Raw genomic sequence first — 115,343 nt, 5'->3', positions numbered from 1 at the left:
GTCGCAGAACACACCGCTGAAGTTCTTCGTCGATGCGAAGTCCCTCGAGGTCGGCAGCGACGGCGTCGTGCGCTACGCAGTCGTCGTCACGAGCCCGGCCGGTGCGCGCAACGTGAACTACGAAGGCATCCGCTGCGACACCTACGAATGGCGCCAGTACGCCGGCCTGAACTCGGACCACAACGGCTGGGATCGCACCGTCGAGAACGACTGGCGGCGCATCGAGAACGGCGAGCTGAACGCCTACCACTCCGCGCTCTACCAGGACTACTTCTGCGCGAACAAGATGCCGCAGGGCTCGACCCGGCAGATCCTCGAAAACATCCGGTTCCACCGCACCGCGATGACGCAGTTGCGCTGACGGCACGCGATGCGGGTCGTCCGCATCGCCCTCCCGCCGGACAAAAAAGCCCGCATCGCGCGGGCTTTTTCATTTGAACGGCGGCATTTGGCCGGCGCTCACACCAGCACGAGGTTGTCGCGATGAATCAGTTCGGGCTCCAGCATGTAGCCGAGCACGGTCTCGATCTCGCCGCTCGGCTTGCGGTGAATCAGCTTCGTTTCCGCGCTGCTGTAGTTCGTGAGCCCGCGCGCCACCTCGCGCCCGTCCGGGCCGACGCACGCGATCACCTCGCCGCGCGCGAACGCGCCCTGCACGTCGATCACGCCGATCGGCAGCAGGCTCTTGCCGCCGGCCGTCAGCTTCTCGACCGCGCCCGCGTCGATCACGACATGGCCGCGCACCTGCAGATGGTCGGCCATCCATTGCTTGCGTGCCGCCATCCGCGCGGTACGGGCGATCAGTTGCGTGCCGATCGCCTCGCCGGCCGCCAGGCGCACGAGCACGTCGGACTCCCGGCCGCTCGCGATCACGGTATTCGCGCCGCTGTGGGCCGCACGCTTCGCCGCGAGGATCTTCGTCAGCATCCCGCCGCGACCGAGGCTCGAACCGGCCCCGCCCGCCATCGCCTCGAGCTCCGGCGCGCCCGCATTGGCCTCGCCGACGAGCGTCGCATTCGGGTCCTTGCGCGGATCGGCCGTGAACAGCCCCGACTGGTCGGTGAGGATGATCAGCGCATCGCCTTCGATCAGGTTCGCGACGAGCGCGCCGAGCGTGTCGTTGTCGCCGAACTTGATTTCGTCGGTCACGACCGTGTCGTTTTCGTTGATGATCGGCACGACGCCGAGCCGCAGCAGCGTGAGCAGCGTCGAGCGCGCATTCAGGTAGCGCTCGCGGTCCGCCAGATCGGCGTGCGTGAGCAGGATCTGCGCAGTGCGAATGCCGTGCTCGGTGAAGCGGCTCTCGTAGACTTGCGCGAGCCCCATCTGGCCGACCGCGGCAGCGGCCTGCAGCTCGTCGATTTCCCGCGGCCGCTTGCTCCAGCCGAGCCGCTGCATGCCTTCGGCAATCGCGCCCGAACTGACGAGCACGACTTCCTTGCCCTGCGCACGCAACGCGGCGATCTGGGCTGCCCAGCGGCCGATTGCAGCATGATCGAGCCCCTTGCCGTCGTTGGTCACGAGGCTGGAACCCACTTTCACCACCAATCGCTTCGAATCCGCGATGATCGAACGCATCCTGCACTGTCTCCTGTATCTGATGCCGGCCCGCCGGGCGCGATGGAACGCCGACGCCGGGCGGCACGCGCGGCGCGTGATCTGACCGCCTGACCGTTCAGGCGTCGTCGCCCGGGGCCGCGCCGCCCTTCGCCGGCGGCGCATCGCGGAAACGCACGTCCGCCGCGAGATCCTCCGCCTCCGCCGCGCGATGCGCGTCCGAATGTTCGGAGAGGTAGTCGTAGATCGCGTAGCACAGTGCTTCGCAGCCCTGGCCCGTCAGCGCCGAGATCTCGAACACCGGGCCGTCCCAGCCGAAACGGTCGAGGAAATCCGCGACGCGCGCCTCGCGCTCGTCTTCCGGCACCATGTCCAGCTTGTTGAGCACGAGCCAGCGCGGCTTCTCGTAGAGCGCCTCGTCATACTTGCGCAGTTCGCCGACGATCGCCGTCGCTTCCGCGACCGGATCGACGCTTTCGTCGAACGGCGCGAGATCGACCAGATGCAGCAGCACGCCGGTACGCTGCAGGTGACGCAGGAATTGATGCCCGAGGCCCGCGCCTTCGGCCGCCCCTTCGATCAGCCCCGGGATATCGGCGATCACGAAGCTCTTGCTCGGGCCGACCCGCACCACGCCGAGATTCGGCGCAAGCGTCGTGAACGGGTAGTCGGCGATCTTCGGCTTCGCATTCGACACCGACGAGATGAAGGTCGACTTCCCCGCGTTCGGCATGCCGAGCAGGCCGACGTCGGCGAGCACCTTCAGCTCGAGCTTCAGCATGCGCCGCTCGCCCGGCTTGCCGTCCGTCTTCTGGCGCGGCGCGCGGTTCGTGCTCGACTTGAAATGCAGGTTGCCGAGACCGCCGGCGCCGCCCTGCGCGAGCATCACCTGCTGGTCGTGCTCGGTCAGGTCGGCGATCAGCTCGCCCGTTTCCATGTCGCTGATGATCGTGCCGACCGGCATGCGCAGCGTGACGTCGTCGCCGCCCTTGCCGTAGCAATCCGAGCCGCGACCGTTTTCGCCGTTGCGCGCGAGGTGCTTCTTCGCGTAACGGTAGTCGATCAGCGTGTTGATGTTGCGGTCGGCGATCGCGTAAACGCTGCCGCCCCGGCCGCCGTCGCCGCCGTCCGGCCCGCCGAACGGGACGAATTTCTCGCGGCGCATCGACGCGCTGCCATCGCCTCCGTCGCCGGCGATGACTTCGATTCGTGCTTCGTCAATGAACTTCATTCGTCACTCCGCCCAGTATTTCCGCTATTGTGCCGCGCGCCGGCACGCTTGAACAATCTGCCGTTCGGCCGATCGACGCCGGTTGCGCGAGGGTCGCCGGTCCGCACTGGCGGGCGGCGACCCAATAAAAAAGGCCCCGCGAAGACTGCGGGGCCTTTCGGCTACGAAGCCCGTGGGTGCCTGACTTAGGCAGCCGCCGGGACGACGATGACCAGATGCTTCTTGTCCGCGCCCTTCGTCGCGAACTTGACGTGACCGTCGACCAGCGCGAACAGGGTGTGATCCTTGCCCATGCCGACGTTCTCGCCAGCGTGCATGCGCGTGCCGCGCTGACGCACGATGATGCCGCCAGCGTTGATTGCCTGGCCGCCGTACACTTTCACGCCGAGACGTTTCGACTCGGAGTCGCGGCCGTTCCGGGAAGAGCCGCCTGCCTTTTTGTGTGCCATCTGATTGCTCCTTTACCGAGGCGCTTACGCGTTGATCGCGTCGATGCGCAGCTCAGTGTAGTTCTGGCGGTGGCCGCCGTGCTTTTGGTAGTGCTTCCGGCGACGCATCTTGAAGATGGTGACCTTGGCATGACGACCGTGCGACACAACGGTGGCCTTGACGGAAGCCCCACTGACCAGCGGCGTACCGAACTGAATCGATTCGCCTTCGCCCACTGCGAGAACCTGGTCGAGCGTGATTTCAGCGTCAATGTCAGCCGGTATCTGTTCTACTTTGAGTTTTTCGCCAACGGCAACCTTGTACTGCTTGCCGCCGGTTTTTATGACCGCGTACATTGAGAACCTCACTCTGGATCCAATTTTTCCGCACACCACGCGCGGAAAACACGTGATTATACATGGGCTTAGCATCCAAGTCAAAGCCGATCGACGATTGCCGCGCGCGGGCTTCGGCCGGACGGCCAAAATCGCGCCGCCGGTACGTCTGACAGACCGGCATATCGCGGATTCGACTTATAATCCGCCGCATCACCCAATTCCATCATCATGTCGTCGTCCACCGCCTCCCCCACCCTCAGCGCCGCCCACCTGCTCGCCCCGATCACCAGCGACATGGAGCAGGTGAATCGCGTTATCCGGCAAAGCCTCGCGTCCGACGTGCTGCTGATCAACCAGATCGCCGAATACATCATCGGCGCGGGCGGCAAGCGGCTGCGTCCGGCGTTGCTGCTGCTCGTCGCCGGCGCGCTCGGCGAAACGTCGCACCAGCGGCACGTGCTGGCCGCCGTCGTCGAGTTCATCCACACGGCCACGCTGCTGCATGACGACGTCGTCGACGAATCCGAGCTGCGCCGCGGCCGCCAGACGGCCAATGCGCTGTTCGGCAACGCGGCGAGCGTGCTGGTAGGCGACTACCTCTACTCGCGCTCGTTCGAGATGATGGTCGGCGTCGGCAAGATGCGCGTGATGGAGATCCTGTCCGAAGCGACGACGATCATTTCGGAAGGCGAGGTGCTGCAGCTCCTCAACATGCACGACGCGGACGTCGACGAAACGCGCTACATGCAGGTGATCCGCTACAAGACGGCGAAGCTGTTCGAGGCGTCGGCGCGCCTGGGCGCGGTGCTCGCGGGCGCCGATGCGCCGACCGAGGCCGCCGCCGCCGAATACGGCCGCCGGATCGGCACCGCGTTCCAGATCATGGACGACTGGCTCGACTATGCGGGCACCGCCGAGGCAATGGGCAAGAATGCCGGCGACGACCTGCGCGAAGGCAAGCCGACGCTGCCGCTCATCTATCTGATCGAGCGCGGCACGCCCGAACAGTCGGCGCTCGCACGCGAGGCGATCGAACACGGCGGCACCGATCGCTTCGACACGATTTTCGAAGCGATCACGCGCTCGGGCGCGCTCGATCACACGCTTGAATGCGCACGCCAGGAAGCGCAGGCGGCCGCCGCGGCGATTGCCGCGTTCCCCGATTCGATCTACAAGGAAAGCCTGCTCGGGTTGTGCTCATACTCGACGTCGCGGCAATCGTAAACACGCCGCGAACGCGAAGCGATGCGTTGTCTCGAAAATTTTCTTCATCAAAGTATTCCCTTTTAGAAAAAACATCGTTATAGTTACGTTCTTGCTTGTGACGACGCAGCGATTCTTAACGAAGACGGCGAAGTCAGAAGAGCAAAAATCGGGGTGTAGCTTAGCCTGGTAGAGCGCTACGTTCGGGACGTAGAGGCCGGAGGTTCGAATCCTCTCACCCCGACCAGATTTAAAAAAACCGTGCACCGCGTGCACGGTTTTTTTTCGTCCGGCCGCCGCGGGCCCTCGTGTCGCGCGCGACACATCGCGGTCGCCGGCCTCTGCTATATTTCCCCCATCCCTGTCCTTCACTGCCCTTTCCAACGCGTGGACCAAATTCCCTTATGGGCGCAAATCGGCGCCGTCTTCCTGCTTCTTCTCTGTTCCAGCTTCTTTTCCATTTCCGAGACCGCGATGATGGCGCTCAACCGCCATCGGCTGAAGCATCTCGCCGGCCAGGGCGCACTCGGCGCGAAAACCACGCAGGGGCTTCTCACGCGCACTGACTTGCTGCTCAGCGTGATCCTGATCGGCAACAACCTGTTCAACACGATCATCCCGGTCCTCACGACGTCGCTCGCGCTCCATACGTTCGGCCGCAACAACCTCGCGCTGTCGATCGCCACCGGCGTCGTCGCGTTCCTGATCATCGTGTTCGCGGAAATCGCACCGAAGATCGTCGGCGCGACGTTCCCCGAACGCATCGCGCTGCCCGCGAGCCTCGTGATCGCCCCGCTGATGCGCGTGTTCAAGCCGGTCGTGTGGTTCGTCAACGCGCTCGCGAACGGCGTGCTGTGGGTACTGCGCATCAACACGAAGACAGGCCGCGACCAGCGGATGTCGGCCGACGAGCTGCGCGCCATCGTGCTCGAATCGAGCAGTTTCATGCCGACCAAGCACCGCAGCATCCTGCTCAACCTGTTCGACCTCGAGAACATCACGGTCGACGACGTGATGGTCCCGCGCCGCCAGATCGAGTCGCTCAACTTCTACGCGCCGCTCGACGACATCCTGCATCAGCTCGAAACCTGCTATCACAACCGGCTGGTCGTCTACGAAGGCGACATCGACAAGGTGCTCGGCGTGCTGCACGTGCGCAAGACGCTCACCGGGCTGCACAACCAGGATTTCGACCGCGAGACGCTCCGCGCGCTGCTCGCCGAACCGTACTACGTGCCGTCCGGCACGCCGGTGGTCCAGCAGCTCCAGTTCTTCCAGGAAACCCGGCAGCGCACCGCGCTCGTCGTCAACGAGTACGGCGAACTCGAAGGGCTCGTCACGCCCGAGGACATCATCGAGGAACTGATCGGCGAATTCACGACGTCGATGCCGCGCAGCGAACGCGCGGGCGGCTGGGACGAGAACGGCGAATGCATCGTGTCGGCCAGCATGCCGCTGCGCGAGCTGAACCGCTGGCTGCACCTGAAACTGCCGACCGACGGGCCGAAGACGCTGAACGGACTGGTACTCGAGATCCTCGAGGAAATTCCGGAAGACGACGTGTGCCTGAAAATCGGCGACGTGATGCTCGAGGTGATGCGCAGCGACGATCAGGCAGTACGCACCGTCAAGCTCTTCAAGCCGCGCGGCACGCGCACCGTGCGCGCCGCCTCGCGCTAGGGCCGGTTCACGCTAATAACGGGCTAGCGCTAGCCGAACGGCCGACTGCCGGCGCTGGCCGCGACGCGCGATGATCTGCGCATCACGGTCAACTGGCGGCCAGCGTGCCGGCTCACATGCACTTTCCTTCCTCCGCGGCGTCGCTACACGCGCGGTCGGCGCCCGCGCACGCCGACGCGCCGCCCGCCGACACGCCCCATGCACTCGATGCGGCCCAGCTCGACGATGCCCCCGCCGTACGGCTGCTGACGGACACGCTGCACGCGGCGCGCGTGCGCGACGCGTCGGACATCCACGTCGAGCCGTTCGAAGCCGGCTGGCGCATCCGTCTGCGCATCGACGGCGTGCTGCATGAACACGCGCGACCGCCGCTGCACCTGCGCGATGCGCTCGTCACGCGGATCAAGGTGCTCTCGCGCATGGACATCGCCGAGCGGCGGCTTCCGCAGGACGGCCGGCTGCGCATCGCGATCGACGGCGGCACGCGCGGCGACTATCGTGTCAGTTCGCTGCCCACGCTGTTCGGCGAAAAGCTCGTGCTGCGGCGGCTCGAAACGCTGCCGCCCGATCTCACGCTGGCCAACCTCGGCTTCGATGCGCGGCAGGCGGCCGCGATGGAGGCCGCGATCCGCGCGCCGCATGGCCTCGTGCTCGTCACGGGCCCGACCGGCAGCGGCAAGACGCTGTCGCTCTACTGCGCGCTGCAAATGCTCGATCGCGACGCGCACAACGTCTGCACGGTCGAGGATCCCGCCGAGATCCAGCTCGACGGAATCAATCAGGTCGGCGTCGCCGACAAGGCGGGGCTCACGTTCGCGACGGCGCTGCGCGCGCTGTTGCGACAGGACCCGGACGTCATCATGGTCGGCGAGATTCGCGATGCGGAGACGGCCGACGTCGCGATCAAGGCCGCGCAGACCGGCCATCTCGTGTTGTCGACGCTGCACACGAACGACGCGCCGGCAGCCGTCGCGCGGCTGCTCGACATCGGCGTCGCGCCGTACAACCTCGCCGCCGCGCTGCACCTCGTCACCGCGCAACGCCTCGTCCGGCGCCTGTGCGTTCACTGCCGCGCGCCTTCGGACGCATCGGCGCGCGCGCTGCGGGAATCCGGCTGCGACCCGGCGGCGCTGGCGGCCGGCTGGCGGCCGTTCGTCGCGCGCGGCTGTTCCGCCTGTCACGGGATCGGCTATCGCGGCCGCATCGGCCTGCATCAGACGATGCCGGTCTCGCCCGCGCTGGCCGAGCGCATCGTCGCGCGGGCGAGCGTCGGCGAACTCGCGCACTGCGTGGCGGCCGAGGGCGTGCGCACGCTACGCGACGCGGCATTCGCGCGCGTCATGGACGGCACGACGAGCCTCGCGGAAGCCGTCGCCGCCACCCCCGCCGCGTGAACGTGCGCACGCCGCCGCGCGAAACCCGCTTCGCATGGCGCGGCCGCCATCGCGACGGCTCTCCACGCCGCGGGATCGTCATCGCGTTCGACGCCTCGGCCGCGCGCGCCACGCTCGCGCGCGACGGCATCGCGGTACTGTCGCTCGACGTCCGCGGGCCGGCCCGTCCGCCTACGGCGGCCGCGCGCGACATCACGCGCTTCACGCGCCAGCTCGCGAGCCTGCTGCAGGCCGGCCTGCCGCTCGCGCCGTCGCTCGAGATGCTCGCGCGCACCCGCACGCGCGACGGCGTGCCGCGCATTGCCGCGGGTCTCGCCCGCGAGATCGTCGGCGGCCGGCGCTTCGCCGATGCGCTCGCACGCTATCCATCGCAATTCGGCACGCTGTATCGTCAGTTGATCGAGGTCGGCGAAGCGTCCGGTTCGCTCGGCGTCGTGCTGACACGGGTCGCGGAACACCGCGAGCGCGCCGATGCGCAATGGCGCAAGCTGCGCGCCGCACTCGCGTATCCGGCCGCCGTCATCCTGTTCGGGCTCGCGATCTCCGCTGCATTGATGATGTGGGTCGTGCCGACCTTCCGGCAGATCTTCGACGGTTTCGGGGCCGCGCTGCCCGCGCCGACCCGCGCGCTGCTCGCGCTGTCCTCCGCGCTGTCGGCGTGGGGCGGCGTACTCCTGGCCGGCGCGGCCGCCACGGGCCTTGCCGCGCGGCACGCGCTGCGGCGCTCGGCCGCGCTGCGTCACGCGCTCGCGCGGCGCCTGCTGCGCGCTCCGCTCGCAGGCAGCGCGCTCGAGCGATACGCTGCCGCACGCTGGTGCCGCTCGCTGGCGACCCTGCTCGGCGCCGGCGTGCCGCTCGCCGATGCGTTCGCCACGCTGGAGCGCACGGCCGGCCACCCGGTGTTCGCGCACGCCACCGCGCACATCGCCGCACGCGTGTTGCGCGGCGTACGTCTGGCCGATGCGATGCATTCGGCCGGCTGCTTTCCGGACGACGTCGTGCAGCCGATCGCCGTCGCCGAGGAAACCGGTGCGCTCGACACGATGCTCGCCGACATCGCCGCGCTGTGCGAACGCCAGCTGGACGCGCGCCTCGATGCGCTCGCGGCGCTCGGCGAACCGTTGATCGTGATCGTGCTGGGCGCACTCGTCGGCGGTCTCGTGATCGCGATGTATCTGCCGATCCTTCAACTCGGCAACGTGGTGTAGCATCGCAACCGATTCTGTCGCCTTTTAAGTCCGAACCTTGAGCCTCATGACGCCCGCGCCCCTGTCCGCCGTTTCCGATTCGCCCGAGAGCACGCTGCTCGCGCTGGCGATGCTGCCGCCCGCGCTGCAGTATGCGTTCGCGGTCGTCGTCGGCCTTTGCATCGGCAGCTTCCTGAACGTGGTCGTGCACCGGTTGCCCGTGATGATGCAGCGCGCATGGCAGGCCGAGATCGCCGAGGCGACGGGCACCGCGAGCGCCCCGCCCGACGACGGTTATCCGCCGCGCTACGATCTGTGGCGCCCGCGCAGTGCCTGCCCGCATTGCGGCCACGTATTGCGCGCGTGGGAAAACATCCCGCTCGTCAGCTACCTGATGCTGCGCGGGCGCTGCCGGCGCTGCGGCCATGCGATCGGCATCCGCTACGTGCTCGTCGAGATCGCGTGCGCAGGGCTCGCCGCCGGCTCGCTCGCGGCGTTCGGCCCGACCGTCGCCGCGCTTGCCGCGTTCGCGTTGTGCGCGGCGCTGCTCTCGATGAGCGCGATCGATATCCGGACCGGCTACCTGCCCGACTCGATGACGCTGCCGCTGCTGTGGGCAGGGCTCGTGCTGAACCTCGGCGGCACCTTCACGTCGCTGCGCTCGGCCGTGATCGGCGCGATGGCCGGCTACCTGTTCCTGTGGTCGATCTACTGGCTGTTCAAATGGCTGCGCGGCATCGAGGGCATCGGTTTCGGCGACCTGAAGCTGCTTGCCGCGCTCGGCGCATGGATGGGCTGGGCCGCGCTGCCGCAGGTCGTGCTGTTCGCGGCGGTGACCGGCGCGATCGTCGGGCTCGTCGCAACCTGGCGCGGCCGCATGCGCTTCGAGGAGCCGATTCCGTTCGGCCCGTTCCTCGCGGCCGGCGGCGTCGCCACGCTGTTTTTCGGCACCCCTTTCTATGCGGCGCTCGGAGGCTGACATGTTTTCCGTAGGACTCACGGGCGGCATCGGCAGCGGCAAGACGACCGTTGCCGACCTGTTCGGCGCCCGTGGCGCATCGCTCGTCGATACCGACCTGATTGCCCACCGCATCACCGCGCCGGGCGGCCTCGCGATGCCCGCGATCGAGCAGGCTTTCGGTCGCGACTTCGTGGCCGCCGACGGCTCGCTCGATCGCGCGAAGATGCGCACGCTGATCTTCAGCGACGACGCCGCGCGCCGGCGCCTCGAAGCGATCACGCATCCGCTGATCCGCGCGGAGACCGATCGCGACGCGCGCAAAGCGCGGGGCCCGTACGTAATGTTCGTCGTGCCGCTGCTCGTCGAGTCGGGCACCTGGAAGGCGCGCAGCGATCGCGTGCTCGTCGTCGACTGCCCGGTCGAAACGCAGATCGCGCGCGTGATGCGGCGCAACGGTTTCACGCGCGAACAGGTCGAAGCGATCATCGCGCGACAGGCGTCGCGCGAAGCCCGCCTCGCGGCGGCCGACGACGTGATCGTCAACGACGCGCTCACGCCCGACGCGCTCGCCGCGCAGGTCGATGCACTGCACCAACGCTATGTCGAATTCGCGGCCGCCGCGCACTGAGCATCGCGCGCAATCGTGATGGTGTACGAAATTGGCGCGTTGCTAGGGTAGAGAGGGGGCATTAGAATGTCCTTCATTGTTTCAATCCCTACCCAAGAGGCGAGCGCGCTTGATTCTTTACGAGTATCCGTTCAACGAGCGAATTCGCACGCTGTTGCGTCTCGAAGATCTGTTCGAGCGCTTCACGTTCTTTTTGGCTCAGGAGGACCCGCGTGAACACCACGTCGCGCTGACGACGCTGTTCGAAATCGCCGAGGTAACGGGCCGCGCGGACCTGAAATCGGATCTGATGAAGGAGCTCGAACGTCAACGCCAGACGCTCGCCCCCTTTCGCGGCAATCCGGGCATCGAGCAGAACGCGCTCGAGGCCGTGCTCGGCGAAATCGAGCAGACGCTCGCGAATCTCGCGCAGATGCAGGGCAAGACCGGCCAGCACCTCGTCGACAACGAGTGGCTCGCCAGCATCCGCAGCCGCGCGGTGATTCCGGGCGGTACCTGCAAGTTCGACCTGCCGTCGTACTACGCGTGGCAGCAATGGCCTGCGGAGCAGCGGCGCCAGGACATCGCGAAGTGGGTCCTGCCGATGCTGCCGTTGCGCGACGCCGCGGCGATCGTGCTGCGGCTCGCGCGCGAATCGGGTCAGGCGTCGAAGGTCATGGCGATGCAGGGCAGCTACCAGCAGATGCTGTCCGGCCGCACCTACCAGCTGATGCAGGTACGGGTGCCGCCGGAGCTGCGCGTCATTCCCGAGGCGAGCGCCAACAAATACATGCTGTGGGTGCGGTTCACCATGCAGGACGGCGATGTACGGCCGCGCGCGGTGGACATCGACGTGCCGTTCCATCTGACACTGTGTAATCTGTAACGGCCACGTGCCGGATCGATGCTTTCGTATGACTACCGTTGTGAAATGTCCTTCGTGCGGCGCCGAAGTGCGCTGGACGCCTGAAAACAAGTTCCGTCCCTTCTGTTCGGCCCGCTGCAAGCAGCTCGACCTCGGCGCATGGGCCGCGGAAAAGTATCGGATCGGCGGCGCCTCCGACGAGGGTCCGTCGTCGGAAGAAGACGGCACGGACAACCGCCGCGACAGCTGAGCGGCGCGCGACGCCGCCGTCCGCTGATATGGCCCGCGTTTCAGGCGGGCCGCCGCGGCGTCATTGCGACGCCGCTTCCTTCTCGAGCAGTTCGAGCACCGGCAGCGCCGCCGGCAACAGCGGCGCAACCTCGACCGGCAGTTGCTGCCACACGAACGCCTGCCCTTCCTTGCTGTGCGGCTCGCCCGTCCAGCCCGTCACCTTGCAGAAATAGAGCCGCACATACGCGTGCGGATAATCGTGCTCGAGCGTGTGCCAGCGGTGGCTGGCCGTGACGTCAATGCCGAGTTCCTCGTGCAGCTCGCGCGCCAGCGCGTCCTCGACGCTTTCGCCGGCCTCCAGCTTGCCGCCCGGAAACTCCCAGTAACCTTCATACGGCTTGCCCGGCAGGCGCTGCGCGAGCAGATAACGCCCGTCCGGCTGCACCATCACGCCGACCGCGACTTCGGTCACCTTGCGACCGTCCGGCGCCCGCACGGCGCCCTGTGCCTGATCCGCGCTCATGCCTGCTCCTTGCGGCCCGACCAGTCCCGCGCGAACTGCCACGCGACGCGGCCCGAACGCGAGCCGCGCTCGAGCGCCCATACGAGCGCGTCGCCGCGCGCGGTCTCGATCTCCGCATCCGGGCAGCCGAAGTGACGCAGCCAGTGCGCGACGATGTCGAGGTAGTCGTCCTGCTTGAACGGATAGAAGCTGACCCACAGGCCGAAGCGCTCCGACAGCGAGATCTTCTCCTCGACGACTTCGCCGGGATGAATCTCGCCGTCCGGCAGATGCTTGTACGACTCGTTGTCGCTCATGTACTCGGGCAGCAAATGGCGGCGGTTCGACGTCGCGTAGATCAGCACGTTGTCCGACTGCGCGGCGATCGACCCGTCCAGCGCGACCTTCAGCGCCTTGTAGCCCGATTCGCCGTCCTCGAACGACAGGTCGTCGCAAAACACGATGAACCGCTCCGGACGCTGCGAGATCAGGTCGACGATGTCGCCGAGATCGTGCAGGTCGTCCTTGTCGACTTCGATCAGGCGCAGCCCGTCGTTCGCGTACGCATTCAAGCACGCCTTGATCAGCGACGACTTGCCGGTGCCGCGCGCGCCGGTCAACAGCACGTTGTTGGCCGGCTTGCGCTGCACGAACTGCCGCGTGTTCTGGTCGATCAGCACTTTCTGGCGATCGATGTTGTGCAGGTCGCCGAGCGTGATCGACGACACGGCCGGTACCGGCTGCAAGTAGCCGCGCCCCTGGCGCTTGCGCCAGCGGAACGCGTGCGCCGCGTTCCAGTCGATGGCCGCCGGTGCGGGCGGCAGCATTCCTTCGAGACGGCCGAGCAGCGCTTCCGCGCGCGTCAGAAACTGTTCAAGCTTGTCCATGTCGTTCGAGCGCTCCCGATCAGGAGCGGTAATCCGCGTTGATGCTCACGTAATCGTGCGACAGGTCGCACGTCCAGACGGTGGCCTGCGCGTCGCCACGGCCGAGCAGCACGCGGATCGTGATCTCGCTCTGCTTCATCACGCGCTGGCCGTCCTCTTCCTGGTAGGCCGGGTTGCGGCCGCCCGCCTTCGCGACGAGCACGTCGTCCAGATAGAGGTCGATCTTGCCGACGTCGAGATCCGCGACGCCCGCATAGCCGATCGCCGCGAGAATCCGGCCCAGGTTGGGGTCGGATGCGTAGAAGGCCGTCTTCACGAGCGGCGAATGGCCGATCGCGTACGCGATCTGGCGGCATTCGGCGACGCTCTTGCCGCCTTCGACCTGCACCGTCATGAATTTCGTCGCGCCTTCGCCATCGCGCACGATCAGTTGCGACAACACCTGCGCGACTTCCGTCACCGCGTCGCGCAGCGCCGCATAGGCCGGCGAATCGGTCGACGTGATGGCCGGCAGCGAGCTCTTGCCCGACGCGATCAGGATGAACGAGTCGTTCGTCGACGTGTCGCCATCGATCGTGATGCAGTTGAACGAGCGGTCGGCGACTTCCTTCACCAGCGTGTCGAGCACCGGCTGCGCGACGTTCGCGTCGAACGCGAGGAAGCCGAGCATCGTCGCCATGTTCGGCTTGATCATGCCCGCGCCCTTGCTGATGCCCGTCAGCGTGACCGTGTGACCGTCGATCGTCACCTGGCGCGACGTCGCCTTCGGCAGCGTGTCGGTCGTCATGATCGCCTGCGCGGCGTCGAACCAGTTCGCGGCCTGGCGGTTCGCGAGCGCGGCCGGCAGGCCGGCCTTCAGGCGGTCGATCGGTAGCGGCTCGAGGATCACGCCGGTCGAGAACGGCAGCACCTGCGCCGGCGCGATGCCCGCGAGACGCGCGAGCTCCGTGCAGGTCTCGCGTGCGTTCACGAGGCCCGGCTCGCCGGTGCCCGCGTTCGCATTGCCCGTATTCACGACCAGCGCGCGGATGCCCGCGCCGCCCGCACGGACCTTCGCCAGGTGCTCGCGGCAGACGGTGACCGGCGCCGCGCAGAAACGATTTTCGGTGAACACGCCCGCGACCGTCGCGCCTTCGTCGACGGAAATGACCAGCACGTCCTTGCGATTCGGCTTGCGGATGTTCGCTTCCGCCCAGCCGAGCGTGACGCCGGCGACGGGATGCAGTTGGGCGGGATCGATCGACGGAAAATTGACAGCCATGGGGCACACCTGCCGGATGGAAAATGCCGGCATGCGCCGGCATCGATTGGAAGAACCGGCGGCCCCACGCGGGCCGCCACAACTCACATCACTGACTCGACGCTGCGAACGACGCGGCACGCGTGACGCGCGCCGCCGCCGATCATGACAGCTTCCCGTGACATTGCTTGTACTTCTTGCCGCTGCCGCACGGGCACGGGTCGTTGCGGCCGACCTTCGGCATTTCGCCGCCGGGGCCGCTGTGCGTCATCGCGCTGCCGACCATGTCGGCCGTCGCCGTGGCCGCCGTGGCCGCCGCGGCGGCCGTGACGTTCGCGACCGGCGCACCGGCGTCCGCGTAGTCGGCGTGCTGGTATTCGACGTTCTCGAGATGACCGCCGCGCTCCTCGATCTGCTCGGCCGCCTCCTCGAGCTGCTCCGGCGACTGGATCTGCACGTTCATCACGACGCGCGTGACTTCCTGCTTGATCGCGTCGAGCATCGCGGCGAACAGTTCGAACGCCTCGCGCTTGTACTCCTGCTTCGGATTCTTCTGCGCATAGCCGCGCAGATGGATGCCCTGACGCAGGTGGTCGAGCGCCGCGAGGTGCTCGCGCCACAGGCGGTCGACCGTCTGCAGCATCACCGAACGCTCGAACGCGCTGAACGATTCGCGGCCGACCAGCGCGACCTTCGCGTCGTACTGCTCGTCGGCGGCCGTCGTCACCGCGTCGAGAATCTCCTCGGCCGTGATCGACGACGACTCGTTCACCATTTCCTGGATCGCGAGGTCGAGCTGCCAGTCGTTGCGCAGCGCTTCCTCGAGCTCGGGCACGTCCCACTGCTCTTCGATGCTGCCTTCCGGCACGAACTGGCGGACGACCTCGGTGATCACGCCGTGACGCATCGCGGTGATCGTCTCGGTGATGTCGTGCGCTTCGAGCAGCTCGTTGCGCTGCTGGTAGATCACCTTGCGCTGGTCGTTCGACACGTCGTCGTATTCGAGCAGCTGCTTGCGGATGTCGAAGTTGCGCGCTTCGACCTTGCGCTGCGCCGATTCGATCGACCGCGTGACGATACCCGCCTCGATCGCCTCGCCTTCCGGCATCTTCAGGCGATCCATGATCGAGCGCACGCGGTCGCCCGCGAAGATGCGCAGCAGCGGATCGTCGAGCGACAGATAGAAGCGCGACGAGCCCGGATCGCCCTGGCGGCCCGCACGGCCGCGCAGCTGGTTGTCGATCCGGCGCGATTCGTGGCGCTCGGTACCGATGATGTGCAGGCCGCCCGCGGCCTTCACCTGCTCGTGCAGCGTTTCCCACTCGTCATGCAGCTGCTTGATGCGGCGTGCCTTTTCGTCGGCCGGGATCGCGTCGTCGGCGTCGATGAACGCGGCCTGCTTCTCGGCGTTGCCGCCGAGCACGATGTCGGTACCGCGACCGGCCATGTTGGTCGCGATCGTGATGCGCTTCGGACGGCCGGCTTCCGCGACGATCGCCGCTTCACGCTCGTGCTGCTTCGCGTTCAGCACTTCGTGCGGCAGCCCGGCCTGCTTCAGCAGGTGCGACAGCAGCTCGGAGTTCTCGATCGAGGTCGTGCCCACCAGCACCGGCTGGCCGCGCTCGTAGCAGTCGCGGATGTCGCGGATCACCGCGTCGTAGCGCTCCTTGGCCGTCTTGTAGATCTGGTCCTGCTTGTCGATCCGCTTCGGCGGGCGGTTGGTCGGGATCACGACCGTCTCGAGGCCGTAGATCTCGTTGAATTCGTACGCTTCGGTGTCCGCGGTGCCGGTCATGCCGGCCAGCTTCGCGTACATCCGGAAGTAGTTCTGGAACGTGATCGACGCGAGCGTCTGGTTCTCGCTCTGGATCTTCACGTGCTCCTTCGCCTCGACCGCCTGGTGCAGGCCGTCGGACCAGCGGCGGCCGGCCATCAGGCGGCCCGTGAATTCGTCGACGATGACCACTTCGCCGTTCTGCACGACGTAGTGCTGATCCTTGTGGAACAGCGTGTGGGCGCGCAGCGCGGCGTACACGTGGTGCATCAGCGTGATGTTCTGCGGCGCGTACAGGCTCTCGCCCTCGCCGATCAGGCCCCATTCGGCGAGCAGGCGCTCGGCCTTCTCGTGGCCCGATTCCGTCAGGAATACCTGGCGCGCCTTCTCGTCGAGCGTGTAGTCGCCCGGCTTCTCGACGCCCGTGCCGTCGGCCTTCTCTTCGCCGATCTGGCGCTCGAGCAGCGGCGGCAGTGCGTTCATCCGCACGTACAGCTCGGTGTGATCCTCGGCCTGGCCCGAAATGATCAGCGGCGTCCGCGCTTCGTCGATCAGGATCGAGTCCACTTCGTCGACGACTGCAAAATTCAGTGCCCGCTGCACGCGCGCGTCGGTCTCGTAGACCATGTTGTCGCGCAGGTAGTCGAAGCCGAATTCGTTGTTCGTGCCGTACGTGATGTCCGCCGCGTACGCCTGCTGCTTCTGGTCGTGCTCCATGCCGGACAGGTTGATGCCGACCGACAGACCGAGGAAGTTGTAGAGGCGCGCCATCCATTCGGCGTCGCGCTGCGCGAGGTAATCGTTGACGGTCACGACGTGCACGCCGCGGCCGGCCAGTGCGTTCAGGTACACGGGCAGCGTCGCGACGAGCGTCTTGCCCTCGCCGGTGCGCATTTCCGCGATCTTGCCGTAGTGGAGCACCATGCCGCCGATCATCTGCACGTCGAAGTGCCGCATCTTCAGCACGCGGCGGCTCGCCTCGCGACAGACCGCGAAGGCCTCGGGCAGCAGCTTGTCGAGCGACTCGCCGGCCGCGACCCGCTGGCGGAATTCATCCGTCTTGCCGCGCAACTGGTCGTCCGTCAGCTGCTCGATCTGCGTTTCGAGCGCATTGATCGTCGCGACGGTCTTTTGGTATTGCTTGACGAGCCGCTGGTTGCGGCTGCCAAAAATTTTCTGGAGAAAACCGGTTGTCATCGGATCGGATCCTGCGTCGCAGCACCGGCGCCCGGCGCGTGGTACGCGCCCCGGTGCCCGAGCCTCGGCGGCTTAGCGAATTAGTGGACTCAAACGACGAATTTTAGCACGCGGGGCCGCATGCGCCTGCGTTCCGGCCGGACGGCCATTGCGCGCCGGGGCCGGGTGGGCGTGGGCGAAAGCCGCCCGTGCGCGGGCCGGCGCGGGTACAATCGGCTGCAACGTCCGCGCGCGTGCGCGCTCGAAGAAAGCCTCGATGAACCGATTTTCCAAGCGTTTCGGCCCGCTCGCCGCCTATCGCCCGCAACCCGTGTCCGAAGTGCTCGGTCGTACCGACGCATTCGCGGCGCTACGCGCCGGCGTCGAGCAGATCGCGTCGCTGCAGCGCGACCTCGGCGCGTGCCTGCCCGACTATCTGGCGAATCACGTCGAACCGGGCTTCATCAAGGATGGCACCCTGACCCTCTTTGCCGCGCACAATGCGCTGGCCGCCCGGCTGCGACAAGTCGAAGTGCGACTGCTCGGCGATCTCCAGAAGCGCGGCTGGCCCGTGACGACGCTGCGCGTGCGCGTGCGGCCGAAGGACGCGCCGGAGCCGCCGCACGTGAAGCAGGCGCGGATGACGTCGACCGGCGCCGCCGCGCTGCGCGACCTCGCCGACCACCTCGAACCGTCGCCGCTGCAGGCTGCGCTCGCACGGATGGCGGCGCGGCACGGCGCGAAACCGCGCTGACTGCCCCGGCCGCCAACGGCGGCCAGCCAACAAAAAAGCGACCCGAGGGTCGCTTTTTTATCGCTTGCGGTAACGAATGCCGGTCACGCGAAGGCCGTCTGCGCGTCGAACGCGAACCCCTTCGGCGCAGCCTGCGGATCGTCGAACGTCACGATGTCGTACGCGTCTTCGTGTGCGAGCAGCTCGCGCAGCAGCGCATTGTTCAGCCCGTGGCCCGACTTGTACGCGGTGTACGATGCCAGCAGCGGATGGCCGACCACGTAGAGGTCGCCGATCGCATCGAGCATCTTGTGCTTCACGAACTCGTCGTCGTAGCGCAGCCCGTCGTTGTTCAGGATCCGGTACTCGTCGAGCACGATCGCGTTGTCCATGCTGCCGCCGCGGGCGAGACCCAGCTCGCGCATCATTTCGACTTCATGGGCAAAACCGAACGTGCGCGCGCGCGCGATCTCGCGCACGTACGACGTATTCGCGAAATCGACCTCCAATTCCTGGCCGGTCTTGTCGACGGCCGGGTGACGGAAGTCGATCGTGAACTTCAGCTTGAAGCCGAAATACGGATCGAGACGCGCGAACTTGTCGCCATCGCGGATTTCGACCGGCTTCTTCACCTGGATGAAGCGCTTCGGCGCGTTCTGCTCTTCGATGCCGGCGGATTGAATCAGGAACACGAAGGACGCGGCGCTGCCGTCCATGATCGGGATTTCCTCGGCCGTCACGTCGACATAGAGGTTGTCGATGCCGAGGCCGGCGCACGCCGACATCAGGTGCTCGACCGTCGACACGCGCGCGCCATCCTTCTGCAGCACCGACGCGAGCCGCGTGTCGCCGATCGACATCGCGGAGGCCGGGATATCGACGGGCGTGGGCAGGTCGACGCGCGTGAACACGATACCCGTGCCCGGCGCAGCCGGACGGAGCGTCAGTTCGACCTTGCGGCCCGAGTGGAGACCGATACCCACGGTCTTCACGATGGATTTGATGGTGCGCTGCTTCAACATGGTCTTCTTCGTCTTGATTGAAGATATCAATCAGGAGTTATATTCGATAGGCGAGATTATAGCGTAATTCCCAATTCAACGCTGTTTGAAACTGCGTATCAATCTGTTTCGTCTGTTTACCCGCGCCGATACGGGACGGGCCAATGCCCGGAACGGAGGCGTTTCCGGTCATCGGCCCGTGTTACAACTGCCCTGAGGCCGGTGAGCAGCGTTGCCGGAAGGCAACGGCGCACCGCACGATCAGGACGTCAACGTCGCGAGAACACTCGCCGCATCGCTCACTTCGAACTTGCCCGGCGCCTCGACGGCCAGCGTCTTGACCACACCGCCGTCAATCACCATCGCGTAGCGCAGGGAACGAATTCCCATGCCACGCGCGGACAAATCCTGCGTCAGCCCCAGCGCATGAGTGAAAGCCGCGCTGCCGTCCGCCATCATGCGCACCTTGCCCGCGGTGTGCAGATCACGTCCCCATGCGCCCATCACGAATGCGTCGTTGACGGACACGCACCAGATCTCGTCGATCCCCGCCGCGCGCAGTTGCTCGGCGTGTTCGACGTAGCCCGGCACATGCTGCGCCGAGCAGGTCGGCGTGAACGCGCCCGGCAATCCGAAGATCACCACCCGCTTTCCCACAACCTGGTCGCGCACGCTGTAGGCGTTCGGCCCCAGCGTGCACCCTTCGCGCGCATCGTCGATGAACTCGAACAATTGCGCGTCGGGCAGCGCGTCGCCCACTTGAATCATGGCTGGTCCCTCATAGCGATACGGTTTTTCAGCGTGTCGCGGACAGCACGGCCCATCCCGCTCCGCTCACGCGAAGAGGGCACGTTTCCCGGCCCGGCGTCGCATCCGACGCGGCCTGTCGTGATCCGTGGCATCCGTCACGCCGGCGTTACCGCGGCAACTTCGCCGCGGCTTCGCCTGTGTGCGTCGTCAGTCAGCCTGCTTGCGCAGGAAAGCCGGGATGTCGTACGTGTCCACCCCCTTCTCCTGCAGCGCCTGCACGTGCGATGCCGCGGTTTCGCGCGAGTTGCGCCACACCGCCGGCGTATCGAGCGCGCCGTAGTCGGCCGTGCTGACGTGTTGCGCCGGCGCATAGCCGTGCGACACCGCGCTGACCGGCTGGTTGTCCGTACCCGTGCGCAGCAGCGTCATCGGTGCCGACTGCTGCTTCTTCGCCGCACGGCCCAGCCCCGTCGCCACGACCGTCACGCGCAGTGCATCGCCCATCGCGTCGTCGTACACCGCACCGAAGATCACCGTCGCATCTTCCGCCGCGTAGCTCTTGATCGTGTTCATCACTTCGCGCGTTTCCGACAGGCGCAGCGAACGGCTCGACGTGATGTTGACCAGCACGCCGCGCGCGCCCGACAGATCGACGCCTTCGAGCAGCGGGCTCGCCACGGCCTGTTCCGCCGCGAGGCGTGCGCGATCGACGCCGGCAACCGTCGCCGTGCCCATCATCGCCTTGCCCTGCTCGCCCATCACTGTCTTCACGTCTTCGAAGTCGACGTTCACGAGGCCGTCGACGTTGATGATTTCCGCGATACCCGCCACCGCGTTGTTCAACACGTCGTCCGCGCACTGGAAGCACTTGTCCATCTCGGCGTCATCGCCCATCACGTCGAACAGCTTGTCGTTCAGGACGACGATCAGCGAGTCGACGTGATCCTCCAGTTGCTGCGAGCCTGCTTCGGCGACGCGCATGCGCTTGCCGCCCTCGAACTCGAACGGCTTGCTGACGACACCGACCGTCAGAATGCCCATCTCCTTCGCGATCTGCGCGACCACCGGTGCCGCGCCCGTGCCCGTGCCACCACCCATGCCGGCCGTGATGAACACCATGTGCGCGCCGCGCAGTGCGTCGGCGATGCGCTCGCGCGCTTCTTCCGCTGCCGCACGACCCATTTCCGGCTTCGCACCGGCGCCCAGACCCGTGTTGCCGAGCTGGATCACCGACGATGCGCGCGAACGCGACAGCGCCTGCGCGTCCGTGTTCATCACGATGAAGTCGACGCCCTGCACGCCGCGGTTGATCATGTGCTGGACGGCATTGCCGCCAGCGCCGCCAACGCCGACCACCTTGATGATGGTGCCGTTGGTCTCGGTTTCCAGCATTTCGAATTCCATTGTTGCCTCCGTCAAGAGAATGACTGCTACTCGGCCGTTATTCGGCAGGAGATCGGGCAACCCCCTGTCGCGCGCCAGCCGCCGGCACCAGCGCGAATTTCGATTCGGTATTTCAGAAGTTGCTCAGGAACCATTCCTTCATCCGCGAGAACACCTGCCCCGCGTTGCCGGACTGCACGGCGACCTTGCGGCCGCGCATGCGCTGCGCACTGCCTTCGACGAGCAGCCCCATCGCCGTCGAGTAGCGCGGATTGCGCACGACGTCGGACAGGCCGCCTGCATATTCCGGCGCACCGATGCGCACCGGCTTCAGGAAAATGTCTTCGCCGAGCTCGACCATGCCCGGCATCATCGACGCGCCGCCGGTAATGACCACGCCGGAGCTCAGGAGTTCTTCATAACCCGATTCGCGCACGACCTGCTGCACGAGCGAGAACAGTTCCTCGACGCGCGGCTCGATCACGGCCGCGAGCGCCTGGCGCGACAGCGTGCGCGGGCCGCGTTCGCCGAGGCCCGGCACTTCCACCATTTCGTCCGGATCGGCAAGCGCCTGCTTCGCGATCCCGTAGCCGACCTTGATGTCTTCCGCATCCGGCGTCGGCGTGCGCAGCGCCATCGCGATGTCGCTCGTGATCTGGTCGCCAGCGATCGGAATCACCGCCGTGTGGCGGATCGCGCCTTCGGCGAAGATCGCGATGTCGGTCGTGCCGCCGCCGATGTCGACCAGCACCACGCCGAGATCCTTCTCGTCTTCGGTCAGCACCGCCAGCGACGACGCGAGCGGCTGCAGGATCAGGTCGTTCACTTCCAGCCCGCAGCGGCGCACGCACTTGACGATGTTCTGCGCGGCGCTCACCGCGCCCGTCACGATGTGCACCTTCACTTCCAGCCGGATGCCGCTCATCCCGATCGGCTCGCGCACGTCTTCCTGGCCGTCGATGATGAATTCCTGCGTGAGGATGTGCAGCACCTGCTGGTCGGTCGGGATGTTGATCGCCTTCGCGGTCTCGATCACGCGCGCGACGTCCGTCTGCGTGACTTCCTTGTCCTTGATCGCGACCATCCCGCTCGAGTTGAAGCTGCGGATGTGACTGCCCGCGATCCCGGTGAACACGTTGGTGATCTTGCAGTCGGCCATCAGCTCGGCTTCCTCGAGCGCGCGCTGGATCGACTGCACGGTGGCCTCGATGTTGACCACCACACCTTTCTTCAGACCCTTCGACTCGCTCTGGCCGAGACCGATCACCTCGTAGTGACCCTCGCCCTTCAGCTCGGCGACGATGGCCACCACCTTCGACGTGCCGATGTCGAGGGAAACCAGCAGATCCTTGTAGTCTTTGCTCATAAAGTGCTCTTGCGTGTGATCTCTCGTTACTTCTTGCGCTTGTCGGTATCGGTCAGGAACCGCATGCCTGCCGCGCGAATCGCGAATCCGTTCGGATAGCGCAGGTCCGCGTACTCGATGTCGTTGCCCCAACGCTCCGTGACGGCCGGCCACGCGGCGACCAGACGCTGGCTCCGGTCATGCAGCGTGTCGCTGTTGCGTTCCTTGCCCAGCTCGACCTGCATGCCGTTCGACAGCTTCACCGTCCACGCGTACCGCGCCGACAGCGTCACTTCTTCCGGCGCCGCCTTCAGCGGCGCGAACCATTTCCCGAAGTCGCGATACCGCGTGACGACTTCCTTCGCACTGCCTTCCGGGCCGTCGAACGCCGGCAGTTCCTGCTCCAGCTCGCCCTGGTTCGCGGTGAACAGCTCGCCGTCGACGCTCACCAACTGATCGCTGCCCCAGGTCCCGAGCGGTTTGTACTCCTCGAGCGTGACAGCCAGCGCATTCGGCCACACCCGGCGCACGCTCGCGTGACGCACCCACGGCATCTGCTCGAACGCCGCGCGCGCCGTATCGAGATCGACCGTGAAGAAATTGCCCTTCAGCCGGCCGACCACGCCCGCGCGCACCGTGGGCGAATTGATGTGCTCGGTGTCGCCGTCGATCCGGATCTCCCGCAGCGCGAACGTCGGGCGCTGGATCAGCCAGTAGCAGCCGGCCGCCGCCAACACGAGCAGCAGCAGCGCGTACAGCGCGCTGGCGGCAAGGTTGAGTTGGCGAACGTTGTTCCACATACGTCGTTCCGTTCCTGCGTCAGTCGTTGAGCGTGAGCGACAGCACCTTCACGACCAGCTCCGAATAGCCGATGCCGACCGCGCGCGCGGCCTTCGGCGGCAGCGAGTGGTCGGTCATCCCGGGGGCCGTGTTCACTTCCAGGAAATACGCATTGCCGGCCGCGTCGACCATGAAATCCGCGCGCCCCCAGTCGGTGCAGCCAAGCACGTCGAACGCGCGGCGCGCGATGCGCTTCAGTTCCGCTTCCTGTTCCGCCGGCAGGCCGCACGGGATCAGGTACTGCGTATCGTCGGCGACGTACTTCGCGTGATAGTCGTAGAACTCGCCGGCCGGCACGATCTTGATCAGCGGCAGGTCGAGATCGCCGGCGATGCACGCGGTGTATTCGCCGCCGCCTTCGATGCTCTTCTCGACGATCACGATCTTGTCGTGCGTCGCGGCTTCCGACAGTGCGGCGGGCAACGCGTCGGCCGTCTTCACCTTCAACACCGCAACGCTCGAACCTTCGCTCGCCGGCTTCACGAACAGCGGCAGGCCGAGCTTCGCGACGATCTCCGTCGCGCGCGCCGCGTAGTCGTCACCGCGCATCACCGTCTCGAACGGCGGTGTCGGCACGCCCGTCTGCTGCCACACGAGCTTCGTGCGGAACTTGTCGAGGCCGAGCGCCGACCCGAGCACGCCGCTGCCCGTGTAGCGGATCCCGTAGAAATCGAGCGCGCCCTGGATCTGGCCGTTCTCGCCGTAGCCGCCGTGCAGCGCGTTGAACGCGCGCACGAAGCCTTCGTCCTTCAGCGCCGACAGCGGCCGCTCGGCCGGGTCGAACGGATGCGCGTCGACGCCTGCGTCGCGCAGGCCCTGCAGCACGAGGCGGCCAGAGGTGAGCGACACCTCGCGCTCGGCGGATTCGCCGCCGAACAACACCGCCACCTTGCCGAAACGTTTCGGATCGATCCCGCTCATGTCATCCCTTCTGTTGCGTGTTCTGCACGACCTTCGCCGGCACACCGCCGATCGAACCCGCGCCCATCGTGATCACCACGTCGCCGTTCTGCGCGACCTTCGCCAATGCGTCCGGCACGTCGTCGACCGTCGCGACGAACACCGGGTCGACCTTCCCCGCCGTGCGCAGCGCACGCGACAGCGCGTCGCCGCTGGCCGTCGGGATCGCGGCCTCGCCGGCCGCGTAGACTTCCGTCAGCACCAGCGCATCGACCGTCGACAGCACGTTGACGAAATCGTCGAAGCAGTCGCGCGTGCGCGTGTAGCGGTGCGGCTGGAACGCCAGCACGAGGCGGCGGCCCGGGAACGCGCCGCGCGCGGCCGCGATCGTCGCTGCCATCTCGACCGGGTGATGACCGTAATCGTCGATCAGCGTGTACTGGCCGCCGTCCACGCTCGGCACGTCGCCGTAACGCTGGAAGCGCCGGCCGACGCCGTTGAATTCCGCCAGCGCCAGCTGGATCGCGTCGTCCGACACGCCGAGATCGGTCGCGATCGCGATCGCCGCGAGGGCGTTCTGCACGTTGTGCAGGCCCGGCATGTTCAGCACGACCGCGAGCGGCGCACGCCCTTCGCGGATCACCGTGAAGTGCATCCGGCCGTCGTGCGCGTCGATGTCTTCCGCGCGCACCTGCGCGTCCGGCGACAGGCCGTAGCGCACGACCGGCTTCGAGATGAACGGGATGATCTGCCGCACGTTCGGATCGTCGACGCACACGACCGCGCTGCCGTAGAACGGCAGGCGCTGCGTGAATTCGATGAACGCCTGCTTCAGCCGCGCGAAATCGTGGCCGTAGGTGTCCATGTGGTCGGCATCGATGTTCGTGATGACTTCGATCACCGGATACAGGTTCAGGAACGACGCATCCGACTCGTCGGCCTCGGCGACGATGAAGTCGCCCGTGCCGAGCCGTGCGTTCGCGCCGGCGCTGATCAGCCGGCCGCCGATCACGAAGGTCGGGTCCAGCCCGCCCGCCGCGAGCACGCTCGCGACGAGGCTCGTCGTCGTGGTCTTGCCATGCGTGCCGGCGATCGCGATGCCCTGCTTCAGGCGCATCAGCTCGGCCAGCATCACCGCGCGCTGCACGATCGGCACGCCCTGGTGGCGCGCGGCCAGCACTTCCGGGTTGTCCGAGCGCACGGCCGTCGACACGACGACCGCGTTCGCGCCCTCGATGTTCGCCGCGTCGTGGCCGATCGCGACCCGCGCGCCCAGCGCCTCGAGGCGATCGGTCACCGCATTGCGCGACAGGTCGGAGCCGCTGACCTCGTAGCCGAGGTTGACGAGCACTTCGGCGATGCCGCTCATGCCCGCGCCGCCGATCCCGACGAAATGAATGTGTTTGACGATGTGTTTCATTGCAGTTGTTCCAGGTTCGCGCCGGCCGCCTTCGCGCACACGCGCGCGACTTCGTCGGTGGCCTCGGGCTTCGCGAGCGAGCGCGAACGTTCCGCCATCTCCGCGAGCGATGCACGCGACTGGCTGCGCAGCCAGTCGGCGAGCAGTTCCGCCGACAGGTCGCGTTGTTGCACCAGCACGGCCGCGCCCGCATCGGCGAGGAACGCGGCGTTGGTCGTCTGGTGATCGTCGACCGCGTACGGGAACGGCACGAACAGCGCCGCCACGCCCACCGCCGCGATCTCCGACACCGTCATCGCGCCCGACCGGCAGATCACCAGATCCGCCGCCGCATACGCGGCCGCCATGTCGTCGATGAACGGCACGAGCCGCACGTCTTCGCCGGCCGCGAAACCGGCCGCTTCGTAATTCGCCTTCAATGCTTCGATGTGCTTCACGCCCGCCTGGTGCACGACGCGCGGGCGCTCGCCCGGCGCCAGCAGCGCCAGCGCGCGCGGCACGACTTCGTTCAGCGCGGCGGCCCCAAGGCTGCCGCCGACGACCAGCACGTTCAACGGGCCGCTGCGCGACGCATAGCGTGCTTGGGGCGGTTCCGTGTGCGCAAGTTCCGCGCGAATCGGGTTACCCGTCCATTCCGCGTGCGGCAGCGCGCCGGGGAACGCGACGAGCACGCGCTTCGCGAGTTTCGCGAGCACCTTGTTCGTCAGGCCGGCGATCGAGTTCTGTTCGTGCAGCACGAGCGGACGCCCCGACAGCGCGGTCATCACGCCCGCCGGGAACGTGATGTAGCCGCCCATCCCGAGCACGACGTCCGGCCGCACGCGGCGCAGCGCGCCGAGGCTCTGCCAGCATGCGCGCAGCAGGTTGACCGGCAGCGTCAGCTTGGTCTTCAGGCCCTTGCCGCGCAGCCCGCCGAACCGCACGTACTCCATCGCAATGCCGTGCTTCGGCACGAGCGTCGCTTCCATCCCGGCCGGATTGCCGAGCCATACGACGCGCCAGCCCGCCGCCTCCATCCGGTGCGCGACCGCGAGCCCCGGGAACACGTGCCCCCCGGTGCCGCCTGCCATCACCATCAGCGTGCGTTGCGACGCGGTCATACCTTCCCTCCGCGCATCAGCACCCGGTTCTCGTAGTCCACGCGCAGCAGCACCGCGAGCGCGACGCAGTTCAGCAAAATGCCCGAACCGCCGTAGCTCACGAGCGGCAGCGTCAGCCCCTTGGTCGGCAGCAGCCCGAGGTTCACGCCCATGTTGATGAACGTCTGCGCGCCGAACCAGATGCCGATGCCCTTCGCCATCAGGCCCGCGAACGTGCGATCGAGCGCGAGCGCCTGGCGGCCGATTTCGAACGCACGGCGCACGATCCAGTAGAACAGCAGGATCACGACCAGCACGCCGACGAAGCCGAGTTCCTCGCCGATCACCGCGAGGATGAAGTCGGTATGCGCTTCCGGCAGGTAATTCAGCTTCTCGACGCTGCCGCCGAGGCCGACGCCGAACCACTCGCCGCGGCCGAACGCGATCAGCGAGTGCGTGAGCTGATAGGCCTTGCCTTGCGCGTAGCGCTCGTCCCACGGATCGAGATACGCGAAGATCCGCTCGCGACGCCACGGCGACAGCCACACGAGCATCGTGAACGTGCCGACCGCCGTCGCGACGAGGCCGCCGAACAGCTTGCCGTTCACGCCGCCGAGAAACAGCACGCCCATCGCGATCGCGGCGACCACCATGAACGCGCCCATGTCGGGCTCGAGCAGCAGCAGCGCGCCGACGAGGCCGACCGCGAACGCCATCGGCAGGAAGCCCTTCGCGAAGCTCTGCATGTATTCCTGCTTGCGCACCGTGTAGTTCGCCGCGTAGATCGTCACCGCGAGCTTCATGATTTCCGACGGCTGCATGTTCGTGATGCCGAGCGGAATCCAGCGGCGCGCACCGTTCACGCCCTTGCCGACGTGCGGGATCAGTACGATCACGAGGCCGACCAGCGCGATCAGGAACAGATGCGGTGCGTATTTATCCCAGGTCGACACCGGCACGCGGAACGCAACCACCGCCGCGATGAACGCGACGGTAAGCGACACGCAGTGGCGCATCAGGAACGCGTAATCGTGATACGACGCGTATTTCGGCGAATCGGGCATCGCGATCGACGCCGAATACACCATCACGACGCCGAGCCCGAGCAGCGCGATCGCGACCCACAGCAGCGAATAGTCGAAATCGAGCATCCGCGAACGGCTCGGACGCACGCCGTTGACGACGCTCGCGAGGCCGCCCGTCGCGGCGCGCGTGGCCGATGCGACGCGGCCGCCCGCGGCATTGCCGCCGGTGTCGCGCCGGTCGTTGAAACGGGAGACGAGGCGATCGGACCAGCTCATGACGTCGCTCCTTTGTCGATGGCGACTTCATCCACCGCCGCGCGGAACACTTCCGCGCGATGGGCGTAGTTCCTGAACATGTCGAGGCTCGCGCACGCGGGCGACAGCAGCACCGCATCGCCCGGCTCGGCCAGCTCGGCCGCCGCGTGCACCGCGCCTTCGAGCGTCGCATGGTCGGAAAGCGGTACGCCCGTTTCGGCGAGCGTGTCGCGGATCGCCGGCGCGTCGCGGCCGATCAGCATCACCGCGCGACACCAGCGCGCGACCGGCGCGACCAGCGGCGCGAAATCCTGCCCCTTGCCGTCGCCGCCCGCGATCAGCACGATCTTCTGCGCGAGTCCGTCGAGCGCGGCCACCGTCGCGCCGACGTTCGTGCCCTTGCTGTCGTCGACGTAGTCGACGTCGTCGATCGTCGCGATCACCTCGACGCGATGCGCTTCGCCGCGGTATTCGCGCAGTGCGTGCAGCAGCGGCGCGGCGGGCAGGTCGATCGCCCGCGCGAGCGCGAACGCGGCCAGCGCGTTCGCCGCGTTGTGCAGCCCGCGGATGCGCAGCGCGTCGGCCGGCATCAGGCGCTTCTGCGCGATGTCGGGCGTATGCGCGTCGCGCTTGCGCCGGCGGGTCGTCGTCGCTTCATCCGGCGCGTCGCGATCGACGGCTTCCACGAGCCACGCGATGCCGTTGTCGCGCGACAGCCCGTAGTCGCCGTCCTGCGTCGGTTCGTTCAGGCCGAACGTGACCGTGCGCGGTGCGTCGGCCGCGCCGGCTGCCGGCGCGAACTTCATCACGGCCGCGTCGTCGCGGTTCAGTACGCGCGTCGTCGTCGCGCCGAAGATCCGGCCCTTTGCCTGCGCGTACGCGTCGAAGCTGCCGTGCCAGTCGAGGTGGTCCTGCGTGATGTTGAGGATCGCGGCCGCATCGGGCGCGAACGTGCGCGCGGTCTCGAGCTGGAAGCTCGACAGTTCGAGCACCCAGACGTCGGGCAGCGCGGTTTCGTCGATCGCGCTCGCGAGCCGATCGAGCATCGCCGGGCTGATGTTGCCCGCGACCGCGACCTGCTTGCCCGAGCGGTGGCACAGCAAGCCCGTGAGGCTCGTGGTCGTGGTCTTGCCGTTGGTGCCGGTGATCGCGAGCACCTTCGGCTGGTAGCCGCTCGTGCCGAGCGCGCGCAGCGCCTGCGCGAAGAATTCCAGCTCGCCCCAGACCGCGACACCGCGCTCGTTCGCGGCCGCGACCAGCGCCGCGAGTGCGGGTTCGAGCGGCGACAGCCCGGGGCTCAGCCCGACGATCTCGACGCCGCCGTCGAGCAGCGCGGGCGTGAACGCCCCGCCAACGAACTCCGCATCGATGCCTTCGGCCTGCAGCGCGGCAAGGTTCGGCGGCGCCTCGCGGGTATCGGCAATGCGCAGCCGGCACCCGTGCCTCGCGCACCATCGCGCGATCGCGAGACCCGATTCCCCGAGCCCCAGTACGAGCACCATCGGCCGTTGCCGATCTCCAAACATCTCGCCAGACATCCTTGTTACCTTTCCTTTACCGCAGCTTGAGGGTGGTCAGACCGAACAGGCACAACATCAGGGTGATGATCCAGAAACGCACGACCACCTGCGTTTCCTTCCAGCCGGACAATTCGAAATGGTGATGCAGCGGCGCCATCTTCAGCAGGCGCCGCCCTTCGCCGTAACGCTTCTTCGTGTACTTGAACCACGACACCTGCAGCATCACCGACAGCGTTTCCGCGACGAAGATGCCGCCCATGATGAACAGCACGATTTCCTGGCGCACGATCACCGCGACCGTGCCGAGCGCGCCGCCCAGCGCCAGCGCGCCGACGTCGCCCATGAACACCTGCGCGGGGTGCGTGTTGTACCAGAGGAACGCGAGCCCGGCCCCGCCCATCGCGGAACAGAAGATCAGCAGTTCGCCCGCGCCCGGGATGTGCGGGAACAGCAAATATTTTGAATAGACCGCGCTACCCATCACGTACGCGAACACGCCGAGCGACGCGCCGACCAGCACGACCGGCATGATCACGAGGCCGTCGAGGCCGTCGGTCAGGTTCACCGCGTTGCTCGCGCCGACGATCACGAAGTAGGTCAACACGATGAAGCCCCATACGCCGAGCGGGTAGCTGATCGACTTCAGGAACGGCAGCATCAGGTCGGCACGCGCCGGCAGCCCCATCGACAGGCCGCTCCTCACCCATGCCATGAACAGGTCGAACACGCGTACGTTGTTCGCCTCGGACACGCTGAACGCGAGATAGACGGCCGCGAACAGCCCGATCACCGACTGCCAGAAATACTTCTCGCGCGACGACATCCCGCGCGGATCCTTGTGGACGACCTTGCGGTAATCGTCGACCCAGCCAATTACGCCGAAGCCGAACGTGACGAGCATCACGATCCAGATGAACCGGTTCGTCAGGTCACCCCACAGCAGCGTCGCGACCGCGATGCCGATCAGGATCAGCACGCCGCCCATCGTCGGCGTGCCGGACTTGACGAGGTGGGTCTGCGGGCCGTCCTTGCGCACGGCCTGCCCGACCTTCATTTGCGTCAGCTTGCGAATCACCCACGGTCCGCACACGAGCCCGATCCCCAGCGCGGTGATGGTGGCCATCACCGCCCGGAACGTGAGGTACGTGAACAAGCGCAAAAAGCTTGCGTCTCCTTGCAGCCATTGCGCCAGCGCCAGCAGCATGCTTCCTTCCTTCTACTCAGTGTGCGGCGGGCACGGTGCCCGTCGCGGGTTGGTTCGTCAGCGCGTCGACCACGCGCTCCATCTTCATGTACCGCGAGCCCTTCACGAGCACCGTCGCCTGCGCGCCGTAACCGGCCGCGAGCAGCGCCGACACGAGCGCGTCGACGTCGCCGAAATGGCGTGCCGTGTCGCCGTAGGCGGTGCACGCGTCGCGCGATGCGTCGCCGAGCGCGAACAGCGCGTCGATCCCGCGTTCGCGCGCGTACGCGCCGACCTCGCGGTGGAATGCCGGCCCTTCGTCGCCGACTTCGCCCATGTCGCCGATCACCAGCACGCGCGGCGCCGGATGCGCGGCGAGCACGTCGATCGCGGCACGCATCGAATCGGGGTTCGCGTTGTACGTATCGTCGACGACCGTCGCGCCCGCGAGGCTGCCGACGCTCGCCTGCTTCACCTGCAGCCGGCCCTTGACCGGTTCGAACGCTTCAAGCCCCTGCCGGATCGCCGACAGCGCGACGCCGGCGCCGAGCGCCGCGGCCGTCGCTGCCAGCGCGTTGCGCGCGTTGTGCTCGCCGAGCGCACGCAGCCGGACCGTGACGGCGCCCGCCGGCGTGTCGATCGCGAGCTCGCCGCCGTGCACGCGGCCGACCACCTGCGCGTCGTTCTGCCGTTCGACGTCGTGCAGCGCGAAATCGAGGATCCGGTTGCCGGTCGCCGCAACGCGCCAGATGCCCGCGTACGCGTCGTCGGCGGGGAACACCGCGACGCCGTCCGGCGGCAGCGCGTGGATCACGGCCGCGTGTTCGAGCGCGACGGCTTCGACCGTCGCCATGAATTCCTGGTGCTCGCGCTGCGCGTTGTTGACGAGCGCGACCGTCGGCGCGGTCAGACGCGCGAGGACGTCGGTTTCACCCGGGTGGTTCATGCCGATCTCGATCACCGCGAGACGATGCACGGCCGACAGGCGCAGCAGCGTCAGCGGCAGGCCGACGTCGTTGTTCAGGTTGCCGGCCGTCGCGAGCCGCGCGTCGGCGCCGACCGCCGCCGCGAAGATCGACGCGATCATTTCCTTGACGGTCGTCTTGCCGTTGCTGCCCGTCACCGCGACCAGCGGCAGCGGGAATCGCATCCGCCAGCCGTGCGCGAGCGCACCGAGCGCGGCACGCGTTTCGCCGCCTTCGATCATCGGCATCGCGACGCCTGCGGGCGCGTGCGCGACGAGCGCGGCGGTCGCCCCGCGCGCGGCGACGTCGCCGAGGAAATCGTGCGCGTCGAAGCGCTCGCCCTTCAGCGCGACGAACAGGTCGCCCGGGCCGACCGTACGGCTATCGGTCGACACGCGGTCGAACGTGACGCCCGCGTCGCCGTGGACGGTGGCGCCGGGAATCAGGCGGCCGGCTTCGCCGAGACTGAGCATCGTCATTCGGCGCCTCCCTTGCCGTGCGTCGCGCGCGCGGCGAGCGCGAGCCTTGCATGATCCTGATCGGAGAACGTGCGCTTCTTGCCCATGATTTCCTGCGTGGCCTCGTGGCCCTTGCCGGCCAGCACGACGACGTCCTCGCGAGCGGCGCCGCGCACGGCCTGCAGGATCGCGCTCGCGCGATCCTCGATCCGGCGTGCGCGATCGGGCGCGGTCATGCCCGCGACGACCTGGTCGATGATGCGCTGCGGATCCTCGCTGCGCGGGTTGTCGCTCGTGACGACGGTTTCATCGGCGAGCCGCTCCGCGATCGCGCCCATCAGCGGACGCTTCGTCGCATCGCGATCGCCGCCGCAGCCGAACATGCAGACGAGCCGGCCGCCGCGCGCCGCGGCGATCGGGCGCAGCGCGTCGAGCGTCTTTTCGAGCGCGTCCGGCGTATGCGCGTAGTCGATCACGACGAGCGGCTCGTCGTTCTGCAGCCGGCCGCCGAGCCGCTGCATCCGGCCGTTGACCGACTCGAGCCGCTCGATTTCGCCAAGGGCCGCGTCGAACGGCACGTCGGCCGCGAGCAGCGAACCGAGTACCGCGAGCAGGTTGCTGACGTTGAACGTGCCGAGCGTGCCGACCTCGACGTCCGCGTCGCCCCACGACGAACGCAAGCGGAAAGCGGTGCCGGTCGCCGTCGCGCGCACGTCGAGCGCGATCAGCTCGCGATCGGCGTCGGGCGCCGGCACGTCGCCGATCCCATACGCGATCGTGCGCACACGGCCGGCCAGCTTCTCGAGCAGGCGACGGCCCGCTGCGTCGTCGCGGTTGATCACCGCCGCGCGCAAACCGCGCCACGCGAACAGCTTCGCCTTCGCCGCCTCGTACGCATCCAACGTGCCGTGATAGTCGAGGTGATCCTGCGTGAGGTTCGTCAACACCGCGATGTCGAACGCCGTCCCGTTCACGCGCCCCTGGTGCAGCGCGTGCGACGACACCTCCATCGCGACGGCCTGCGCGCCCGCGCCGCGCAACTGCGCAAGGCTGCGCTGAAGTTGCGGCGCGTCGGGCGTCGTGAAGCCGGTCGGCACGAGCTGGCCGGGCATCCCGCTGCCGAGGGTGCCGATCACCGCGCACGGCTGGTGCAACGCCGTCAGCGCGGTGGCGATCCATTGCGTGCACGACGTCTTGCCGTTCGTGCCGGTGACGCCGATCGCGAGCAGGCTGTCGCTCGGATCGCCGTACCAGCCGCTGGCGATCTCGCCGGCGAGCTGGTCGAGCGCCGGCACCGCGAGCGCGACGGGTACGGCCGGCGCGGCCGGTGCCGCGCTCAGCCCTTCCGGCTGATACAGTACGGCGGCCGCACCGCGTGCGACGGCGTCGGCCATGAACGCGCGGTTATCTGCCCCGTCGACCGCATACGCGACGAACACGTCGCCAGCCTTCAGGCTGCGCGTGTCCGCATGCAGTTGCGCCGCGGGGGTCACATGCTGACGCAACCACGCGAGCGCGGCTGCGATCTGCTGATGCGCCGGATGGGAACTGCGGGCGGCGCTCATCGAACCACTCCTGGTGAATTACGTGTCGTGCTGGATACGATCATATGCTTCGCACCGCTGCCCGCGGCCAGCTTTTGCGGGCCCTTTGCGGTAGCAGATTCCGGCGAATCGTCGGACACGACGAGCTGCTTGATCGGCATGTTCGGCGGGACGTTCAGCGCACGCATCGTGTCGCCGGCGATCGCCGAGAATACGGGGCCCGACACCTGGCCGCCGAAGTGGCTGCCGGCAGTCGGCTCGTCGACCGACACCGCGATCACGACGCGCGGATTCGGCATCGGCGCCATCCCGACGAACGACGCGCGGTATTTGCGCGTGTAGCCGTGACCTTCATGTTTGTATGCGGTACCGCTCTTGCCGCCGACGCGGTAGCCCGGCACGGCCGCATCCGGCGACGTGCCGCCCGGCGCGACCACCGTCTCGAGCATCGCGCGGACTTCGCGCGCGGTGGTCGGATTGAACACCTGCGTGCCCGCGATCGGCTGATTGGGGTCGGTCTTGAAAATGGTCACGGGCATCAGCTCGCCGTCGTGCGCGATCGCCGTGTACGCGCGGGCGAGCTGGAACAGCGACACCGACAGGCCATAGCCGTACGACATCGTCGCCTGCTCGATGCGGCGCCAGCTCTTCCACGGACGCAGTCGGCCGGCCACCGCGCCCGGGAACCCGACCTTCGGCGCCTGGCCGAGGCCGATGCTCGTATACATATTCCACATTTCCTCGGGCCGCATCGTCATCGCGATCTTCGTCGCGCCGATGTTGCTCGACTTCTGGATCACGCCGCCGACCGTCAGCGTGCCGAAACCCGCGTCGTCGGTGATCGGCGCGCCGTCGAGCACGAAGTGCCCGTTGCCCGTCTCGACGAGCGTGTTCGGCGTCACGCGATGCAGATCGAGCGCGAGCGACACGGTGAACGGCTTCATGATCGAGCCCGGCTCGAACACGTCGGTCATGATCCGGTTGCGCAACTGCTCGCCCGTCATGCGCGAACGGTCGTTCGGGTTGTACGTCGGGTAGTTGACGAGCGCGAGCACTTCGCCGGTCCGCACGTCGACGACCATCGCCGCGCCGGCCTTCGCCTTGAACTTCTCGACGGCGGCCTTTAGGTTCGCGTACGCGATGTACTGGATCTTGCTGTCGATCGACAGGTCGACGTCGGTGCCGTTGTGCGGCGGGATCTGCTCGGCGACATCCTCGATGATGTGCCCCATCCGGTCCTTGATCACGCGACGCATGCCGGACGTGCCGGACAACATCTTCTGGTCGCCCAGTTCGACGCCTTCCTGCCCTTCGTCCTCGACGTTCGTGAAACCGATCAGGTGAGCGGTGATCTCGCCTTCCGGATAGAAGCGCTTGTATTCGTTGCGCTGATAGATGCCGGGAATGTCGAGCGCGGCGACCTTGTCCGCGACGTCGATCGGCACCTGGCGCTTCACGTAGACGAAACCCTTGTCTTGCGACAGCTTCACGCGCAGTTCCTTCGGCGTCATGCCGAGGAGCTTGCCGAGCTGGTTGACCTTGTCGGTATCGAGATCGTCTGGCACCGCGTCCGGAATCGCCCAGATCGCGCGCACCGGCAAGCTCGTCGCGAGCACGAGCCCGTTACGGTCGAGAATCTTGCCGCGCGTGGCCGGCAGCTCGAGCGTGCGCTGGTAGCGGCTTTCGCCCTGCTTCTGATAGAACGCGTTGCCGGGCCCCTGGATCCAGAACGCCCGGGCGGTCAGCGCGACGAACGCCATGAACAGCAGGAACACGACGAGCTTCGAGCGCCACATCGGCAAATGCACGCCCAGCACGGGGCTCGACGAGAACTTCACGTTCTGGCGCTTCGGGGACGGCTTCATCGCGCGCCCCCGTTGCCCTTGCCGGCCGTGTCGGCCGATGCCGCCATCGGCGCGTCGATCGCCTTCGCCGCACCCGCCGGCAGCGTCAGGTATTGCGTGCGACCGGTCGAAATCGGCTGCATTTTCAGCGAATCGTTCGCGAGCTGCTCGATGCGCGACGTCTTCGACAGCGCGCTCTGCTGATATTGAAGCTGCGCGTAGTCCTGCTGGAGCTGACGCTCCTGCGACTGCGCGCGCTGCAGCTGGATGAAGATCTGGCGTTGCTGGTTCGTCGAGTTGACGACCGACAGCGCGCAACCCATCACGATGATCAGCAGGAAGATATTGAGACGGCTCATGGCGTGACGCGCTCCGCAATGCGCATCACGGCCGAGCGGGCGCGCGGATTCGCGGCGACTTCCGCTTCGCTCGGGAACTGGCGGCTGATGATCTTGAGCGGCGGGCTCGGCAGGTCGACGGCGCGGATCGGCAGGCGACGATCGACCGCAGGCGCACTCGCGTGCGCCTGCATGAATCGCTTGACGATCCGGTCCTCGAGTGAATGAAAGCTGATGACCACCAGCCGCCCCCCTTGCTCCAGCAACGACAGTGCCGCGTCTAGTACGACTTGCAGGTCCGCAAGCTCTTGATTGACGTGAATCCGTATAGCCTGAAAGGTGCGGGTTGCCGGATCCTTGCCCTTCTCACGGGTTTTGACGACGTGACCCACGATTTGGGCAAGCTCGCCCGTGGTGTCGAGAGGCCCAAGACGGTCGGACTCTGCCCGGCGAGCAACAAGCGCCTTTGCAATCTGAAAAGCAAACCGTTCTTCCCCATAATCCCGTATCACCTCCGTCAATTCCTGCACCGAAGCCCGCGCGAGCCATTCGGCCGCCGACTCGCCGCGCGTCGGATCCATTCGCATGTCCAGCGGACCATCCGCGCGGAAACTGAAGCCGCGCGCCGGATCGTCCACCTGCGGCGAGGACACGCCCAGGTCCAGCAACACCCCCGACACCTTCTCGACGCCGCGCGCCGCAAGCGCGTCGCGCATCGATGCAAAGCTGTCATGCACGATCGAGAAGCGCGCATCCTCGATGCCCTGCGCCGTCTCGATCGCCCTCGGATCCTTGTCGAACGCGATCAGCCGCCCGCCCGACGCCAGCCGCGCGAGCACCGCGCGGCTATGGCCGCCGCGCCCGAACGTGCCGTCGACATACATGCCGTCCGGCCGCGTCACGAGCGACTCGACCGCCTCATCCAACAGCACCGTCCGATGCCGCAATTCATTTCCCATCGCGGGCGTCTCCGTCACCGCAATCAGAACGTGAAATTCTTCAGCGCGTCGGGCATGCCCTGCGCCATCGCCGCCTGCTCCTTCGCGTTGTAGGTCTGCGAATCCCACAGCTCGAAGTGACTACCCATTCCCAACAACATGACTTCCTTTTCCAGTCCGGCTGCCATGCGCAGCTCGGGCGATACGAGAATCCGGCCCGCGCTGTCGAGATCGACATCCATCGCATTGCCGAGAAAAATTCGCCGCCACCAGTGCGCGTCCATCGGCAGCGCGGCGATCTTGGCGCGGAACACTTCCCATTCGGGGCGCGGAAACAGCAACAGGCAGCCGTCCGGGTGCTTGGTCACAGTCACCCGTCCTTCTGCCTGTCCTTGCAGCGCTTCGCGATAGCGAGCCGGCACCGACATCCGCCCTTTCGCATCGAGCGTCAGCGCCGACGCCCCTTGGAACACTTTCCGCTCTCCCGTTCAGGGCACCGAAGCACCCGCTCAATGCTGAGAATTTAGCCGGAACAGCCGGCTAAATCACACAAAAATACACTTTCTCACACTGTCTCCCACTTTAGAGGAAGGGTGTGGCACGGTCAAGGGAGCGGCCCGCTTTTTTGACGAATTTTGTTAGTTAGAACAAGGACTTACGCGCACATGCTCATGCGACCCCTCATTCCAAAAACCGTTATAAATGAATGAGCTAGTGCAACTTGTGAAGGTGATACGTGAGAAAGACGGGCCAGACTGGCGTGCGGACGGGGCTTTCGGGGGCGGGAAAACGAGGAGTGAGCGGACGGTATCGGGGGCGGTGAACCGGGGCGGCGTCCTGCGCCACCCCGGCCAAATCTCAGAGATAGTAAGCAGTGCGCGTCATGACTTTCGACGCGGCGCGCATCAGCATCCGCGCGGGTAGCGGCAGCTCGATCCCGCCGGCGTCGGTCGCGGCCTTGCCGTGCTTCACCTCGTCGATCCGCATCTGTTCGACGATCGCGCGCGATGCGGTGTCGGTCGCCGGCAGCTCGGACATGTGACCTTCGAGATGGCTCTCGACCTGCCGCTCCGTCTCCGCCATGAAGCCGAGGCTGACCTTGTCGCCGAGCGTGCCGGCCGCCACACCGATCGCGAGCGCGCCGGCATACCACAGCGGGTTCAGCAGGCTCGGGCGCGAATCGAGTTCCTTCAGGCGGTGCGCGGTCCACGCGAGGTGATCCTCCTCCTCGCGCGCGGCCTCCTCGAACATCGCCTTCGCCGACGCGGTGCGCGCGGTGAGCTTCTGCGCCTGGTAGAGCGCCTGCGCGCAGACCTCGCCGACGTGATTCACGCGCATCAGGCCGGCCGCGTGCGTGCGCTCGGCGGGCGTCAGCTCGACGTCCGTCGTATCGACCGGCACGGGCACCGGCCGGCTCATCCGGCTAATGCCGGTCAGCGATCGCAGGCCGCGATCGAATTCGCTGATCAGTTCATCCAACACCATCCTGTTCTCCTGGCTGCAGATGCCGCTGCGCGCGGCAAGGGCACGAGTCCGCTGCGTAACCGACTTGATTATTCAGCGGAAATTGCGGTTAACCCGTGATTTTAACCATTGTTGCATAAAGGAAACATGGCGGCGTTGAGCTGCAGCATTTCGCTTTGTGGCAAAAACCGGCTTTGCTACATTACGTGCGACTTCTTGCGAAGTTGATGGGGCCCGTCGACAGAACATAACTATCCGCCCCGCCAAAAAAATTCAGTGATTCTTGGAGATCCGCTAATGAAAAAGTCGCTTCTCGCGCTCGTCGCGCTGGGCGCGTTCGCTGGCGCTGCTCATGCGCAAAGCAGCGTGACGCTTTACGGCATCATCGATGAAGGCTTCCTCTTCAACAACAACGCAGGCGGCAAGCACCTGTACGGCCTGGCGAGCGGCGTGATGCAAGGCAGCCGCTTCGGCCTGCGCGGCACCGAGGACCTCGGTGGCGGCCTGAAGGCGATCTTCACCCTCGAAAACGGTTTCGACGTGAACAGCGGCCGGCTCGGTCAGGGCGGCCTGATGTTCGGTCGTCAGGCTTACGTCGGCCTGTCGAGCCCGTACGGTACGGTCACGCTGGGTCGTCAGTACGACTCCGTCGTCGACTTCGTCGGCCCGCTCGAGGCAGGCGACCAGTGGGGCGGCTACATCGCCGCTCACCCGGGCGACCTCGACAACTTCAACAACGCGTATCGCGTGAACAACGCGGTCAAGTTCACGAGCCAGAACTACGGCGGCCTCACGTTCGGCGGCTTGTACAGCTTCGGCGGCCAGGCAGGCCAGTTCTCGAAGAACCAGGTCTGGTCGCTCGGCGCAGGCTACAACAACGGCCCGCTGGTCCTCGGCGTCGGTTACTTGAACGCACGTACGCCGAACCAGTTCGGCGGCATGTTCAACAACGGCTCGGCATCGTCGTCGGTCTCGTCGCCGGTCTACGGCGCGTACGCGAACAACGCGAACACGTACCAGGTCATCGGTGCAGGCGGCGCGTACACGTTCGGCGCAGCGACGATCGGCGCGACGTACTCGAACACGAAGTTCAAGGGCTTCTCGGCAGGCCCGTTCGTGAACCAGACCGCGACGTTCAACAACGGCGAAATCAACTTCAAGTACCAGTTGACTCCGGCGTTGATTCTCGGCGCCGCGTACGACTACACGCAAGGCAGCAAGATCGACGGCAACTCGGCAGCCAAGTACCACCAGGGCTCGCTGGGCGTCGACTACTTCCTGTCGAAGCGCACGGACGTGTACGCGATCGGCGTGTACCAGCACGCATCGGGCAACGTGCTCGATTCGAACGGCAACGTCCTGAAGGCAACGGCGGCGATCAACGGTCTCGCAGGTTCGAGCACCAGCAACCAGGTCGCAGCACGCGTCGGTATCCGTCACAAGTTCTAATCAGCTTGTCTGACAAGCCGCAGCATATTGAAGGCGCCTTCGGGCGCCTTTTTCTTTGCTGGCGCGGCGGGGATGTCGATTGGTGGCCGGGCGGTGAATCGATCGGTCCGCGGGTGGCGGTAGACGCGCGTCGCGGTACGCCGTCCCGGCCGTCAGGTCGAAACGCGAGGCTTGCGCCGCCGCTCGCACGAAACAGGCGCCTCCTGGTCAATCACCCGCAGCCGCAAACAAAAAGCCCGGCACAGGCCGGGCGTTTCGTTCAACCGCATCGTTGCGTGCGTTACGCACGTCCGTCGCGCAGTTCGCGCCGCAGGATCTTGCCGACGTTCGTCTTCGGCAGCTCCGTGCGGAACTCGACCAGCTTCGGCCGCTTGTACCCGGTGAGCCGCTCCTTGCAGTAGGCAAGGATGTCCTTGTCGGTCAGCGCCGGATCCTTTTTGACGACGAACAGCTTCACGGCTTCGCCGGAATGCTCGTCCGGCACGCCAACTGCCGCCACCTCGAACACGCCCGGATGCGACGCCACCACGTCCTCGACTTCGTTCGGATAGACGTTGAAGCCGGACACGAGAATCATGTCCTTCTTGCGATCGACGATCTTCACGTAGCCGCGCGCATCCATCACGCCGACGTCGCCCGTCTTGAAGAAGCCGTCCGCGAACATGACCTTCGCGGTCTCGTCGGGCCGGTTCCAGTAGCCGGCCATCACCTGCGGGCCACGGATGCAGATCTCGCCCGGCTCGCCGAGCGCGACGTCGTTGCCGGCATCGTCTCGGATCGCGACTTCGGTCGACGGCAGCGGCAAGCCGATCGTGCCGCTGTATTCGGTCGCCGTCACAGGGTTGCAGGTCGCCACCGGCGACGTTTCGGACAGCCCGTATCCTTCGATGATCGCCGTACCGGTCTTTTCATACCAGCGCTTCGCGACGCCTTCCTGGATCGCCATGCCGCCGCCGTTGGCGATCACGAGCTTCGACAGGTCGAGCTGACCGAATTCCGGATGGTTCAGCAGCGCGTTGTACAGCGTGTTGACGGCCGGAATCGTCGAGATCTGGTAGCCCTTCAACTCCTTGATCATGCCGCCGATATCGCGCGGGTTCGGGATCAGGATACCCATCCCGCCCGTGCGCATCGTCAGGAAACCGCACACGGTCAACGCGAACACGTGATACAGCGGCAGCGCGACAACCGTCACGAACTGTTTCACGTCCGGGTACTTGTCGTGAGCCGGCTGATGCCACGCGCCGGCCTGCAGCACGTTCGACACGATGTTCCGGTGCAGCAGCGTCGCGCCCTTCGCCACGCCGGTCGTCCCGCCCGTGTACTGCAGGAACGCGACGTCGTCGGGGCCGATTTTCTGCGATTTGAAGCCCTGTCGCCCGCCCTCCGACAGCGCGGCCTTGAAGCGCGTGAACGACGGCAGTTGCCACGCAGGCACCATCTTCTTCACGTTGCGCACGACGTAATTGACGAGCCAGCCCTTGATGCCCAGCAGGTCGCCCATCGACGCGACGACCACGTGCTTGACGGCCGTATTGGCGATGACGGCCTGCAGCGTCGACGCGAAATTCTCCAGGATGACGATCGCCTCCGCACCGCTGTCCTTCAGCTGATGCTCGAGCTCACGCGGCGTATAGAGCGGGTTGACGTTGACGACCGTGTAGCCGGCACGCAGGACCGCGGCAATCGTGACCGGGTATTGCAGCACGTTCGGCATCATGATCGCGACGCGCGCCCCGCGAGCCAGGCCGCGGGATTGCAGCCACGCGCCGAACTCGCGCGACAGCTTGTCGAGTTCGCCGTACGTGATGCCCTTGCCCATGCAGACGAACGCGGTACGGTCTCGGTACTGCCGGAAGCTCTCGTCGAGCAGGTCCGGCACGGACGGATAAGGAGAGGCGTCAATTTCGGCTGGAACGCCGGGTGGGTACGATTTCAGCCAAATTTGATCCATACCGCGCGTCTCCTCACAGATTTTCGAATGGTCGTGCTAAAACGCATCGTAACGGCTCCCCCGCCCCGAGACAACAGGGTTAGATGTCCACTTCGAACTTGCATATCAATTTCGTCTGATCATACGGCGATATTCGATCAAATCCGCTCAACTTCCACAAGACAATCGTAAAACGTCGCCGAATTGCCCAGGTCTGTCAGCGCCTGGCTCGTCACCTCGTTCGCGTTCCTGCCGTCCGGCGACAGCTTCTTCCACCAGATCGACAGCCCGACGACGAGCCCGGCACGCGCGCGATCGGTTACTCGCGCGAGCGCCTGCATCGATCCGCGGTCGTTGAAGATACGGACGACGTCTCCCTCTGCGATGCCGCGCGCGCGGGCGTCGGACGGATGCATGTCGAGGTGCGGCTCGCCTTCCGTCGAACGCAGGCTGTCGACGTTCACGAACGTGCTGTTCAGGAAGTGGCGGGCCGGCGGCGAAATCATCGCCAGTGGATAGCGTGCGGCAAGCCCGGGCGCGGCTTCGGCCGATTCGAACGGCGGCAGATAGTCAGGGACGGGGTCCATGCCCATCTGCTCGAGCCGCGGGCTGTAGAACTCGCACTTGCCGGAGGGTGTGCGGAAACCGCCGTTCGCGAATGGCGCTTCCGGCAGCTTGAGCTTCAGCCAGCCTGCGCGCTTCAACGTGTCCCAGTCGCTGTCGAGCGCCGGATCGTCCCAGCGAAGCGCCGCACGCGCGACCTCTTCGTCGCTGTGATAGAGCGCGGGCTCGTCGAGTCCCATGCTGCGCGCGATTCCGCGAAAGATCTCCGTGTTCGGCCGCGCGTCTCCCACCGGCGGAATCGCCGGCAGGTTGGCCATCACGTAGGTATGGCCGTACGACTTATGGACATCCAGATGTTCGAGCTGCGTCGTCGCCGGCAAGACAATGTCGGCGAAATCGACCGTATCCGTCTTGAAGTGTTCGAGAACGACCGTGAACAAATCGTCACGTGCGAAGCCCGCGGCAACCTTCGACGAGTCCGGCGCGACCGCCACCGGATTCGAGTTGTACACGATCACCGCTTCGACTTTCGGCCCGAACGTCGCGTCGCCCGGGTGTAGCAGCGCATCGCCGAGCGCGTTCATGTTGATGATGCGCGGCAGCTTGTGCGGCCAACCCGGCATCAGGTCCGGACGCACCAGCGTCGCCTGATTGACGGGCGCCGATTCCGACGACGAGAGCAGCAGGCCACCCGCCCGATCGCGCCACGCCCCCGTCAATGCCGGCAGGCTTGCGATTGCGCGCACGGCATTGCCGCCGCCGCGAACGCGCTGCATGCCGTAGTTGAGGCGAATCGATGCCTTGCGGGTGGCGCCGTAGCGACGCGCAAGGTCGACCAGCTCCGATGCGTCGATGCCGCAGATCTGCGCAACGCGTTCCGGCGGGTAGGACAAGGCGCGCGCCTTGAGTGCGTCAAAGCCGAGTGTGTGGTCGGCGATGTAATCGTGATCGAGCAGGTTTTCGGTAATCAGCACGTACATCATGCCGAGCGCAAACGCGCCATCGGTACCGGGCTTCAGTGCAATGTGCTGATGACATTTCTCCGCGGTGAGCGAACGGTACGGGTCGATCGCGACAAGATGCGCGCCACGACGCTTCGCTTCCTGCGCGCGGGTCCAGAAGTGCAGGCTCGATGCAATCGGATTCGCGCCCCATATCAGGATCAGCTCGCTTTCCTCGAAGTGCTCGACGTGCATGCCGACACTACCGCCGTATGTGTATCGCAGCCCCGCCGCGCCGGCCGCCGAGCAGATCGTGCGCTCCAGCCGCGACGCGCCGAGCTTGTGGAAGAAGCGCTGGGCAATGCCCTCGCCTTGCACGAACCCCATCGTCCCCGCATAGCTGTACGGCATGATTGCTTCCGGCGCGCGCTCGGCGATTTCACCGAGGCGACGCCCGATCTCGTCGAATGCCTCGCTCCAGCTAATCGGCACGAAGCGCCCTTCCCCCTTCGCGCCGACGCGCTTGAGCGGGACGGTGAGGCGATCGGGATGATGAACGCGATCCGCGTATCTGCTGACTTTCGTACACAACACACCCTGCGTCGGCGGATGATCGGGATCGCCGGTGACCTTGATTGCCTTGCCGTTCTCGACGGTCACCCGCATTGCGCACGTGTCCGGACAATCATGCGGGCAAACGGCCCGGGCTATCTGGGTGGCGGCGTTCATCGTTTTTGAATGCAGAGATGGGGATTCGCAAATTTTACGTGGGGACGTTTGACCTTCCCCCTCTGAAGTGAGGCTGACCCAATTTCCGTCCCAGTCTTAGTTGGAAAATTCCGGCTCTTCGGGGCGGCCCGAATCGGCCCGATCGGTGCACTGGCGGGCAAATTCCGCCGGTGTCATCCACTGCAGCGCAGAATGAGGACGCGCCTCGTTATAGTACTCGCGCCAGACCTCGATTTTGCGTCTGGCGTCCTCGAGCGACAAGAACCAATGTGCGTTGAGGCATTCCTCCCGGAAGCGTCCGTTGAAGGATTCATTCTTCGCATTGTCGGTCGGCTTGCCAGGACGCGAGAAGTCAATCTCCACGCCATTCTCGTACGCCCATTTGTCGAGCGCCTTCGAAATAAATTCGCTGCCATTGTCTGCCTTGATATAGCGGGGAAGCGGACGATGCTGCGCAAGCCGGGCCAGTGCGGCGACAACGTGCTCGCCACGCAACGAGCCGTCGACCTCTATGGCCAGACATTCCTGCGTGTAGTTGTCCACGATCGTGAGCGTACGTAAGCGACGGCCGTCGAACAGCGCGTCAGCGACGAAATCCATACTCCAGATTTCGTTGATTGCGCTTACTAACTGCTTTGGCTGTCGGCGCCGGGCCGACTTGTTCCGTCGAGGTCGTTTGTGGCGCAACGAAAGCCCCAATTCGCGATACACGCGTTCGACGCGTTTATGATTATCTCGCCAGCCTTCCCGGCGAAGCATCACGTACACGCGGGGCGCGCCGTAATGCACCCGCACTTCCGTGATCTCCTTGATGCGCATCTCCAGCGCGCTTTGATCCCGCGCGACCGACTCGTAACGGTAGACCGTGCGGGACAGCTGCAACAACGCGCAGGTCTGCCGCTGGCTTGCGCCGAAACGCTGCATCAAGTCCGTGACCAGATCACGGCGCCGAGAAGGCTTCAGAGCTTTTTTGACAGCACATCCTGCAGCATGGCCTTGTCCAGCGACAGTTCGGCCACGAGGCGTTTGAGCTTCGCGTTTTCTTCCTCAAGCTGCTTCAGCCAGCGCAGCCCCGAAGGCGCCAGCCCGCCGTACTTCGTCCGCCAGTTGTAAAACGTCGCGTCGCTTATCCCCATCTTGCGGCAGACCTCCGCGACTGGTGTGCCCAGCTCGGCCTGCTTCAACGCATATGCGATCTGCTCTTCGGTGAACTTGCTCTTCTTCACGGCATGACCTCCTGGTCTCGATAACAACGTCATGCCGGAATTCCCCACTTCCAAATGGGACAGTTTTGCGGGCTAGGGTCAATTTGCGGCAGAGGAGCCCGGCGTACGTAGCCTCGGTCACGCCTCGCCACATGCTTTTTGGAATGCCGAAATGCAAAAACCCCCGCCTTGTCGGGCGGGGGTTCTTGGCTTAGGGAGCCTGACGATTACCTACTTTCACACGGGAATCCGCACTATCATCGGCGTAGAGTCGTTTCACGGTCCTGTTCGGGATGGGAAGGGGTGGGACCGACTCGCTATGGTCATCAGGCAAAGGGGGTTGTTGCGTTGCTTCGCAGCGCAACCAATCCTGGAAGAAGCAGTAATCTTGAGTTGTGTGTATCACACACGAGAATCCAACTTGTCTCATCTTGCTACGCAGGTCGCCGGTACTTCAACCGGCGCGCCGCATCGATCAGCTTCGCTGCTCGACGCTCTGCGTGGGATGCTCGTAAGTGCTGAAGCACTAACGATCATCGACAAGGCAGACTTGTTATAGGATCAAGCCTTACGGGCAATTAGTATCAGTTAGCTGAACGCATTACTGCGCTTACACACCTGACCTATCAACGTCCTGGTCTCGAACGACCCTTCAAGGGGATCTAGTCCCCAGGGATATCTCATCTTAAGGCGAGTTTCCCGCTTAGATGCTTTCAGCGGTTATCTCTTCCGAACATAGCTACCCGGCGATGCCACTGGCGTGACAACCGGTACACCAGAGGTTCGTCCACTCCGGTCCTCTCGTACTAGGAGCAGCCCCCTTCAAATATCCAACGCCCACGGCAGATAGGGACCAAACTGTCTCACGACGTTTTAAACCCAGCTCACGTACCTCTTTAAATGGCGAACAGCCATACCCTTGGGACCGGCTACAGCCCCAGGATGAGATGAGCCGACATCGAGGTGCCAAACACCGCCGTCGATATGAACTCTTGGGCGGTATCAGCCTGTTATCCCCAGAGTACCTTTTATCCGTTGAGCGATGGCCCTTCCATACAGAACCACCGGATCACTATGACCTGCTTTCGCACCTGCTCGACTTGTCGGTCTCGCAGTTAAGCACGCTTATGCCATTGCACTATCAGCACGATTTCCGACCGTACCTAGCGTACCTTCGTACTCCTCCGTTACGCTTTGGGAGGAGACCGCCCCAGTCAAACTGCCTACCATGCACTGTCCCCGACCCGGATCACGGGCCAAGGTTAGAACCTCAAACAAACCAGGGTGGTATTTCAAGGACGGCTCCACCGAAACTAGCGTTCCGGTTTCATAGCCTCCCACCTATCCTACACAGATCGGTTCAAAGTCCAATGCAAAGCTACAGTAAAGGTTCATGGGGTCTTTCCGTCTAGCCGCGGGTAGATTGCATCATCACAAACACTTCAACTTCGCTGAGTCTCGGGAGGAGACAGTGTGGCCATCGTTACGCCATTCGTGCAGGTCGGAACTTACCCGACAAGGAATTTCGCTACCTTAGGACCGTTATAGTTACGGCCGCCGTTTACCGGGACTTCAATCAAGAGCTTGCACCCCATCATTTAATCTTCCGGCACCGGGCAGGCGTCACACCCTATACGTCCACTTTCGTGTTTGCAGAGTGCTGTGTTTTTATTAAACAGTCGCAGCCACCAGTTTATTGCAACCCCTTCACCCTCCTGGCGCAGGCCAGTCAAGCTACAAGGGCGTACCTTATCCCGAAGTTACGGTACCAATTTGCCGAGTTCCTTCTCCCGAGTTCTCTCAAGCGCCTTAGAATACTCATCTCGCCCACCTGTGTCGGTTTGCGGTACGGTCATCGTTAGACTGAAGCTTAGAGGCTTTTCTTGGAACCACTTCCAATTGCTTCGCTCCCTAAGGAGCTCGCGCCACACCCTTGAATTGCGCGCCCGGATTTGCCTAAGCGCCTTCTCCAATGCAGCGACCGGGACTTCCAACACCCGGACAACCTTCCGCGATCCGTCCCCCCATCGCATCTAACAATGGTGCAGGAATATTGACCTGCTTCCCATCAGCTACGCATTTCTGCCTCGCCTTAGGGGCCGACTCACCCTACGCCGATGAACGTTGCGTAGGAAACCTTGGGCTTACGGCGAGGGGGCCTTTCACCCCCTTTATCGCTACTCATGTCAGCATTCGCACTTCCGATACCTCCAGCACCCTTTACAAGGCACCTTCGCAGGCTTACGGAACGCTCTCCTACCATGCGAGCAAGCTCGCATCCGCAGCTTCGGTATATAGCTTAGCCCCGTTACATCTTCCGCGCAGGACGACTCGATCAGTGAGCTATTACGCTTTCTTTAAAGGGTGGCTGCTTCTAAGCCAACCTCCTGACTGTTTTAGCCTTCCCACTTCGTTTCCCACTTAGCTATATTTGGGGACCTTAGCTGGCGGTCTGGGTTGTTTCCCTCTTGACACCGGACGTTAGCACCCGATGTCTGTCTCCCGTGATTGCACTCTTCGGTATTCGGAGTTTGCTATGGCGGGGTAATCTGCAATAGACCCCCCAACCATGACAGTGCTCTACCCCCGAAGGTGAGACACGAGGCACTACCTAAATAGTTTTCGGAGAGAACCAGCTATTTCCAGGTTTGTTTAGCCTTTCACCCCTATCCACAGCTCATCCCCTAACTTTTCAACGTTAGTGGGTTCGGACCTCCAGTACGTGTTACCGCACCTTCATCCTGGCCATGGATAGATCACCTGGTTTCGGGTCTACGCCCAGCAACTGAACGCCCTATTCGGACTCGCTTTCGCTACGCCTGCCCTATACGGTTAAGCTTGCTACTGAACGTAAGTCGCTGACCCATTATACAAAAGGTACGCCGTCACCCCTTGCGAGGCTCCGACTGTTTGTATGCATGCGGTTTCAGGATCTATTTCACTCCCCTCCCGGGGTTCTTTTCGCCTTTCCCTCACGGTACTGGTTCACTATCGGTCGATCACGAGTATTTAGCCTTGGAGGATGGTCCCCCCATCTTCAGACAGGATTTCACGTGTCCCGCCCTACTTGTCGCACACCTAGTTCTTTCATACTGTTTTCGCCTACAGGGCTATCACCTGCTATGGCCGCACTTTCCAGAGCGTTCGGCTAACAATACAAATAAAGAGTGCAAGGCTCATCCCATTTCGCTCGCCACTACTTTGGGAATCTCGGTTGATTTCTTTTCCTGCGGTTACTTAGATGTTTCAGTTCACCGCGTTCGCTTCACTGGACCTATGTATTCAGTCCAGGATGACCCAAAAGGGCCGGGTTTCCCCATTCGGACATCTACGGATCAAAGCTCGTTTGCCAGCTCCCCGTAGCTTTTCGCAGGCTACCGCGTCCTTCATCGCCTGTGATCGCCAAGGCATCCACCACATGCACTTGTTCGCTTGACCCTATAACGAGTCTGTCTCGTTACAGGTTGAGTTCTCGCGTTGTGCCGTATTCCAATTGAGTCGAACATGGAGTTCGAATCATCTTGAGATACATCGATACAATCACAACCCGGATAACTTCCACGTCCATCTCGAGACGCTTCCGCTATCCAAATTACTTACTTCTTCCAGATTGTTAAAGAACGACAGCCGATACTTTCGTACCGCTCTGACTGGCTCAATCGCCAATGACAAAGGCTCGCACGACGCTTCGTTCGAACGCTTGTCATTGAAGATTGGTGGAGGCAGACGGGATCGAACCGACGACCCCCTGCTTGCAAAGCAGGTGCTCTCCCAGCTGAGCTATGCCCCCATGAGTACAGATGCCTCAGGTGTGTTACCGCCAGACAATGGTGGGTCTGGTTGGATTCGAACCAACGACCCCCGCCTTATCAAGACGGTGCTCTAACCGACTGAGCTACAGACCCCTGAGTCTGTCTTTGATTTACAGCCGATAAGCGTGAGCGCTCAACTTGTGCGAGAAGCTCTGGAAAGGAGGTGATCCAGCCGCACCTTCCGATACGGCTACCTTGTTACGACTTCACCCCAGTCATGAATCCTACCGTGGTGACCGTCCTCCTTGCGGTTAGACTAGCCACTTCTGGTAAAACCCACTCCCATGGTGTGACGGGCGGTGTGTACAAGACCCGGGAACGTATTCACCGCGGCATGCTGATCCGCGATTACTAGCGATTCCAGCTTCATGCACTCGAGTTGCAGAGTGCAATCCGGACTACGATCGGTTTTCTGGGATTAGCTCCCCCTCGCGGGTTGGCAACCCTCTGTTCCGACCATTGTATGACGTGTGAAGCCCTACCCATAAGGGCCATGAGGACTTGACGTCATCCCCACCTTCCTCCGGTTTGTCACCGGCAGTCTCCTTAGAGTGCTCTTGCGTAGCAACTAAGGACAAGGGTTGCGCTCGTTGCGGGACTTAACCCAACATCTCACGACACGAGCTGACGACAGCCATGCAGCACCTGTGCGCCGGTTCTCTTTCGAGCACTCCCACCTCTCGGCAGGATTCCGACCATGTCAAGGGTAGGTAAGGTTTTTCGCGTTGCATCGAATTAATCCACATCATCCACCGCTTGTGCGGGTCCCCGTCAATTCCTTTGAGTTTTAATCTTGCGACCGTACTCCCCAGGCGGTCAACTTCACGCGTTAGCTACGTTACTAAGGAAATGAATCCCCAACAACTAGTTGACATCGTTTAGGGCGTGGACTACCAGGGTATCTAATCCTGTTTGCTCCCCACGCTTTCGTGCATGAGCGTCAGTATTGGCCCAGGGGGCTGCCTTCGCCATCGGTATTCCTCCACATCTCTACGCATTTCACTGCTACACGTGGAATTCTACCCCCCTCTGCCATACTCTAGCCTGCCAGTCACCAATGCAGTTCCCAGGTTGAGCCCGGGGATTTCACATCGGTCTTAGCAAACCGCCTGCGCACGCTTTACGCCCAGTAATTCCGATTAACGCTCGCACCCTACGTATTACCGCGGCTGCTGGCACGTAGTTAGCCGGTGCTTATTCTTCCGGTACCGTCATCCCCCGACTGTATTAGAGCCAAGGATTTCTTTCCGGACAAAAGTGCTTTACAACCCGAAGGCCTTCTTCACACACGCGGCATTGCTGGATCAGGCTTTCGCCCATTGTCCAAAATTCCCCACTGCTGCCTCCCGTAGGAGTCTGGGCCGTGTCTCAGTCCCAGTGTGGCTGGTCGTCCTCTCAGACCAGCTACTGATCGTCGCCTTGGTAGGCCTTTACCCCACCAACTAGCTAATCAGCCATCGGCCAACCCTATAGCGCGAGGCCCGAAGGTCCCCCGCTTTCATCCGTAGATCGTATGCGGTATTAATCCGGCTTTCGCCGGGCTATCCCCCACTACAGGACATGTTCCGATGTATTACTCACCCGTTCGCCACTCGCCACCAGGTGCAAGCACCCGTGCTGCCGTTCGACTTGCATGTGTAAGGCATGCCGCCAGCGTTCAATCTGAGCCAGGATCAAACTCTTCAGTTCAAACCTGTTACTGTTTTCGGTTCGGTTAAGAACCGGTCGCTCACTCAAAGCTGACAGGAATATGAATCACTTCATAAACCTGACTTACTTTAGTGTGAGACTCTTGATACTTTCGCTATCTGATCCGAGGATCAGCTCGCTTCCATCAAGCGCCCACACTTATCGGCTGTTAATTTTTAAAGAGCATTCTGCGAGGAACTTCGTGTTTCCCGGCAGCGCTGCGTTTTCAGCAGCAGAGAAGCGAGATTATGAACCGCGTTTCGCAGCTCGTCAACAACTTTTTACACTACATCGTTGCGACTGCGGGGCTCAACTTCCTGTACCGCCAAGGCTCGCTACGACCGAACCCCAACAGCACCGCTTCCCTTCCTTCCGCGCCGCGTTTCCGTTAGCGCGAAAGAGGCGTGATTCTATGCATCCGCCCCCATCCGCGCAAGCCCTTTATGAAGAAAGTTTGAAAAAGCCTCCGGGCGCTGGCGCGCACGGAGGCTTTGAAGCACCCGGGCGAGGCAATCGCGCCGACGACGGATATAGGTCAGCCACCGGATACCTATCGTGGCGCCGGCCGATCAGCGGTGTTTGAACACAGGCTTCCGCTTCTCGACGAACGCCGCCATCCCTTCCTTCTGGTCTTCGGTTGCGAACAACGAATGGAACAACCGTCGCTCGAAGTGGACGCCTTCAGCCAGCGTCGTCTCGTACGCGCGGTTCACCGACTCCTTGACCATCATGACCGCCGGCAGCGAAAACTCGGCGATCGTCGTCGCCGCGGCAATCGCCTCGTCGAGCAGCTTGTCGGCTGGCAGCACGCGCGATACGAGCCCGGCACGTTCGGCCTCGGCGGCGTCCATGAAGCGCGCGGTCAGGCACATGTCCATGGCCTTCGCCTTCGATACCGCGCGCGGCAGACGCTGCGTGCCGCCCGCACCCGGCATGACGCCCAGCTTGATTTCCGGCTGGCCGAACTTGGCCGTATCCGCCGCGAAGATGATGTCGCACATCATCGCGAGTTCGCAACCACCGCCCAGCGCAAAGCCCGACACCGCAGCAATGATCGGTTTGCGAATCTCGCGGACCGTCTCCCAGTTGCGCGTGATGTAGTCGCCCCGATAAGCATCCATATAGGAATAGGCCACCATCATGCCGATGTCCGCGCCGGCCGCGAACGCCTTCTCGCTGCCAGTCACGACGATGGCGCCGATATCGTCGTCCGCGTCGAACGCCTTCAGCGCAGCGCCCAGTTCATCCATCAACGCATCGTTCAGCGCATTCAGCGCCTTCGGACGGTTCAGCGTCACCAGACCGACACGCCCCCGGGTCTCCACCAGGATGTTCTCGTAAGCCATCTATTTCTCCTCGATCAATGAAATGAGAAACGCCTCGCACATGCGAATAGTTTGATGCTACCATTCTCCGACCAACCGGTCGGTTAATTAATCGATCCGATCCCTCTCAACGTTCATCAGGCTGTCGCCATGACCCATGCCCTGTTCACGAAGCACGAAGACACGCTGAAACACGCACTCGCCGCCATCGAGAGCCGCGGGTACTGGAGCCCGTTCGCCGAAATGCCGAGCCCCAAAGTGTACGGGGAAAGCGCAAGCGCGGACGGCGAGGCCGCGTTCAAGTCGCACCTCGACAAGACCTTCGTGCTCGACCAGCCGGCGTCCGATGACACGGTCGGCGCCGAGCGCTCACCGTACGGCATCGCGCTGGGCATCCGGTATCCGAAATCTACGCCGGACGCTCTGATCGCTGCCGCTGGCGCCGCGCAACGTACGTGGCGCGAAGCCGGCCCGAGCGCGTGGATCGGCGTCAGCCTCGAAATCCTTGCCCGCCTGAACCGTGCAAGCTTCGAAATCGCCTACAGCGTGATGCACACCACCGGGCAAGCGTTCATGATGGCGTTCCAGGCCGGCGGCCCGCACGCGCAGGACCGCGCCCTCGAGGCGGTCGCCTATGCGTGGGACGAACTGCGCCGCATCCCGGCCGATGCGCACTGGGAAAAACCGCAAGGCAAGAACCCGCCGCTCGCGATGCACAAGCGCTATACGATCGTGCCGCGCGGCACGGGCATCGTGCTCGGCTGCTGCACGTTCCCCACCTGGAACGGCTACCCGGGCCTGTTCGCCGATCTGGCAACCGGGAATACCGTGATCGTCAAGCCGCACCCGGGCGCGATCCTGCCGCTCGCGATCACGGTGCGGATCGCCCGCGACGTGCTGCGCGAAGCCGGGTTCGATCCGAACGTGGTCACCCTCCTCGCGACCGAACCCAACGACGGCGCCCTCGTCCAGGATCTCGCGCTGCGCCCCGAGATCAAGCTGATCGACTTCACCGGCAGCACGCAAAACGGCACGTGGCTCGAACACCATGCCCACCAGGCGCAGGTGTACACCGAGAAAGCCGGCGTCAACCAGATCGTGATCGACTCGACCGACGACCTGAAGGCCGCCGCCAAGAACATCGCGTTCTCGCTGGCGCTGTACTCGGGCCAGATGTGCACGGCGCCGCAGAACATCTACGTGCCGCGCGACGGTATCCGGACGGCCGACGGCCATGCGAGCTTCGACGAAGTCGCGCAAGCGATCGCGGTTGCCGTGCAAAAGCTCACCGGCGACCCGGCACGCTCGGTCGAATTGATCGGCGCGATCCAGAACGACGGCGTGACCGCGCGCATCGACGACGCGCGCAAGCTCGGCCGCGTGCTCGCGGACAGCATGACGCTCCAGCATCCCACCTTCCCCGACGCGCGCGTGCGCACGCCGCTCGTACTGCAACTCGACGTGGCCGATCGCGAGAAATTCACGCAGGAGTGGTTCGGCCCGATTTCGTTCGTGATCGCAACCGACTCGACCGCGCAGTCGCTCGATCTGGCCGGTGAAATCGCCGCCGAGCATGGCGCGCTCACCCTCTCCGTCTACAGCACCGACGACGCAATCATCGACACCGCGCATGACGCGGCGGTGCGTGGCGGGGTCGCGCTGTCGATCAACCTGACGAGCGGCGTATTCGTCAATCAGTCGGCCGCGTTCTCCGACTTCCACGGCACAGGCGCGAACCCGGCGGCCAACGCCGCGCTGGCCGATCCGGCATTCGTCGCCAACCGCTTCCGCGTGGTCCAAAGTCGCGTCCATGTTGCCCCGAAGGCGGCACCTGCGGAAGCTGGCCGGACGGCATAACCCGATTGGCCGACGTGCAAACGCCGCCATGTTCTCTACCATGAACGAATCCGCCACCCGGCGGGTTCGTCACTCACCGATACGCTCATGACAGACGCCTACATCTGCGACGCGATTCGCACTCCCATCGGCCGCTACGGCGGCGCCTTGAAAGATGTCCGCGCCGACGACCTCGGCGCGGTGCCGCTCAAGGCGCTGATCGAGCGCAATCGCGGCGTCGACTGGGCGGCGATCGACGACGTGATCTACGGCTGCGCGAACCAGGCCGGCGAGGACAACCGCAACGTCGCGCGCATGTCGGCGCTGCTGGCGGGCCTGCCCACCGCCGTGCCGGGCACGACGCTGAACCGGCTGTGCGGCTCCGGGATGGACGCGGTCGGCACGGCCGCGCGCGCGATCAAGGCAGGTGAAGCGCGCCTGATGATCGCAGGCGGCGTCGAGAGCATGACGCGCGCGCCGTTTGTGATGGGCAAGGCGGCGAGCGCGTTCGCGCGCCAGGCCGACATCTTCGATACGACGATCGGCTGGCGCTTCGTCAATCCGTTGATGAAACAACTGCACGGCGTCGATTCGATGCCGGAAACCGCCGAGAATGTCGCGGTCGACTACCACATCAGTCGCGCGGATCAGGACCTGTTCGCGCTGCGCAGCCAGCAAAAGGCCGCTCGGGCGCAGCAAGACGGCACGCTCGCTGAAGAAATCGTCGCGGTCACGATTGCGCAGAAGAAAGGCGACGCCATCGTCGTGTCGCGCGACGAGCATCCGCGCGAGACGTCGCTCGAGGCGCTCGCGAAGCTGAAGGGTGTCGTGCGCCCGGACGGCTCCGTGACGGCCGGCAACGCGTCGGGCGTCAACGACGGCGCCTGCGCGCTGCTGCTCGCCAATGCGCAAGCAGCCGACCAGCATGGCCTGCGCCGCCGCGCGTGCGTCATCGGCATGGCGACCGCCGGCGTCGAGCCACGCGTGATGGGCATCGGCCCCGCGCCGGCCACGCAGAAACTGTTGCGCCAGCTCGGCATGACGATCGACCAGTTCGACGTGATCGAACTGAACGAGGCGTTCGCGTCGCAAGGTCTCGCGGTGCTGCGCATGCTCGGCGTCGCCGACGACGATCCGCGCGTGAACCCGAACGGCGGTGCGATCGCGCTTGGCCACCCGCTCGGCGCATCGGGCGCGCGGCTCGTCACCACGGCGCTCCATCAACTCGAGCGTACCGGCGGCCGCTTCGCGCTCTGTACGATGTGTATCGGCGTCGGTCAGGGCATCGCGCTCGCGATCGAACGCGTGTAACCGCCGCGCCGCGCGCCTATAACGAAGTCATGACGGAGATACTGCATGTCCTATCAGGCGATCCAGCTGGATATCGATCAGGCCGCGCGCGTGGCCACGATCACGCTCAACCGCCCCGACAAGCTGAACAGCTTCACGCGGGCGATGCATCGCGAACTGCAGTCGGCGCTCGATGAAGTCGAGGCGGCCGGTGCACGCGCGCTGATTCTGACGGGTGCGGGGCGCGGCTTTTGCGCGGGCCAGGATCTGGCCGACCTCGACTTCACACCGGGCGCGTCCACCGACCTCGGCACGCTGATCGACGAGCATTTCAATCCGCTGATCCGCCGCCTGCAGCGTCTGCCGATTCCGGTAATCGCCGCCGTCAACGGCACGGCGGCCGGCGCCGGCGCGAATCTCGCACTCGCGTGCGATCTCGTGTTCGCCGCCCGCTCGAGCAGTTTCATCCAGGCCTTCGTAAAGATCGGGCTCGTACCCGATTCGGGCGGCACGTGGTTCCTGCCGCAACGCATCGGTATGGCACGCGCGCTGGGGCTCGCGCTGACCGGCGACAAGCTCGGCGCCGAACAGGCCGAACAGTGGGGCCTGATCTGGCGCGCGGTCGACGACGACGCGCTCGTCGCGACGGCCCGCCAACTCGCCGCCCAGCTCGCGCAGCAGCCGACGCTCGCGATCGCATCGATCAAGCAGTCGATGCGGGACAGCGTCACGAACACGCTCGATCAGCAACTCGACGTGGAACGTGACCTGCAGCGCAAGCTCGGTCAGTCGCACGACTATGCGGAAGGTGTGCAGGCCTTCATCGAGAAGCGCGCACCGCGCTTCGAAGGGCATTGACATGACGAACGCCACCGCCACGCTCGATCCCGATTCGCTCGCCCGCGCCACCGCTCAGGCCATGTACGACGCCGATGCCTGCAGCCGCGCGTTCGGCATGGAGATCGCCGAAGTCCGCGCCGGCTACGCCCGCCTGCAGATGCGCGTGCGACCCGAATTCCTGAACGGGCACCAGACCTGTCACGGCGGGATCATCTTCACGCTCGCCGATTCGACGTTCGCGTTCGCGTGCAACTCGTACAACGTGAATGCGGTCGCGGCCGGCTGCTCGATCGAATTCCTGCGCCCCGTGCACGGCGACGACATGCTGACGGCCGAGGCGATCGAACAGGCGCGTGCCGGCCGCCACGGCATCTACGACATCCGCGTCACGAACCAGACAGGCGACACCGTCGCGATGTTTCGCGGCAAATCCGCCCAGATCAAGGGCACGGTCATCCCGGAAGACCGCTGACGTCGACGGCGCGCCCATAACAAACACTGGAGACATGCATGACTACCCCGCTACCGCTCGAGCCGATCGAGACCGCCTCACGCGACGAGCTGACCGCGCTGCAGCTCGAACGCCTCAAATGGTCGCTCCGGCATGCGTATGACCACTCGCCCGTCTATCGCCGCAAGTTCGACGAAGCGGGCGTGCATCCGGACGACCTGAAGACGCTCGCCGACCTGTCGCGCTTCCCGTTCACGACCAAGGGCGACCTGCGCGACAGTTATCCGTTCGGGATGTTCGCGGTGCCGCAGGACCAGATCTCGCGCATCCATGCGTCGTCGGGTACGACCGGCAAGCCGACGGTCGTCGGCTATACGGCCGCCGACATCGACACGTGGGCGAATCTCGTCGCGCGCTCGATCCGCGCGGCCGGTGCGCGCCGCGGCGACAAGGTGCACGTCAGCTACGGCTATGGCCTCTTCACGGGCGGGCTTGGCGCACATTACGGTGCCGAACGCGCGGGCCTCACCGTGATCCCGTTCGGCGGCGGGCAGACCGAAAAGCAGGTGCAGCTGATCCAGGACTTCCGGCCCGACATCATCATGGTCACGCCAAGCTACATGCTGTCGATCGCCGACGAGATCGAGCGCCAGGGCCTCGATCCCGTGCAGAGTTCGCTGCGCATCGGCATCTTCGGCGCGGAGCCGTGGACCAACGACATGCGCGTCGCCATCGAACAGCGGATGGGGATCGACGCGGTCGACATCTACGGGCTGTCCGAAGTGATGGGCCCGGGCGTCGCGTCCGAATGCGTGGAGACCAAGGACGGCCCGACCATCTGGGAAGACCATTTCTATCCGGAAATCATCGACCCCGAAACCGGCGAAGTGCTGCCGGACGGCGAACTCGGCGAGCTCGTGTTCACGTCGCTGACGAAGGAAGCGCTGCCGATCGTCCGCTACCGCACCCGTGACCTCACGCGCCTGTTGCCAGGCACCGCCCGGACGATGCGCCGGATGGAGAAGATCACCGGCCGGTCGGACGACATGATGATCGTGCGCGGCGTCAACGTGTTCCCGACGCAAATCGAGGAGCAGTTGCTCAAGCAGCGCGCGCTCGCGCCGCACTATCAGATCGTGCTGACGAAGGAAGGCCCGCTCGACGTGTTGACGCTCAACGTCGAGCCCTGTCCGGAGACCGCGCCCGATACCGCGGCGATCCAGGCGGCAAAACAGGCGCTCGCGTACGACATCAAGTCGCTGATCGGCGTGACGGCCATGATCAACGTGCTGCCCGTGAACGGCATCGAGCGCTCGGTCGGCAAGGCGCGCCGCGTCATCGACAAACGCAAGGGCTGAGGTCACCCCGCCGCGCAGGCGACCGGCGCGAACGTCGCGTACTCGCCGCACGCACGCCGCGCAACGGCGAAGCCGTGCCTGCAAACGAAACAGCCCGGTCGGCCAATGCCGATCGGGCTGTTTTACGCCAAAGCGTCGTTCGACGTGACACGCACGGCATCACGCGAACCGAAATCACATGGGCACACCGGCGATCAAACCGGCATGCGCGTCACGCATGAGACGCGCCACGAATGCCGAATCTTGTGCACGGGCCACCCTCCGGGCAACCCGCGCCGCGCCCAATCACGAATTCGGGAACAACAGCCACATCCGGCCGACCTGCTTCATCCGGCCAGCCTGGTCGCCCGCGTCGTCGCCGAGCCCCCAGAAATAGTCCGCCCGCACGCCGCCCTTGATCGCCGAGCCCGTATCCTGCGCGAACACGAGCCGGTTCATCGGCGTATTCGTCAGCGGACGCGTGGTCTGCAGGAACACCGGCGTGCCGAGCGGGATCGACGACGGATCGACCGCGATCGAGCGCTCCGGCGTCAGCGGCACGCCGAGCGCGCCGATCGGACCGTCGGCGCCGCCGTGCGGCGCATCCTCCTTGGTCGGCATGTCGCGGAAGAACACGAAGCGCGGATTCGTGTCGAGCAGCGCGTCGACGCGCGTCGGGTTCGCCTTCGCCCAGGCCTTGATGCCCTGCATCGTCGCCTGCGCGGGCGTCAGCTCGCCGCGATCGAGCAGCCACTTGCCGATCGAACGGTACGGCTGGTTGTTGGTGCCGCCGAAGCCGACCCGCATCACCGAACCGTCGTCGAGCAGCACGCGCCCCGAGCCCTGCACCTGCAGGAAGAATGCCTCGATCGGATCGTCGACCCATACGAGCTCGTTGCCGTTCAGGATGCCGGCGCGCTCGAGCTGCGCGCGTGCCGGCAGCGCGGCGCCCGCGCGATAGCCGGCCGGCCAGCGATAGAGCGCGTACTGATACGGACCGCGGCGTACGCGCGAACCGTGCAGCAGCGGCTCGTAATAGCCGGTCACGAGCCCGTCGAGCGTACCGTCGGTATTCGCGAACTGGAACGGCGTGAAATACGTTTCGAAGAAACTGCGGGCGCTGCTGACGTCGAGCTCGTCGAGCCGGTCGGCGGCCGCGCAAGCGCGCGCCCAGGCCGGCTGGCGCGCGAGCCGCGCGCAGTTCTGCCGCAGCGCGGCCGTCGCGCCGATCAGCGAATCGTCCTGCCAGCCCGGCACCTGCTGCCACGCGACCGGCGTGAGCCGCTTCGCGGCGACCTGCCCCGGCACGACCGCCGCACCGGTCGGCGGCTTCAGCGCGGAGGTCCGCGTCGGCGCGCCGCCGCACGCGGCGAGCAGCGCCGCCGCAGCAGCCGCGGCCATCCACCCGGCCAGCCGGGGCCCAAACCACATACAATGTCCGTTCTTGATGGAAACCGCCATGTCAGATTTTCTCGACCAATATCCGATGCTCATCTTCGCGCTCGAAGCCTTCGTCGCGCTTGCCCTGCTGATCTTCATCGTCGTGTGGACGTCGTCGGGCAGAAAGAAGCAGGCCCGCCGCGACGACCGCCAGCCGCGCTGACGCACACTGCACACCGCACGCTCAATGCAGCGTGCGCGGCATGTTCAGCGCGAACTCGTCGACCGGCGCCTCGAAACGCTCGCCGTCCTCCGCCACGCAGAAGTACGCGCCGCGCATCGTGCCGACCGGCGTCGCGATCACGGCCCAGCTCGTGTATTCGAAATGCTCGCCCGGCTGCAGCAGCGGCTGGTGCCCGACGACGCCGAGCCCCTTCACTTCCTGCACGTGGCTCTCGCTGTCCGTGATGATCCAGTGACGCGCGATCAGCTGCGCCGCGACCTGCCCGGTATTGCGGATCGTCAGCGTGTACGCGAATGCGTATTGACGGTGATCGGGGTCGGATTGTTCCGGCAAGTAGCTGGTTTTCACCGAAACGGTGAACTGATACTGACTCATGGTGTGTCCGCTGTAGGTAACCGCGCGCGCCGACTCGAGCGGCCGGGCCGCGGGCGCGCCGCATTGGTTCGGCATTCTATGCGCATTCGGGCCGCCACCGCACGGCCTGCCGCCGCGCAGCGGGTCGCCGGACGGTAGAATGACGGTTTTGCGCCGCAACGTCCCCGCTCCCCTGTCATGACTCAATTCCGCATCGCTCCCAGCATCCTGTCGGCCGACTTTGCACGGCTCGGCGAAGAAGTCCGCAACGTGGTCGCCGCCGGCGCCGACTGGATTCACTTCGACGTGATGGACAATCATTATGTGCCGAACCTGACGATCGGCCCGCTCGTCTGCGAGGCGATCCGCCCGCACGTGCAGGTGCCGATCGACGTGCACCTGATGGTGCGCCCGGTCGACCGGATCGTGCCCGATTTCGCGAAGGCCGGCGCGAACCTGATCAGCTTCCACCCGGAAGGCTCCGACCACATCGACCGCACGCTGTCGCTGATCCGCGACCATGGCTGCAAGGCCGGCCTCGTGTTCAATCCGGCCACGCCGCTGAACTACCTCGACCACGTGATGGATCGCCTCGACTTCGTGCTGCTGATGTCGGTCAACCCCGGCTTCGGCGGCCAGTCGTTCATCCCGGAAACGCTGAACAAGCTGCGCGAGGCGCGCGCCCGCATCGACGCGTACACCGAACGCACGGGCCGCGAGATCCTGCTCGAAGTCGACGGCGGCGTGAAGGCCGACAACATCGCGGAAATCGCGGCGGCCGGCGCGGACACGTTCGTCGCGGGTTCGGCGATCTTCGGCAAGCCCGACTATCGCAAGGTGATCGACGAGATGCGCGCGGCGCTCGCGACCGTCGAGCGGAGCTGACGCCGTGGCCGACTCGTCGTTCGCCGGCCACGCGCCGGCCGGAGCCGCCGCGGACGCTGCGCCGATCCGCTTCGCCGCGCCGCGCATCGATGCGGCGCTGATCGACCTCGACGGCACGATGGTCGACACGGCCGACGATTTCACGGCCGGCCTGAACGGGATGCTCGCGCAGCTCGGCGCGCCGGCCACGTCGCGCGACGAAGTGATCGGCTATGTCGGCAAAGGCTCCGAACACCTGATCCACAGCGTGCTGAAACCGCGCTTCCCGGCCGACGAAGCGCACGCGCGCTTCGACGACGCACTGGCGATCTACCAGACCGAATACGCGAAGATCAACGGTCGCCACACGCGTCTCTATCCGGACGTGGCGGCCGGCCTCGACGCATTGCGCGCGGCCGGCATCCGGCTCGCGTGCGTGACCAATAAGCCGCACCGCTTCGCAGTCGAGCTGCTCGAGCAATACAGGCTGGCCGGCTGCTTCGGCATCGTGCTGGGCGGCGACAGCGTCGCACGCAAGAAGCCCGATCCGCTGCCGATGCTGACGGCCTGCGACGCGCTCGGCGTCGCGCCGGACGCCGCGGTCGCGATCGGCGACTCGGAAAACGACGCGCTGGCGGGCCGCGCGGCCGGGATGGCGACACTGACGGTGCCGTACGGCTACAACCACGGCAAAGCTATACAAACGATAAATTCGGATGGTATAGTCGATTCGTTGCTGGTCGCGGCTCGCGCAATTTCCGCGCACAACGCCGGCCGGCCAACCGTCTGATTATTTCTTCCATCCGCATGTTTCTGAATAAAAAACGGAGTCTGAGCAGCATCGACCGGGGAGCCTGGCCCTGGCGTCGCTGGTCGCGCTGACCTCTTCGATGAGGTACGCTGAAGCACGTCTTCAGCGCCGTTTTTTATCTCGCTGCGCATCCGCGCGCCGATCGTCGCACCACCTCGAGTTCCACCGTGTCCGAACGCTTGCGTTCAGGATCGGCCGCAGGCTCGCGACGTTCACGCCCGGAGTGCCGGCCGGCAACAGGCACTTCTCGATCGACCGCCCTTTCGCCGACGGCCACCCGCGCAGCGTCAAATGATCCCTGGCGCACGCGCCGCTCGTCCCGAACAGGACCGGAACATGACCGAACTCGAATTCCAATCGCTCGCGAACGAAGGCTACAACCGCATCCCGCTGATCGCGGAAGCCCTCGCCGATCTCGAAACACCGCTGTCCCTGTACCTGAAGCTGGCCCAGCCCGAACGCGCGGGCGCCAACTCGTTCCTGCTCGAATCGGTGGTCGGCGGCGAACGTTTCGGCCGCTATTCGTTCATCGGCCTGCCCGCACGCACGCTCGTGCGCACCCGCAACGGCGTGTCGGAAGTGGTGCGCGACGGCCAGGTTGTCGAGACGCATGACGGCGACCCATTCCAGTTCATCGAATCGTTCCAGGCGCGCTTCAAGGTCGCGCAGCGGCCGGGCCTGCCGCGGTTCTGCGGCGGCCTCGCCGGCTACTTCGGCTACGACGCGGTGCGCTACATCGAGAAGAAGCTCGCGAACACCGCGCCGCGCGACGATCTCGGCCTGCCCGACATCCAGTTGCTGCTGACCGAGGAAGTCGCGGTGATCGACAACCTCGCCGGCAAGCTCTACCTGATCATCTACGCGGACCCGGGCCAACCCGAAGCGTATGCGAAGGCGAAACACCGCCTGCGCGAACTGAAGCAGCGCCTGCGCACGACCGTGCAGCCGCCCGTCACGTCGGCGAGCGTGCGCACCGAGACGTTCCGCGAATTCAAGAAGGACGACTATCTGGCCGCCGTGCGCCAGGCGAAGGAATACATCGCGGCCGGCGAGCTGATGCAGATCCAGGTCGGCCAGCGACTCACGAAGCCGTACCGCGACAATCCGCTGTCGCTGTATCGCGCGCTGCGTTCGCTGAATCCGTCGCCGTACATGTATTACTACAACTTCGGCGATTTCCACGTGGTCGGCGCGTCGCCGGAAATCCTGGTGCGCCAGGAAAAGCGCGGCGACGACCAGATCGTCACGATCCGGCCGCTCGCCGGCACGCGCCCGCGCGGCAACACGCCCGAGCGCGACGCGGAACTCGCGACCGAGCTGCTGAACGATCCGAAGGAAATCGCAGAGCACGTGATGCTGATCGATCTCGCGCGCAACGACGTCGGCCGCATCGCGGAGATCGGTTCGGTGCAGGTGACCGACAAGATGGTGATCGAGAAGTACTCGCACGTGCAGCACATCGTCAGCTCGGTCGAAGGCAAGCTGAAGCCCGGCATGACGAACTACGACGTGCTGCGCGCGACGTTCCCGGCCGGCACGCTGTCCGGCGCGCCGAAGGTGCGCGCGATGGAACTGATCGACGAGCTCGAGCCGGTCAAGCGCGGGCTGTACGGCGGTGCGGTCGGCTACCTGTCGTTCTCCGGCGAGATGGATCTCGCGATCGCGATCCGCACGGGCCTGATCCACAACGGCAACCTGTACGTGCAAGCGGCGGCCGGCGTCGTCGCGGACTCGGTGCCCGAATCCGAATGGCAAGAGACCGAGAACAAGGCGCGCGCGGTGCTGCGTGCGGCCGAACAGGTCCAGGACGGCCTCGATAGCGACTTCTGACCGGAGACTGACCATGCTGCTCATGATCGACAACTACGACTCGTTTACCTACAACCTGGTCCAGTACTTCGGCGAACTCGGCGAGGACGTGCGCACCTACCGCAACGACGAAATCACGCTCGACGACATCGCGCGCCTGAACCCCGACACGATCTGCCTGTCGCCCGGCCCGAGCAATCCGCAGCACGCGGGCATCACGCTCGACGTGCTGCGCGAATTCTCGGGCCGGAAGCCGATCCTCGGCGTCTGCCTCGGCCACCAGGCGATCGGCGAAGCGTTCGGCGGCCGCGTCGTGCGCGCGAAGACCATCATGCACGGCAAGGTGAGCCGGATCGAAACCGACTGCCGCGGCGTGTTCGCCGATCTGCCGAAGCATTTCGACGTGACGCGCTATCACTCGCTCGCGATCGAGCGCGAATCGCTGCCGGACTGCCTCGAGGTGTCCGCGTGGACCGACGACGGCGAGATCATGGGCGTGCGCCACAAGACGCTGCCGGTCGAAGGCGTGCAGTTCCACCCGGAATCGATCCTGTCCGAGCATGGCCATGCGCTGCTCGAGAATTTCCTGAAGCAAAACCGCGCAGCGGCCCATGCCGCCGCACCGGCTGCCTGACGGGAGACGCACGATGACGATTACCCCGCAGGAAGCGCTGCAACGCACGATCGAGCACCGCGAGATCTTCCACGACGAAATGCTGCATCTGATGCGGCTGATCATGCGCGGCGACCTGTCGCCGGTGATGGCGGCCGCGATCATCACCGGGCTGCGCGTGAAGAAGGAGACGATCGGCGAGATCGCCGCCGCCGCGACCGTGATGCGCGAATTCGCGAACCACGTCGAGGTGCAGGACAACTCGAATTTCGTCGACATCGTCGGCACCGGCGGCGACGGCTCGCACACGTTCAACATCTCGACCGCGTCGATGTTCGTCACGGCGGCCGCGGGCGCGAAGGTCGCGAAGCACGGCAACCGCGGCGTATCGAGCAAGTCCGGCAGCGCCGACGTGCTCGAGGCGCTCGGCGTGAACATCGACCTGCAGTCGGACCAGGTCGCCGCATCGATCGCCGAAACCGGCATGGGCTTCATGTTCGCGCCGAACCATCACCCGGCGATGAAGAACATCGCGGCCGTGCGCCGCGAGCTCGGCGTGCGCACGATCTTCAACATCCTCGGCCCGCTGACCAATCCGGCCGGCGCGCCGAACCAGCTGATGGGCGTGTTCCACGCCGACCTCGTCGGCATCCAGGTGCGCGTGATGCAGCGTCTCGGCGCGCAGCACGTGCTCGTCGTGTACGGCAAGGACGGCATGGACGAGGTATCGCTCGGCGCCGCGACGCTCGTCGGCGAATTGCGCGACGGCAAGGTGCACGAATACGAGATCCATCCGGAGGACTTCGGCCTGCAGATGGTGTCGAATCGCACGCTGAAGGTGGAAAATGCGGACGAATCGCGCACGATGCTGCTCGGCGCGCTGGACAACCAGCCGGGCGTCGCACGCGAGATCGTCACGCTGAACGCGGGCACCGCGCTCTACGCGGCCAATATCGCCGAGTCGATCGCGGACGGCATCCAGCTCGCCCGCGAAGCGATCGCGAGCGGCAAAGCCCGCGCGAAGGTCGACGAACTCGTGCGCTTCACGCAGCAGTTCAAGCGCTGACCCTCTTACGAATCCAGCAGGAACCCCTATGAGCGACATTCTCGACCGAATCATCGCCGTCAAGCGCGAAGAAATCGCGGCGGCGCTGCGCAGCACGCCGCTCGAGGCACTGAAACTCGAAGCGTCCGCGCGCGACCTGCGCGACTTCGTCGGTGCGCTGCGCGCGAAGCACGCGGCCGGCAACGCCGCCGTGATCGCCGAAATCAAGAAGGCCAGCCCGTCGAAAGGCGTGCTGCGCGAGCATTTCGTGCCGGCCGACATCGCACGCTCGTATGCGGCGCACGGCGCCGCATGCCTGTCGGTGCTGACCGACGAGCAGTTCTTCCAGGGCGGCGTCCGCTACCTCGAGGAAGCGCGCGCGGCCTGCACGCTGCCGGTGCTGCGCAAGGACTTCATCGTCGACGCGTACCAGATCGTCGAAGCCCGCGCGATGGGCGCCGACGCGATCCTGCTGATCGCCGCCGCGCTCGACACGCCGCTGATGCAGGATCTGGAAGCCTATGCGCACTCGCTCGGCCTCGCGGTGCTGGTCGAAGTGCACGACCGCCACGAGATGGAACAGGCGCTGACGCTGAAGACGCCGCTGCTCGGTATCAACAACCGCAACCTGCGCACGTTCGAGACGTCGATCCAGACCACGCTCGACATGCTCGACATGATTCCGGCGGATCGCATCGTCGTGACCGAATCGGGCATCCTGTCGCGCACCGACGTCGACACGATGCGCGCGGCGAACGTGAACACGTTCCTCGTCGGCGAGGCGTTCATGCGCGCCGAGCAGCCGGGCGAGGAACTCGCACGGATGTTCTTCTGATGGCGATCGAACAGGAAATCAAGCTCGCGCTGCCGGCCGGCCAGGCCGATGCCGCGCGCCGCTTCTTCGAGACGCTGACCGGTGAACCCGGTCGCGCGATCACGCTAGCGAACGTCTATTACGACACGCCCGATCTCGCGCTCGCGCGCTCGAAGAGCGCGGTGCGCGTGCGCCGCACGCCGGACGGCTGGCTGCAGACGTTCAAGACGGTCGGCAGCGCGGAAGGCGGCCTGCATAGCCGCCACGAGTGGGAACTGCCGGTCGCGGGCGACGCGCTCGAAATCGACGCGCTCGTCGCGGCCTGCGACGTGCCGGAAGCCGCCGCCGCGCTGAATGACGCAGCCGGCGCGCTGCATGCGCTGTTCCGCACGGATTTTTCGCGTACGCTGTGGCGCATCGCCATCGGCGGCGCAACCGTCGAGGCCGCGGTGGACCTCGGCGAGATCGTCGTCCAGGCGGAACACGAAACGCGCCGCGAACCGATCAGCGAAATCGAACTCGAACTGATCGACGGCCCGGAAACGGCGCTCGCGACGCTCGCCGCCGAACTGCAGCAGGCGCTGCCGGGCCTCGTTCCCGAAAACATCAGCAAGGCGCAGCGCGGCTACCGGCTGCGCGCGCAATAAACACGCATCACGCATGGCAACCCGCAAGACTTCCCGCGCGCCGCAACAGGCGTCGCTGTTCGACGATCCCGTGCCGGAAACGGCACCGGCCGATATTCCGTCCGCGGCTTCCGAGCCGCCTGCCGCTCGGCGCAAACCCGCAAAGAAAACCGCCGCACCGGCGGCCGTGCCCGAACCGGCCCCGGCCGCCTCGGCACCGCGGCCCGTTGCCACCGACGTACCGCATCTCGCCGCGCAATTCGACGCGCTGCCGGCCGTCTGGCGCGACGTGCTGAAACCGTTCACCGACAGCGACGCGTACGCGCCGCTGTGCCGCTTCGTCGACGAAGAGCGCGCCGCCGGCAAGACGGTCTACCCGACCGACGTGTTCCGCGCGCTGCGCCTGACGCATCCCGACGACGTGAAGGTCGTGATCCTCGGTCAGGATCCGTACCACGGCGACGACCGCGGCACGCCGCAGGCGCACGGCCTCGCGTTCTCGGTGCCGCCGGCCGTCCGCACGCCGCCGTCGCTGCGCAACATCTTCAAGGAAATCGCCGCGAACTTCGGTCACGACACGCCGCGTCACGGCTGCCTCGACACGTGGGCGCGCCAGGGCGTGCTGCTGCTCAACACCGTGTTGACGGTCGAGCGCGGCGCGGCCGCGAGCCATGCGAAGCGCGGCTGGGAACAATGCACGGACACGCTGATCCGCGAGCTCGCCGGCCGCCATCGTGGGCTCGTATTCATGCTGTGGGGCGCGCATGCGCAGGCCAAGCGCGCGCTGTTCGACGCGAACGCGCATTGCGTGCTCGAGGCGCCGCATCCGTCGCCGTTGTCCGCGCACCGCGGCTTCCTCGGTTGCCGCCATTTCGCGCTCGCGAACGACTACCTGGTCGATGCCGGCCGCGAACCGATCGACTGGCGCCTGCCGGACGTGGCCGAAACGCTCGCGTAACGGCCTCGGCGGCGAGTTCGCCGGCCGAATGCAAAAACGCCGCGTCCCTTTCGTGAAGGGCGCGGCGTTTTTTATCGGGTGACGCAGCGGGTGCGTGGCACCCGCGTCGACCTGGCGCGTTAACTTGGCGCGTTAAGCGGCGGCGATCGCTTCGCGTGCACCGGCCAGCGCGGCGCTCTGCGCGTCCGGGCCGAGGTTCAGGCCTTCCGCGTGGATGAAGCTCACGTCGGTCAGGCCGATGAAGCCGAGGAACGTGCGCAGGTACGGGGTCTGGCTGTCGTTCGGCGTACCCAGGTACTTGCCGCCACGGGCCGTCACGACGTGAACCTTCTTGCCCTTGATCAGGCCTTCCGGACCGTTCTCGGTGTAGCGGAACGTGACGCCTGCGCGGGCGATCCAGTCGAAATACGTCTTCAGTTGCGACGAGATGCCGAAGTTGTACATCGGCGCGCCGATCACGATGATGTCGGCGGCTTGCAGCTCGGCGATCAGTGCATCGCTCTTCGCGACGATCGCATTCTGTTCCGCGGTGCGCTGGTCGGCCGGCGTGAAGAACGCACCCAGCACCGATTCGTCGAGGTGCGGCAGCGCATCGGCGAGCAGGTCGCGAACCACGACGTTCGCGCCGGGGTTCGATTGTTGCAGCTTTGCCGTCAGTTCGTTGGCCAGCAGCGTGGATTGCGCGCCTTGCGAACGCGCAGCGGAATTGATTTGCAGAATGGTCGTCATGTCAGGCTCCGGGTGGGGTTGCGCTTCGGTAGCGCGAGTGACGCCATTGTGCGTGGCCATATGACGGCGAAAAAGCGGGTTCAGGGCGACGGATTGTTGCAACAGCAGAACAATCCTTGATCGCGCCCCGCTACCCGCTTTCGTACGCTTACCCCTTCAGCCACGCTTCGCGGGCCTTCGTGGCCGCGGCCGGCTTCGCGGCCGCCGTCAGCCGGTAGCGCGTGATGTCCGGCCCGTCGAGCTTCAGTTTCGCGGTGCGCAGCTCGTCGCGGCGGAACGCGTGAACCTCGACCTTGTCGCCCGGCCGGTAGCGGGCGAGCAGCGCATCGAGGTTCGTGCCCGTCACGCGCAGCCCGTCGACCGCGATCAGCGTGTCGCCGGCCGACAATCCCGCGCGATGCGCGGCGCCGCCTTCGTAGACCGCCGCCAACGTGCAGTCCGCGCCGCCGCGCAGGCGCGCGCCGATCGTCGGCTTCGCGGCCGCGCCGAGCGCGACGTCGGGGGCCAGCGTCACGCCGAACGGCGCGAGCAGTTCGGCGAGCGGCAGGTCGCGCGTGCCGTGCACGGCGTCGGCGAACAGGCGGCCGAGCGCGACGCCTGTCGCTTCCTCGATCAGCGTCTCGACTTCGTTTTCCTCCACGCCCGCCTGCTTGCCGCCGCGATAGAAATCGCGGCCGTAGCGCTGCCACAGCACGCGCATCACGTCGTCGAGCGACTTCCGGTTGCGCGTCTGTGCGCGGATCGCGAGATCGAACGCGAGCGCGACGAGCGAGCCCTTCGTGTAATAGCTGACGATCGCGTTGGTCGCGTTCTCGTCCTGGCGGTAGTACTTGATCCATGCGTCGAACGAGCTGTCCGCGACGCTCTGCTTGAGCCGGCCCGTGCCGCGCAGCACGCCGCCGATCGTGCGGCCGAGCGCCGCGAAATAGTCGTCCTGCGACATCAGCCCGCTGCGAACCAGCATCAGGTCGTCGTAATACGACGTGAAGCCTTCGAACAGCCACAGCAGCGACGTGTAGTTCTCGCGCGTGAGGTCATACGGCACGAACGCCGCCGGCTTGATGCGCTTCACGTTCCACGTATGGAAGTACTCGTGGCTGCAGAGGCCGAGATACGTGCGATAGCCTTCCGTCGTTTCCGGGCGCCCCTTCACCGGCAGGTCGGTCCGGTTGCAGATCAGCGCGGTCGACGCACGATGCTCGAGGCCGCCGTAGCCGTCGCTGACCGCGAGCGTCATGAACACGTAGCGATCCATCGGCGCCTTCTTCGACTTCGGCTCGAACAGCGCGATCTGCGCTTCGCATACGCGCTTCAGATCGGTACGCAGCCGCTCCAGGTCGAGCTGCGTCACGCGCCCGGCGATCACGATATCGTGCGGCACGCCGTGCGCGTCGAACGTCGCGAGCGCGAATTCGCCGATCGTCACCGGATGGTCGGACAGCTCGTCGTAGTTCGCCGCGCGATACGCGCCGAAACCGTAGCGCCTGGTGCCGCGCGCCTCGGGCAGCGACGTGCCGACGCGCCACGTGCGGAACGCCGGGCCGGCCGGTTTCGCGATATCGACTTCGCACGGCGCCGCCTCGCGGCCGGCGACGCTCAGGAATACGGCCGTCGCGTTGAAGAAGCCGCCCGAATCGTCGAGATACGCGGAGCGCACCGACAGGTCCCACGCATAGACGTCGTAGCGCAGCGTCAGCGCGCCGCTGACGGGCGCGGCCTGCCACGTGTGCTTGTCGGTCTTCGCGATGCGCACCTTGCGGCCCGCGTCGCTGAACGCATGCAGCGTCACGATGTTGCGCGCGAACTCGCGCACGAGATAGCTGCCCGGAATCCATACCGGCAGCGAGAAGCGCTGGCCGTCGGGATCGGGATCGGCAACCGTCACCGTCACTTCGAACAGGTGCGCGGCAAGATCTTTCGGGACAATCGAATAGCGGATCGGCTGGGTCATCGTGGCAATCGGTCGGTCGAATACGGCGGCGAAAACGAAGAGAGGCGCCGGCAGATCATGCGGGCGCCCCTCGCTGGCCGGGCCATGCGCCCGGCGTGCAGTCGGTTACTTGCTCGAGGCGAGCGCCTGGTTGAGCTGGTCGGCCGATACCGCGCCCGGCAGGCGGCGGCCATCCGGCAGGAAGATCGTCGGCGTGCCCGTGACGTTCATCCCGCGGCCGAGCGCGAGGTTCTTGTCGAGCGCGGTGGTGTCGCACGTGCCGGCGCCGGACGGCGCGCGGTGGTCGAGCATCCAGCTTTCCCACGTCTTCGCGCGGTCGGTCGCGCACCAGATCGCCTTCGACTTCGCGGTCGAATCCGGCGACAGCACCGGGTACAGGAACGTGTAGACGGTCACGTTGTCGACCGACTGCAGCGTCGTCTCGAGCTTCTTGCAGTACGGGCAGTTCGGATCGGAGAACACCGCGATCTTGCGGGCGCCGTTGCCCTTGACGACCTTGATCGCATTCGCGAACGGCAGGCTCGCGAAGTCGATCTTGTTGATTTCGGACAGGCGGGCGTCGGTCAGGTTCTTGTGCGACTTGGTGTCGACGAGATCGCCGAGCAGCACGTAGTCGCCTGCCGCGTCGCTATAGATGATCTGCGAGCCGAGGTTCACTTCGTAAAGGCCTGCAACCGGCGATTTCGACACGCTCTTGATCGGCGCGTCGCTGCCGAGACGGGCTTGCAGCGTGGCCTTCAGCTTGTCGGTGGTCTGGTCGGCCTGCGCGGTGCAGCCCAGCGTCGCCATCGTGACGGCCAGCGCCAGCGATGCGATGCGGATCGTTTTTTTCATCGAAATCTTCCTTCAGCTCAATCGGAGTGCACGGCACAGTGTACGCCGTTATGGAACCGTCTCCGACCCGCGCTGTTGCAGAAGGTTCGATCACCCAAGCGCGGCCGACACGAGCCAGCGCTTCACGAGCGGCTGCGCGCCGACGAACGCCATGCCCGCGTTGCGCACCGCCTTCGCGAGCGAGCCCGGCACCGCGAACAGCCGCTGCAGGCCGTCGGTCGCGACCATCAGCGCGCGGATGTCCTCGCGGCGCGAACGCTCGTAGCGGCGCAGCAGCACCGGATCGCCGAGGTTGCGGAAGCTTTCCTTGCGCGCGATCGCGTCGGCAAGCGCGGCGACGTCGCGCAGCCCGAGGTTCATCCCCTGCCCGGCGAGCGGGTGGATCAGGTGCGCGGCATCGCCGACCAGCGCGACGCGCGGCGCGATCAGCTTGTCGACCGTCTGCAGCGCCAGCGGAAAGCCGGCGGCCGGCGTCACGCATTCGAGCGTGCCGACCTGGCCGTGCGACACGCGCTCGACCTCGGCCGCGAGCTGCGCCGGATCGAGTGCGAGCAGTTCGTCCGCATGCGCGGTGTGCGCGGACCATACCAGCGACACGTGGCCGTCCGGCAGCGGCAGCAGCGCGACGATCTCGCCTTCGTGGAACCACTGGTAGGCCGTCTCGCGGTGCGGCAGCGACGCCTTGAAGTTCGCGACGACGCCCGTTTGCCGGTAGTCGCGTCGCTCTACCCTGGCCCCCATTTGGGAGCGCACCCACGAATGCGCGCCGTCGGCACCGACGACGAGATCGGCTTCGAGCACCTGCCCCGACGACAGCGTGAGCACGGCCGCGTCGTCGCGCACGTCGAAACCCTGCGCACGCGCGTCGAACCACGTGAGGTTCGGCTGGAACCGCAGCGCGGCGTCGAGCGACGCCTCGACCCGCGACGATTCGGCGATCCACGCGAGCTGCGGCACGGACGCCTGGTAGGCGGAGAAATGCAATTCGGCATGCGCATCGCCATACACGCGCATGTCGTAGACCGGCGCGAGCCGGCCGTGGTCGAGCGCCTGCCAGACCCGCAGCCGCTCGAGCAACGCCTGCGAACTGGACGAAAGCGCGTAGATGCGCGTGTCGAACGCGAGATCGGCGGGGCGCGGCGTGGCCGGCTGGGCGAGCAAGGCGGTCTTGTAGCCGGACTGGGTCAGCGCGAGCGCGGCCGTCTTGCCGACGAGCCCGCCGCCGACCACGGCGACGTCGAAGGAGTGGTGGGCAGTCATGGCGGGCATTATAGCCGCGGGGCCAAACCCTTACGCGGCCGGACTTTGCGGGAAATCAGCAGAATCGCAGGCCGGTGCGCCGGCGCGGCGGCCCGCCGCATCGGCCGTTCGGCGGCAAGCCCGGAATCCGGAGCGCCGGCACGGTACAATAGCGTCTTTGACCGTCGGCCCGCCGCGCTCCACGCGCCGGCCGCCCTTTTTCCCGCGCCGCCGTGCCCTGTCCGGCCGCGCCGCCTCACCCGTCCGAAGGATTCCATGAGTCTCAAATGCGGCATCGTCGGCTTGCCCAACGTCGGCAAGTCCACCCTGTTCAATGCGCTGACCAAGGCCGGCATCGCCGCCGAGAACTACCCGTTCTGCACGATCGAGCCGAACGTCGGCATCGTCGAAGTGCCGGATACGCGGCTGAAGGCGCTCGCCGAAATCATCAGCCCCGAGCGCGTCGTGCCGGCCGTGGTCGAGTTCGTCGACATCGCGGGCCTCGTCGCGGGCGCGAGCAAGGGTGAAGGCCTCGGCAACCAGTTCCTCGCGAACATCCGCGAAACCGACGCGATCACGCACGTCGTGCGCTGCTTCGAGGATGACAACGTCATTCACGTCGCCGGCAAGGTCAGCCCGATCGACGACATCGAAGTGATCAACACCGAACTCGCGCTCGCCGACCTCGGCACCATCGAGAAAGCGCTCACGCGCTATTCGAAGGCGGCGAAGTCGGGCAACGACAAGGAAGCGGCGAAGCTCGTCGCGGTGCTCGAAAAGGTGCGCGCGCAGCTCGACCAGGGCAAGGCGGTGCGCGGCCTCGCGCTGTCGGACGACGAAGAAGCGCTGATCAAGCCGTTCTGCCTGATCACCGCGAAGCCGGCGATGTACGTCGCCAACGTGAAGGACGACGGCTTCGAGAACAACCCGCACCTCGAGGCGGTGCGCAAGTACGCGGAAAGCGAAAATGCGCCGGTGGTCGCCGTGTGCGCGGCGATCGAGGCGGAAATCGCCGATCTCGACGACGCGGACAAGGAAGCGTTCCTTGCCGACATGGGCATGGAAGAGCCGGGCCTCGACCGCGTGATCCGCGCGGGCTTCAAGCTGCTCGGCCTGCAGACCTACTTCACCGCGGGCGTGAAGGAAGTGCGCGCGTGGACGATCCATATCGGCGATACCGCTCCGCAGGCGGCCGGCGTGATCCACACCGACTTCGAGCGCGGCTTCATCCGCGCACAGACGATCGCGTTCGACGACTTCGTCACGTACAAGGGCGAGCAAGGCGCGAAGGAAGCCGGCAAGATGCGCGCGGAAGGGAAGGAATATGTCGTGCACGACGGCGACGTGATGAACTTCCTGTTCAACGTTTAAACGTGTGATCAACGTCTGACGATTTTTTCTGAACTCAGGAGCGCTCAGTAGCGCTCGGCGGACTGAGTGAGTCCTTTCAAATCAAGGGCTTGCCAAACAATACGGTCTGCTGAGCGTTCCTATTGTTCATCGAGGTCTGAAAAATTCGGGGGTAGCGTTGGGGGTACTCGTGTTCAACCGTGGGGGTACTTTTCCCCGCAGTGGAGTCCAACGATGCCCGAGAATCTACTCACCGACGCCAAGATCAGGTCGGCCAAATCGACTGATCGAGACTAGAAACTTTCAGACGGCGGGGGCTTGTTCCTGCTGGTCAAGCCAACCGGCGGCAAGCTCTGGCGGTGGAAATACCGCCTGCAAGGCAAAGAGAACCTCTTTGCCATCGGCAGCTTTCCCCAAATAAGTCTTGCAGACGCGCGCGCCGCCCGAGAACGGGCGCGTGCACTCGTCAAACAAGGCATTCACCCAGCCCATGAGCGGCAACGGGTCAAACAAAGCAACCTGGAAGCGCTGGAAGAACGCAAGCGCGCCCGTGCAAGCTCGTTCGCCAAGGTAGCGGAGGCGTACCTGGCCGAGATCAAGCCGGTTTTCGCACCCAGCTCCTACCGCACGAAAGAATCTCGCATCAGGAAGTACCTGTCCCCCAAGTTCGACGGGATGCCGATGAGCGACATTAGCGTCAAGCAGATTCGCCCGCTGCTGGAGGACTGCAAGTCCCACGGTGCCTGGGCGGCCATTCACGTCAAAGGCGATCTGTCGGCGATCTTTGAGTTCGCGGTGGTGCGTGGTTTGGTCGAGGCCAATCCAATTCCCAGCCTACGCGGGTTGCTACGCGTGCCGGTCAGCGAAAGTAAGGCAGCGATGGTGCGCGAGCAGATTCAGTCGTTCCATCTGGCCTTGCGCGGCTACAGGGGCTACCCCGAAACCGCGCTGTGCCTGCGGCTCATTGCGCTGACCGCTTGCCGTCCTGGGGAAGCTGCTGATGCCGAATGGGACGAGTTCGACTTTGAGGATGCACTGTGGCGTAGGCCTGCGACCAAGATGAAGGCGCGCCGAGATCATGTCAGCCCGCTATCTACGCAGGCCGTTGCAGCACTGAAAGACTTGCAGCGCATCACTGGAGGTCAGCGCTATCTGTTCCCACACCGGAGCGGCCAGGGCTTCACCACGCCCAACCGGCTCACCTACGCGATGCGCGACATGAATCTGGGCCGGGGCACGACGCCGCATTGCTGGCGGACGACCTTTTCGACCTGGGCCAACGAGAACGGATACCGGCCTGATGCGATTGAGCGGCAGCTTGCCCATGTGGAAAGCAACAAGGTTCGGGCAACCTATAACAAGGCGCTGTTGCTGGATCAGCGGCGGACGCTGTTGCAGGACTGGGCGAACTATCTGAGTGCGGCGGAGGACAGCGGTATGGCATTGGCGGGATGTTGCCGTAGCTAGTGGGCAGGAGCAGCCCTTCCCTTTTCTGGGTAGCGCCGTTGTCCCTTGGGTACCGTTCCCTTGCCGTTTGCCTTTGCCGAGGGCTGGACACTGGAAACAGGGTAATCAAGAGAAAAAAGGGGTAATCCGAAACTTAATTGCCTATTTCTTTGGCACTCAGGCTCCGCCCCTTCTTGCATTGCCTGTTCTGCGTTCAGGAAACGGGGTAGTCAAATGATGGTAATGAGGTATTTTTTGACACAATACCCCATTTAATGGCTATGATTACCCCATTTACACAGCCTGAGCTTACATTTTCATGCACTCGCTCACACTCGAGTACCTCACCGCGCTTCGGTTCGATGGCACCCAGGCGGCCACGTTGCGCACACTGGGCGAGTACCAGGGCAAGCAGCAGCTATACGCCGCGCAGTCGCCAGAAGTCCTCAAGGGGCTGCGGCAGATCGCGGTGGTCGAGTCCACCGAGTCATCCAACCGGCTAGAAGGTGTTGTCGTCGCGCCCTCGCGGTTGAAGTCTCTGGTTATCCGCAACGCAACACCAAAGAGTCGCTCGGAACAGGAGATCGCTGGCTATCGCGACGCTCTAGCGCTGATCCACGAGTCCGCCACGCACATGTCCTTCAACGAGGGCGTAGTGCTGCAACTGCACACCCTGCTGTACCGCTATATGCCGCAGGCGGGCGGGCGTTGGAAAGCCACCAACAACGACATCATCGAACGCCATCCGGACGGCACGTCACGGCTGCGCTTCCAGCCGGTCGCCGCGCACCTGACGCCCATGGCCATGGCCGATCTGGCCCGGTACTACGCGACCGCACTGGATCAGCACCTGGTCGATCCCCTGGTGCTGGTGCCGCTGGCGATGCTCGACTTTCTGTGCATCCACCCTTTCCCTGATGGTAATGGCCGCATGTCCCGCTTGCTGACCTTGCTGCTGCTCTACCACTTCGACTATGCCGTGGGCCGCTACATCAGCCTGGAACGCATCTTCGAGGAAACCAAGGAAGGGTATTACGAGACGCTGGAAGCCAGCTCGCAGGGCTGGCATCAGGGGCAGCACGATGTCAAACCGTGGCTTGATTACTTCTGGGGAGCCTTGCTACGGGCCTACCGCGAGTTTGAGGAGCGCGTCGGTACCATCGAGCGCGGTCGCGGTAGTAAAGGCGACCGGGTGCGCACAGAAGTCCTGGGACGCACCCTGCCGTTTTCGATTTCCGAGATTGAAGAAGCTTGCCCAGGCGTAAGCCGGGACATGGTGCGGCTGGTGCTGCGGGCGATGAAATCGGAGCAGTTGATCGAATCAACGGGCAAGGGGCGTGGCGCGAAATGGAAGCGCGTCAGCGCTGGCGGCAGCGGTAGCACGATCAACGAAGATCAATAGAGGACGAGACGATGGACGTTTTCTCACTCAGAAGCCAGTTAATCGCGGACTACAGCAAGTTTGCGCGTTCCTTCACGTCCATACGAGCGGAAGACATTCAGACCGGCGTTCATGCGGCATATGCTGACGGCCGTTACTGGCCGGAGCCACTGATACAGATCAATCCACGCTATCGGCAAGGGCGCCCGGTGCAGCAGCTTGCCGCGACGAACGAGCTTTTGCCGGCAACGGCTGCATTGTTTCCCATCGACCTCTACACCCACCAGGAACAGGCGATCGCTTTCTCCGCTCGGGGCGAGAGTTACGTGGTGACCACGGGAACCGGCTCGGGCAAGTCGTTGTGCTTCTTCATCCCGATCGTGGATGCGGTGCTACGCGCCAAGACCCACGATAGCGCGCCTAGAACACGCGCCATTGTGATCTACCCGATGAACGCGCTGGCCAACAGTCAGCGCGAAGAGCTGATCAAGTTCGTTGGCAACGATGGCCCGGTAACCTTTGCGCGCTATACCGGCCAGGAAAGCAAGGAAGAACGCGATCGGATCAGGGACAACCCCCCCGACATTCTGCTGACCAACTTCATGATGCTGGAAATGCTCATGACCCGGCAGAATGAGACCGACAGTCGAGTGATCACCAACTGTGCCGGTCTGCAGTTTCTGGTGCTCGATGAACTGCATACCTATCGTGGGCGGCAAGGCGCCGACGTAGCCATGTTGGTGCGGCGTGTTCGAGAACGGCTGGCGCCGGAGCATCTGCAGTGCATCGGTACGTCAGCCACGATGGCCTCGGGCGGCAGCCAGGAAGGTCGCAATCAAAAAGTCGCTTCCGTTGCCTCCACTTTGTTCGCAACCCAGATATCTCCCTTCAATGTTGTCACCGAAGATCTGGAACGGGCTACCGAGCCATCCGAAACTGCTGACTCGGTCAGGCCGCAATTGGGCACCGCCATTGACGCGGGCGTTCCCTCACATGCCGATGATGCCACGCTACAGCAGCATCCTTTAGCCATCTGGGTGGAAACACGCCTTGGCATCACGCGCGAACAAGGGGGGAAATGGGTACGTGCCAATCCGCTGACCTTTGCCAAGGCCACCGAGCTCCTGGCCAAAGAGGCGGGTCGGGACGAGGTGGCTGCGGGTGCCATGCTGCGCGCCATGCTGCTGCTGGCAGCCCAGCCCGAAAAGGAGCGCAGTGCCGACGGACGGGGCAGTGAAAAAGCGTTCTTCGCTTTTCGTCTCCACCAGTTCATCAGCGGTGCTGGCGTCGTGTTCACTACCCTTGACGCTCCTGGAACACGTCCGGTCGAGTTGGAGGGACAGCAATTTCTGCCTGGAGACGAGCAAAAAAGGCTGTACTCCACGCACTTCTGCCGAGATTGTGGGCAGGAGTACCATCCGGTCAGGATGCGCCGGAACGATACAGGTTGGGAGGTGCTGGCCCGTGACATCGACGATATGCCGAAAATGCGGGATGACGACACGGACGCCTCCGAAGTCGAAGAGGATGCCATTGGCGAACGGCTGGGCTTCCTGCTGCCCCTGAACGCCAACGATCCCATCGAATTCACGGGCAAGGTGGAGGACTATCCCGAGTCATGGATTGAGACCACACGGCATGGTGAGGTGAGATTCAAGCGCACTCATCAGCGCCTGGAGGCCGAGCAACTGTCGATTCAAGGCAATGGCAAAGTCGGGCGAGGCCAGGAGGCCTGGTTCTTGCCCGGCAAGTTTCGTTACTGCCTGCGTTGCCGCACGGTACATGGCGCTCAGGGCAAGGACGGCAACCGTCTTTCGGCACTGTCTGCGGAAGGGCGAAGCTCGGCGACTACGTTGCTGACTACCAGTGCGCTGCGCTGGATGCACGGCCAGCCATCTATTAGTTCCGACAAACGAAAACTGCTGGGCTTCACCGACAACCGCCAGGACGCAGCGCTTCAGGCTGGCCATTTCAATGACTTCACCTTCGTCAGCTTGTTGCGCGGCGCCATCTATCGAGCGCTGGTACAGGCGGGTACAACGGGTTTGAGCGACAGCGAGCTGGGGGCGGCCGTACGTGCTGCCCTAGGCTTCGATCAGCCACTGAGTGCGACGGAAACCCCGGAAGCAAGTCACCGTGGTGAGTGGATGCAGGAGCCGCAATCGGTCGGCCGGAACCTGGCTGATGCGGAGGAAGCTTTGCGCTTCGTGCTTGCGTACCGAGCCTGGTTTGACCAGCGTCGCGGTTGGCGCTACACCAATCCCAACCTGGAAGAACTGGGATTGTTGGAAGTGGACTACTCCGGCCTGCGGGCATTCTGCAGTGAGGCGGTGCGTTTCGACAAAGGGCCTGACCTGCTGCGAAACGCGACGCCGCTGGCCCGTGAAAAGGCCTTTCGCTGCCTCTTCGATTACATGCGCAAAGGACTGGCGGTGGATGCCGCTGCCCTCGATCCCAACCTGTTGCAGCAGCGCAAGGATGAAGCCTTGCGCTTGCTGTGCAATCCATGGGGCATTGGTCGGGAAGAGCGCCTGCTCGGCTGGCGCTGGCTATTTCTTCAGCCTCCCAATGCGAACGCATTGCGCGGTAAGGATGAAGAACTGGTGCTGCGCGGCGGGCTGCAGACGGTCCTGGGCAAGAGTCTGCGCAACTCGGCCGTATGGGGGCAGTCGGCGGCGGCCAACTTGCGGCGTGCCGACTATCAGACCTTGCTAAACGCCATGATCCGCGCCGCACAAGAGGATGGTTTCATTCGCAGAGATGAACACACTCTGTTCAACGTGCCAGGCTTCCGGCTCAATGCCGGCCGAGTGCAATTTCATCTGGGCGACACGTCCGGCACGCGGCCGAACGCGTTCTTCAAACAGCAATACCAAGCCATCGCCTCGATACTCGGACAATGCGATCGCTTCCTGTTTGGGCTGGAAGCGCGCGAACATACTGCCCAGGTCGATGGTGAACTGCGTGCACTACGCGAAAGCCGCTTTCGCTTCGGCAGCAGCGAGCGAGACGCATTGAAAGACGGCGAACTGCACGATATCGCGCACAAGCAGGGCGAGCCTACACGCTTCCTGCCCTTGATGTTCTGCTCACCGACCATGGAGTTGGGCGTGGACATCTCGGCGCTCAATGCCGTATACCTGCGCAATGTGCCACCCACGCCAGCCAACTATGTGCAGCGCGCCGGTCGCGCCGGTCGCAGTGGCCAGGCGGCGCTGGTAATGACCTACTGCGCCGCGCGCAGCCCGCACGATCAGTATTTCTTCCGTGAACCCACCGCCATGGTGCATGGCGTGGTCAAAGCGCCGTTGCTGGATCTGGCCAACCAGGATCTGATTCAGAGCCATCTTCAGGCTGTCTGGCTGGCCGCTAGCCGCAAGGAGCTCGACAGCTCGATTTCCAACATCGTCGATCCTGGCGTGCCGCAACTGCCCGTGCGGGCGCACATCGTCGGAGCCTTGGGTCAGGAAGGGGTGACAACCGAGGCGACCCGGCAAGCCATCAACGTGCTGCGAATGGTGGAGGAACACCTGACGCCAGAGCGCGCTCCGTGGTTCACCGACTGCCAAGCCTATGCCGAGGCGGCCATTGCATCGGCACCGGAAGCCTTCCATCGTGCCTTCAATCGCTGGCGCGATCTATTCACTTCGGCGGAACGGCAGAAGCGCCTGGCCAATGAAACCTTGAACAACTATGCCATTACCGATAAGCGCGAGCGCGATGACGCCAAGCGCCGTTGGCGGCAGGCGTCGGATCAGATCGAGTTGCTCCTGCACGGCCGAGACTCCTTCTCCAGCGATTTCTACACCTACCGTTATCTCGCCACCGAGGGCTTTCTGCCGGGCTACAACTTTCCGCGACTGCCGTTGATGGCCTATGTCCCTGGCCGAGCCGATGTGCGGGGCGGCAATACCTTCCTCCAGCGTCCACGCTTTCTGGCACTTTCCGAGTTCGGGCCTCGCAGCTTGGTGTATCACGAAGGCCGCGCCTACAGGGTGGTACGCGCTCGCATTGCATTGTCGTCCGATGATCCCGGCAGCGCCGGCGGCACGCTCAGTACCCAGTCGGTACGCATCTGCTCGAACTGCGGCGCCGCGCATTTCGAATCCTATTGGAACGACTGCCATGCCTGTGGCCAATCGCTGTTGGATGCGCTGAAGATCAATAGCCTGTATCGCATCGACAACGTTGATACAGAGCCCACCGAACGCATCACCGCCAATGACGAGGAACGACAGCGCCAAGCCTTTGAACTGCAGACCACCTTCCGCTGGGCGATCCGCAATCGCAACATCGACGTGCGCACCGTGCTGGCCAAAGACGGTGACGGAGGAATATGCACTTTACGCTACGGTGCTGGCGCCACCATTACCCGCATCAACAAGGGATTGCGTCGGCGCCGAGAACCGAACGACTTCGGCTTCTTCATCAACTCTCGGACAGGGTGGTGGGAGGGAGAGGAGCGCCGTTCGGCCAACACTGCCAACGAAGGGGATCGTCTGCCGCCGCAACGCGTGGTTCCTTACGTCCAGGATCACAAGAACGCCCTGCTGCTGCAACCTTGCGGCGCCTGGGACGAACAGACCTTCGTCACTCTGCAGCATGCACTCAAGCGCGGTATTGAAGCGGCTTTCCAACTCGAAGAGACCGAGTTGCTGGCCGAGGCGTTACCCGATCTTCGCCACCGCAACGGTGTGCTGTTCTATGAAGCGACCGAAGGCGGCGCTGGAGTGCTTACCCGGCTGGTCAACGATCCATTGGCGCTGCAACAGGCTGCGCGCCATGCGTTACGCATCATGCACTACGACGTATCGGTTGACGGTGGTGAATGGCCGGCCCTCGAGAGCCGCCAGGAACAGCCGGATACCCGCTGTGTCGCGGGTTGCTACCGTTGCCTGCTGTCCTATTACAACCAGCCCGACCACGAACTGATCGATCGGCGCAACATCGAGGCGGTTCGCATTCTCTGGCGCCTGGCCCAGGTCGAAGCCATTGCCCAGCAGCAAGAGGCCGAGCCGTTTCTACCCGCCGAGCCGGAAGCCTTGTCTGGCTGGGCAGGCCAATGGCGTCAGGCGGCGGCTATGCATCTGCCCAGTGGCCCGCATCCGGCGAGCGTGGAAATCGAAGGCCTCGCCTTGCTGCACTGGCCGGACCATTACGCCGCCATCGCCCTGCCCGATACCCCGCGCGATTTGCAGGCCACCTGGGAAGACCGCGGCTACACCTTTATCCGCTTCCCTGCCGACGCCGACGCCTGGCCGATGCTGTTTCAGCGTTTGGGCCGTCTGCTGGGACTATGAGAACCATCGAGATGTCTATCCCTCAATACACCCCGGGCTCCCTGATCCATGCGCGCGGGCGCGAATGGATCGTGCAGCCCGGCAGCGTTCCCCCATTGTTGCGCTTGCGGCCCTTGTCCGGCACTGAAGAGGACGGCGCACTGATCCACATTGACCTGGAACCCAGCATCGAATCTGCTCACTTCCCGCCACCCGATCCCTCGCTGGAGGGCAGTCAGGGCGAAGCCATCCTGCTCTCCGATGCGCTGCGCTTGGCACTGCGTCGCGGAGCCGGCCCTTTCCGCAGCTTCGGCAACATCGCGGTAGAGCCGCGTACCTATCAACTGGTGCCGCTGTTGATGGCGTTGCGTCTTGATCCGGTGCGCCTGTTGATCGCCGACGACGTGGGGATCGGCAAGACCATCGAAGCTGCCCTGATCGCACGCGAGCTGCAGGATCGCGGCGAGATCCAGCGTATGGCCATCTTGTGTCCGCCGCACCTTGTCGAACAGTGGGTGCGCGAACTCAACGACCGCTTTCACCTGCACGCGGTAGCTGTCACCGCGACCAGTGCAGCCCGATTGGAGCGCGGCATCCCGGTCGGTGAATCGTTGTTCCAGGTGCACCCAGTCACCGTCGTCAGTCTCGACTACATCAAGTCCGAGCGCCATCGTCACGACTTCATCCGCGCCTGTCCGGAATTCGTCATCGTCGACGAAGCACACGCCTGCGTTAGCGCTGGCCAGGGCCGGCAACTGCGCTTCGAGCTATTGCGTGCACTGGCAGCCAACGAAGCGCGCCACCTGGTTCTGCTCACCGCCACCCCTCACAGCGGCGATCAGGATACGTTCTACAGCTTACTGGGGCTGCTGAAACAGGAGTTCGCTGCGCTGGCGACTGCCAGCGGTGATACCAAGGAAAGGCTGCGCGATCAGTTAGCGTTGCATTTCGTGCAGCGGCGGCGCCCCGACATCGACGAATGGCAGGACGGCAGCATCTTCCCCCAGCGCGAGACAGCCGAGCTGACCTATCGCCTTGGTGGCCCGTGGGAAGACTTCTTTCAGGACGTGCTCGACTACTGCCGTGAAGTGGTGCAACGCGCGAATGGGAATGAGCGGAGTCAACGGCTCAGCTTCTGGGGCACCTTGGCGCTGATGCGCTGCGTCGCCAGCAGCCCGGCGGCGGCCGTACAGGCCCTGCGCACCCGCTTGCTGGCCGAACAGGTAGAACAGGCGCCTGAAGATATCCTCGGCCCGCTGTTCGATGGTACCGAAGATGCCCTGAACGAAGACGATGTGGTGCCAGCCGCTGACACCGGCGATCCCGCTCTTCTCGACCTGCTGAACAAGGCCGAGACGCTGGCCGGTGAAGAGAGCGATCCCAAACTGCGTCTGCTCGGCAGCCATCTCACGCAACTTATCGACGATGGCTTCAATCCCGTAGTGTTTTGCCGCTACATCGCCACTGCCCGCTACCTGCATAACCATCTGGCGGGCAGATTCCGAGGCGTCACTGTGGAGGTGGTGACGGGCGAATTCCCGGCCGCAGAACGGGAGCGCCGTGTCGATGCCCTGGGCGAAGCTGAGAGATGCCTGCTGATTGCCACTGACTGCTTGTCCGAAGGCATCAACCTGCAGGAAAACCTTGATGCCGTCGTTCATTACGACCTGTCCTGGAACCCCACGCGCCATGAGCAGCGCGAAGGCCGGGTCGATCGCTTCGGTCAGACCAGCCCCAGGGTGCGCGCCACTCTGATCTATGGCGCCAATAACCCGGTGGATGGTGCCGTGCTGCAGGTCATCCTGCGAAAGGCAGAAAAGATCCGCCAGGAACTGGGCGTGCCGGTGCCACTGCCCGACGACGACCATACTCTCACTCAGGCGCTGATGAAAGCCGTGATGTTGCGCAGCGAGCGCGCGGGCGGCCCGCAACGCTCCTTTGATTTCGATGACTACGAGGAAAGCCGGGCACTCGACGTCCGCTGGACCGACTTAGCCGAAAAAGCCAGGAAGAACCGCACCGTATTCGCCCAACGCCGCTTGCGGCCTGTAGACGTTCTGCCGGAATGGGAGCGCATGCGTGCCGTGCTTGGCGGCAGCGATGACGTCAAGCGTTTTGCCACCCAAGCTATGGCGCGCCTGGGAGCGGGATTATCGCTGCGCACACGAGGAGCCGCCGCGCCCATCAGCGCCTTGCCTGCAACATTGAGGGAACGGCTGGCGGCCGAAGGCGTGGATGGCGATTTGCGCGTCGACTTCATCCAACCGCCGGCGCCGCGCTGTCGCTTCATCCATCGCAGCCACCCGCTGATTGCCGCCCTGGCCGACGAACTGCTGGAGCGTTCCTTGGCGGCGGAAATCCACGACGGTCAGCAACTGGCCATGTTGGGTCGGATCGGCGTCTGGCGCAGTCCGGCTGTGCAGGCCGTCACCTCGGTGCTACTGCTACGCCTGCGGCACCAGATCAGCACCACCCGGGAGGGGCGCAACCAGACACTGCTGGTCGAAGAAGCCTTGCCCGTGGCCTGGCAAGGCCGTACCGATCCAGTCGAAATCCAGGGCGATCAATTGCTCGCCTGGCTGGAGGTACCAGCTCAAGGCAACCTACCGGATGTGGTACGTCAGCGCGAAATGCACAACCTGCTGGAGGCGCTGCAACAGCGCCAAGAGCAACTGGAACGCCTCGCCGATGCCCGGGCCGAAAGACTGCTGGCAGATCACCGGCGAGTGCGCGAGGCCGCCGATGCTCGGGGCCGCTATGAAGTACGCGCGCTCAAGCCGGTGGACGTCATTGCTGCCTATGTCCTGATGCCAGGAGGTGCCGCATGAGCCGTCGCAAGGATGCCGTGCTGCAGTTCGACGCGATCGCCATCGAAGGCGGACTGCTGCCGGCGGAGTGGCTGGCCAAGGTGGCCGCCCTGCAGGCTCCGCACCAAACCCCCACGGACTATGGAGTACCCAAGGGCCTGAATCTGCGCGACGAGCTGGGACGTTACTGGCGCATCGCCGAAGCGCACTGGAACGATTTCGCCACCACCTGTGCGGGCGCAAGCGATGCCAATGCATTGACACAACGCTTCGTCATTCAGCTGCTGCGCGAAGTGTTCGGTGTCACGGATATTGTTGCAGGCGTCGAGCCGCAAATCCTGGATGAGCGCAGCTATCCACTCACGGCTACCGCTTGTGATGGGCGGTTGCCGCTGGTGGTTGCCCCCTACGGCCAGCGACTGGAAGAGCGCGATCGCCGCTTTGGAGATGGCGGGCGTCAACGCAGCGCCTTCGGCCTATTGCAGGACTACCTCAATGCTGCCGACACCACTTTGTGGGGCATCGCGAGCAATGGCTTGTCGCTGCGGGTGGCGCGCGACAATGCAAGCCTGACCCGCCCGGCCTGGGTCGAAGCCGATCTGGAGCGCATCTTTACCGAGCAGCGTTTCGCCGATTTCTCGCTACTGTGGCTGCTGATCCACGCCAGCCGCTTTGGCCAAGGCCAGCAACTGCCGCAGCAATGCGCACTGGAAGCCTGGTACGCCGCCAGCCGCGAGCAGGGCACCCGTGCCCGCGAGAAACTGCGCATCGGTGTGGAAGACGCGCTCAAGACCCTGGGCCAAGGCTTCCTGTCCGAAGCCGCCAATGGCACCTTGCGTCAGCGCTTGGCGAGCGGCGCACTCACACCCGACGACTACTTCCAACAACTACTGCGTCTGGTCTACAGGCTCATCTTCCTGCTGACTATCGAAGAGCGTGGTCTGCTGCACTCGGATCAAGCTGACCCTGAAGCCATTCGGCTGTATCAGGACGGCTACGGCCTGCGTCGCCTGCGCGAACGCACCCGCCGTCGCCGTACCTGGGATCGCCATACCGACCTCTGGCAGGGGCTTAAGCCGGTGTTTGCAGGGCTGGCCATTGGACAGCCGCTATTGGCATTACCAGCGTTGGGCGGCTTGTTCGCGACCGATCAATGCCCTGATTTGGATGACTCAGATCTGGGCAATAGTGCCCTGTTGGCCGCAACTCATCGGCTGGCCTGGGTACCCGACAGCGGCAGCCTCACCCGCATCAACTGGCGTGACATGGGTCCAGAAGAGCTGGGCAGCGTCTATGAAAGCCTGCTGGAGCTGGTGCCCCAAGTCGCCCAGGATGGCCGCGTGTTCCGCTTTGCCAATGCAGAGCAAAGCCAAGGGAATGCCCGCAAGACCAGCGGCAGCTACTACACGCCCGACCCGCTGGTACAGGAGTTGCTGAATTCCGCGCTGGAGCCGGTCATCCGCCAACGCATAGCGGGTGCCAGCGATCCGCAGGCCGCACTCCTGTCCATTACCGTTTGTGATCCGGCCTGTGGCAGCGGCCACTTTCTGCTCGCCGCTGCAAGGCGATTGGCCAACCACTTGGCGCAATTGCGTGCCCAGGGCACGCCCAGCGGCGATGACTACCGTCAGGCGCTGCGCGACGTCATTGGCCACTGCATCTACGGCGTGGATCTGAACCCACTGGCGCTGGAACTGGCGCGCATGTCCCTGTGGCTGGAGGCCATGACGCCCGACAAGCCCTTGGGCTTTCTCGATCACCACCTGCAATGCGGCGATGCCCTCCTCGGCATCCTCGATCCGGCCACCCTCGACCTGGGCCTGCCAGATGCGGCCTTCACTCCCCTGAGCGGCGATGACAAGACTCTGGCCACTGCCCTGAAGAAACAGAACAAGCGGGAACGCGAAAGCTGGCAGCGCGCCCTGCAAAGCGGCGACCTGTTCCGCGAGGAGCAACTCGCCGCCCGCACGAGCGCGCTGGAGCAACTGACTGATGACGATCTGGGCCAGGTAGCCACCAAGCAGATTCACTGGCAGCAGGCCCGCGCGGCCGCCCGGCAGAGCCGCCTGGCACGGCTGGCCGACCTCTACTTGGGCGCGTTCCTCCTGCCCAAGGCAGAGGGTCAGCTACTGCCCAGTTCCCTCCACCTGTGGGCGGTGGCCAACAACGAAGCCGAGCCTACCCTCGACGAAGTGGAAGCCGCTGCCCGCCATGCCTGCGCCCAGGCTCGGGTGTTGCACTGGTGGCTGGCCTTTCCCCATATCGCCGAACAGGGCGGCTTCAGCGTAATGCTGGGCAATCCGCCGTGGGAAGTATCACAGTTGGGCGAAGAGGAGTTCTTTGCAGCCAGAGCCCCCGAAATCGCATCACTGTCGGGCGAGCATAGAAAGCGGGCCATCGCGGCTCTGGAACAAGAGCATCCCCGTTTGTGGCAGGACTATCAGGAGGAAAAGCGCCGCTTTGATGCCAGCAATCTTTTCTACCGCGCCAGCAGTCGCTACCCGCTGACAGCGGTCGGCAAAATCAATACTTATCGGTTGTTTGCCGAGGCTTTCCTGCAAGGTACGGTGTCGCACGGCAACGCGGGAATTATCGTGCCGACGGGTATTGCCACTGACGATACCGCCAAGGACTTTTTTGGTCATGTGGCAGGTTCGGGCAGGCTGGTCAGCCTGTTTGATTTTGAGAACAGTAATGGAGTCTTCCCCGGTGTGCATCGCAGCTACAAGTTCTGCCTGCTGACCTTGGGCCAGGCGGAGATCGCGAGTTTCGTGTGCTTCGCCACCCAGGTAAGCCACTTGTCCGATATCCGTCGCCACTTCACCCTGACTCCGCAAGAATTTGCGTTGATCAACCCCAATACCCGCACCTGCCCGGTCTTTCGCAGCCAGCGCGACGCCGAGTTGACCAAAAAGCTCTATCGTCAAGCGCCGGTACTGATTCGCGAGGCGGTCGAGAATGAAGCTGGGGAGATCATCGAACCGGAAGCAAACCCCTGGGGAATTCGTTTCTCACAGGGGCTTTTCAATATGACCAGTGACAGCGGGCTGTTTATCGATCCAGAGCCCCCGCTATTGCCCCTGTACGAAGGCAAGCTGATCCACCAGTTTGATCACCGATGGGCAACGTTTATTCCAACGGCGGGCATCGTCCATGCGAACTGGCCGAGCCAGGATTGCACGGAGGAGGAACACACCGATCCCGCATATAAACCGATAACGCGCTATTGCGTAAACCAGAACGAAGTGCTGGCGCAGATTGCTCGCGTGCCTCGCGCCATCAGCAAGGCTTGGTTGGCTGAGCACAAAGCCGACGCGCCGGATGCAAAGCGCAGTGCGATGGAGGCTTTGTGGTTGGCGCTGGCCCAGTGGGTGGCGATTGAGCTCTTCCACCGTGAAGCCGGCAATCCCGAGTCCAACGGCAACTACAGCGACGCCCAAAAACTGCACGCCACCCCGCGCGTGGAGCGCACCTTGGCCCGCGACTATCCTGCCTGCGCTACTGCCCTGCTCCACAACAAAATCGCCGGTAAAAAAGCCGTCACTGAATTCGCCAAATGGGCACTGCAGGAGAGCAACCTATCCCTCTCCGACGATGAACTCGGAATCCTGCAAGATATCGCCACGCAAGCCATCTCCAATGCCCGCGACAACGCATTACACGCCGAACTCAACACTTGGATGAATCGCCGCAGCCCGCGCTGGTTAATGGGCTGGCGTCGCAACGCGCGCTCCACTGACGACCGCACAACAATCGCAACAGTAATTCCTCGTGTTGGTGTTGGCGATAGCATCTTCCTCTACGTAACTGCCGGCGTATTTGAAGCTGCTGCGAATGCTGCGCTGCTTGCGAACCTGAACAGCTTACCGCTTGATTTCGTTGCACGGCAGAAAGTTGGTGGCATGAATTACAGCTTTTATTATTTCAAGCAGCTTCCTATCCTGCCCCCTGACCGTTACACCGAAACCGATCTAGCTTTTATCGTCCCGCGTGTACTGGAGCTGACCTATACCGCCCACGATTTAGCGGACTGGGCTACCGACCTTGGCTACACCGGCCCCCCCTTTTCTTGGGATTCAAAACGCCGAGCCCTTCTGCGCGCCGAACTCGATGCTTACTACGCCAGACTCTACGGCCTGACCGAGGAAGAACTACGCTACATCCTCGATCCTGCCGACGTGGCCGGTGACGACTATCCCAGCGAAACTTTCCGTGTGCTCCGAAATAACGAGCTACGGGATTTCGGGGCTTACGGGGAGGCGTCAGCCACGCCTCTTCGACTAGCGAGTGTTGATGGCGAAACCCGTCGCGATTACGAGCAGTACCGTACTCAGCGTCTGGTGTTGGAAGCCTTCAGGCGTGGTTTCCAGGTAGAAGACGCATTGCCTGCCCAGAGTGAAGTCACAGTGAGGCAGATTCTAGATCGAGCGTCCCTGCCTGATGGAATCTGGGCACGACCACAACAGGATGAAGTAGCGGAGACAGGGGTGGCCCTGGCCGCCTTGCTCAAGGCTGCCAAGGCTCCATGGCCAGTACGCCATGTACGCCTCTCCGTCGTCTTGGCGCTTGAGCCCAGGCTAATGACGCCTTTGCTGGACGCGCAGGATGCTCTGGATTGGCAGCGCCTGATAGGCGAAGAAGCCAGGCCACTCACCGGGGCGGTATTGAGCTTCATACCGCGTGCAAATCAGGCCTGGGGCAGAGCTGTGCGCTTTCTCCGAGGCAGTGGCTACCTGATTGAAGATCTAGGAGCAGGAACTTGGGCCAAAGGTGCCGACTTGGATGTACCTACTGCCGAATGGGCCGAAGGGCGCGCCCGGATGGTTCTAGCTTTCCTGCAAGCGCGAGGACAGGACTTCGATCGTGTCATTCGCGAGTTGCCTGACGAGATAGGGGGATGGATTGAAACCGCAGCCTGACATGTTCCAGCAACAGCTTTGCATCACTCCGCCGACACAGCTGCATGAGCCACGTCTATGGGTGAAGCGGCTGGTGATATGGGAAAAGCCCGGAGAGCAGCCTTTGCGGGATGTCTCATTACGCCCAGGCCTGAATATCGTCTGGACGCCAGACGACAATGGCATCGGCCATGGTGGAGGCAAGACCTTGTTCTGCAGGCTGCTGCGCTATTGCCTGGGCGAGGACAAGTTTGCTCCCGAAGATCAGCGGGACGGAATCGGTTCGGCATTTCCCAACGGATGGGTTGGAATGGAGGTCGTGCTGGATGGCACCTGTTGGGCCGTTCTTCGGCCATTGGGCATCCGGAGGCGGCACTTCGCCGTACCGGGCGGCAATCTCGACGAGCTTGTTCTCAGCGAAATGCAGGCTACGAGCCTGTCTCCACTGCTCAACGCCATCGAAGAGAATCTCCTGACACCAAGCGTCAGGGATCTGATCTCTGGCAAGAAAGAAGGGCATCAGGCTTGGCAGATTGCTTTGGCGCTGTTGAGCAGGGACCAGGAATGCAGATTCGACCATGTCCTTGAATGGCGATCCTCGCTATCCGACTCCGAATCGCCGGCGCGTGGACTGAACCGAACCGAGAGGCTGGAAGCACTCCGCGCCCTGTTGAACGCCATCGATCCATCCGAGCAGACGCTACGTGTCGACATTGCTGCAATGAGCGAGTCAAGCCGAAGCCAGGAGCAGGAAATAGGCCATCGCGCCTGGGAAATCCGCAAGCTCAGAAAGCAGCTTCTGGAAGTACTTGGCGTTACAGACGATGAACTAGCGCAAGGCGCTCTGGGCGTCGAAATTCTGCGTCGGGCAGCGCAGGAGCGGTTGGCAGCGGAAACTCCGTCCGACAGTTCGGACGCAACTCCGGATGTTGATTCCGTGCGGCAGGCGCACGAAAGCGCCCAGGCGGAGGTGGCAAGAATCCAGGCCGATATCGGAAAACAAGAGGCTGTAATACCCGTCATCGAGCGCGCGATATCCGCGATCAAGGGCGAACATCCAACCTTGGTCTACTCAATCAAGGAAGCAGAGAATTATCCCTGCCCCATCTGCGAGGTGCCGATTGACCGCGTGCTGGCGAGCCAATGCGGGTTGTCACATAAGGTTCCAGACCTGGAGGCCTGTAAGGCACGGTTGGAGAGCGGTAGGAAAACGCTCAAGGATGAACAAGGGCGCCTCGAATCTGCCCAATCCCTACTGAAACAGTTGCGGCCTGAACTGGCAATAGCGAAACAGGATGCGGCGCGCAAGGAGCAGCGCTACCAGAATCTGCTGAAACTTCGCGAGCAACGCGATGGAACGTGGTATGCCGCGCGCAAGGCAGTGGACGACGTCGAGCGCTTGGCCGCGCTACTCGAACAGCAACAATCTGCCGAAGCCCGCCTGGACAGGCACCAGACCGACATTGAGCAAGCACGGGAGCGAATCGGAGCACTGCAAAACCAGAATGCAACGGCTTTCTCTAAGCTTGCCCAGAAGTTTGACCCGATCATCCGGCGTCTGGTCGGACCTGAAGCTAGGGGCGAAATCCGCTTGACCGGAAACGGGCTGAGCCTGATTGTCCAGATGGGCGGAGATCGTTCGACATCGGCCATCGACTCGCTGAAGGTCGTGGCCTTCGATCTCGCGACCCTATGCATGAGCATCGAAGGTGACACCAGACTCCCGGCTTTTCTGCTTCATGACAGCCCGCGAGAAGCCGATTTGGGGCTCGCGCTGTACCACGGCCTGTTTCATCTCGTGCATGAACTGGAGGGGCTCGGGTCGGCCCCCCTGTTTCAGTACATCGTGACGACAACAACGCCACCGCCACAAGCATACGCACAGGCGCCTTGGATCGCGATACAACTGCGGGGCTCTCCTGCTTCCGCCCGTCTCTTGAAACGAGATCTTTGAGGCGCAAGCATGATTCCATGCGAAATGAAACTGCCTACCCTTGTCGTGAAAGCCTTGACCGACAGCGGCTACGATTTACTCTCCACAGCCGAAGACGGCTGGTTTCTGGCGGGAATCAGTGGAACTCCCATTCGTGTGGCAGTGCGTGTATCTGAACAGGGAGTCTTGTTCGCGGCGCCGGAACCCAACGCTATAGCTCGTATCGGCCTGATGCCCGTAACACAGCCGCTACCACGCGGTATGGCCAGTGTAGGTCTGGCTGTAGATGCCCCTCAACTTTATGACGTGCTGCGTGTTCTCCATTCCTTGCAAACGCACCCGGCCTCGGTCTTGTCTGCTAAGGTGGAAACGCGACTGGCTGCGATCCCGGCTACGGAGCGTACCCACGAAGTACGCCAACGCATAGGGCAGGACGTCTTTCGTGAAGCCTTGCTGGAACTATGGGATGGGCGTTGCGCACTGTCGGGCTGCGACTTGCCACTCTCTCTGCTGCGGGCCAGCCATGCCAAGCCCTGGTCATCGGCTGACAATAGCGAAAAGCTCGATCCGTTCAACGGCTTGCTATTGACCGTTCACTACGATGCACTGTTCGACCAAGGCCTGATCACATTTGGCGACGACGGGGGGCTGCTGATCTCATCGTCGCTGTCACGGGGTAATCCCCCCGTTTTCCACGGGGTTCAGAAGTAGAAACTAAGCGGCCATGGCCAGCCGCTGCTTCGGCGTAAATCCGCCCAGGGCCATGTTCGGGCGGTCGTGATTGTAAGTCCACATCCAGTCGGTCGCGAAGCGCTGCACGTGGTCCAAGTCTTCCCAGTGGTACTGCGACAGCCATTCGTATCGCACGGTCCGGTTGAATCGCTCGACATACGCATTCTGCTGGGGCTTCCCCGGCTGGATGTAGTCGAGCTTGATGTCGTACTGCCGGGCCCATTCGGTGATCGCTGCACTTAGGTACTCGGGGCCGTTGTCACACCGAATCGCTTTCGGCCTGCCACGCCAACGGATGATCTGCCGTAGCGCACGGATCACCCGCTCCGACGGCAAGGAGAAGTCGATCTCAATTCCGAGCGCTTCGCGGTTGAAGTCGTCGATCACGTTGAACAGCCGGATGCTGCGCCCATCGGCCAGTTGGTCGTGCATGAAGTCCATCGACCAGACCTGGTTGACGGCAGACGGTACCGCCAGCGGCTCAGGTACCTGTCTGACCAGCCGCTTGCGCGGCTTGATCCGCAGGTTCAACTCCAGCTCGCGATAGATCCGGTACACCCGCTTGTGATTCCAGCCGAAGCCCTTCACGTTGCGCAGGTACAGGAAGCACAACCCGAAGCCCCAGTTCCGGTGGTTGTCGGTCAGACGCAGCAGCCAGTTCGCAATCTCGTCGTTCTCGGCATCGCGCACGTTGGCGTACCGATAGCAAGTCTGGCTGATCCCGAACGCCTCACATGCCAGCCGGATCGACACGCCTCGACTGGACACCGCATGCTTGGCCATCTCGCGCCGGCGAGATGGCCTCAGTCCTTTTTTGCGAGTGCCTCCGCGACGATCTCTGCCTTGATCTTCTCCTCGACGTACATCTTGCGCAGCCGGGCATTCTCAGCCTCCAGTTCCTTCATCCGTGCGATCAGCGACACATCCATGCCACCATATTTCGAGCGCCATTTGTAGAACGTCGCCGTGCTGATGCCCAGTTCCCGGCACAGGTCCGGTACCGCCAGCCCCGCCTCCACGCGCTTGAGCGCATCCATGATCTGGCTGTCCGTGAATCTCGACTTCTTCATTCTGTAGAACTCCCTCAACGAGAAAATTCTACTTCTGATCCCGCCGGTTCTGCGGGGGGATTACCACGGGACGCGCGGCAGATTTTGCGCCTGGACAGCTTTACGCGTTTGCGTTTCATTCTGCCCGGACATATCGAGTATCTAAGTTTTCACCGCAGGAATGTTGCCAAGCTGTAACTGGCATTTAACGCCGCAACCTATCTTCCACAGTACACGCTGGTAATCTGCGTCCGCTCGTGCCCACCTAATCCGCAACAGCCTCGAATACGCCAGGTACAAGGACCGTAAGGTGCTCGCCGCCGCGCTGCGCCCGATCTACGCGGCTGCCAGCGAAGAGGCGGCACGGCAGGCGCTGCAAGACTTCGCTGACGGACCTTGGGGCGCAAAGTACCCGACGATCGTGCAGTCCTGGCAACGCGCGTGGGAGCACGTCGTGCCGTTCTACGTGTTTCCGCCGGAGATTCGACGGGTCGTTTATACGACGGATGAAGTACACAAGCCCCCACGCCGTACTTCGCTCGTTCGCTATGTCCGCGCCTCCGGCCACCGTATCGGCGCGCTGTCTGATTTGGGGCGCGACTGCTTCCACCGGTTAAACAGTCTTTGATAGGCTCGCTCGGACTGCTCAGCCGCGGCTCGCTCTTGCTGACGAACACTCTTCAGGCTGTAGGCGGCAGCCGAACCCTTGCGCGAACCATGCTGCGCTGGCATTCCGGCCTGCAGTTCCAGCGTGCGCAGTTTGTGTGCGGTCAACGCGGGGCGATCCCACGCGAACGGTTCACCGCGTGTCAGCACATACCATACGATTACCGCGAGCTTGCGAGCAGTCGCGACGGCGGCAATTTGTTGGCCGCGACGATCGCGCACACGCAGGAAGAAGGCGCGCAGCGGCCCGGGTGCCTGCGTGGCACCCCAAGCGGCTTCGACCAGCATCGCCCGTGCATAAGAACGCCCGCGCTTCGTGATATGACCATGCCTGGCCGGTGCCGGACCGGATTGATAGACCGATGGATTGAGACCGAAGTAGCTCACCTACTTCTCCGGATTCGGAAACCGCGCGATGTCGCCGATGGCCGATAGCAGCCCGATTGCCACTGTAGTGTTCACGCCAGTGATCGTCAGCATCACGCGCAATCGCGCATCGTCGATGGTAGCTTGCGCGAGTGCTTGCTCCACTTCACGCAGATCCTCGCCGAGGCGGTCCAGTTCGCGCAGTCGCTGCTCAACACCCAGTCGTTCATCCAGTGGCAGCGGTTGAACACCGAGCCACGCACGCCCCTTCTTGCCAAAAAGATCGGTGGCGGGACACCGCTCGATCAGGTGTGCAATCAGGACTGCGTGAATCTCGTTCTTCAGCCGTGTACGTTGCCGCACCAGCTGTGAGCGGCGCGCGATCTGCCGACGCAACGCCAGCGTGCGCTCGTCCGGCATCCATACTTCCGGCAGAAAGCCGCTTGCATACAGCTGTGCCAGCACGGCTGCATCGATCTTGTCCGTCTTGACGCGAGCCTCCGCGATCAGCCGAACTTGCAGCGGATTGGCAATCGCCACACGCGCGACATGCGGGCGCAAGACGTTGACGATAGCAGTGGTATTGCCGGTCGCTTCGAGTACCACATGATCGGTGGCACGCAGCTTTACCGCAAAGCGCTCCAGTTCATCGCGTCGCAACCCGGTGCGGCCGCCTGCATGCAGCGTGCCATCCTCCAGGTACGCGATCTCGGCAACGGAGCGCGACACATCTAACCCTACGATTCGCATAACCGTCTCCCGTTTCAGATCACTGTTGGGAGCCGGTGGGACAGCACGACAACTACGGATTCGCGCTCGCAGCGCAACCGGGCGGGTCGCAGGGGCGGCCAACTACTAACACGAGCTCGCGGCTCATCGTATAGGAACGGCCTGCCCTCCCGAAGTGCTCCCCAGTGCCCCATGTCCCGGATGGTCACACCATACGCTCAAACCGCTCGGCGCGGGAACGCGAGGCACCGGCTATATCATGCCGGTTACCAACGCCATCGAGAGTCTGAACATGCAACTACGCAAGATCATCAAGACCCGTGGTCACTTCCCGAATGACGAGGCGGCCATCAAGCTGCTCTGGCTGGCGCTGCGCAATGTACTGGCCAAGACCGTGCGGACTGCGTTCGACTGGGAATCAGCGATGAACCAGTTTGCTATCCTGTTCGGAGAGCGATTTATGCAGGCGCGTGGATAACCTGGTGTTCAACCGCCTCGCCCACAAAAATGCGGACAGGTTCCAGCAGATCGGTTTGCTCGCTCGCGGCGAGCCTGCAAACCTGCTTCTAGAAAGACGAAACCCCACGCTCCGAAAAAAACGTGGGGTTCGTCAGCAGTCTGAGCCCGCTGAATGCGGGCCTTTTCTTTTCGATGGCGGAAGACCGGCTCATTCCCGGCCGACGATCTTCAGCGTCCCGGACATATGCAGGAACTGTCCGTCCTTCGTCGCGATGTTCGTATCCACCGCGCCGCGTTCGAAATCCTCGACGTGCACGACGTTCGAGCCGGTGGACGGCTCATGCCAGTACACCATGTACACCTGCGGACGAATCTCGCGCGCCGTGTACTGCACCGTATCCGTCACACCGTTGAATTGGCCGGCCGTACCGACGAACGACATCGTCTTGTCGTCCTGGAAGTGCAGGTCGAACGCGGTAGCGCCGAACTGCACGCGCACCGTCCTGCCCGCCGCGGGGAACGGCGCCGGCGCGGGCCACTGCATCTCGCCCTTGGCGACCTTCGCGCTCAGCTCGAGCGACGACTTCTCGCCGAGATCCGGGTAGCGCGCCTCCATCGCCGCGATCAGTGCCGCCGAATCCTTCGCGCGCGCCGCTTCGTCGTCGAACGCCTTCACGTAATTGCGCGTGAACGCGACGCCGGTGGCGAACGGCTGGCTGCCGTCACGGTTCGGCAGGAAGTGGCCGGGCACGACGCGCGCCGGCTTCAACGCCTCGATCCGGTCGAGCGTTGCCAGCCAGTTCGCGTGCGACAGCGGCGTCTGCGTGTCGGCCATCCACACGTGAATGTTCGCGGCGACCGGGATGCCACCGACCACGGTCCGTGTGGAAGGAATCCACACGAACGTGCGATCGGGCGTCGGGCCGTCGAGCCCGACGATGCGCAGCGGCTCGCCGTCGACGCGCAGCGTATTGCCGTCGAGCGGCTGCGGCACGATCACCGAAGTCGGCGCATTGTCCTTCAGGATCGGGCCCCAGTAGGCGAGCTTGCCGTCCTTGCTGGCCTCGATCGCGGCGACGGTCTGCGGCGTCGCGACGATCTTCGCATCCGGGAACGCCGCGTGAATGGTTTCCAGCCCGAAGTAATAGTCGGGGTCGCTATGGCTCACGTAGACGGCCTTGAGCGTCTTGCCGCTCGCCTTGATCCGGCTCACCAGCGCCTGCGCGTCGTTGCGCTGGAACTGGGCGTCGATCAGGATCGCCTCGGTCTTGCCCGAAACGATTTCGGACGAAACCGGGAAGATCGCATGCGCGCCCGGATTGTAGACATCGACGGTGAGCGGGGCGGCGATGCCCGCGGATGCGGCGCCGAGCAGCGCAGTCGCCGCGAATGCGGAAGAAAACAGATGACGGATCGACATGGTTGGACGCTTGATGGGTGGTGAGTGTCCGTAGATTAAATGAAACTACGTTAGTAACAAATGTCCGACTTGTCGATACTTCATTTCCCAACAGGAACGAATCGATCGTCACACATCGGGACACGGCCGTTTAAGCGAACGCCGGCGGACCTGATCTCCTGATAACGGGACGCGAGTACGCCAGGGCGTCACTCCTGCATGACATGGCGAACACGCATCGGCAGTGACGAGATCGCGAACGCAGCGGCCCTTTGTCATATCGGACCGATTCATGAAGGTTTGCGGGAAGCGCGAGCGGACAACCTTTTCACCATTTCCTTCGTTGCCGCCGTTGCACAGATCGCCTGTGCCGCAGGTCGCATCGACCCATCGCCCCATGCGTGACGCGCCGATTTTTCGCAGGATGTGTCGCGCGCTTTCTTCCACTTCGCCATCTGCGCGTCGAGCGCCGCCTTGCGCCGTGGCTGCTCGCTCACCTGTTTGTCGACGATCCGCTGCAATTCCCGCTCGGCGACGATCTGATCGCGCCACGCGCAAAAATTCATGCTCGTCTGGCTCGAGTCACAGTCGCTGAGCAGTGCATTGACCTCGCTTGCTGGCAAGCCGCTGCGCGCCGCTATCTCGTCCGCCGCCGTCGGGCCGGCAAATGCATGCGCCGACGCCAGCACGAGCAGATCGATCATGGCTGTTCTCACGGTGCCCTCTGTTGGGACTGGAACGGCGCCGATTCAAGTCGGCGCCGGTTGACAAGCCCTTTGAACGAACGGGCGCCAGACGACGCCCGCGTCATCGCTCTGATTCGCTGAACGGAACTGTGTTGTCGGCATCGACGCCATCGTTCACCTCGGTTCTCGAAGCGATCAATGTATGGCGTTGCCGTTCGCGATGAAATCAGACGAGTTCGATTTTGACGCGTTCGTACATCAACGATCGCGGGGTACGAAAGACCGGGCAACGTGACGTGACGTATATCCGCGTGCTCGCGCAAAAAGACAAATGGCCCGACCGGCAACCGCCGATCAGGCCATATTCACGCCCGGGACTTCGCGCCCCGTCGTCACCTCATTCGATCAGATCACGTCGCCGACACCCGCCGCCCCGCATCCGCCCGCGCATCGCGCCCACGCTTGTTCAGCCACGACGCGAGCAGCACGATCAACGCCAGCACGGCCGTCGCACCAACCTCCATCCGGTGTTCCTCGCTGACGAACATCACGGTCAGCGTGCCGCAGATGAACAGGATCACCGCCCACGTGAGCCACGGGAACAGCCACATCCGCAACGTCAGGTCCGCGCCGCCCGCTTCGAGCGTCTTGCGCATCCGCAACTGCGAGATCGCGATCACGAGATACACGAGCAGCGCGATCGCGCCCGACGTCGCGAGCAGGAAGCCGAACACCTGCTCCGGCATCAGGTAGTTCGCGATCACGGTCAGGAAACCGAACGCGGTCGACGCGAGCACGGCCGCGCGCGGCGTGCCGGTCGAATCGGTGCGATGCAGGAATGCGGGCGCGTCCTTGCGCCTGGACAGCGAGAACAGCATCCGCGACGCCGTATACAACGCCGAATTCAGGCAGCTCGCGACCGACACGAGCACGATCACGTCGATGATCGCCTTCGCGTTCGGGACGCCGATCAGTTCCATCGCGCGCTGATACGAGCCGTGCTTCGGCAGCAGCGGGTCGTTCCACGGCACGATGGCCGCGACGACGAGGATCGAGCCGAGATAGAACAGCGTGATACGCCAGATGACCGAGTTCGTCGCCCGCACGATCTGGCGTTGCGGGTTGTCCGATTCGGCGGCCGCGATCGTCACGATCTCGGTGCCGAGGAACGAGAACATCGTCGTCAGCATCGCCGCGAGCACCGCGCTCGCGCCGTGCGGCATGAAGCCGTCGTGCACGAACAGGTTCGACACGCCCGACACGGCCGGCGCGGGGATGATGCCGACGATCGCCGCGCCGCCGATGCACAGGAACACGACGATCGCGACGACCTTGATCAGCGCGAACCAGAATTCGAATTCGCCGTAGTTCTTGACGGAAAAGAGATTGGTGACGGTAAGCAGCAGCGTGATGCCGAGCGCGAAGATCCATGTCGCGATGCCCGGGAACCACGCATTGAGGATGGTCGCGGCGGCGGTCGCCTCGATCGGGATCACCAGCACCCAGAACCACCAGTACAGCCAGCCGATCGTGAAGCCGGCCCAGTGGCCGATCGCGCGGTCGGCATAGGTCGAGAACGACCCGCTGTCCGGATGCGCGACGGCCATCTCGCCGAGCATGCGCATCACCAGCACGACCAGCACGCCCGCGATCGCATACGCGAGTATCGATGCCGGCCCGGCTTCCGCGATCGCGTGGCCGGAGCCGACGAACAAGCCCGCGCCGATGACGCCGGCAATCGACATCATCGTGACGTGACGCTGCTTCAGGCCGGTGCCGAGGCCTGTGTTGCTTCCACTCATCTGTCTCTCTCCAAAAAACGGTTCCGGTACGACCGGTGTCGCATGAAGGCGGCGCGGGCGTTGTCGTTGTTGAATCCGGCCGCGGCCGCGCGTGCGCCGCACGCGGGCATGAGGCCGGATGGGGCCGTTCCGGTCGGGTCGTCCGCGCAATCTGCGAAGCTGCGGGTGCGATGCGGCGCACCAAGCGCCGGCGCATCGCGTACGCCCGTTCCGTCGGCTGTCGTCAGCCGCCTTCGAAGCGAAGGAGTGTAAGCATCAAACGGTTCTTCACTAAGAACCAATTGAAGAATTTCGATGGAACCACTCGTTGCATCGATACGAACCGATGCAACGCTTGATCCGGTTCGGCGGCGGCTCGCGTGCTGCGCGCGCCGTTCAGTTCGTGTCGCCGGCGACTTCGTCCCGCCACTTCGCCGGCACGATTGCACGCCATTCCCGCAGGAGCAGGTTTTTCACGGCGTCGGGATGCGCGGCCGACAGGCGCACCAGCACGATCGGCCAGCCGATATAGTGATCGGTCACGTAGTACACGTCGGGCGCCGACTCGATCAGCCACGCGCGCTCGTCGGGGCCGACGCCCTTCACGACGAGCGTGTCGCCGTCCTCGCGCAATCGCGTGAGCAGCTTGCCCTTCACCTTGAGCGCGGGCGTGCCGTACGACGTGCGTTCCTCGACGCCGCGCCACGCCAGTGCGATCTGCCGGACTTCGTCGAATGTCACGATGCCTCCCCGACCGTGCGTCGATGGTTGACGGTCCGGTCACCCTACCGGAAACCGCGCGACGCGCCCAGCCGGGCGGCGTTATCCGCCAGCCGCACGCGCGGCGGCCGGCGCCCGCCCGGTGGTCGCGACGATCGCGATCGCGAACGCGATCGCATTCGCGGCGGCGCTCGCGAGGATCGGCACGAGATAGCCGCCGCCCGCGTCGTAGATGAAGCCTGCGGCGGCCGGCCCGATCAACGTGCCGAACGCGACGCTCGTGTACAGGATGCCGATGATCGCGCTCACGTTGCGCCCGCCGAAATAGTCCATCACGACCGCCGGCAGCACGGCGACCCAGCCGCCGTAGAACACGCCGAACACGAGCGCGAACGCGGCCAGCGTCGCGACGCTGCCGGCGCCCGCCCATGCGACGAGCGCAACGGCCATGCCGGCGAACATCGCGAGCAGCGACGCGCGGCGGCCGAAGCGGTCGGCGAGGCCGCCGAGGAAGAAGCGGCCGGCCGTGCTGCCCACGCCGATCGCGCCGAGCAGCAGCACGGCCGTCGACGGCGCGACGCCGTGATCGAGCGCGTACGGCACGAGGTGAACGAACGGGACGAACACGCCGAACGAGCAGACGAGGCAAGCCGCGTACAGGCTCGCGAACGGCCGCGACGTGACGGCTTCGCGCACCGTCGCGCCGGCATGCACGCTCGCGCCGGTCGACGCAGCAGCGCCAGCGGCATGCCAACCGCCGCCGCCGGGTGCATCGCCGTCCGGCAGCAAACCGCGCCTGCGCGGATCGTTCTCGATCAGCAGCGACATGCCGGCTCCCAGTACGATCGCGAGCGCGGCCAGCGCGAAATACGCGCCGCGCCAGCCGACCTGCACAATCAGCGCGGACGCGAGCGGCGGCATCACGAGCGTGCCGACGCCGATCCCCGCGACCGCGAGCCCCGACGCGAACCCGCGCCGGCGCACGAACCAGCGCTGCACCGCGCCGACGGCCGGCACGTACGCGCAGCCAACGCCGAAACCGACACCGAGCCCGTACGCGACATAGACCTGCAGCAGCGTATGCGCGGCGCCGGCGGCCGCGAGCCCCACGCCGGTCAGCAGCATTCCGGCGACGGCGAGCCGCCGCGAGCCGAAACGATCGGCCAGCGGCCCGCTGACGATGCCGAAGCCGAAGTACAGGAAGCCGGCGAGCGAGAACACGAGCGAGATCTGGCCGCGCGACGCGGCGAAATCCCGCTGCAGCGACTCGACGAACGCGCTGAACGTATACGCGCTGCCGAACCCGACGAACGTGACGGCGAACGCGGCCGCCACCACGTACCAGCCGTAGAAAATGCGCGACGCGCCCGGGCGGTTCATGACGATGCTCCTTTCGGGTTCCACCGGCTGCCGGGCGGCGTCCGGATTGCCCCGTGGATATAGTTGAACTATGTTGATCGCATCGGCCGCCGACAGGCAGCCGCGAAACATGCGATCCGATGCGTCAACGGTACTCGCGCGTACGCGTCGTCTCAAACGATATTTCGTCGAGCTTTCGCTTTAGAAAAACTGAATGAACCGCTCCCGCCTGCCGCCGCTCAATGCGTTGCGCGCCTTCGAAGCCGCCGCCCGCCACCTGTCGGTGAAGTCGGCCGCCGAGGAGCTGTCGGTCACGCCCGGCGCGGTGAGCCAGATGATCCGTACGCTCGAGACGCATCTCGGCGTGCAGCTGTTCGAGCGCGTGAACCGCGGCATCCTGCTGACGGCCGCCGGCCGCGACTACCTGCCGCCCGTGCGCAATGCGTTCCGGCAGATCGCCGATGCGTCGCAGCGCGTGTCGGGCGCCGCCGACAGCGGCGTGCTGACGGTGAGCGTCACGCCGTTCTTCGCGTCCGCGTGGCTCGTGCAGCGCCTCGCGCAGTTCCGGCAGGCGTGCCCGGACGTCGATCTGCAGGTCGTCACGAGCCACGCGCTCGCGGACTTCGCGCGCGACGGCGTCGACGTCGCGATCCGTCACGGCCTCGGGCGTTACATCGGGCTATGCAGCGAACGCCTGCTGACGGTGGGAATCGTCGCGCTCGCGTCGCCGGAACTCGTCGCGCGGCTCGGCATGCCGGCAGCGCCGGCCGAACTCGTCGGCTGGCCGCAGTTGCACGACGCCGAACGCAAGGGCTGGCACATCTGGTTCGGCGCGCAGCGGATCGACGATTTCGGCCCGCCGCGCGGCCCCGCGTTCGACGACTCGGGCCTGCTGCTGCAGGCGATCGTCGCGGGCCAGGGCGCCGGGCTGCTGCCGGCCGCGATGGTGCGCGGCGAGCTGGCGAGCGGCCGGCTCGTGCAGCTTGCCGACGTCGCGTGGCTCGACGATTTCGCGTACTACCTCGTCTATCCGCCGCATCACGCGGAACGGCCGAAGGTTGCAGTGTTCCGCCGGTGGATTCTCGACGCCGCGCAGGCCGATGGCGCGGCGTCGATGTCCGGCGCGGCGTAGCGTCGTGCGGGCACCCGGCGCCGATCCGCTAACATGCGGCGCGGGCGATTGGTCCGACATCGCCCGGCATCGACAACAACGAAGGAAACGAGAGAGACCATGCATGCCCTGCTCCGCCGCGCGACCCATGTCGCGACCCTGTCCGCCGCGCTGTTCGTCGCGGGCGCCGCGTTGCCCCTTTCCGCCCACGCCTATCGCGCGCCGCCCGGCTACGGCAACGAAGCCGATCTCGACCGTCACGACACGTATCGCAACCGCGACGGCGAAACCGTGCATGCGCCCGCGCATTCGAAATCGGGCCGCGTGCCGGACGGCGCGAGCGCGCGCTGCCGCGACGGCACGTACAGCTTCAGCCGCCACCGGCGCGGCACGTGCTCGGGGCACGGCGGCGTCGCCGCGTGGCTGTGAGCGCGGGTCGGCCGAATGGCCTGCGCCGCGCCAGCGGCAGCCGGCGGCGAAGTACAATACGCGCTCGCACCGCCGCGCTCCGCGCGGCACGCTCCGTACCGAATCACCCGACGCCGCCACGCGCGCGCTGCGCGGCCGTCTCAACCACTTCTGACTTTCACACCGAAATGGCCCAATACGTTTTCACGATGAACCGGGTCGGCAAGATCGTGCCGCCCAAGCGCCAGATCCTGAAGGACATCTCGCTGTCGTTCTTTCCCGGCGCGAAGATCGGCGTGCTCGGCCTGAACGGCTCGGGCAAGTCGACGCTGATCCGCATCATGGCGGGCGTCGACAAGGACATCGAAGGCGAAGCCACGCCGATGCCGAACCTGAACATCGGCTACCTGCCGCAGGAACCGCAGCTCGACCCGACGAAGACCGTGCGCGAAGCCGTCGAGGAAGGCCTCGGCGACCTGTTCCAGGCCAACAAGAAGCTGGAAGAGATCTACGCGGCGTACGCGGAGCCGGACGCCGACTTCGACGCGCTCGCGGCCGAGCAGGCGAAGTACGAGGCGATCCTCGCGTCGAGCGACGGCGGCAGCCCCGAGCAGCAGCTCGAAGTGGCCGCCGACGCGCTGCGCCTGCCGCCGTGGGACGCGAAGATCGAGCACCTGTCGGGCGGCGAAAAGCGCCGCGTCGCGCTGTGCAAGCTGCTGCTCGAAAAGCCCGACATGCTGCTGCTCGACGAACCGACCAACCACCTCGACGCCGAATCGGTCGACTGGCTCGAGCAGTTCCTGGTGCGCTTCCCGGGCACCGTGGTCGCCGTCACGCACGATCGCTACTTCCTCGACAACGCGGCCGAGTGGATTCTCGAACTCGACCGCGGCCACGGCATTCCGTGGAAGGGCAACTACAGCAGCTGGCTCGACCAGAAGGAAGAGCGCCTGAAGCAGGAAGAAGCGTCGGAATCGGCACGCCAGAAGGCGATCAAGAAGGAACTGGAGTGGGTGCGCCAGAACCCGAAGGGCCGCCAGGCGAAGTCGAAGGCGCGTATCGCGCGCTTCGAGGAGCTGAGCAGCCAGGAATACCAGAAGCGCAACGAAACGCAGGAAATCTTCATTCCGGCCGGCGAACGCCTCGGCAACGAAGTGATCGAGTTCAAGAACGTCAGCAAGTCGTTCGGCGACCGCCTGCTGATCGACAACCTGAGCTTCAAGATCCCGGCCGGCGCGATCGTCGGCATCATCGGCCCGAACGGCGCCGGCAAGTCGACGCTGTTCAAGATGCTGACCGGCAAGGAACAGCCGGATTCGGGCGAAGTCGTGATGGGCCCGACGGTGAAGCTCGCGTACGTCGACCAGAGCCGCGACGCGCTCGACGGTTCGAAGACGGTGTTCGAGGAAATCTCGGGCGGCGCCGACGTGCTGACGGTCGGCAAGTACGAAACGCCGTCGCGCGCGTACATCGGCCGCTTCAACTTCAAGGGCGGCGACCAGCAGAAGGTCGTCGGCAACCTGTCCGGCGGCGAACGCGGGCGCCTGCACCTCGCGAAGACGCTGATCTCGGGCGGCAACGTGCTGCTGCTGGACGAACCGTCGAACGACCTCGACGTCGAAACGCTGCGTGCGCTGGAAGACGCGCTGCTCGAATTCGCGGGCTCGGTGATGGTGATCTCGCACGATCGCTGGTTCCTCGACCGGATCGCGACGCACATCCTTGCGTTCGAAGGCGATTCGCAGGTCACGTTCTTCGACGGCAACTACCAGGAGTACGAAGCCGACAAGCGTGCGCGCCTCGGCGAGGAAGCCGCGAAGCCGAAGCGTCTGCGCTACAAGCCGATCAGCCGCTGAGCGGCGCGGCCCGGGCGCCCGGCGCCGCGATCACGCGGGGCCGGCGCCGAACGGGGCCGCTTCCGGAACCGCACGATCAAAAAAGCGAGCCCTTGGCTCGCTTTTTTGATCCCGCGTGGCTTCCCCGCCGCTTACACCAGCGCGCCCAGTTCGCGCAGCCGCGCTTCGGTCGCCGCCGCGCTCGTGTGATGAATGCCATGCCAGCCGAGCGCCGTCGCGGCCGCCGCGTTGTGCGCGTTGTCGTCGATGAACACGAGCTCGTGCGGCGCGATTCCCGGCAGGTGTGGATCGATCCGCGCATGCATCTCGCGGTAGATCGCCGGATCGGGTTTCACGAGCTTCACGCGGCCCGATACGACGATGTCCTTGAAGCGGCGCAGCACCGGGAAGTTGTCCCATGCATACGGAAACGTCTGCGCGGACCAGTTCGTCAGCCCGAACAGCGGCATCCCCTGCGCGTCCAGCCGGTCGACGAGCGCCGCGCCTTCGTCGAGCACGCCGCCGATCATCTCGTGCCAGCGCGCGTAGAACGCGTGGATCAGCGCTTCGTGCTCCGGAAACTTCGCGACGAGTTCGGCCGTGCCTTCCTCGATCGTCTGGCCGCCGTCCTGGCGGACCACCCAGTCCATCGCGCACACGTGCGTGAGGAACCAGCGCCGCTCGGCGGCATCGGGAATCAGCTGACGGTAAAGGTACTCGGGGCTCCAGTCGATCAGCACGCCGCCGAAATCGAACACCACTGCCTTGATCGTCATGCGAACTCCGTGGCGAGCACGTCCGCGAGCGGACGCGGCGTCACCGCGTTGCCCGACAGCGAATTGTTGCTCCAGATGAACTGATGGTGCGCGACGATCTGCGCCGCCGACAGGTGCGCGCGCTCGTTCGTCGTGTGCAGGTCGGACACGACGGTCGTCCGATAGCCGAGCAGCGCGGCACGGCGCGCGGCCGAATCGACGCAGAACTCGGTCGCATAGCCGCAGATCAGTACCGAACGGATGCCGTGGCGATCGAGCTGCGCCGCCAGCGGCGTGTCGTGGAACGCGTCGCTCGCCTGCTTGCGCACGCGCCAGTCGTCGCGGCCGACGACCAGCCCCTCATGCAGTTCCCAGCCCGGCGTGCCGGGCACGACGTCGTCGTCCGCGTCGCCGTCGTGCTGCACGAAGCACACCGGCGCGTTCGCCGCGCGCGCCGCCGCCGTCAACCGGTTGATGCCCGACACCACGTCGTCGAGCCGGTACGCGGGCCGCGCCCGCTCCACCAGCCCGCGCTGCATGTCGACCACGATCACCGCCGTATCCGCCATTGCTTGCCCTCGCTGTTATCGTCCGGCCGTCGTTCGATCTTGACCGAATCGCCATCCGGCCGTTGCCGCGCGTTGCATCAGATCGGCTGCGTGCGCGCGTCGAGCCACGCCTTCGCGTCGCCGCCCAGGTGCCGGCCGACACGCTCGCGCACCGTCGCGTGATACGTGTTCAGCCACGCGCGCTCTTCGTCGTGCAGCATCTCGATCAGCACGCAGCGCGTGTCGATCGGGCACAGCGTCAGCGTCTCGAACGCGAGGAAATCGCCGAACTCCGTCTTCCCGGCCGCCCGGTTCACGACCAGGTTCTCGATCCGGATGCCCCACTGGCCCGGACGGTACACGCCCGGCTCGATCGACGTGATCATCCCCTCTTCCATCGCCGTGTACGGCTCGGCCGGCGCGTAGTGCGAGATGACCTGCGGGCCTTCGTGCACGTTCAGGAAGTAACCGACGCCATGCCCGGTGCCGTGGCCGTAGTCGAGCCCGGCCGCCCACATCGGCGCACGGGCGATCGCGTCGAGCATCGGCGAGCGGATGCCGCGCGGGAAGCGGGCGCGCGACAGCGCCATCATCGACTTCAGCACGATCGTGAAATCGCGCCGCTGCAGGTCGCTGACGGTGCCGACCGGCACGACGCGCGTGATGTCGGTCGTGCCCGTCATGTATTGGCCGCCCGAATCGATCAGCAGCAGGCCGTCGCCGACGATCGTCGCGTGCGACTCGCGCGTCGCGTGGTAGTGCGGCATCGCGCCGTTCGCGTTGAAGCCGGCGATCGTCGCGAAGCTCGCCGACACGTAGCCGGGGCGCCGGGCGCGCGCGGCCGTGAGCTTTTCCTCGATCGTCAGCTCGGTGATCGTCTCGCGATTGACGGCCTGTTCGAACCACGCGAAGAACTCCGCGAGCGCGGCGCCGTCGTGCTCCATCGTCACGCGCACGTGCTCGATCTCCGCGGACGTCTTGCGCGATTTCGCGAACGTCGACGGATTCACGGCCTCGACGAGCTTCACGCCGGCCGGCACGGCCTCGAGCGTGCCGAACGTCACGCGGCGCGGGTCGATCAGCAGCGTCGCGCCGTCGGGCAGCGCCGCGAGCGACGCACGCGCGGCGTCGTACGCGCGGACGTCGACGCCATCCCGCGCGAGCGACGCGGCCAGCGCCGGCGGCACCTTGCCGTCGGCGACGAACAGCGTCGCGCGATCGGCGCCGATCAATGCGTGCGCAACGAACACCGGATTGAAGTTGACGTCGGCGCCGCGCAGGTTGAACAGCCACGCGAGATCGTCGAGCGTCGACACGAAGTGCCATTGCGCGCCCTGCGCGTGCATCGCGCGGCGCACGTCGGCCAGCTTGCTCGCGCGCGTCGTGTCGGCCTGCGGCGCCACGTGCTCGAACACCGCGTCGGCGGGCAGCCCCGGCCGCTCCGGCCAGATCGCGTCGAGCAGGTCGACGTCGGTGCGCAGCGCAATGCCGCGCGCGCTCAGCGCGGCCGTCAGCCCGCGCGCGGCCGCGACGCCGAGCACGGCGCCGTCGACGCCGACCGTCGCGCCGGTCGCCACGTTCTGCGCGAGCCAGTCGACGTGCGGTGCGCTCTGCTGCCCGCCCGTCATCTTCATCAGTTGCACGCCCGTGCCCGCCAGCTCGGCGTCGGCCTGCACCCAGTAGCGGCTGTCGACCCACAACCCCGCGAACTCCGCGGTCACGACCAGCGTGCCGACCGAGCCCGTGAAACCCGACAGCCAGCGGCGCGCCTGCCAGCGTTCCGGCAGGTATTCGGACAGATGGGGATCGGCGGACGGCACGAGATAGGCGGCCAGGTTCTCGCGGGCCATCGCGTCACGCAGCAGCGCGAGACGGGCCGGCACCGGCGAGACTTCGGGGAGACGGGCATTCATGATTTCACCTGAGAGCATTCAGCGACGGGCCGACAGCGCGACCGTCACGGCTACGGCGAGGAACGCGACGCCGGTGCAGACCGGCCATTCGAGCGTCTCGCCATCGTAAAACAGTCCCGAGAGATTGCCGACCATGCGGGCGGCGGCCGCGCCCACGATGCCGACGAGCACCGCGATCCACCACGCCGGCCGACGCGTGCGCCGCATCGGATGCAGCCAGCGGCCGAACAGCCCGACGGCCGCTCCCAGGACAAGGATTCCAAACCAGTTCATTCAACGCCTTCTATAAATTCAGATTCGTCCCATAGGCGTGAACGTTGCCAGCGGCTAGCATCGATTCATCCATCGAACCCGAGACCAGCCGGGCGCCGCGAACGTTCGAGTGTAGGGGCCGACTCGACGTTATGGCAAGCGCACACCGGCTGCCGTATTGAAGAAATCGTCATGCGAATCGCTCTGATCGATCCGGAGTCGCGTCATAGCGCACTCCTGAACCGCCTGCTCTTCGCGGGCGGTCATGTGTGCCATGCGTTTCCGTCCAGCACCGCATTCTTCGAATGGCTCGCCGCCGACAACACCTGCGACATGCTGGTCACCGGCCACTGGGCCGGCGACCAGCCGGCGCAGGAAGTCATTCCGCGCGCGCAGGCGGTCCTGCCCGGGCTGCCGGCCATTGCCATGATGCAGTCGGCGCGCGAAAGCGAAATCGTCTCGTGCCTGCACGCGGGCGCCGACGATTGCCTCGTGCGCCCCGTGAGCGGGCCCGAGTTTCTCGCGCGCGTCAACGCGCTAAGCCGGCGCGCGGGCGTACGGCGCGCACCCGCCCGCTCGCGCGAAACGTATGGCGAATACGCATTCGACACCACGCATTGCCTCGTGCGTTTCGGCGACGCAATCGTTTCACTCACGCCGAAGGAGTTCCGTTTCGCGCAGTTGCTGCTCACGAACGTGTCGCGGCCCGTGTCGCGCGCCCATATCCTCGAAACGGTATGGGGCCGCCGCCGCGACATGAAGTCGCGCACGCTCGACACGCACGCGTCCCGGCTGCGCAGCAAATTGCAGCTGCTTCCGGAGCGCGGCTACCGGCTGTTGCCGCTCTATGGCTTCGGCTATCAGCTCGACCGCGTGCCGATCGAACCCCCAAATTCGCGGCCCCGCCACGCCGATGCCCGGTATGCAGCCAGTGAGGAAATCACTGAAACGCTATAATATGGGGCTAAACGATAGCCCTCGATATGCAACTCCTCACGATCGGAATCAACCATCACACTGCGCCTGTCGCCCTGCGCGAACGCGTGGCGTTTCCGCTCGAGCAAATCAAACCGGCTCTCGTCACGTTCAAGAACGTGTTTCTCGGCCCGCAGGCGCCGAATACGCCCGAGGCGGCGATCCTCTCCACCTGCAACCGCACCGAACTGTATTGCGCGACCGACGATCGCGCGGCCCGCGAAGGCGCGCTTCGCTGGCTGTCGGAATATCACCGGATTCCGGTCGACGAGCTCGCGCCGCACGTTTATGCGCTGCCGCAGTCGGAAGCGGTCCGGCACGCGTTTCGCGTCGCGTCTGGCCTCGATTCGATGGTGCTCGGCGAAACCCAGATTCTGGGCCAGATGAAGGATGCCGTTCGCACCGCGACCGAAGCGGGCGCGCTCGGCACCTACCTGAACCAGCTATTCCAGCGCACGTTCGCGGTGGCGAAGGAAGTACGCGGCACGACCGAAATCGGCACGCAGTCGGTGTCGATGGCCGCCGCCGCGGTGCGCCTCGCGCAGCGGATCTTCGAAAAGGTGTCGGATCAGCGCGTGCTGTTCATCGGCGCCGGCGAAATGATCGAGCTGTGCGCGACGCACTTCGCCGCGCAAGGCCCGCGCGAACTCGTCGTCGCGAACCGCACGGCCGAACGCGGCCAGCGGCTCGCCGAACGCTTCAACGGCCGCGCGATGCCGCTGGCCGACCTGCCCACGCGCATGCACGAATTCGACATCATCGTGTCGTGCACCGCGTCGACGCTGCCGATCATCGGCCTCGGCGCGGTCGAGCGCGCGGTGAAGGCGCGCCGCCACCGGCCGATCTTCATGGTCGACCTCGCGGTGCCGCGCGACATCGAGCCCGAAGTCGGCAAGCTGAAGGACGTGTTCCTTTACACCGTCGACGATCTCGGCGCGATCGTGCGCGAGGGCAACGCATCGCGCCAGGCCGCGGTCGCACAGGCCGAAGCGATCATCGAGACGCGCGTGCAGAATTTCATGCAATGGCTCGACACGCGCAGCGTCGTGCCGGTGATCCGTCACATGCATACGCAGGCGGACGCGCTGCGACGGGCCGAAGTCGAGAAGGCGCAGAAGCTGCTCGCGCGCGGTGACGATCCGGCTGCGGTGCTCGAAGCGCTGTCGCAGGCGCTGACCAACAAGCTGATCCACGGCCCGACGAGCGCGCTCAACCGCGTCAACGGCGCCGATCGCGATTCGCTGATCGACCTGATGCGCGGCTTCTACCAGCACGCGCCGCGCTCGAACGACCCATCCGGCCACTAGCGCCGCCCGGTCGCCCTGCCGCCGGCCGGTCGTTGTCCTGCCGCCGGCCTATCCTTTCCGAATACCCCTTGCCCGGGAGCGCCGCTCCACACCATGAAGACGAGCATGCAACGCAAGCTCGACCAGCTGTCCACACGGCTGGCCGAACTGAACGACCTGCTGAGCCGCGAAAACGTCACGGCCGACCTCGACCAGTACCGCAAGCTGACACGCGAACATGCGGAACTCGGCCCGGTCGTCGAGCAATACGCGTTATGGCGCCAATCGCGCAGCGACGAGGCGGCCGCGCAGGAGCTGCTCGCCGATCCGTCGATGCGCGATTTCGCGGAAGACGAGATCCGCAGCGCGCGCGAAGGCATGGCGCGCCTCGAGACCGAGCTGCAGAAGATGCTGCTGCCGAAGGATCCGAATGACGACCGCAACATCTTCCTCGAAATCCGCGCGGGCACGGGTGGCGACGAATCGGCGCTGTTCGCGGGCGACCTGCTGCGCATGTACCTGCGCTTCGCGGAACGCCAGCGCTGGCAGGTCGAAATGATGTCGGAGAGCGCGTCGGATCTCGGCGGCTACAAGGAAGTGATCGTGCGGATCGCGGGCCAGGGCGCGTATTCGCGCCTGAAGTTCGAATCGGGCGGCCATCGCGTGCAGCGCGTGCCGGCCACCGAGACGCAAGGGCGCATCCATACGTCCGCGTGCACGGTCGCCGTGATGCCGGAAGCGGACGAAATCGGCGAGGTCGAGATCAATCCGGCCGACCTGCGCATCGACACGTTCCGCGCGTCCGGCGCGGGCGGCCAGCACATCAACAAGACCGATTCGGCGGTGCGCGTCACGCACATCCCGACCGGGATCGTCGTCGAATGCCAGGACGACCGCTCGCAGCACAAGAACAAGGATCGCGCGCTGAAGGTGCTCGCCGCGCGCATCAAGGACAAGCAGTATCACGAGCAGCATGCGAAGGAAGCCGCGACGCGCAAGAGCCTGATCGGCTCCGGCGACCGCTCGGAGCGCATCCGCACGTACAACTTCCCGCAGGGACGGATGACCGACCACCGGATCAACCTGACGCTGTACCGGCTCGAGGCGATCATGGACGGCGATCTCGACGAACTGATCGGCGCGCTCGTCACCGAGCATCAGGCCGAGTTGCTCGCGTCGCTCGGCGAAGCCGACTGAGGCCGCGATGTCCGACACCACCGCCGACGCGCTGCTACGCGCATCGCCGCTCGATCCGGTCGATGCGCGCGTGCTGCTCGCGCATGCGCTCGGCTGGACCCGCACGCAGCTGATCACGCGCGGTGACGCGCCGCTCGACGACGCCGCGGTCGAACGCTTCCGCGCACTGGAAGCACGCCGCGTCGCCGGCGAGCCCGTCGCGCAACTGGTCGGGATGCGCGAGTTCTTCGGCCGCCCGTTCGACGTGACGCCCGACGTGCTGATCCCGCGCCCCGAAACCGAGCTGCTCGTCGAAGCCACGCTCGACGCGATCGGCGGGCTGCCGCATGCCGCCGTGCTCGACCTCGGCACCGGCAGCGGCGCGATCGCCGTGTCGATCGCGGCCGAGCGTCCCGATGCGCGCGTCTGGGCGCTCGACCGTTCGCCGGCCGCGCTCGCGGTCGCGCAACGCAACGCCGACAAACTGCTCGACGCGCGGCGCCCCGGCGGCCCGCTGCACTGGCTGCAGAGCGACTGGTACGCGGCGCTCGATCCCGCGCTCGCGTTCGATACGATCGTCAGCAACCCGCCGTACATCGCGCAGCACGACCCGCACCTCGCGCAAGGCGACCTGCGTTTCGAGCCGCGCGGCGCGCTCACCGACGATGCCGACGGCCTCAGCGCGATCCGCACGATCGTCGCGGGCGCCGGCGCACATCTGAAACCGGGCGGCACGCTCTGGATCGAGCACGGCTACGACCAGGCCGAAGCCGTCCGCGCGATCCTGGCGTCGCACGGCTTCGTCGCGGTCGAATCGCTCGCCGATCTCGCCGCCATCGAACGCGCGACCGGCGGCCGCCTGCCGGGTTGATGGCCGGCCCGCCCGGTTGAAATCCGCTATCATTTCGATCTAACGCCCCGCAAACGCAAGGTCAGTCATGGACACCCAACAACGTATCAAGCAAATCGTCGACGAAAACCAGGTCGTGCTCTTCATGAAGGGCAACGCGCAATTCCCGATGTGCGGCTTCTCGGGCCGCGCCGTGCAGGTGCTGAAGGCCTGCGGCGTCGACCAGTTCAAGACGGTCAACGTGCTCGAGGACGACGAAATCCGCCAGGGCATCAAGGCATTCTCGAACTGGCCGACCATCCCGCAGCTGTACGTGAAGGGCGAATTCATCGGCGGCTCGGACATCATGATGGAGATGTACCAGTCGGGCGAACTGCAGCAACTGTTCGCCGCCGCCTAACACGCGGCACCCGTCCCCTTTTCAATGGCATCTCCCAGCGCGCCGCCACGCCGGCTGATCGTCGCGATCACCGGCGCCACCGGCGCGATCTATGGTGTGCGGCTGCTCGACCTGCTGCGCGCCGCCGGCGGCGTCGAAACGCATCTGCTGATCTCGAACGCCGGCTGGCTCAACATCCAGCATGAACTGAAGCTGCCGAAGGCCGATGTCGAACGCCGTGCGGACGTCGTGCATTCGGTGCGCGACGTCGGCGCGACGATCGCGTCGGGCTCGTTCGCGACCGACGGCATGGTGATCGCGCCCTGCTCGATGAAGACGCTGGCGAGCGTCGCGCACGGGCTGTCCGACAACCTGATCACGCGCGCGGCCGACGTCACGCTGAAGGAACGCCGCCGTCTCGTGCTGATGGTGCGCGAAACGCCGTTCAACCTCGCGCATCTGCGCAACATGACCGCCGTCACCGAAATGGGCGGCATCGTCTTCCCGCCGCTGCCCGCGTTCTACGCGATGCCGAAGACGATCGAGGAACTCGTCGACCAGACCGTCACGCGCGTGCTCGACCTATTCGCGCTCAGCGCCCCGCTCACGACGCCGTGGGCCGGCATCCGGCACGCGCAGTAAGTCATCCTTCTGCGCGGATCTCCTTCTATTCGCACTGCAACTCCATCGATTTCTCACCTTCGGATGCGAATCCGCATTCGAGCGCCGGTCGTCGCCACGATTATCAACAAACAAGCGTCAATCAAATTCTCGGTCGCCGATTTATCAATGCACGGTACGCGCTTATAGTCACAGGCAACCCCTTTTGCAGGTCACCACCATGAACCGCTTGCCTTCGCTCTACCTGTCCCACGGCGCCCCGACACTGCCGATCGACCCGGCGCTGCCGTCCGGCGCGTTCACGCACCTCGGCGCCGAGTTGCCGCGCCCGCGCGCGGTGCTGATGCTGTCCGCGCACTGGGGCACGCAACAGCCGGTCGCGAGCGTCGCCGCGCATCCGGACACGATCCACGATTTCTACGGTTTCCCGCAGGCGCTGTACGACATCCGCTATCCGGCGCCGGGCGCACCGGACGTCGCCGAACGCGCGGCCGCGCTGCTGAACGCGGCCGGCATCGCGACCGCGACGACCGAACACGGGCTCGATCACGGCGCGTGGGTGCCGATGCTGCTGATGTTTCCGGAAGCCGACGTGCCGGTCGCGCAACTGTCGATCCAGCCGCGCGCGAACGCCGCGCATCACTTCGCGCTCGGCCGCGCGCTGCGGCCGCTGCGCGACGAAGGCGTGATGGTGATCGGCTCGGGCCAGATCACGCACAACCTGCGCGCCGCCGATTTCGGCGCGGCGCCCGAGGATGCGGACCCGCGCGTCGCCGAATTCACCGACTGGTTCGAGGCGAAACTCGCCGCGCGCGACGTCGATGCGCTGCTCGACTATCGCCGGCAGGCGCCGCACGCGGCGCTGATGCATCCGACCGACGAGCACCTGCTGCCGGTCTTCACGGCGCTCGGCGCGGCGGATGACGACTACCAGCTCGGCATCCAGTCGCTCGGCACGTACCAGCGCGTGCTTGCGATGACGAACTACGTGTTCGCGAACGCCGACGCCTGAACCCGGACGGCGGTGCAACCGCCGAGCCAGTCAGCAAAAAGCCCGCCCGAGCATCGCGCTCGGGCGGGCTTTTTTGCGCTGCATCCTGTCGCCGCCGAATCCGGCGACAGGTCACGCGTCAGACACCGACCCCTTCGAGGATCTCGTCGTGCGACTCGCGCTCGTCGAGATACTGGGTCCGGTAGCCGGTATTCACGCCCCAGAAGTAGAACACCAGCGAAATCGCCGCGACGATCAGCATGTCCCAGCCATACGGCAGGTAGCCATGACCGCCGAACTCCTTGCTGCCAATCAGCGACAGCACGGCCATCGTCGGCAAGTATGCGACCAGCCACCACGCGGCCTTCAGGTCGGCGCCCCAGCCGGTCCAGCCCGACTTCGCCTGGAAGTAGAAATACACCGGCAGCGCGACGATCATCAGCAGGATGATTTCGCCCGTCAGCGGCCACTTCGCCCAGTACAGGATCAGCGACGCGCATACGAACGCGAACGGCGCGATCAGCTTCATCAGCGGAATCGACAGCGGGCGCTCGATGTCGGTCGCCGAACGGCGCAGCGCCATCAGGCTGATCGGGCCGGTCAGGTACGAGATCACCGTCGCGACCGAGATCACCGCCGCGAGCGAGCTCCAGCCGCGGAAGAAGAACAGGAAGATGAACGACACGAGCAGGTTGAACCACATCGCCTGGCGCGGCACGCCGTAGATCGGGTGCACGTTGCCGAACATCTTCGGCATCGTGTTGTTGCGCTCCATCGCGTAGATCATGCGGGTGGTCGTCGCCATGTAGGTCGTGCCGGTGCCGCTCGGGCTGATGAACGCGTCGACGTACAGCAGGATCGCGAGCCAGTTCAGGTTCAGCGCGATCGCGAGCTCCGCGAACGGCGACGAGAAGTTGAAGTGCTCCCAGCCCTTCGCGACGTCGGCCGGGTTCACCGAACCGATATACGCCATTTGCAGCAGCACGTAGATCACGAGTGCGAGCAGGATCGACGTGATCACCGCGAACGGCACGCTGCGCGACGGATTGCGCGCTTCACCGGCCAGGTTCACCGGGCTCTGGAAGCCGTTGAACGCGAACACGATGCCGCTCGTCGCGACCGCGGTCAGCACGGCCGACCAGCCGTACGGCGCAAAGCTGGCATTGGATGCGGTGCCGAGGTTCTCCGAATGGAAGCTCGACAGCATCAGGCCGAGGATCGTGAGGCCGGGGATCAGGAACTTGAAGATCGTGATCGCGGTGTTCGCCCGCGCGAAGGCCTTGA

The 115,343-nt window shown here is 64.9% G+C and carries 90 protein-coding genes, 3 tRNA genes, 3 rRNA genes and 4 pseudogenes (2 of these 100 cut by a window edge); 47 read left to right on the top strand and 53 right to left on the bottom strand.

Annotated features, from left to right (window positions below; translation table 11 throughout):
• Positions 1 to 361, top strand: partial view of a CNP1-like family protein gene (locus KR541_RS02625; RefSeq protein ID WP_050013884.1) — the 3' portion only. Its footprint begins 248 nt before the window's first position; only the last 361 of its 609 coding nucleotides appear in the window; its start codon lies off the left edge, out of view; the stop codon is at positions 359 to 361.
• Between the two features lie 98 nt (positions 362 to 459).
• Here the strand turns inward: KR541_RS02625 and proB are convergent, their stop codons facing one another.
• The 4 genes from proB to rplU all read right to left on the bottom strand — a co-directional run bounded on the left by proB (position 460) and on the right by rplU (position 3,573).
• The gene (proB, locus tag KR541_RS02620) at positions 460 to 1,578 is read right to left on the bottom strand and encodes a glutamate 5-kinase (protein WP_050013885.1); all 1,119 of its coding nucleotides are present in this window, start codon (positions 1,576 to 1,578) and stop codon (positions 460 to 462) included.
• A 97-nt stretch (positions 1,579 to 1,675) separates the two neighbouring features.
• Positions 1,676 to 2,788 (bottom strand): GTPase ObgE, encoded by a 1,113-nt coding sequence (gene obgE, locus KR541_RS02615; protein WP_050013886.1) that lies wholly within the window; start codon positions 2,786 to 2,788, stop codon positions 1,676 to 1,678.
• Positions 2,789 to 2,973: 185 nt separating this feature from the next.
• Positions 2,974 to 3,237 (bottom strand): 50S ribosomal protein L27, encoded by a 264-nt coding sequence (rpmA, locus tag KR541_RS02610; protein WP_006476999.1) that lies wholly within the window; start codon positions 3,235 to 3,237, stop codon positions 2,974 to 2,976.
• A 24-nt stretch (positions 3,238 to 3,261) separates the two neighbouring features.
• Entirely contained in the window at positions 3,262 to 3,573 is a 312-nt protein-coding gene (rplU, locus tag KR541_RS02605; protein ID WP_004194344.1) for a 50S ribosomal protein L21, read from the bottom strand.
• A 210-nt stretch (positions 3,574 to 3,783) separates the two neighbouring features.
• Between rplU and KR541_RS02600 the strand changes: the two genes are divergently transcribed.
• The 9 genes from KR541_RS02600 to KR541_RS02560 all read left to right on the top strand — a co-directional run bounded on the left by KR541_RS02600 (position 3,784) and on the right by KR541_RS02560 (position 11,702).
• Positions 3,784 to 4,779, top strand: coding sequence for a polyprenyl synthetase family protein (locus KR541_RS02600; RefSeq protein ID WP_050013887.1), 996 nt, complete (start codon positions 3,784 to 3,786; stop codon positions 4,777 to 4,779).
• 149 nt (positions 4,780 to 4,928) lie between these two features.
• A tRNA-Pro gene (locus KR541_RS02595) sits at positions 4,929 to 5,005 on the top strand.
• Between the two features lie 140 nt (positions 5,006 to 5,145).
• A complete protein-coding gene (locus KR541_RS02590; RefSeq protein WP_050013888.1) occupies positions 5,146 to 6,438 on the top strand; it encodes an HlyC/CorC family transporter in 1,293 nt (430 codons plus the stop codon).
• A 116-nt stretch (positions 6,439 to 6,554) separates the two neighbouring features.
• Positions 6,555 to 7,832 carry a GspE/PulE family protein gene (locus KR541_RS02585; protein WP_124630571.1) on the top strand — a complete coding sequence of 426 codons (1,278 nt, stop codon included), beginning with the start codon at positions 6,555 to 6,557 and terminating at the stop codon, positions 7,830 to 7,832.
• Complete coding sequence (locus tag KR541_RS02580; RefSeq protein WP_089488153.1) at positions 7,829 to 9,040, top strand: type II secretion system F family protein; 1,212 nt, start codon at positions 7,829 to 7,831, stop codon at positions 9,038 to 9,040. The genes KR541_RS02585 and KR541_RS02580 overlap by 4 nt, the downstream gene beginning before the upstream one ends.
• Positions 9,041 to 9,086: 46 nt before the next feature.
• Positions 9,087 to 9,998: a prepilin peptidase gene (locus KR541_RS02575; RefSeq protein WP_050013891.1), complete on the top strand. Its 912-nt coding sequence runs from the start codon at positions 9,087 to 9,089 to the stop codon at positions 9,996 to 9,998.
• A 1-nt stretch (position 9,999) separates the two neighbouring features.
• On the top strand, positions 10,000 to 10,608 hold the full coding sequence (gene coaE, locus KR541_RS02570) for a dephospho-CoA kinase (protein ID WP_050013892.1): 609 nt from the start codon (positions 10,000 to 10,002) through the stop codon (positions 10,606 to 10,608).
• A gap of 109 nt (positions 10,609 to 10,717) precedes the next feature.
• On the top strand, positions 10,718 to 11,473 hold the full coding sequence (gene zapD / locus KR541_RS02565; RefSeq protein ID WP_050013893.1) for a cell division protein ZapD: 756 nt from the start codon (positions 10,718 to 10,720) through the stop codon (positions 11,471 to 11,473).
• A gap of 28 nt (positions 11,474 to 11,501) precedes the next feature.
• Complete coding sequence (locus KR541_RS02560; protein WP_011544509.1) at positions 11,502 to 11,702, top strand: DNA gyrase inhibitor YacG; 201 nt, start codon at positions 11,502 to 11,504, stop codon at positions 11,700 to 11,702.
• Positions 11,703 to 11,762: 60 nt separating this feature from the next.
• On the opposite strand, the gene KR541_RS02555 is transcribed toward KR541_RS02560, so the two are convergent.
• The 4 genes from KR541_RS02555 to secA all read right to left on the bottom strand — a co-directional run bounded on the left by KR541_RS02555 (position 11,763) and on the right by secA (position 17,283).
• The gene (locus KR541_RS02555; protein WP_050013894.1) at positions 11,763 to 12,206 is read right to left on the bottom strand and encodes an NUDIX domain-containing protein; all 444 of its coding nucleotides are present in this window, start codon (positions 12,204 to 12,206) and stop codon (positions 11,763 to 11,765) included.
• Complete coding sequence (locus KR541_RS02550; RefSeq protein ID WP_050013895.1) at positions 12,203 to 13,072, bottom strand: ATP-binding protein; 870 nt, start codon at positions 13,070 to 13,072, stop codon at positions 12,203 to 12,205. Before KR541_RS02550 ends, KR541_RS02555 begins: the two co-directional genes overlap by 4 nt.
• A gap of 19 nt (positions 13,073 to 13,091) precedes the next feature.
• Positions 13,092 to 14,333, bottom strand: coding sequence for a bifunctional glutamate N-acetyltransferase/amino-acid acetyltransferase ArgJ (gene argJ / locus KR541_RS02545; protein WP_204383651.1), 1,242 nt, complete (start codon positions 14,331 to 14,333; stop codon positions 13,092 to 13,094).
• Between the two features lie 142 nt (positions 14,334 to 14,475).
• Positions 14,476 to 17,283 carry a preprotein translocase subunit SecA gene (secA, locus tag KR541_RS02540; protein ID WP_050013897.1) on the bottom strand — a complete coding sequence of 936 codons (2,808 nt, stop codon included), beginning with the start codon at positions 17,281 to 17,283 and terminating at the stop codon, positions 14,476 to 14,478.
• Positions 17,284 to 17,539: 256 nt separating this feature from the next.
• Between secA and KR541_RS02535 the strand changes: the two genes are divergently transcribed.
• Positions 17,540 to 18,016, top strand: a complete 477-nt coding sequence (locus tag KR541_RS02535) for a DciA family protein (RefSeq protein WP_050013898.1) — start codon at positions 17,540 to 17,542, stop codon at positions 18,014 to 18,016.
• 83 nt (positions 18,017 to 18,099) lie between these two features.
• Here KR541_RS02535 and lpxC read toward each other — a convergent pair whose 3' ends face one another.
• The 18 genes from lpxC to coq7 all read right to left on the bottom strand — a co-directional run bounded on the left by lpxC (position 18,100) and on the right by coq7 (position 38,268).
• Entirely contained in the window at positions 18,100 to 19,017 is a 918-nt protein-coding gene (gene lpxC, locus KR541_RS02530) for a UDP-3-O-acyl-N-acetylglucosamine deacetylase (protein WP_089488148.1), read from the bottom strand.
• 240 nt (positions 19,018 to 19,257) lie between these two features.
• On the bottom strand, positions 19,258 to 19,764 hold the full coding sequence (locus KR541_RS02525) for a peroxiredoxin (RefSeq protein ID WP_050013900.1): 507 nt from the start codon (positions 19,762 to 19,764) through the stop codon (positions 19,258 to 19,260).
• Positions 19,765 to 19,953: 189 nt separating this feature from the next.
• Entirely contained in the window at positions 19,954 to 21,150 is a 1,197-nt protein-coding gene (gene ftsZ / locus KR541_RS02520; protein WP_006487140.1) for a cell division protein FtsZ, read from the bottom strand.
• Between the two features lie 112 nt (positions 21,151 to 21,262).
• The gene (gene ftsA, locus KR541_RS02515) at positions 21,263 to 22,495 is read right to left on the bottom strand and encodes a cell division protein FtsA (protein ID WP_006487138.1); all 1,233 of its coding nucleotides are present in this window, start codon (positions 22,493 to 22,495) and stop codon (positions 21,263 to 21,265) included.
• Positions 22,496 to 22,521: 26 nt separating this feature from the next.
• Positions 22,522 to 23,274 carry a cell division protein FtsQ/DivIB gene (locus KR541_RS02510; RefSeq protein ID WP_006477014.1) on the bottom strand — a complete coding sequence of 251 codons (753 nt, stop codon included), beginning with the start codon at positions 23,272 to 23,274 and terminating at the stop codon, positions 22,522 to 22,524.
• Positions 23,275 to 23,293: 19 nt separating this feature from the next.
• On the bottom strand, positions 23,294 to 24,235 hold the full coding sequence (locus KR541_RS02505; RefSeq protein WP_050013901.1) for a D-alanine--D-alanine ligase: 942 nt from the start codon (positions 24,233 to 24,235) through the stop codon (positions 23,294 to 23,296).
• A gap of 1 nt (position 24,236) precedes the next feature.
• Positions 24,237 to 25,634, bottom strand: a complete 1,398-nt coding sequence (gene murC, locus KR541_RS02500; RefSeq protein WP_216089337.1) for a UDP-N-acetylmuramate--L-alanine ligase — start codon at positions 25,632 to 25,634, stop codon at positions 24,237 to 24,239.
• Positions 25,631 to 26,734 (bottom strand): undecaprenyldiphospho-muramoylpentapeptide beta-N-acetylglucosaminyltransferase, encoded by a 1,104-nt coding sequence (gene murG / locus KR541_RS02495; RefSeq protein ID WP_216089336.1) that lies wholly within the window; start codon positions 26,732 to 26,734, stop codon positions 25,631 to 25,633. Before murG ends, murC begins: the two co-directional genes overlap by 4 nt.
• Positions 26,731 to 28,014: a putative lipid II flippase FtsW gene (gene ftsW, locus KR541_RS02490; protein ID WP_050013904.1), complete on the bottom strand. Its 1,284-nt coding sequence runs from the start codon at positions 28,012 to 28,014 to the stop codon at positions 26,731 to 26,733. The genes murG and ftsW overlap by 4 nt, the downstream gene beginning before the upstream one ends.
• Positions 28,011 to 29,519: a UDP-N-acetylmuramoyl-L-alanine--D-glutamate ligase gene (gene murD, locus KR541_RS02485; RefSeq protein WP_124556619.1), complete on the bottom strand. Its 1,509-nt coding sequence runs from the start codon at positions 29,517 to 29,519 to the stop codon at positions 28,011 to 28,013. Before murD ends, ftsW begins: the two co-directional genes overlap by 4 nt.
• 28 nt (positions 29,520 to 29,547) lie before the next feature.
• Positions 29,548 to 30,717 (bottom strand): phospho-N-acetylmuramoyl-pentapeptide-transferase, encoded by a 1,170-nt coding sequence (mraY, locus tag KR541_RS02480; protein WP_006477019.1) that lies wholly within the window; start codon positions 30,715 to 30,717, stop codon positions 29,548 to 29,550.
• A 16-nt stretch (positions 30,718 to 30,733) separates the two neighbouring features.
• Positions 30,734 to 32,140: a UDP-N-acetylmuramoyl-tripeptide--D-alanyl-D-alanine ligase gene (locus KR541_RS02475; protein WP_050013906.1), complete on the bottom strand. Its 1,407-nt coding sequence runs from the start codon at positions 32,138 to 32,140 to the stop codon at positions 30,734 to 30,736.
• On the bottom strand, positions 32,137 to 33,684 hold the full coding sequence (locus KR541_RS02470) for a UDP-N-acetylmuramoyl-L-alanyl-D-glutamate--2,6-diaminopimelate ligase (RefSeq protein ID WP_124594246.1): 1,548 nt from the start codon (positions 33,682 to 33,684) through the stop codon (positions 32,137 to 32,139). Before KR541_RS02470 ends, KR541_RS02475 begins: the two co-directional genes overlap by 4 nt.
• Positions 33,681 to 35,528 carry a peptidoglycan D,D-transpeptidase FtsI family protein gene (locus KR541_RS02465; protein ID WP_050013908.1) on the bottom strand — a complete coding sequence of 616 codons (1,848 nt, stop codon included), beginning with the start codon at positions 35,526 to 35,528 and terminating at the stop codon, positions 33,681 to 33,683. The genes KR541_RS02470 and KR541_RS02465 overlap by 4 nt, the downstream gene beginning before the upstream one ends.
• A complete protein-coding gene (ftsL, locus tag KR541_RS02460) occupies positions 35,525 to 35,866 on the bottom strand; it encodes a cell division protein FtsL (RefSeq protein WP_089488145.1) in 342 nt (113 codons plus the stop codon). The genes KR541_RS02465 and ftsL overlap by 4 nt, the downstream gene beginning before the upstream one ends.
• Positions 35,863 to 36,804, bottom strand: a complete 942-nt coding sequence (gene rsmH, locus KR541_RS02455) for a 16S rRNA (cytosine(1402)-N(4))-methyltransferase RsmH (protein ID WP_216089335.1) — start codon at positions 36,802 to 36,804, stop codon at positions 35,863 to 35,865. Before rsmH ends, ftsL begins: the two co-directional genes overlap by 4 nt.
• 23 nt (positions 36,805 to 36,827) lie before the next feature.
• Positions 36,828 to 37,256, bottom strand: coding sequence for a division/cell wall cluster transcriptional repressor MraZ (mraZ, locus tag KR541_RS02450; RefSeq protein WP_006487094.1), 429 nt, complete (start codon positions 37,254 to 37,256; stop codon positions 36,828 to 36,830).
• Between the two features lie 385 nt (positions 37,257 to 37,641).
• Entirely contained in the window at positions 37,642 to 38,268 is a 627-nt protein-coding gene (coq7, locus tag KR541_RS02445) for a 2-polyprenyl-3-methyl-6-methoxy-1,4-benzoquinone monooxygenase (RefSeq protein WP_209925705.1), read from the bottom strand.
• A 276-nt stretch (positions 38,269 to 38,544) separates the two neighbouring features.
• Between coq7 and KR541_RS02440 the strand changes: the two genes are divergently transcribed.
• A complete protein-coding gene (locus tag KR541_RS02440) occupies positions 38,545 to 39,696 on the top strand; it encodes a porin (RefSeq protein WP_050013912.1) in 1,152 nt (383 codons plus the stop codon).
• Between the two features lie 280 nt (positions 39,697 to 39,976).
• On the opposite strand, the gene KR541_RS02435 is transcribed toward KR541_RS02440, so the two are convergent.
• The 9 genes from KR541_RS02435 to KR541_RS02395 all read right to left on the bottom strand — a co-directional run bounded on the left by KR541_RS02435 (position 39,977) and on the right by KR541_RS02395 (position 51,915).
• Entirely contained in the window at positions 39,977 to 41,650 is a 1,674-nt protein-coding gene (locus KR541_RS02435; RefSeq protein ID WP_050013913.1) for a long-chain fatty acid--CoA ligase, read from the bottom strand.
• Positions 41,651 to 41,787: 137 nt separating this feature from the next.
• Positions 41,788 to 43,863, bottom strand: coding sequence for a molybdopterin-containing oxidoreductase family protein (locus KR541_RS02430; RefSeq protein ID WP_050013914.1), 2,076 nt, complete (start codon positions 43,861 to 43,863; stop codon positions 41,788 to 41,790).
• Positions 43,864 to 43,959: 96 nt separating this feature from the next.
• Positions 43,960 to 45,089, bottom strand: a protein-coding gene (locus KR541_RS02425) for an IS3 family transposase (RefSeq protein ID WP_089488143.1) whose coding sequence is annotated in 2 segments (ribosomal slippage) — positions 43,960 to 44,837 and positions 44,837 to 45,089 — 1,131 coding nt in all. Because the reading frame shifts where the segments join, the coding sequence is not laid out codon by codon here.
• A gap of 197 nt (positions 45,090 to 45,286) precedes the next feature.
• Positions 45,287 to 45,399: ribosomal RNA gene (gene rrf, locus KR541_RS02420) — 5S ribosomal RNA — on the bottom strand.
• Positions 45,400 to 45,625: 226 nt separating this feature from the next.
• Positions 45,626 to 48,506, bottom strand: a 23S ribosomal RNA gene (locus KR541_RS02415).
• A gap of 276 nt (positions 48,507 to 48,782) precedes the next feature.
• Positions 48,783 to 48,858: transfer RNA gene (locus KR541_RS02410), tRNA-Ala, on the bottom strand.
• A 38-nt stretch (positions 48,859 to 48,896) separates the two neighbouring features.
• Positions 48,897 to 48,973: transfer RNA gene (locus tag KR541_RS02405), tRNA-Ile, on the bottom strand.
• Between the two features lie 63 nt (positions 48,974 to 49,036).
• A 16S ribosomal RNA gene (locus tag KR541_RS02400) occupies positions 49,037 to 50,569 on the bottom strand.
• Together the 16S, 23S and 5S rRNA genes with 2 tRNA genes alongside form the textbook arrangement of a ribosomal RNA operon.
• 569 nt (positions 50,570 to 51,138) lie before the next feature.
• Positions 51,139 to 51,915 carry an enoyl-CoA hydratase gene (locus KR541_RS02395; protein WP_216089334.1) on the bottom strand — a complete coding sequence of 259 codons (777 nt, stop codon included), beginning with the start codon at positions 51,913 to 51,915 and terminating at the stop codon, positions 51,139 to 51,141.
• A gap of 129 nt (positions 51,916 to 52,044) precedes the next feature.
• Here KR541_RS02395 and paaN point away from each other — a divergent pair, with 129 nt between their 5' ends.
• The 5 genes from paaN (at position 52,045) to paaK (ending at position 57,669) form a co-directional block, all read left to right on the top strand.
• The gene (gene paaN / locus KR541_RS02390) at positions 52,045 to 53,751 is read left to right on the top strand and encodes a phenylacetic acid degradation protein PaaN (RefSeq protein ID WP_216089333.1); all 1,707 of its coding nucleotides are present in this window, start codon (positions 52,045 to 52,047) and stop codon (positions 53,749 to 53,751) included.
• 87 nt (positions 53,752 to 53,838) lie between these two features.
• A complete protein-coding gene (pcaF, locus tag KR541_RS02385; protein WP_124594083.1) occupies positions 53,839 to 55,041 on the top strand; it encodes a 3-oxoadipyl-CoA thiolase in 1,203 nt (400 codons plus the stop codon).
• A gap of 45 nt (positions 55,042 to 55,086) precedes the next feature.
• Complete coding sequence (paaG, locus tag KR541_RS02380; RefSeq protein WP_050013044.1) at positions 55,087 to 55,878, top strand: 2-(1,2-epoxy-1,2-dihydrophenyl)acetyl-CoA isomerase PaaG; 792 nt, start codon at positions 55,087 to 55,089, stop codon at positions 55,876 to 55,878.
• 1 nt (position 55,879) lies between these two features.
• Entirely contained in the window at positions 55,880 to 56,332 is a 453-nt protein-coding gene (gene paaI / locus KR541_RS02375; RefSeq protein WP_089488134.1) for a hydroxyphenylacetyl-CoA thioesterase PaaI, read from the top strand.
• 38 nt (positions 56,333 to 56,370) lie between these two features.
• Positions 56,371 to 57,669, top strand: coding sequence for a phenylacetate--CoA ligase PaaK (gene paaK, locus KR541_RS02370; protein WP_050013046.1), 1,299 nt, complete (start codon positions 56,371 to 56,373; stop codon positions 57,667 to 57,669).
• Between the two features lie 285 nt (positions 57,670 to 57,954).
• Here the strand turns inward: paaK and mltA are convergent, their stop codons facing one another.
• Positions 57,955 to 59,079, bottom strand: coding sequence for a murein transglycosylase A (gene mltA / locus KR541_RS02365; protein WP_050013047.1), 1,125 nt, complete (start codon positions 59,077 to 59,079; stop codon positions 57,955 to 57,957).
• 28 nt (positions 59,080 to 59,107) lie between these two features.
• Between mltA and KR541_RS36620 the strand changes: the two genes are divergently transcribed.
• Positions 59,108 to 59,251 (top strand): hypothetical protein, encoded by a 144-nt coding sequence (locus KR541_RS36620; RefSeq protein ID WP_235356184.1) that lies wholly within the window; start codon positions 59,108 to 59,110, stop codon positions 59,249 to 59,251.
• A 21-nt stretch (positions 59,252 to 59,272) separates the two neighbouring features.
• On the opposite strand, the gene apaG is transcribed toward KR541_RS36620, so the two are convergent.
• Positions 59,273 to 59,647: a Co2+/Mg2+ efflux protein ApaG gene (apaG, locus tag KR541_RS02360; RefSeq protein ID WP_050013171.1), complete on the bottom strand. Its 375-nt coding sequence runs from the start codon at positions 59,645 to 59,647 to the stop codon at positions 59,273 to 59,275.
• Positions 59,648 to 59,824: 177 nt separating this feature from the next.
• On the opposite strand from apaG, the gene rpe reads away from it, so the two are divergent.
• From rpe to KR541_RS02320, 8 genes are all read left to right on the top strand, one after another.
• Entirely contained in the window at positions 59,825 to 60,511 is a 687-nt protein-coding gene (gene rpe, locus KR541_RS02355; RefSeq protein ID WP_006482066.1) for a ribulose-phosphate 3-epimerase, read from the top strand.
• Positions 60,512 to 60,515: 4 nt separating this feature from the next.
• On the top strand, positions 60,516 to 61,280 hold the full coding sequence (locus tag KR541_RS02350; RefSeq protein WP_050013048.1) for a phosphoglycolate phosphatase: 765 nt from the start codon (positions 60,516 to 60,518) through the stop codon (positions 61,278 to 61,280).
• Positions 61,281 to 61,637: 357 nt separating this feature from the next.
• Complete coding sequence (gene trpE, locus KR541_RS02345; RefSeq protein ID WP_050013049.1) at positions 61,638 to 63,131, top strand: anthranilate synthase component I; 1,494 nt, start codon at positions 61,638 to 61,640, stop codon at positions 63,129 to 63,131.
• A gap of 13 nt (positions 63,132 to 63,144) precedes the next feature.
• Positions 63,145 to 63,744 (top strand): aminodeoxychorismate/anthranilate synthase component II, encoded by a 600-nt coding sequence (locus KR541_RS02340; protein ID WP_050013050.1) that lies wholly within the window; start codon positions 63,145 to 63,147, stop codon positions 63,742 to 63,744.
• 13 nt (positions 63,745 to 63,757) lie between these two features.
• Entirely contained in the window at positions 63,758 to 64,789 is a 1,032-nt protein-coding gene (trpD, locus tag KR541_RS02335; RefSeq protein WP_050013172.1) for an anthranilate phosphoribosyltransferase, read from the top strand.
• Between the two features lie 28 nt (positions 64,790 to 64,817).
• A complete protein-coding gene (gene trpC, locus KR541_RS02330) occupies positions 64,818 to 65,603 on the top strand; it encodes an indole-3-glycerol phosphate synthase TrpC (RefSeq protein WP_006477043.1) in 786 nt (261 codons plus the stop codon).
• The gene (locus KR541_RS02325; RefSeq protein ID WP_011546533.1) at positions 65,603 to 66,229 is read left to right on the top strand and encodes a CYTH domain-containing protein; all 627 of its coding nucleotides are present in this window, start codon (positions 65,603 to 65,605) and stop codon (positions 66,227 to 66,229) included. Before trpC ends, KR541_RS02325 begins: the two co-directional genes overlap by 1 nt.
• Before the next feature lie 13 nt (positions 66,230 to 66,242).
• The gene (locus KR541_RS02320; protein WP_050013051.1) at positions 66,243 to 67,166 is read left to right on the top strand and encodes a uracil-DNA glycosylase; all 924 of its coding nucleotides are present in this window, start codon (positions 66,243 to 66,245) and stop codon (positions 67,164 to 67,166) included.
• Between the two features lie 132 nt (positions 67,167 to 67,298).
• Here KR541_RS02320 and KR541_RS02315 read toward each other — a convergent pair whose 3' ends face one another.
• The 4 genes from KR541_RS02315 to KR541_RS02300 all read right to left on the bottom strand — a co-directional run bounded on the left by KR541_RS02315 (position 67,299) and on the right by KR541_RS02300 (position 71,949).
• The gene (locus KR541_RS02315; protein WP_050013052.1) at positions 67,299 to 67,895 is read right to left on the bottom strand and encodes an FMN-dependent NADH-azoreductase; all 597 of its coding nucleotides are present in this window, start codon (positions 67,893 to 67,895) and stop codon (positions 67,299 to 67,301) included.
• 148 nt (positions 67,896 to 68,043) lie between these two features.
• Complete coding sequence (locus KR541_RS02310) at positions 68,044 to 69,846, bottom strand: M61 family metallopeptidase (protein ID WP_050013053.1); 1,803 nt, start codon at positions 69,844 to 69,846, stop codon at positions 68,044 to 68,046.
• A gap of 105 nt (positions 69,847 to 69,951) precedes the next feature.
• The gene (locus KR541_RS02305; protein ID WP_050013054.1) at positions 69,952 to 70,680 is read right to left on the bottom strand and encodes a DsbC family protein; all 729 of its coding nucleotides are present in this window, start codon (positions 70,678 to 70,680) and stop codon (positions 69,952 to 69,954) included.
• 90 nt (positions 70,681 to 70,770) lie between these two features.
• Positions 70,771 to 71,949: a UbiH/UbiF family hydroxylase gene (locus KR541_RS02300; protein ID WP_050013055.1), complete on the bottom strand. Its 1,179-nt coding sequence runs from the start codon at positions 71,947 to 71,949 to the stop codon at positions 70,771 to 70,773.
• Positions 71,950 to 72,195: 246 nt separating this feature from the next.
• Here KR541_RS02300 and ychF point away from each other — a divergent pair, with 246 nt between their 5' ends.
• The 9 genes and pseudogenes from ychF (at position 72,196) to KR541_RS02260 (ending at position 91,724) form a co-directional block, all read left to right on the top strand.
• Entirely contained in the window at positions 72,196 to 73,290 is a 1,095-nt protein-coding gene (gene ychF, locus KR541_RS02295; RefSeq protein WP_050013056.1) for a redox-regulated ATPase YchF, read from the top strand.
• Between the two features lie 288 nt (positions 73,291 to 73,578).
• Positions 73,579 to 74,100, top strand: a pseudogene (locus tag KR541_RS36995) (tyrosine-type recombinase/integrase); the annotation flags it as partial.
• Between the two features lie 48 nt (positions 74,101 to 74,148).
• Entirely contained in the window at positions 74,149 to 74,736 is a 588-nt protein-coding gene (locus KR541_RS36990) for a tyrosine-type recombinase/integrase (RefSeq protein WP_425542615.1), read from the top strand.
• 298 nt (positions 74,737 to 75,034) lie between these two features.
• A complete protein-coding gene (locus KR541_RS02285; protein ID WP_050013058.1) occupies positions 75,035 to 76,117 on the top strand; it encodes a Fic family protein in 1,083 nt (360 codons plus the stop codon).
• A gap of 11 nt (positions 76,118 to 76,128) precedes the next feature.
• Complete coding sequence (locus KR541_RS02280) at positions 76,129 to 81,396, top strand: DEAD/DEAH box helicase (protein WP_050013059.1); 5,268 nt, start codon at positions 76,129 to 76,131, stop codon at positions 81,394 to 81,396.
• Positions 81,397 to 81,407: 11 nt separating this feature from the next.
• The gene (locus tag KR541_RS02275; protein ID WP_050013173.1) at positions 81,408 to 84,203 is read left to right on the top strand and encodes a helicase-related protein; all 2,796 of its coding nucleotides are present in this window, start codon (positions 81,408 to 81,410) and stop codon (positions 84,201 to 84,203) included.
• Positions 84,200 to 89,101 carry an Eco57I restriction-modification methylase domain-containing protein gene (locus tag KR541_RS02270; RefSeq protein ID WP_050013060.1) on the top strand — a complete coding sequence of 1,634 codons (4,902 nt, stop codon included), beginning with the start codon at positions 84,200 to 84,202 and terminating at the stop codon, positions 89,099 to 89,101. Before KR541_RS02275 ends, KR541_RS02270 begins: the two co-directional genes overlap by 4 nt.
• Position 89,102: 1 nt before the next feature.
• Positions 89,103 to 91,034, top strand: coding sequence for a chromosome segregation protein SMC (locus KR541_RS02265; RefSeq protein WP_252996641.1), 1,932 nt, complete (start codon positions 89,103 to 89,105; stop codon positions 91,032 to 91,034).
• Between the two features lie 24 nt (positions 91,035 to 91,058).
• The gene (locus tag KR541_RS02260) at positions 91,059 to 91,724 is read left to right on the top strand and encodes an HNH endonuclease (protein ID WP_216089332.1); all 666 of its coding nucleotides are present in this window, start codon (positions 91,059 to 91,061) and stop codon (positions 91,722 to 91,724) included.
• 3 nt (positions 91,725 to 91,727) lie between these two features.
• Here the strand turns inward: KR541_RS02260 and KR541_RS02255 are convergent.
• Positions 91,728 to 92,815, bottom strand: a protein-coding gene (locus tag KR541_RS02255) for an IS3 family transposase (protein ID WP_085962303.1) whose coding sequence is annotated in 2 segments (ribosomal slippage) — positions 91,728 to 92,554 and positions 92,554 to 92,815 — 1,089 coding nt in all. Because the reading frame shifts where the segments join, the coding sequence is not laid out codon by codon here.
• A gap of 241 nt (positions 92,816 to 93,056) precedes the next feature.
• Between KR541_RS02255 and KR541_RS02250 the strand changes: the two are divergent.
• Positions 93,057 to 93,362: pseudogene (locus KR541_RS02250) on the top strand (transposase); the annotation flags it as partial.
• On the opposite strand, the pseudogene KR541_RS02245 reads toward KR541_RS02250, so the two are convergent.
• Positions 93,341 to 94,576 (bottom strand): annotated as a pseudogene (locus tag KR541_RS02245) (IS110 family RNA-guided transposase). The pseudogenes KR541_RS02250 and KR541_RS02245 sit on opposite strands and share 22 nt — an antisense overlap.
• 235 nt (positions 94,577 to 94,811) lie before the next feature.
• On the opposite strand from KR541_RS02245, the pseudogene KR541_RS02240 reads away from it, so the two are divergent.
• Positions 94,812 to 95,033: pseudogene (locus KR541_RS02240) on the top strand (transposase); the annotation flags it as partial.
• A 189-nt stretch (positions 95,034 to 95,222) separates the two neighbouring features.
• On the opposite strand, the gene KR541_RS02235 reads toward KR541_RS02240, so the two are convergent.
• The 5 genes from KR541_RS02235 to KR541_RS02215 all read right to left on the bottom strand — a co-directional run bounded on the left by KR541_RS02235 (position 95,223) and on the right by KR541_RS02215 (position 100,980).
• Positions 95,223 to 96,434, bottom strand: a complete 1,212-nt coding sequence (locus KR541_RS02235) for an MBL fold metallo-hydrolase (protein ID WP_050013063.1) — start codon at positions 96,432 to 96,434, stop codon at positions 95,223 to 95,225.
• A 269-nt stretch (positions 96,435 to 96,703) separates the two neighbouring features.
• Positions 96,704 to 97,117, bottom strand: coding sequence for a lysozyme inhibitor LprI family protein (locus KR541_RS02230; RefSeq protein ID WP_050013064.1), 414 nt, complete (start codon positions 97,115 to 97,117; stop codon positions 96,704 to 96,706).
• Positions 97,118 to 97,509: 392 nt separating this feature from the next.
• Positions 97,510 to 98,901: a GABA permease gene (gene gabP, locus KR541_RS02225; RefSeq protein ID WP_050013065.1), complete on the bottom strand. Its 1,392-nt coding sequence runs from the start codon at positions 98,899 to 98,901 to the stop codon at positions 97,510 to 97,512.
• Between the two features lie 375 nt (positions 98,902 to 99,276).
• Positions 99,277 to 99,621 carry an MmcQ/YjbR family DNA-binding protein gene (locus KR541_RS02220; protein ID WP_050013066.1) on the bottom strand — a complete coding sequence of 115 codons (345 nt, stop codon included), beginning with the start codon at positions 99,619 to 99,621 and terminating at the stop codon, positions 99,277 to 99,279.
• 81 nt (positions 99,622 to 99,702) lie between these two features.
• A complete protein-coding gene (locus tag KR541_RS02215) occupies positions 99,703 to 100,980 on the bottom strand; it encodes an MFS transporter (protein ID WP_216089331.1) in 1,278 nt (425 codons plus the stop codon).
• Positions 100,981 to 101,173: 193 nt separating this feature from the next.
• Between KR541_RS02215 and gcvA the strand changes: the two genes are divergently transcribed.
• The 3 genes from gcvA (at position 101,174) to ettA (ending at position 104,334) form a co-directional block, all read left to right on the top strand.
• Positions 101,174 to 102,091 carry a transcriptional regulator GcvA gene (gene gcvA / locus KR541_RS02210; RefSeq protein ID WP_204383644.1) on the top strand — a complete coding sequence of 306 codons (918 nt, stop codon included), beginning with the start codon at positions 101,174 to 101,176 and terminating at the stop codon, positions 102,089 to 102,091.
• A 99-nt stretch (positions 102,092 to 102,190) separates the two neighbouring features.
• Positions 102,191 to 102,499, top strand: coding sequence for a DUF3761 domain-containing protein (locus tag KR541_RS02205; RefSeq protein WP_050013069.1), 309 nt, complete (start codon positions 102,191 to 102,193; stop codon positions 102,497 to 102,499).
• Between the two features lie 167 nt (positions 102,500 to 102,666).
• Positions 102,667 to 104,334, top strand: coding sequence for an energy-dependent translational throttle protein EttA (gene ettA / locus KR541_RS02200; protein WP_050013070.1), 1,668 nt, complete (start codon positions 102,667 to 102,669; stop codon positions 104,332 to 104,334).
• Positions 104,335 to 104,465: 131 nt separating this feature from the next.
• Here the strand turns inward: ettA and KR541_RS02195 are convergent, their stop codons facing one another.
• The 4 genes from KR541_RS02195 to KR541_RS02180 form a co-directional block, all read right to left on the bottom strand.
• Positions 104,466 to 105,089, bottom strand: coding sequence for an HAD family hydrolase (locus KR541_RS02195; RefSeq protein WP_204383643.1), 624 nt, complete (start codon positions 105,087 to 105,089; stop codon positions 104,466 to 104,468).
• Positions 105,086 to 105,637, bottom strand: coding sequence for a cysteine hydrolase family protein (locus KR541_RS02190; RefSeq protein WP_216089330.1), 552 nt, complete (start codon positions 105,635 to 105,637; stop codon positions 105,086 to 105,088). The genes KR541_RS02195 and KR541_RS02190 overlap by 4 nt, the downstream gene beginning before the upstream one ends.
• Before the next feature lie 77 nt (positions 105,638 to 105,714).
• The gene (locus tag KR541_RS02185; RefSeq protein WP_050013073.1) at positions 105,715 to 107,529 is read right to left on the bottom strand and encodes an aminopeptidase P family protein; all 1,815 of its coding nucleotides are present in this window, start codon (positions 107,527 to 107,529) and stop codon (positions 105,715 to 105,717) included.
• A gap of 18 nt (positions 107,530 to 107,547) precedes the next feature.
• On the bottom strand, positions 107,548 to 107,802 hold the full coding sequence (locus tag KR541_RS02180) for a DUF1129 domain-containing protein (RefSeq protein ID WP_089488127.1): 255 nt from the start codon (positions 107,800 to 107,802) through the stop codon (positions 107,548 to 107,550).
• 171 nt (positions 107,803 to 107,973) lie between these two features.
• Here KR541_RS02180 and KR541_RS02175 point away from each other — a divergent pair, with 171 nt between their 5' ends.
• The 7 genes from KR541_RS02175 (at position 107,974) to KR541_RS02145 (ending at position 114,080) form a co-directional block, all read left to right on the top strand.
• A complete protein-coding gene (locus KR541_RS02175; RefSeq protein ID WP_050013075.1) occupies positions 107,974 to 108,738 on the top strand; it encodes a response regulator transcription factor in 765 nt (254 codons plus the stop codon).
• A gap of 26 nt (positions 108,739 to 108,764) precedes the next feature.
• Entirely contained in the window at positions 108,765 to 110,063 is a 1,299-nt protein-coding gene (gene hemA / locus KR541_RS02170; protein ID WP_050013076.1) for a glutamyl-tRNA reductase, read from the top strand.
• 93 nt (positions 110,064 to 110,156) lie between these two features.
• Positions 110,157 to 111,239, top strand: a complete 1,083-nt coding sequence (gene prfA, locus KR541_RS02165; RefSeq protein WP_006494405.1) for a peptide chain release factor 1 — start codon at positions 110,157 to 110,159, stop codon at positions 111,237 to 111,239.
• Positions 111,240 to 111,246: 7 nt separating this feature from the next.
• Complete coding sequence (prmC, locus tag KR541_RS02160) at positions 111,247 to 112,089, top strand: peptide chain release factor N(5)-glutamine methyltransferase (RefSeq protein WP_216089329.1); 843 nt, start codon at positions 111,247 to 111,249, stop codon at positions 112,087 to 112,089.
• A 67-nt stretch (positions 112,090 to 112,156) separates the two neighbouring features.
• Positions 112,157 to 112,468 carry a Grx4 family monothiol glutaredoxin gene (gene grxD / locus KR541_RS02155; RefSeq protein WP_006477066.1) on the top strand — a complete coding sequence of 104 codons (312 nt, stop codon included), beginning with the start codon at positions 112,157 to 112,159 and terminating at the stop codon, positions 112,466 to 112,468.
• A 24-nt stretch (positions 112,469 to 112,492) separates the two neighbouring features.
• Positions 112,493 to 113,089: a UbiX family flavin prenyltransferase gene (locus tag KR541_RS02150; RefSeq protein ID WP_050013078.1), complete on the top strand. Its 597-nt coding sequence runs from the start codon at positions 112,493 to 112,495 to the stop codon at positions 113,087 to 113,089.
• Positions 113,090 to 113,288: 199 nt separating this feature from the next.
• A complete protein-coding gene (locus KR541_RS02145) occupies positions 113,289 to 114,080 on the top strand; it encodes a DODA-type extradiol aromatic ring-opening family dioxygenase (RefSeq protein ID WP_050013079.1) in 792 nt (263 codons plus the stop codon).
• Between the two features lie 118 nt (positions 114,081 to 114,198).
• On the opposite strand, the gene KR541_RS02140 is transcribed toward KR541_RS02145, so the two are convergent.
• A protein-coding gene (locus KR541_RS02140) for an APC family permease (protein WP_050013080.1) crosses the window boundary here: on the bottom strand, positions 114,199 to 115,343 show its 3' portion. Its footprint extends 454 nt past the window's final position; the window shows 1,145 of its 1,599 coding nt (coding positions 455–1,599); the start codon falls outside the window, past its right edge — the gene reads right to left on this strand; the stop codon is at positions 114,199 to 114,201.

Source organism: Burkholderia sola (assembly GCF_905400185.1).
Lineage (GTDB): Bacteria > Pseudomonadota > Gammaproteobacteria > Burkholderiales > Burkholderiaceae > Burkholderia > Burkholderia sola.
Note: the sequence above shows the minus strand (reverse complement) of the source record. Positions and strands in the feature narration are given on the sequence as shown.

What these genes read in the sequence shown, in the direction of transcription:
- KR541_RS02325 (WP_011546533.1), top strand. Translation starts at nt 65,603, where the DNA reads ATGGCGATCGAACAGGAAATCAAGCTCGCGCTGCCGGCCGGCCAGGCC.
- ftsL (WP_089488145.1), bottom strand. Translation starts at nt 35,866, where the DNA reads ATGAGCCGTCTCAATATCTTCCTGCTGATCATCGTGATGGGTTGCGCG.
- ftsZ (WP_006487140.1), bottom strand. Translation starts at nt 21,150, where the DNA reads ATGGAATTCGAAATGCTGGAAACCGAGACCAACGGCACCATCATCAAG.
- KR541_RS02150 (WP_050013078.1), top strand. Translation starts at nt 112,493, where the DNA reads ATGGCATCTCCCAGCGCGCCGCCACGCCGGCTGATCGTCGCGATCACC.
- coq7 (WP_209925705.1), bottom strand. Translation starts at nt 38,268, where the DNA reads ATGGTGTTGGATGAACTGATCAGCGAATTCGATCGCGGCCTGCGATCG.
- KR541_RS02395 (WP_216089334.1), bottom strand. Translation starts at nt 51,915, where the DNA reads ATGGCTTACGAGAACATCCTGGTGGAGACCCGGGGGCGTGTCGGTCTG.
- ettA (WP_050013070.1), top strand. Translation starts at nt 102,667, where the DNA reads ATGGCCCAATACGTTTTCACGATGAACCGGGTCGGCAAGATCGTGCCG.
- secA (WP_050013897.1), bottom strand. Translation starts at nt 17,283, where the DNA reads ATGACAACCGGTTTTCTCCAGAAAATTTTTGGCAGCCGCAACCAGCGG.
- rpmA (WP_006476999.1), bottom strand. Translation starts at nt 3,237, where the DNA reads ATGGCACACAAAAAGGCAGGCGGCTCTTCCCGGAACGGCCGCGACTCC.
- ftsW (WP_050013904.1), bottom strand. Translation starts at nt 28,014, where the DNA reads ATGAGCTGGTCCGATCGCCTCGTCTCCCGTTTCAACGACCGGCGCGAC.
- pcaF (WP_124594083.1), top strand. Translation starts at nt 53,839, where the DNA reads ATGACAGACGCCTACATCTGCGACGCGATTCGCACTCCCATCGGCCGC.
- KR541_RS02215 (WP_216089331.1), bottom strand. Translation starts at nt 100,980, where the DNA reads ATGAACCGCCCGGGCGCGTCGCGCATTTTCTACGGCTGGTACGTGGTG.
- trpD (WP_050013172.1), top strand. Translation starts at nt 63,758, where the DNA reads ATGACGATTACCCCGCAGGAAGCGCTGCAACGCACGATCGAGCACCGC.
- lpxC (WP_089488148.1), bottom strand. Translation starts at nt 19,017, where the DNA reads ATGTTGAAGCAGCGCACCATCAAATCCATCGTGAAGACCGTGGGTATC.
- KR541_RS02575 (WP_050013891.1), top strand. Translation starts at nt 9,087, where the DNA reads ATGACGCCCGCGCCCCTGTCCGCCGTTTCCGATTCGCCCGAGAGCACG.
- trpC (WP_006477043.1), top strand. Translation starts at nt 64,818, where the DNA reads ATGAGCGACATTCTCGACCGAATCATCGCCGTCAAGCGCGAAGAAATC.
- KR541_RS02600 (WP_050013887.1), top strand. Translation starts at nt 3,784, where the DNA reads ATGTCGTCGTCCACCGCCTCCCCCACCCTCAGCGCCGCCCACCTGCTC.
- KR541_RS02305 (WP_050013054.1), bottom strand. Translation starts at nt 70,680, where the DNA reads ATGAAAAAAACGATCCGCATCGCATCGCTGGCGCTGGCCGTCACGATG.
- KR541_RS02175 (WP_050013075.1), top strand. Translation starts at nt 107,974, where the DNA reads ATGCGAATCGCTCTGATCGATCCGGAGTCGCGTCATAGCGCACTCCTG.
- KR541_RS02190 (WP_216089330.1), bottom strand. Translation starts at nt 105,637, where the DNA reads ATGGCGGATACGGCGGTGATCGTGGTCGACATGCAGCGCGGGCTGGTG.
- KR541_RS02535 (WP_050013898.1), top strand. Translation starts at nt 17,540, where the DNA reads ATGAACCGATTTTCCAAGCGTTTCGGCCCGCTCGCCGCCTATCGCCCG.
- rpe (WP_006482066.1), top strand. Translation starts at nt 59,825, where the DNA reads ATGACTCAATTCCGCATCGCTCCCAGCATCCTGTCGGCCGACTTTGCA.
- proB (WP_050013885.1), bottom strand. Translation starts at nt 1,578, where the DNA reads ATGCGTTCGATCATCGCGGATTCGAAGCGATTGGTGGTGAAAGTGGGT.
- murC (WP_216089337.1), bottom strand. Translation starts at nt 25,634, where the DNA reads ATGAAACACATCGTCAAACACATTCATTTCGTCGGGATCGGCGGCGCG.
- KR541_RS02315 (WP_050013052.1), bottom strand. Translation starts at nt 67,895, where the DNA reads ATGACGACCATTCTGCAAATCAATTCCGCTGCGCGTTCGCAAGGCGCG.
- KR541_RS02275 (WP_050013173.1), top strand. Translation starts at nt 81,408, where the DNA reads ATGTCTATCCCTCAATACACCCCGGGCTCCCTGATCCATGCGCGCGGG.
- murD (WP_124556619.1), bottom strand. Translation starts at nt 29,519, where the DNA reads ATGTTTGGAGATCGGCAACGGCCGATGGTGCTCGTACTGGGGCTCGGG.
- rplU (WP_004194344.1), bottom strand. Translation starts at nt 3,573, where the DNA reads ATGTACGCGGTCATAAAAACCGGCGGCAAGCAGTACAAGGTTGCCGTT.
- KR541_RS02465 (WP_050013908.1), bottom strand. Translation starts at nt 35,528, where the DNA reads ATGAAGCCGTCCCCGAAGCGCCAGAACGTGAAGTTCTCGTCGAGCCCC.
- KR541_RS02435 (WP_050013913.1), bottom strand. Translation starts at nt 41,650, where the DNA reads ATGGATCAAATTTGGCTGAAATCGTACCCACCCGGCGTTCCAGCCGAA.
- hemA (WP_050013076.1), top strand. Translation starts at nt 108,765, where the DNA reads ATGCAACTCCTCACGATCGGAATCAACCATCACACTGCGCCTGTCGCC.
- KR541_RS36620 (WP_235356184.1), top strand. Translation starts at nt 59,108, where the DNA reads ATGTCAGATTTTCTCGACCAATATCCGATGCTCATCTTCGCGCTCGAA.
- KR541_RS02270 (WP_050013060.1), top strand. Translation starts at nt 84,200, where the DNA reads ATGAGCCGTCGCAAGGATGCCGTGCTGCAGTTCGACGCGATCGCCATC.
- KR541_RS02235 (WP_050013063.1), bottom strand. Translation starts at nt 96,434, where the DNA reads ATGTCGATCCGTCATCTGTTTTCTTCCGCATTCGCGGCGACTGCGCTG.
- KR541_RS02440 (WP_050013912.1), top strand. Translation starts at nt 38,545, where the DNA reads ATGAAAAAGTCGCTTCTCGCGCTCGTCGCGCTGGGCGCGTTCGCTGGC.
- KR541_RS02475 (WP_050013906.1), bottom strand. Translation starts at nt 32,140, where the DNA reads ATGACGATGCTCAGTCTCGGCGAAGCCGGCCGCCTGATTCCCGGCGCC.
- KR541_RS02525 (WP_050013900.1), bottom strand. Translation starts at nt 19,764, where the DNA reads ATGATTCAAGTGGGCGACGCGCTGCCCGACGCGCAATTGTTCGAGTTC.
- KR541_RS02265 (WP_252996641.1), top strand. Translation starts at nt 89,103, where the DNA reads ATGTTCCAGCAACAGCTTTGCATCACTCCGCCGACACAGCTGCATGAG.
- KR541_RS02205 (WP_050013069.1), top strand. Translation starts at nt 102,191, where the DNA reads ATGCATGCCCTGCTCCGCCGCGCGACCCATGTCGCGACCCTGTCCGCC.
- paaN (WP_216089333.1), top strand. Translation starts at nt 52,045, where the DNA reads ATGACCCATGCCCTGTTCACGAAGCACGAAGACACGCTGAAACACGCA.
- paaG (WP_050013044.1), top strand. Translation starts at nt 55,087, where the DNA reads ATGTCCTATCAGGCGATCCAGCTGGATATCGATCAGGCCGCGCGCGTG.
- KR541_RS02185 (WP_050013073.1), bottom strand. Translation starts at nt 107,529, where the DNA reads ATGAATGCCCGTCTCCCCGAAGTCTCGCCGGTGCCGGCCCGTCTCGCG.
- KR541_RS02300 (WP_050013055.1), bottom strand. Translation starts at nt 71,949, where the DNA reads ATGCCCGCCATGACTGCCCACCACTCCTTCGACGTCGCCGTGGTCGGC.
- KR541_RS02430 (WP_050013914.1), bottom strand. Translation starts at nt 43,863, where the DNA reads ATGAACGCCGCCACCCAGATAGCCCGGGCCGTTTGCCCGCATGATTGT.
- ychF (WP_050013056.1), top strand. Translation starts at nt 72,196, where the DNA reads ATGAGTCTCAAATGCGGCATCGTCGGCTTGCCCAACGTCGGCAAGTCC.
- KR541_RS02510 (WP_006477014.1), bottom strand. Translation starts at nt 23,274, where the DNA reads ATGTGGAACAACGTTCGCCAACTCAACCTTGCCGCCAGCGCGCTGTAC.
- trpE (WP_050013049.1), top strand. Translation starts at nt 61,638, where the DNA reads ATGACCGAACTCGAATTCCAATCGCTCGCGAACGAAGGCTACAACCGC.
- murG (WP_216089336.1), bottom strand. Translation starts at nt 26,734, where the DNA reads ATGACCGCGTCGCAACGCACGCTGATGGTGATGGCAGGCGGCACCGGG.
- ftsA (WP_006487138.1), bottom strand. Translation starts at nt 22,495, where the DNA reads ATGAGCAAAGACTACAAGGATCTGCTGGTTTCCCTCGACATCGGCACG.
- prfA (WP_006494405.1), top strand. Translation starts at nt 110,157, where the DNA reads ATGAAGACGAGCATGCAACGCAAGCTCGACCAGCTGTCCACACGGCTG.
- KR541_RS02320 (WP_050013051.1), top strand. Translation starts at nt 66,243, where the DNA reads ATGGCAACCCGCAAGACTTCCCGCGCGCCGCAACAGGCGTCGCTGTTC.
- argJ (WP_204383651.1), bottom strand. Translation starts at nt 14,333, where the DNA reads ATGGCTGTCAATTTTCCGTCGATCGATCCCGCCCAACTGCATCCCGTC.
- paaI (WP_089488134.1), top strand. Translation starts at nt 55,880, where the DNA reads ATGACGAACGCCACCGCCACGCTCGATCCCGATTCGCTCGCCCGCGCC.
- KR541_RS02555 (WP_050013894.1), bottom strand. Translation starts at nt 12,206, where the DNA reads ATGAGCGCGGATCAGGCACAGGGCGCCGTGCGGGCGCCGGACGGTCGC.
- KR541_RS02470 (WP_124594246.1), bottom strand. Translation starts at nt 33,684, where the DNA reads ATGAGCGCCGCCCGCAGTTCCCATCCGGCGCATCAGCAGATCGCAGCC.
- KR541_RS02340 (WP_050013050.1), top strand. Translation starts at nt 63,145, where the DNA reads ATGCTGCTCATGATCGACAACTACGACTCGTTTACCTACAACCTGGTC.
- KR541_RS02280 (WP_050013059.1), top strand. Translation starts at nt 76,129, where the DNA reads ATGGACGTTTTCTCACTCAGAAGCCAGTTAATCGCGGACTACAGCAAG.
- KR541_RS02145 (WP_050013079.1), top strand. Translation starts at nt 113,289, where the DNA reads ATGAACCGCTTGCCTTCGCTCTACCTGTCCCACGGCGCCCCGACACTG.
- KR541_RS02230 (WP_050013064.1), bottom strand. Translation starts at nt 97,117, where the DNA reads ATGATCGATCTGCTCGTGCTGGCGTCGGCGCATGCATTTGCCGGCCCG.
- gabP (WP_050013065.1), bottom strand. Translation starts at nt 98,901, where the DNA reads ATGAGTGGAAGCAACACAGGCCTCGGCACCGGCCTGAAGCAGCGTCAC.
- KR541_RS02550 (WP_050013895.1), bottom strand. Translation starts at nt 13,072, where the DNA reads ATGGACAAGCTTGAACAGTTTCTGACGCGCGCGGAAGCGCTGCTCGGC.
- KR541_RS02260 (WP_216089332.1), top strand. Translation starts at nt 91,059, where the DNA reads ATGAAACTGCCTACCCTTGTCGTGAAAGCCTTGACCGACAGCGGCTAC.
- apaG (WP_050013171.1), bottom strand. Translation starts at nt 59,647, where the DNA reads ATGAGTCAGTATCAGTTCACCGTTTCGGTGAAAACCAGCTACTTGCCG.
- rsmH (WP_216089335.1), bottom strand. Translation starts at nt 36,804, where the DNA reads ATGGGAAATGAATTGCGGCATCGGACGGTGCTGTTGGATGAGGCGGTC.
- KR541_RS02285 (WP_050013058.1), top strand. Translation starts at nt 75,035, where the DNA reads ATGCACTCGCTCACACTCGAGTACCTCACCGCGCTTCGGTTCGATGGC.
- prmC (WP_216089329.1), top strand. Translation starts at nt 111,247, where the DNA reads ATGTCCGACACCACCGCCGACGCGCTGCTACGCGCATCGCCGCTCGAT.
- mraY (WP_006477019.1), bottom strand. Translation starts at nt 30,717, where the DNA reads ATGCTGCTGGCGCTGGCGCAATGGCTGCAAGGAGACGCAAGCTTTTTG.
- KR541_RS36990 (WP_425542615.1), top strand. Translation starts at nt 74,149, where the DNA reads ATGGTGCGCGAGCAGATTCAGTCGTTCCATCTGGCCTTGCGCGGCTAC.
- KR541_RS02310 (WP_050013053.1), bottom strand. Translation starts at nt 69,846, where the DNA reads ATGACCCAGCCGATCCGCTATTCGATTGTCCCGAAAGATCTTGCCGCG.
- KR541_RS02505 (WP_050013901.1), bottom strand. Translation starts at nt 24,235, where the DNA reads ATGAGCGGGATCGATCCGAAACGTTTCGGCAAGGTGGCGGTGTTGTTC.
- KR541_RS02585 (WP_124630571.1), top strand. Translation starts at nt 6,555, where the DNA reads ATGCACTTTCCTTCCTCCGCGGCGTCGCTACACGCGCGGTCGGCGCCC.
- mltA (WP_050013047.1), bottom strand. Translation starts at nt 59,079, where the DNA reads ATGTGGTTTGGGCCCCGGCTGGCCGGGTGGATGGCCGCGGCTGCTGCG.
- coaE (WP_050013892.1), top strand. Translation starts at nt 10,000, where the DNA reads ATGTTTTCCGTAGGACTCACGGGCGGCATCGGCAGCGGCAAGACGACC.
- KR541_RS02195 (WP_204383643.1), bottom strand. Translation starts at nt 105,089, where the DNA reads ATGACGATCAAGGCAGTGGTGTTCGATTTCGGCGGCGTGCTGATCGAC.
- obgE (WP_050013886.1), bottom strand. Translation starts at nt 2,788, where the DNA reads ATGAAGTTCATTGACGAAGCACGAATCGAAGTCATCGCCGGCGACGGA.
- paaK (WP_050013046.1), top strand. Translation starts at nt 56,371, where the DNA reads ATGACTACCCCGCTACCGCTCGAGCCGATCGAGACCGCCTCACGCGAC.
- gcvA (WP_204383644.1), top strand. Translation starts at nt 101,174, where the DNA reads ATGAACCGCTCCCGCCTGCCGCCGCTCAATGCGTTGCGCGCCTTCGAA.
- KR541_RS02180 (WP_089488127.1), bottom strand. Translation starts at nt 107,802, where the DNA reads ATGAACTGGTTTGGAATCCTTGTCCTGGGAGCGGCCGTCGGGCTGTTC.
- KR541_RS02560 (WP_011544509.1), top strand. Translation starts at nt 11,502, where the DNA reads ATGACTACCGTTGTGAAATGTCCTTCGTGCGGCGCCGAAGTGCGCTGG.
- grxD (WP_006477066.1), top strand. Translation starts at nt 112,157, where the DNA reads ATGGACACCCAACAACGTATCAAGCAAATCGTCGACGAAAACCAGGTC.